Annotated in this window: 114 protein-coding genes (2 of these 114 running past the window's edge); 64 read left to right on the forward strand and 50 right to left on the reverse strand. The window is 64.9% G+C overall.

Annotated elements, in window-relative coordinates; genetic code table 11:
* The 3 genes in view from GDH07_RS15810 to GDH07_RS15820 are tightly spaced (at most 25 nt apart) and all read right to left on the reverse strand, a layout consistent with a single transcriptional unit that may run on beyond the window.
* Positions 1–987 carry the 5' portion of a carbohydrate porin gene (locus GDH07_RS15810; RefSeq protein ID WP_152898135.1) on the reverse strand. 399 nt of this gene lie to the left of the window's left edge, so the window shows 987 of its 1,386 coding nt (coding positions 1–987); the start codon lies at positions 985–987; its stop codon lies off the left edge, out of view.
* Positions 988–1,012: 25 nt separating this feature from the next.
* Entirely contained in the window at positions 1,013–2,161 is a 1,149-nt protein-coding gene (locus tag GDH07_RS15815) for a class II histone deacetylase (RefSeq protein ID WP_152898136.1), read from the reverse strand.
* On the reverse strand, positions 2,151–3,335 hold the full coding sequence (locus tag GDH07_RS15820; RefSeq protein WP_152898137.1) for an MFS transporter: 1,185 nt from the start codon (positions 3,333–3,335) through the stop codon (positions 2,151–2,153). Before GDH07_RS15820 ends, GDH07_RS15815 begins: the two co-directional genes overlap by 11 nt.
* Positions 3,336–3,580: 245 nt before the next feature.
* On the opposite strand from GDH07_RS15820, the gene GDH07_RS15825 reads away from it, so the two are divergent.
* Together GDH07_RS15825 and GDH07_RS15830 are read left to right on the forward strand one after the other, a co-directional pair.
* A complete protein-coding gene (locus GDH07_RS15825; RefSeq protein WP_152898138.1) occupies positions 3,581–4,018 on the forward strand; it encodes a hypothetical protein in 438 nt (145 codons plus the stop codon).
* Between the two features lie 166 nt (positions 4,019–4,184).
* Positions 4,185–5,102, forward strand: a complete 918-nt coding sequence (locus tag GDH07_RS15830) for a phytanoyl-CoA dioxygenase family protein (protein ID WP_343038252.1) — start codon at positions 4,185–4,187, stop codon at positions 5,100–5,102.
* A gap of 6 nt (positions 5,103–5,108) precedes the next feature.
* Here GDH07_RS15830 and GDH07_RS15835 read toward each other — a convergent pair whose 3' ends face one another.
* Positions 5,109–6,008 (reverse strand): LysR family transcriptional regulator, encoded by a 900-nt coding sequence (locus GDH07_RS15835; protein WP_085596530.1) that lies wholly within the window; start codon positions 6,006–6,008, stop codon positions 5,109–5,111.
* Between the two features lie 162 nt (positions 6,009–6,170).
* On the opposite strand from GDH07_RS15835, the gene GDH07_RS15840 reads away from it, so the two are divergent.
* Complete coding sequence (locus tag GDH07_RS15840) at positions 6,171–7,817, forward strand: GMC family oxidoreductase (RefSeq protein WP_152898139.1); 1,647 nt, start codon at positions 6,171–6,173, stop codon at positions 7,815–7,817.
* Positions 7,818–8,025: 208 nt separating this feature from the next.
* Positions 8,026–9,648 carry an MFS transporter gene (locus GDH07_RS15845; RefSeq protein ID WP_152898140.1) on the forward strand — a complete coding sequence of 541 codons (1,623 nt, stop codon included), beginning with the start codon at positions 8,026–8,028 and terminating at the stop codon, positions 9,646–9,648.
* A gap of 50 nt (positions 9,649–9,698) precedes the next feature.
* On the opposite strand, the gene GDH07_RS15850 is transcribed toward GDH07_RS15845, so the two are convergent.
* Positions 9,699–10,916 (reverse strand): DUF2599 domain-containing protein, encoded by a 1,218-nt coding sequence (locus GDH07_RS15850; protein WP_022643832.1) that lies wholly within the window; start codon positions 10,914–10,916, stop codon positions 9,699–9,701.
* A gap of 204 nt (positions 10,917–11,120) precedes the next feature.
* Between GDH07_RS15850 and GDH07_RS15855 the strand changes: the two genes are divergently transcribed.
* Positions 11,121–11,861, forward strand: a complete 741-nt coding sequence (locus GDH07_RS15855; protein WP_152898141.1) for a glycine-rich domain-containing protein — start codon at positions 11,121–11,123, stop codon at positions 11,859–11,861.
* A gap of 105 nt (positions 11,862–11,966) precedes the next feature.
* Here GDH07_RS15855 and GDH07_RS15860 read toward each other — a convergent pair whose 3' ends face one another.
* Positions 11,967–13,424 carry a serralysin family metalloprotease gene (locus GDH07_RS15860; protein ID WP_152898142.1) on the reverse strand — a complete coding sequence of 486 codons (1,458 nt, stop codon included), beginning with the start codon at positions 13,422–13,424 and terminating at the stop codon, positions 11,967–11,969.
* A gap of 270 nt (positions 13,425–13,694) precedes the next feature.
* Here GDH07_RS15860 and GDH07_RS15865 point away from each other — a divergent pair, with 270 nt between their 5' ends.
* Positions 13,695–13,991 carry a hypothetical protein gene (locus GDH07_RS15865; RefSeq protein ID WP_022643829.1) on the forward strand — a complete coding sequence of 99 codons (297 nt, stop codon included), beginning with the start codon at positions 13,695–13,697 and terminating at the stop codon, positions 13,989–13,991.
* Between the two features lie 57 nt (positions 13,992–14,048).
* Here the strand turns inward: GDH07_RS15865 and GDH07_RS15870 are convergent, their stop codons facing one another.
* Entirely contained in the window at positions 14,049–16,409 is a 2,361-nt protein-coding gene (locus tag GDH07_RS15870; RefSeq protein ID WP_343038253.1) for a DNA polymerase II, read from the reverse strand.
* A 571-nt stretch (positions 16,410–16,980) separates the two neighbouring features.
* On the opposite strand from GDH07_RS15870, the gene GDH07_RS15880 reads away from it, so the two are divergent.
* Positions 16,981–17,310, forward strand: a complete 330-nt coding sequence (locus tag GDH07_RS15880; protein ID WP_031321517.1) for a hypothetical protein — start codon at positions 16,981–16,983, stop codon at positions 17,308–17,310.
* Between the two features lie 173 nt (positions 17,311–17,483).
* On the opposite strand, the gene GDH07_RS15885 is transcribed toward GDH07_RS15880, so the two are convergent.
* From GDH07_RS15885 to GDH07_RS15895, 3 genes are all read right to left on the reverse strand, one after another.
* Positions 17,484–19,334: an amidohydrolase gene (locus tag GDH07_RS15885; protein ID WP_152898144.1), complete on the reverse strand. Its 1,851-nt coding sequence runs from the start codon at positions 19,332–19,334 to the stop codon at positions 17,484–17,486.
* A gap of 28 nt (positions 19,335–19,362) precedes the next feature.
* Positions 19,363–19,941, reverse strand: a complete 579-nt coding sequence (locus GDH07_RS15890; protein WP_152898145.1) for an antibiotic biosynthesis monooxygenase — start codon at positions 19,939–19,941, stop codon at positions 19,363–19,365.
* A 111-nt stretch (positions 19,942–20,052) separates the two neighbouring features.
* Complete coding sequence (locus GDH07_RS15895; RefSeq protein WP_022643824.1) at positions 20,053–20,694, reverse strand: hydrolase; 642 nt, start codon at positions 20,692–20,694, stop codon at positions 20,053–20,055.
* 158 nt (positions 20,695–20,852) lie between these two features.
* Here GDH07_RS15895 and GDH07_RS15900 point away from each other — a divergent pair, with 158 nt between their 5' ends.
* From GDH07_RS15900 to GDH07_RS15925, 6 genes are all read left to right on the forward strand, one after another.
* Positions 20,853–21,746: a LysR family transcriptional regulator gene (locus GDH07_RS15900; RefSeq protein ID WP_152898146.1), complete on the forward strand. Its 894-nt coding sequence runs from the start codon at positions 20,853–20,855 to the stop codon at positions 21,744–21,746.
* A gap of 76 nt (positions 21,747–21,822) precedes the next feature.
* Entirely contained in the window at positions 21,823–22,482 is a 660-nt protein-coding gene (locus tag GDH07_RS15905) for a methyltransferase family protein (RefSeq protein ID WP_053136172.1), read from the forward strand.
* 624 nt (positions 22,483–23,106) lie between these two features.
* Positions 23,107–24,471 carry a glutamine synthetase family protein gene (locus GDH07_RS15910; protein ID WP_152898147.1) on the forward strand — a complete coding sequence of 455 codons (1,365 nt, stop codon included), beginning with the start codon at positions 23,107–23,109 and terminating at the stop codon, positions 24,469–24,471.
* 78 nt (positions 24,472–24,549) lie between these two features.
* Positions 24,550–25,863 carry an NAD(P)/FAD-dependent oxidoreductase gene (locus GDH07_RS15915; protein WP_022643819.1) on the forward strand — a complete coding sequence of 438 codons (1,314 nt, stop codon included), beginning with the start codon at positions 24,550–24,552 and terminating at the stop codon, positions 25,861–25,863.
* 66 nt (positions 25,864–25,929) lie between these two features.
* Positions 25,930–26,316 carry a GFA family protein gene (locus tag GDH07_RS15920; RefSeq protein ID WP_068586767.1) on the forward strand — a complete coding sequence of 129 codons (387 nt, stop codon included), beginning with the start codon at positions 25,930–25,932 and terminating at the stop codon, positions 26,314–26,316.
* On the forward strand, positions 26,313–26,777 hold the full coding sequence (locus tag GDH07_RS15925; protein WP_152898148.1) for a hypothetical protein: 465 nt from the start codon (positions 26,313–26,315) through the stop codon (positions 26,775–26,777). Before GDH07_RS15920 ends, GDH07_RS15925 begins: the two co-directional genes overlap by 4 nt.
* A 131-nt stretch (positions 26,778–26,908) precedes the next feature.
* Here GDH07_RS15925 and nadE read toward each other — a convergent pair whose 3' ends face one another.
* Genes nadE through GDH07_RS15940 form a run of 3 tightly spaced genes read right to left on the reverse strand, consistent with a single transcriptional unit; the run spans position 26,909 to position 29,642 of the window.
* Complete coding sequence (gene nadE, locus GDH07_RS15930) at positions 26,909–27,754, reverse strand: ammonia-dependent NAD(+) synthetase (RefSeq protein ID WP_068586773.1); 846 nt, start codon at positions 27,752–27,754, stop codon at positions 26,909–26,911.
* A 1-nt stretch (position 27,755) separates the two neighbouring features.
* The gene (gene pncB / locus GDH07_RS15935; RefSeq protein WP_053136191.1) at positions 27,756–28,985 is read right to left on the reverse strand and encodes a nicotinate phosphoribosyltransferase; all 1,230 of its coding nucleotides are present in this window, start codon (positions 28,983–28,985) and stop codon (positions 27,756–27,758) included.
* Between the two features lie 9 nt (positions 28,986–28,994).
* Positions 28,995–29,642, reverse strand: coding sequence for a nicotinamidase (locus GDH07_RS15940; RefSeq protein WP_085596545.1), 648 nt, complete (start codon positions 29,640–29,642; stop codon positions 28,995–28,997).
* A 183-nt stretch (positions 29,643–29,825) separates the two neighbouring features.
* Between GDH07_RS15940 and GDH07_RS15945 the strand changes: the two genes are divergently transcribed.
* From GDH07_RS15945 to GDH07_RS15955, 3 genes are read left to right on the forward strand one after another with little or no spacing between them, the layout of a single operon-like run.
* A complete protein-coding gene (locus GDH07_RS15945) occupies positions 29,826–30,371 on the forward strand; it encodes an adenylyltransferase/cytidyltransferase family protein (protein ID WP_022643813.1) in 546 nt (181 codons plus the stop codon).
* A 1-nt stretch (position 30,372) separates the two neighbouring features.
* Complete coding sequence (locus tag GDH07_RS15950) at positions 30,373–31,080, forward strand: NUDIX hydrolase (protein WP_022643812.1); 708 nt, start codon at positions 30,373–30,375, stop codon at positions 31,078–31,080.
* A 5-nt stretch (positions 31,081–31,085) separates the two neighbouring features.
* A complete protein-coding gene (locus tag GDH07_RS15955) occupies positions 31,086–31,592 on the forward strand; it encodes an NUDIX hydrolase (RefSeq protein ID WP_022643811.1) in 507 nt (168 codons plus the stop codon).
* On the opposite strand, the gene GDH07_RS15960 is transcribed toward GDH07_RS15955, so the two are convergent.
* Positions 31,589–32,494 carry a LysR family transcriptional regulator gene (locus GDH07_RS15960; RefSeq protein WP_022643810.1) on the reverse strand — a complete coding sequence of 302 codons (906 nt, stop codon included), beginning with the start codon at positions 32,492–32,494 and terminating at the stop codon, positions 31,589–31,591. The genes GDH07_RS15955 and GDH07_RS15960 overlap by 4 nt on opposite strands.
* 104 nt (positions 32,495–32,598) lie before the next feature.
* Here GDH07_RS15960 and GDH07_RS15965 point away from each other — a divergent pair, with 104 nt between their 5' ends.
* The gene (locus GDH07_RS15965; protein WP_053136200.1) at positions 32,599–33,771 is read left to right on the forward strand and encodes an aspartate aminotransferase family protein; all 1,173 of its coding nucleotides are present in this window, start codon (positions 32,599–32,601) and stop codon (positions 33,769–33,771) included.
* Positions 33,772–33,852: 81 nt separating this feature from the next.
* On the opposite strand, the gene GDH07_RS15970 is transcribed toward GDH07_RS15965, so the two are convergent.
* Positions 33,853–34,389 carry a DUF4174 domain-containing protein gene (locus GDH07_RS15970; RefSeq protein ID WP_053136204.1) on the reverse strand — a complete coding sequence of 179 codons (537 nt, stop codon included), beginning with the start codon at positions 34,387–34,389 and terminating at the stop codon, positions 33,853–33,855.
* Between the two features lie 662 nt (positions 34,390–35,051).
* On the opposite strand from GDH07_RS15970, the gene GDH07_RS15975 reads away from it, so the two are divergent.
* From GDH07_RS15975 to GDH07_RS15985, 3 genes are all read left to right on the forward strand, one after another.
* Positions 35,052–36,041 carry a response regulator gene (locus tag GDH07_RS15975; RefSeq protein WP_152898149.1) on the forward strand — a complete coding sequence of 330 codons (990 nt, stop codon included), beginning with the start codon at positions 35,052–35,054 and terminating at the stop codon, positions 36,039–36,041.
* A gap of 3 nt (positions 36,042–36,044) precedes the next feature.
* Positions 36,045–36,992 (forward strand): sensor domain-containing diguanylate cyclase, encoded by a 948-nt coding sequence (locus GDH07_RS15980; protein WP_152898150.1) that lies wholly within the window; start codon positions 36,045–36,047, stop codon positions 36,990–36,992.
* A 102-nt stretch (positions 36,993–37,094) separates the two neighbouring features.
* On the forward strand, positions 37,095–38,414 hold the full coding sequence (locus GDH07_RS15985) for a YncE family protein (RefSeq protein ID WP_152898151.1): 1,320 nt from the start codon (positions 37,095–37,097) through the stop codon (positions 38,412–38,414).
* Positions 38,415–38,429: 15 nt separating this feature from the next.
* Here the strand turns inward: GDH07_RS15985 and GDH07_RS15990 are convergent, their stop codons facing one another.
* The gene (locus GDH07_RS15990) at positions 38,430–39,548 is read right to left on the reverse strand and encodes a saccharopine dehydrogenase NADP-binding domain-containing protein (RefSeq protein ID WP_152898152.1); all 1,119 of its coding nucleotides are present in this window, start codon (positions 39,546–39,548) and stop codon (positions 38,430–38,432) included.
* A 447-nt stretch (positions 39,549–39,995) separates the two neighbouring features.
* Between GDH07_RS15990 and GDH07_RS15995 the strand changes: the two genes are divergently transcribed.
* Positions 39,996–40,865 carry an isocitrate lyase/PEP mutase family protein gene (locus GDH07_RS15995; protein WP_031321513.1) on the forward strand — a complete coding sequence of 290 codons (870 nt, stop codon included), beginning with the start codon at positions 39,996–39,998 and terminating at the stop codon, positions 40,863–40,865.
* Between the two features lie 33 nt (positions 40,866–40,898).
* On the opposite strand, the gene GDH07_RS16000 is transcribed toward GDH07_RS15995, so the two are convergent.
* Positions 40,899–41,303 (reverse strand): response regulator, encoded by a 405-nt coding sequence (locus GDH07_RS16000; protein ID WP_152898153.1) that lies wholly within the window; start codon positions 41,301–41,303, stop codon positions 40,899–40,901.
* Between the two features lie 164 nt (positions 41,304–41,467).
* Here GDH07_RS16000 and GDH07_RS16005 point away from each other — a divergent pair, with 164 nt between their 5' ends.
* From GDH07_RS16005 to ppnN, 3 genes are all read left to right on the forward strand, one after another.
* Entirely contained in the window at positions 41,468–42,217 is a 750-nt protein-coding gene (locus GDH07_RS16005) for an SIR2 family NAD-dependent protein deacylase (protein WP_152898154.1), read from the forward strand.
* Positions 42,218–42,268: 51 nt separating this feature from the next.
* Entirely contained in the window at positions 42,269–42,922 is a 654-nt protein-coding gene (locus GDH07_RS16010; protein ID WP_152898155.1) for a suppressor of fused domain protein, read from the forward strand.
* Positions 42,923–43,143: 221 nt separating this feature from the next.
* A complete protein-coding gene (gene ppnN / locus GDH07_RS16015) occupies positions 43,144–44,517 on the forward strand; it encodes a nucleotide 5'-monophosphate nucleosidase PpnN (protein WP_022643799.1) in 1,374 nt (457 codons plus the stop codon).
* Positions 44,518–44,572: 55 nt separating this feature from the next.
* On the opposite strand, the gene GDH07_RS16020 is transcribed toward ppnN, so the two are convergent.
* Complete coding sequence (locus GDH07_RS16020) at positions 44,573–45,598, reverse strand: hypothetical protein (protein WP_343038254.1); 1,026 nt, start codon at positions 45,596–45,598, stop codon at positions 44,573–44,575.
* Positions 45,599–45,733: 135 nt separating this feature from the next.
* Here GDH07_RS16020 and GDH07_RS16025 point away from each other — a divergent pair, with 135 nt between their 5' ends.
* Together GDH07_RS16025 and GDH07_RS16030 are read left to right on the forward strand one after the other, a co-directional pair.
* On the forward strand, positions 45,734–46,108 hold the full coding sequence (locus GDH07_RS16025) for a DUF2784 domain-containing protein (RefSeq protein WP_053136222.1): 375 nt from the start codon (positions 45,734–45,736) through the stop codon (positions 46,106–46,108).
* A gap of 132 nt (positions 46,109–46,240) precedes the next feature.
* The gene (locus GDH07_RS16030; protein ID WP_085066079.1) at positions 46,241–46,942 is read left to right on the forward strand and encodes a TetR/AcrR family transcriptional regulator; all 702 of its coding nucleotides are present in this window, start codon (positions 46,241–46,243) and stop codon (positions 46,940–46,942) included.
* On the opposite strand, the gene GDH07_RS16035 is transcribed toward GDH07_RS16030, so the two are convergent.
* A complete protein-coding gene (locus GDH07_RS16035; protein WP_085596663.1) occupies positions 46,939–47,748 on the reverse strand; it encodes a helix-turn-helix domain-containing protein in 810 nt (269 codons plus the stop codon). The two genes, GDH07_RS16030 and GDH07_RS16035, sit on opposite strands and share 4 nt — an antisense overlap.
* 26 nt (positions 47,749–47,774) lie before the next feature.
* Positions 47,775–48,233, reverse strand: coding sequence for a GNAT family N-acetyltransferase (locus tag GDH07_RS16040; RefSeq protein WP_053136225.1), 459 nt, complete (start codon positions 48,231–48,233; stop codon positions 47,775–47,777).
* 141 nt (positions 48,234–48,374) lie between these two features.
* Here GDH07_RS16040 and GDH07_RS16045 point away from each other — a divergent pair, with 141 nt between their 5' ends.
* Together GDH07_RS16045 and GDH07_RS16050 are read left to right on the forward strand one after the other, a co-directional pair.
* Entirely contained in the window at positions 48,375–48,776 is a 402-nt protein-coding gene (locus GDH07_RS16045) for a DUF6713 family protein (protein WP_343038255.1), read from the forward strand.
* Positions 48,777–48,789: 13 nt separating this feature from the next.
* Positions 48,790–49,113, forward strand: coding sequence for a DUF2834 domain-containing protein (locus tag GDH07_RS16050; RefSeq protein ID WP_152898156.1), 324 nt, complete (start codon positions 48,790–48,792; stop codon positions 49,111–49,113).
* A gap of 9 nt (positions 49,114–49,122) precedes the next feature.
* Here the strand turns inward: GDH07_RS16050 and GDH07_RS16055 are convergent, their stop codons facing one another.
* Together GDH07_RS16055 and acuI are read right to left on the reverse strand one after the other, a co-directional pair.
* The gene (locus tag GDH07_RS16055) at positions 49,123–50,478 is read right to left on the reverse strand and encodes an MATE family efflux transporter (protein WP_152898157.1); all 1,356 of its coding nucleotides are present in this window, start codon (positions 50,476–50,478) and stop codon (positions 49,123–49,125) included.
* Positions 50,479–50,607: 129 nt separating this feature from the next.
* Positions 50,608–51,591, reverse strand: coding sequence for an acrylyl-CoA reductase (NADPH) (acuI, locus tag GDH07_RS16060; RefSeq protein WP_022643791.1), 984 nt, complete (start codon positions 51,589–51,591; stop codon positions 50,608–50,610).
* 200 nt (positions 51,592–51,791) lie between these two features.
* Between acuI and GDH07_RS16065 the strand changes: the two genes are divergently transcribed.
* Genes GDH07_RS16065 through GDH07_RS16075 form a run of 3 tightly spaced genes read left to right on the forward strand, consistent with a single transcriptional unit; the run spans position 51,792 to position 54,205 of the window.
* A complete protein-coding gene (locus GDH07_RS16065; RefSeq protein WP_152898158.1) occupies positions 51,792–52,727 on the forward strand; it encodes an ankyrin repeat domain-containing protein in 936 nt (311 codons plus the stop codon).
* A 28-nt stretch (positions 52,728–52,755) separates the two neighbouring features.
* Complete coding sequence (locus tag GDH07_RS16070) at positions 52,756–53,205, forward strand: DUF7832 domain-containing protein (protein WP_152898159.1); 450 nt, start codon at positions 52,756–52,758, stop codon at positions 53,203–53,205.
* A 58-nt stretch (positions 53,206–53,263) separates the two neighbouring features.
* Positions 53,264–54,205, forward strand: a complete 942-nt coding sequence (locus tag GDH07_RS16075; protein ID WP_152898160.1) for a class I SAM-dependent methyltransferase — start codon at positions 53,264–53,266, stop codon at positions 54,203–54,205.
* 123 nt (positions 54,206–54,328) lie between these two features.
* Here GDH07_RS16075 and GDH07_RS16080 read toward each other — a convergent pair whose 3' ends face one another.
* From GDH07_RS16080 to GDH07_RS16100, 5 genes are all read right to left on the reverse strand, one after another.
* Entirely contained in the window at positions 54,329–54,787 is a 459-nt protein-coding gene (locus GDH07_RS16080) for a GNAT family N-acetyltransferase (protein WP_152898161.1), read from the reverse strand.
* A gap of 140 nt (positions 54,788–54,927) precedes the next feature.
* Positions 54,928–56,052: an agmatine deiminase family protein gene (locus tag GDH07_RS16085; protein ID WP_022643786.1), complete on the reverse strand. Its 1,125-nt coding sequence runs from the start codon at positions 56,050–56,052 to the stop codon at positions 54,928–54,930.
* Positions 56,053–56,092: 40 nt separating this feature from the next.
* Positions 56,093–57,202, reverse strand: coding sequence for an extracellular solute-binding protein (locus GDH07_RS16090; RefSeq protein WP_152898162.1), 1,110 nt, complete (start codon positions 57,200–57,202; stop codon positions 56,093–56,095).
* Between the two features lie 2 nt (positions 57,203–57,204).
* A complete protein-coding gene (gene aguB, locus GDH07_RS16095) occupies positions 57,205–58,113 on the reverse strand; it encodes an N-carbamoylputrescine amidase (RefSeq protein ID WP_152898163.1) in 909 nt (302 codons plus the stop codon).
* Positions 58,110–59,168: an agmatine deiminase family protein gene (locus GDH07_RS16100; RefSeq protein WP_152898164.1), complete on the reverse strand. Its 1,059-nt coding sequence runs from the start codon at positions 59,166–59,168 to the stop codon at positions 58,110–58,112. Before GDH07_RS16100 ends, aguB begins: the two co-directional genes overlap by 4 nt.
* A 139-nt stretch (positions 59,169–59,307) precedes the next feature.
* Between GDH07_RS16100 and GDH07_RS16105 the strand changes: the two genes are divergently transcribed.
* The gene (locus tag GDH07_RS16105; RefSeq protein WP_152898165.1) at positions 59,308–60,177 is read left to right on the forward strand and encodes a LysR family transcriptional regulator; all 870 of its coding nucleotides are present in this window, start codon (positions 59,308–59,310) and stop codon (positions 60,175–60,177) included.
* A gap of 92 nt (positions 60,178–60,269) precedes the next feature.
* Positions 60,270–60,890, forward strand: a complete 621-nt coding sequence (locus GDH07_RS16110) for a LysE family translocator (RefSeq protein WP_343038256.1) — start codon at positions 60,270–60,272, stop codon at positions 60,888–60,890.
* 10 nt (positions 60,891–60,900) lie between these two features.
* On the opposite strand, the gene GDH07_RS16115 is transcribed toward GDH07_RS16110, so the two are convergent.
* Entirely contained in the window at positions 60,901–61,785 is an 885-nt protein-coding gene (locus GDH07_RS16115; protein ID WP_343038257.1) for a LysR family transcriptional regulator, read from the reverse strand.
* A 137-nt stretch (positions 61,786–61,922) separates the two neighbouring features.
* Here GDH07_RS16115 and GDH07_RS16120 point away from each other — a divergent pair, with 137 nt between their 5' ends.
* The 6 genes from GDH07_RS16120 (at position 61,923) to GDH07_RS16145 (ending at position 67,174) form a co-directional block, all read left to right on the forward strand.
* Positions 61,923–62,450, forward strand: a complete 528-nt coding sequence (locus GDH07_RS16120; protein ID WP_152898166.1) for a GNAT family N-acetyltransferase — start codon at positions 61,923–61,925, stop codon at positions 62,448–62,450.
* 83 nt (positions 62,451–62,533) lie between these two features.
* The gene (locus GDH07_RS16125; RefSeq protein WP_053136270.1) at positions 62,534–63,244 is read left to right on the forward strand and encodes a FadR/GntR family transcriptional regulator; all 711 of its coding nucleotides are present in this window, start codon (positions 62,534–62,536) and stop codon (positions 63,242–63,244) included.
* 95 nt (positions 63,245–63,339) lie between these two features.
* Positions 63,340–64,533, forward strand: a complete 1,194-nt coding sequence (gene lhgO / locus GDH07_RS16130; RefSeq protein ID WP_152898167.1) for an L-2-hydroxyglutarate oxidase — start codon at positions 63,340–63,342, stop codon at positions 64,531–64,533.
* A 100-nt stretch (positions 64,534–64,633) separates the two neighbouring features.
* Positions 64,634–65,962 carry an MFS transporter gene (locus GDH07_RS16135; protein WP_152898168.1) on the forward strand — a complete coding sequence of 443 codons (1,329 nt, stop codon included), beginning with the start codon at positions 64,634–64,636 and terminating at the stop codon, positions 65,960–65,962.
* Between the two features lie 81 nt (positions 65,963–66,043).
* Positions 66,044–66,832, forward strand: a complete 789-nt coding sequence (locus tag GDH07_RS16140) for a nucleotidyltransferase family protein (protein WP_152898169.1) — start codon at positions 66,044–66,046, stop codon at positions 66,830–66,832.
* A gap of 3 nt (positions 66,833–66,835) precedes the next feature.
* Complete coding sequence (locus GDH07_RS16145) at positions 66,836–67,174, forward strand: hypothetical protein (protein ID WP_152898170.1); 339 nt, start codon at positions 66,836–66,838, stop codon at positions 67,172–67,174.
* Between the two features lie 10 nt (positions 67,175–67,184).
* Here the strand turns inward: GDH07_RS16145 and GDH07_RS16150 are convergent, their stop codons facing one another.
* The 3 genes from GDH07_RS16150 to mqo all read right to left on the reverse strand — a co-directional run bounded on the left by GDH07_RS16150 (position 67,185) and on the right by mqo (position 70,738).
* Complete coding sequence (locus tag GDH07_RS16150; protein ID WP_152898171.1) at positions 67,185–67,967, reverse strand: DeoR/GlpR family DNA-binding transcription regulator; 783 nt, start codon at positions 67,965–67,967, stop codon at positions 67,185–67,187.
* Positions 67,968–68,142: 175 nt separating this feature from the next.
* On the reverse strand, positions 68,143–68,862 hold the full coding sequence (locus tag GDH07_RS16155; RefSeq protein WP_103323895.1) for a GNAT family N-acetyltransferase: 720 nt from the start codon (positions 68,860–68,862) through the stop codon (positions 68,143–68,145).
* 238 nt (positions 68,863–69,100) lie between these two features.
* Complete coding sequence (mqo, locus tag GDH07_RS16160; protein ID WP_022643772.1) at positions 69,101–70,738, reverse strand: malate dehydrogenase (quinone); 1,638 nt, start codon at positions 70,736–70,738, stop codon at positions 69,101–69,103.
* A 711-nt stretch (positions 70,739–71,449) separates the two neighbouring features.
* On the opposite strand from mqo, the gene GDH07_RS16165 reads away from it, so the two are divergent.
* The 6 genes from GDH07_RS16165 (at position 71,450) to GDH07_RS16190 (ending at position 77,826) form a co-directional block, all read left to right on the forward strand.
* A complete protein-coding gene (locus tag GDH07_RS16165; RefSeq protein ID WP_053136281.1) occupies positions 71,450–71,944 on the forward strand; it encodes a PaaI family thioesterase in 495 nt (164 codons plus the stop codon).
* 119 nt (positions 71,945–72,063) lie between these two features.
* A complete protein-coding gene (locus tag GDH07_RS16170) occupies positions 72,064–72,573 on the forward strand; it encodes a sigma-70 family RNA polymerase sigma factor (protein WP_152898172.1) in 510 nt (169 codons plus the stop codon).
* On the forward strand, positions 72,570–73,541 hold the full coding sequence (locus GDH07_RS16175; RefSeq protein WP_343038259.1) for a FecR family protein: 972 nt from the start codon (positions 72,570–72,572) through the stop codon (positions 73,539–73,541). The genes GDH07_RS16170 and GDH07_RS16175 overlap by 4 nt, the downstream gene beginning before the upstream one ends.
* Positions 73,542–73,637: 96 nt before the next feature.
* Positions 73,638–76,079: a TonB-dependent siderophore receptor gene (locus GDH07_RS16180; RefSeq protein ID WP_343038260.1), complete on the forward strand. Its 2,442-nt coding sequence runs from the start codon at positions 73,638–73,640 to the stop codon at positions 76,077–76,079.
* Between the two features lie 106 nt (positions 76,080–76,185).
* A complete protein-coding gene (locus GDH07_RS16185; RefSeq protein WP_152898328.1) occupies positions 76,186–76,881 on the forward strand; it encodes a DUF1963 domain-containing protein in 696 nt (231 codons plus the stop codon).
* A gap of 93 nt (positions 76,882–76,974) precedes the next feature.
* The gene (locus tag GDH07_RS16190; protein WP_152898173.1) at positions 76,975–77,826 is read left to right on the forward strand and encodes a CAP domain-containing protein; all 852 of its coding nucleotides are present in this window, start codon (positions 76,975–76,977) and stop codon (positions 77,824–77,826) included.
* Positions 77,827–77,895: 69 nt separating this feature from the next.
* Here GDH07_RS16190 and GDH07_RS16195 read toward each other — a convergent pair whose 3' ends face one another.
* Positions 77,896–78,570, reverse strand: coding sequence for an ATPase (locus GDH07_RS16195; protein ID WP_152898174.1), 675 nt, complete (start codon positions 78,568–78,570; stop codon positions 77,896–77,898).
* 305 nt (positions 78,571–78,875) lie between these two features.
* On the opposite strand from GDH07_RS16195, the gene GDH07_RS16200 reads away from it, so the two are divergent.
* The 3 genes from GDH07_RS16200 (at position 78,876) to GDH07_RS16210 (ending at position 80,952) form a co-directional block, all read left to right on the forward strand.
* On the forward strand, positions 78,876–79,634 hold the full coding sequence (locus GDH07_RS16200; RefSeq protein ID WP_152898175.1) for a hypothetical protein: 759 nt from the start codon (positions 78,876–78,878) through the stop codon (positions 79,632–79,634).
* 42 nt (positions 79,635–79,676) lie between these two features.
* Positions 79,677–80,225 (forward strand): hypothetical protein, encoded by a 549-nt coding sequence (locus tag GDH07_RS16205; RefSeq protein ID WP_152898176.1) that lies wholly within the window; start codon positions 79,677–79,679, stop codon positions 80,223–80,225.
* An 85-nt stretch (positions 80,226–80,310) separates the two neighbouring features.
* Positions 80,311–80,952 carry a LysE family translocator gene (locus GDH07_RS16210; protein WP_022643766.1) on the forward strand — a complete coding sequence of 214 codons (642 nt, stop codon included), beginning with the start codon at positions 80,311–80,313 and terminating at the stop codon, positions 80,950–80,952.
* A gap of 28 nt (positions 80,953–80,980) precedes the next feature.
* On the opposite strand, the gene GDH07_RS16215 is transcribed toward GDH07_RS16210, so the two are convergent.
* From GDH07_RS16215 to GDH07_RS16225, 3 genes are all read right to left on the reverse strand, one after another.
* Positions 80,981–81,163: a DUF1289 domain-containing protein gene (locus tag GDH07_RS16215; protein ID WP_068586931.1), complete on the reverse strand. Its 183-nt coding sequence runs from the start codon at positions 81,161–81,163 to the stop codon at positions 80,981–80,983.
* Between the two features lies 1 nt (position 81,164).
* A complete protein-coding gene (locus tag GDH07_RS16220) occupies positions 81,165–81,536 on the reverse strand; it encodes a hypothetical protein (protein WP_022643764.1) in 372 nt (123 codons plus the stop codon).
* Between the two features lie 78 nt (positions 81,537–81,614).
* Entirely contained in the window at positions 81,615–83,186 is a 1,572-nt protein-coding gene (locus GDH07_RS16225; RefSeq protein WP_152898177.1) for a L,D-transpeptidase family protein, read from the reverse strand.
* A gap of 150 nt (positions 83,187–83,336) precedes the next feature.
* On the opposite strand from GDH07_RS16225, the gene GDH07_RS16230 reads away from it, so the two are divergent.
* From GDH07_RS16230 to GDH07_RS16250, 5 genes are all read left to right on the forward strand, one after another.
* Complete coding sequence (locus tag GDH07_RS16230) at positions 83,337–84,062, forward strand: murein L,D-transpeptidase catalytic domain family protein (RefSeq protein ID WP_022643762.1); 726 nt, start codon at positions 83,337–83,339, stop codon at positions 84,060–84,062.
* A gap of 70 nt (positions 84,063–84,132) precedes the next feature.
* A complete protein-coding gene (locus GDH07_RS16235; RefSeq protein WP_152898178.1) occupies positions 84,133–84,438 on the forward strand; it encodes a hypothetical protein in 306 nt (101 codons plus the stop codon).
* Positions 84,439–84,492: 54 nt separating this feature from the next.
* A complete protein-coding gene (locus tag GDH07_RS16240) occupies positions 84,493–85,014 on the forward strand; it encodes an alpha-ketoglutarate-dependent dioxygenase AlkB (RefSeq protein ID WP_152898179.1) in 522 nt (173 codons plus the stop codon).
* 87 nt (positions 85,015–85,101) lie between these two features.
* A complete protein-coding gene (locus GDH07_RS16245) occupies positions 85,102–85,983 on the forward strand; it encodes an alpha/beta fold hydrolase (RefSeq protein WP_152898180.1) in 882 nt (293 codons plus the stop codon).
* A 244-nt stretch (positions 85,984–86,227) separates the two neighbouring features.
* Positions 86,228–87,856, forward strand: coding sequence for a methyl-accepting chemotaxis protein (locus tag GDH07_RS16250; RefSeq protein WP_031321505.1), 1,629 nt, complete (start codon positions 86,228–86,230; stop codon positions 87,854–87,856).
* 44 nt (positions 87,857–87,900) lie between these two features.
* Here GDH07_RS16250 and GDH07_RS16255 read toward each other — a convergent pair whose 3' ends face one another.
* A complete protein-coding gene (locus GDH07_RS16255; protein WP_022643756.1) occupies positions 87,901–89,235 on the reverse strand; it encodes an aminotransferase-like domain-containing protein in 1,335 nt (444 codons plus the stop codon).
* Between the two features lie 117 nt (positions 89,236–89,352).
* On the opposite strand from GDH07_RS16255, the gene GDH07_RS16260 reads away from it, so the two are divergent.
* On the forward strand, positions 89,353–90,249 hold the full coding sequence (locus tag GDH07_RS16260; RefSeq protein WP_031321503.1) for a DMT family transporter: 897 nt from the start codon (positions 89,353–89,355) through the stop codon (positions 90,247–90,249).
* A 15-nt stretch (positions 90,250–90,264) separates the two neighbouring features.
* Here the strand turns inward: GDH07_RS16260 and GDH07_RS16265 are convergent, their stop codons facing one another.
* The 7 genes from GDH07_RS16265 to gcvA all read right to left on the reverse strand — a co-directional run bounded on the left by GDH07_RS16265 (position 90,265) and on the right by gcvA (position 96,897).
* Entirely contained in the window at positions 90,265–90,987 is a 723-nt protein-coding gene (locus GDH07_RS16265) for a CPBP family glutamic-type intramembrane protease (RefSeq protein WP_022643754.1), read from the reverse strand.
* 528 nt (positions 90,988–91,515) lie between these two features.
* A complete protein-coding gene (metE, locus tag GDH07_RS16270) occupies positions 91,516–93,804 on the reverse strand; it encodes a 5-methyltetrahydropteroyltriglutamate--homocysteine S-methyltransferase (protein WP_152898181.1) in 2,289 nt (762 codons plus the stop codon).
* 151 nt (positions 93,805–93,955) lie between these two features.
* Positions 93,956–94,513 carry a nucleotidyltransferase family protein gene (locus GDH07_RS16275; RefSeq protein WP_343038271.1) on the reverse strand — a complete coding sequence of 186 codons (558 nt, stop codon included), beginning with the start codon at positions 94,511–94,513 and terminating at the stop codon, positions 93,956–93,958.
* A gap of 34 nt (positions 94,514–94,547) precedes the next feature.
* Positions 94,548–94,985: a bifunctional diaminohydroxyphosphoribosylaminopyrimidine deaminase/5-amino-6-(5-phosphoribosylamino)uracil reductase RibD gene (locus GDH07_RS16280; RefSeq protein ID WP_152898183.1), complete on the reverse strand. Its 438-nt coding sequence runs from the start codon at positions 94,983–94,985 to the stop codon at positions 94,548–94,550.
* 15 nt (positions 94,986–95,000) lie between these two features.
* On the reverse strand, positions 95,001–95,330 hold the full coding sequence (locus tag GDH07_RS16285) for a hypothetical protein (RefSeq protein ID WP_022643751.1): 330 nt from the start codon (positions 95,328–95,330) through the stop codon (positions 95,001–95,003).
* 75 nt (positions 95,331–95,405) lie between these two features.
* Positions 95,406–95,939, reverse strand: a complete 534-nt coding sequence (locus tag GDH07_RS16290; protein ID WP_343038261.1) for a GNAT family N-acetyltransferase — start codon at positions 95,937–95,939, stop codon at positions 95,406–95,408.
* Positions 95,940–95,988: 49 nt separating this feature from the next.
* Entirely contained in the window at positions 95,989–96,897 is a 909-nt protein-coding gene (gcvA, locus tag GDH07_RS16295) for a transcriptional regulator GcvA (RefSeq protein ID WP_152898184.1), read from the reverse strand.
* Between the two features lie 155 nt (positions 96,898–97,052).
* Here gcvA and GDH07_RS16300 point away from each other — a divergent pair, with 155 nt between their 5' ends.
* Both GDH07_RS16300 and yfcF read left to right on the forward strand, forming a co-directional pair.
* A complete protein-coding gene (locus GDH07_RS16300) occupies positions 97,053–98,012 on the forward strand; it encodes a DMT family transporter (protein ID WP_152898185.1) in 960 nt (319 codons plus the stop codon).
* 218 nt (positions 98,013–98,230) lie between these two features.
* The gene (gene yfcF / locus GDH07_RS16305; RefSeq protein ID WP_343038262.1) at positions 98,231–98,863 is read left to right on the forward strand and encodes a glutathione transferase; all 633 of its coding nucleotides are present in this window, start codon (positions 98,231–98,233) and stop codon (positions 98,861–98,863) included.
* Between the two features lie 20 nt (positions 98,864–98,883).
* Here the strand turns inward: yfcF and GDH07_RS16310 are convergent, their stop codons facing one another.
* A complete protein-coding gene (locus GDH07_RS16310) occupies positions 98,884–99,417 on the reverse strand; it encodes a DUF1993 domain-containing protein (protein ID WP_152898186.1) in 534 nt (177 codons plus the stop codon).
* 173 nt (positions 99,418–99,590) lie between these two features.
* Here GDH07_RS16310 and GDH07_RS16315 point away from each other — a divergent pair, with 173 nt between their 5' ends.
* Complete coding sequence (locus GDH07_RS16315) at positions 99,591–100,025, forward strand: hypothetical protein (RefSeq protein ID WP_085596598.1); 435 nt, start codon at positions 99,591–99,593, stop codon at positions 100,023–100,025.
* A 19-nt stretch (positions 100,026–100,044) separates the two neighbouring features.
* Here the strand turns inward: GDH07_RS16315 and GDH07_RS16320 are convergent, their stop codons facing one another.
* Positions 100,045–100,506 carry a methyltransferase family protein gene (locus tag GDH07_RS16320; RefSeq protein ID WP_152898187.1) on the reverse strand — a complete coding sequence of 154 codons (462 nt, stop codon included), beginning with the start codon at positions 100,504–100,506 and terminating at the stop codon, positions 100,045–100,047.
* 275 nt (positions 100,507–100,781) lie between these two features.
* Here GDH07_RS16320 and GDH07_RS16325 point away from each other — a divergent pair, with 275 nt between their 5' ends.
* Positions 100,782–101,183, forward strand: coding sequence for a GFA family protein (locus GDH07_RS16325; protein ID WP_152898188.1), 402 nt, complete (start codon positions 100,782–100,784; stop codon positions 101,181–101,183).
* A complete protein-coding gene (locus GDH07_RS16330; RefSeq protein ID WP_152898189.1) occupies positions 101,180–101,521 on the forward strand; it encodes a hypothetical protein in 342 nt (113 codons plus the stop codon). Before GDH07_RS16325 ends, GDH07_RS16330 begins: the two co-directional genes overlap by 4 nt.
* Before the next feature lie 9 nt (positions 101,522–101,530).
* On the opposite strand, the gene GDH07_RS16335 is transcribed toward GDH07_RS16330, so the two are convergent.
* Positions 101,531–102,154 carry a cell wall hydrolase gene (locus tag GDH07_RS16335; RefSeq protein WP_152898190.1) on the reverse strand — a complete coding sequence of 208 codons (624 nt, stop codon included), beginning with the start codon at positions 102,152–102,154 and terminating at the stop codon, positions 101,531–101,533.
* Positions 102,155–102,403: 249 nt separating this feature from the next.
* Here GDH07_RS16335 and GDH07_RS16340 point away from each other — a divergent pair, with 249 nt between their 5' ends.
* From GDH07_RS16340 to GDH07_RS16350, 3 genes are all read left to right on the forward strand, one after another.
* Positions 102,404–102,937, forward strand: coding sequence for an RNA polymerase sigma factor (locus GDH07_RS16340; RefSeq protein ID WP_022643740.1), 534 nt, complete (start codon positions 102,404–102,406; stop codon positions 102,935–102,937).
* Positions 102,930–103,901 carry a FecR family protein gene (locus tag GDH07_RS16345; protein WP_152898191.1) on the forward strand — a complete coding sequence of 324 codons (972 nt, stop codon included), beginning with the start codon at positions 102,930–102,932 and terminating at the stop codon, positions 103,899–103,901. Before GDH07_RS16340 ends, GDH07_RS16345 begins: the two co-directional genes overlap by 8 nt.
* Positions 103,902–104,002: 101 nt before the next feature.
* Positions 104,003–106,435, forward strand: a complete 2,433-nt coding sequence (locus tag GDH07_RS16350) for a TonB-dependent siderophore receptor (protein WP_178124070.1) — start codon at positions 104,003–104,005, stop codon at positions 106,433–106,435.
* A 56-nt stretch (positions 106,436–106,491) separates the two neighbouring features.
* Here the strand turns inward: GDH07_RS16350 and GDH07_RS16355 are convergent, their stop codons facing one another.
* From GDH07_RS16355 to GDH07_RS16365, 3 genes are read right to left on the reverse strand one after another with little or no spacing between them, the layout of a single operon-like run.
* Positions 106,492–106,938 (reverse strand): NUDIX hydrolase, encoded by a 447-nt coding sequence (locus GDH07_RS16355; protein WP_022643737.1) that lies wholly within the window; start codon positions 106,936–106,938, stop codon positions 106,492–106,494.
* 35 nt (positions 106,939–106,973) lie between these two features.
* Positions 106,974–107,372, reverse strand: a complete 399-nt coding sequence (locus GDH07_RS16360; RefSeq protein WP_152898193.1) for a hypothetical protein — start codon at positions 107,370–107,372, stop codon at positions 106,974–106,976.
* 8 nt (positions 107,373–107,380) lie between these two features.
* A complete protein-coding gene (locus GDH07_RS16365; protein WP_152898194.1) occupies positions 107,381–108,022 on the reverse strand; it encodes a DMP19 family protein in 642 nt (213 codons plus the stop codon).
* A 164-nt stretch (positions 108,023–108,186) separates the two neighbouring features.
* Between GDH07_RS16365 and GDH07_RS16370 the strand changes: the two genes are divergently transcribed.
* On the forward strand, positions 108,187–108,552 hold the full coding sequence (locus GDH07_RS16370; protein WP_152898195.1) for a hypothetical protein: 366 nt from the start codon (positions 108,187–108,189) through the stop codon (positions 108,550–108,552).
* 24 nt (positions 108,553–108,576) lie between these two features.
* The gene (locus tag GDH07_RS16375) at positions 108,577–108,873 is read left to right on the forward strand and encodes a cyclic-phosphate processing receiver domain-containing protein (protein WP_152898196.1); all 297 of its coding nucleotides are present in this window, start codon (positions 108,577–108,579) and stop codon (positions 108,871–108,873) included.
* A 183-nt stretch (positions 108,874–109,056) separates the two neighbouring features.
* On the opposite strand, the gene GDH07_RS16380 is transcribed toward GDH07_RS16375, so the two are convergent.
* Positions 109,057–109,397: the final stretch of an EcsC family protein gene (locus tag GDH07_RS16380; RefSeq protein WP_343038264.1), read on the reverse strand. 499 nt of this gene lie beyond the right edge of the window; 341 of the gene's 840 nt are visible here — the last part of the coding sequence; its start codon lies beyond the right edge, outside the window — the gene reads right to left on this strand; the stop codon is at positions 109,057–109,059.

Raw genomic sequence — 109,397 nt, forward strand, 5'->3', positions numbered from 1 at the left:
TTCCAGGGTCAGGCTGCGCGGGTTGGTATCGAACGGGCGGCTGCCACCGTCGGCGCGGTACACCGTCTTCTGCCAATTGAAGAGAATGCCGTCGGCATGCTCCTGGACCTTGGGCGCGGAGCCTCGGTCGAGCAAGGTCGAGGTACCGGCCACCGTGCGGCTGGGGTTGGGCTGTTTCTTGGTGGAGCGATACAGGGCCAGCTCGAAACGACTGGGATAGAGCGCCTCGCCAAAACGGGTCTGGGTGCCGACCTGGGCCAGGAAGAAGCGCCCGTCGTGGCGTTCCTCGCGCCAGTTCCAGCCGGACTCGAAGGGGATCTGCCCATTGAGCAACCAGCCGCCCACCTGGGCAAAGCGGTTGTCGTCGAAGTTGTAGCGGGCCGTGGCACTCCAGTAGGCGAACGGATAGGCGAACACCGAGCCGTTCATCAGCGTCAGCGGGTTGAAACAGGTGAACACGAAGGCACAAGCCGGCTGCATGAACGAGGTCGCTGGGTTGCTCCGGCCCAGCTCCAGCTTAAGGGCATCCTCCAGCAGGCGCTGTTCGTAGGACAGCTGCACCAGCCGCGCCTTCTTCGGCACGAAAGGCGCCACCGCGCCATAGATGTCCCCCAGCGCCGGACCGTAGTCGACATTGCTGGCCACCGGCGCATAGCTCTGCTTGAGGTGCACGCTGGCGCCCTTCACGCCCAGCAGCTTTTCCAGGTCGAAGTCGGCCGCCAGCATCAGGAACAGGTTGTTCTGGTCCTGGCGGCGCCCCACGCCGTAGGTGTTGTACAAGCTGTACCAGCTACCGAAACCGTGCACGGCGATACCCTGGGCGTCCAGCTGTTCGCCAAGGCTCGGTGCCCGGGCCGGCGCGACCGGGTTCGCGACCGTGCCGGGCTGATCCGGGCCGGCCAGCGCGCACCCGGCCCACAGGGCGCAGCACGCCAGCACAGTCCCACGTTGGACGAAGAATCGATTGTTGTTATTGGAAGGATTCATGGTCGGACCTGTATGGGCGATGGACTCAAGGAGCAGGCACCAGCTCCAGTTGCCGGGCCTGGATTTGCACGCGCTGGCGGTGCAGGCGGTCGAAGTCGTCCGCCAACCGCTGCTGTTCGATGAACTCGATGAAGGGATCGCGGACCTGGGTCTGCAGGCCGGTCAGGGCCTCGATGGCGGCGATCGCGCAGAACGGCACGTAGACCTCCGAGTAGCCGCCCTCATGGATCATCACCAGGCGTCCATGGCCGAGGCGCTCGGCCACCGCCACCATCATCCGGGTCATCTCGCGGAAACTGCCGCTGTGCAATTGCATGTGGCCGAGCACGTCGTAGGTGCTGGCGTCGTAGCCGCTGCCGATCACCAGCAGGTCCGGGGCGAAGCGCAGCAACGCCGGCACCACCAACTGCGCCATGGCATGCAGGTACTGCTGGTGGCCACAACCGGGTAGCAGCGGGATGTTGAGATTGCACCCCTGCCCTGCGCCTCGCCCGAGTTCGTCGGCGCCGCCGGAGCCCGGGGGGAAGCAGTTTTCCTGGTGCAGGGAGATGGTCAGCACGTCCCCGCGCTCGTAGAACAGCGACTGGGTACCGTTGCCGTGGTGCACGTCCCAATCGACGATGGCCACGCGCCGCGCACCGAGTTCGGCAATGGCGTGCTCCACGGCGATGGCCGAGTTGGCCAGCAGCGTCGAGCCCATGGCCTGGTCCCGCAAAGCGTGGTGACCGGCCGGGATGCAGGCGGCATAGGCCCGCTGGTACTCGCCGCGCATCACGCCTTCCACCGCCGCCCTGGCCAACCCGGCGGACAGCGCCGCCAGCTCGAAGCCTCCGGCGGCGAATGGCGCCGCCAATCCCAGTTCTCCTCCCTGCTGCTCGCTCAACCGGCGAAAACGCTCCAGGTACTCAAGGTCATGGACCCTGGCCATCTGCGCCAGGGAGGCCGGCGCTGCAGACTCCACTCGCAACTGCCGGCTCAGGCCGCTGGCGTCCATCAACGCCTTGAGCCGCCGCAGGCAATCGGCCGAGGCTACCCCCGAGCCGCTGTCCAGCGGCTGGACCCACCCGCCGACCGGGGCCGCCAGGGCCGAGGCCCGGCCGGAGTGGAACCACAAACAACGTTCGTCGAACAGGAACGCACTGGCGCCCGCTGAAGGATGCAATTCAGGCTTCATGGCAAAGACTCTTGGATGGCAGGTGGAAGTGCGCGAGGTTGATCGCCGCGGCGGCCAGCAGGGCCAGCAGCGCGCCGCAGCCGAACATCGCCTGGTAGGAAAAGGTTTCCAGCAGGTAGCCGCACAGCGCCGGGCCGCAGGCCAGCCCCAGGCCGAGGACCAGGTTGGTCAGGTTGATCAAGCCGCCCTCGCGGTCGTGCAGGCTGATCACCGTGAGCATGAAGGGCACCAGCAGGGTCCAGGTGAACTTGAACACCAGCACCGCGATGAAGGCCGCATCCGCCCGGGGCACCGCCGCCATCACCAGCAAGGCCAGGGTCAACGCGGCGAACCCCAACAGCAGGCATGCCCCGCGATAGCGATCACGCCCCAGCAAGGTGGCGGCGCCGGCACCGAGGATGCCCAGCGCGCTGGACAGGGTCAGCAACTGGTCCAACTGCCCACGATCCATGGCCGTGGGCGCCTGCAAGGCACTGATGAAGGTCCAGACTCCGCCCAGGCACACATACAGCAGGAAGATCGAGGCCACCCCCAGCAGGCCATGCCTGGAAGCCCCCAAGCGACGGCGCCCACCGCTGGCAGCTAGCTGCGGGACCCGGACGAAGTGCCGGCACAGCGGCACGCAGGCCAGCATCAACAGCGCCTGCAAGGCAAAGCACACCCCGGGGCCAAAATGCAGGAAGGCGCTGGGCAACACCGCCAGTCCCAGGGTTCCGAGTATCAGTTGGCCGAAGATGATCGAGCCGAACGCCCGCCCGCGATCATCCAGGTGCGCAACGCTGCGGGTACACAGGATCAGCAGTGAACCGGCGGCCAGTGCAGTGACGCCCCGAGCCGCCAGGAAGGCGTCGAAATGGCGCTCCAGCAGCAGCGCCGAAACCAGGTTGCCGCCGATGTACAGGCCCATGAACAGCAAGGCCCAGCGCTGCCAGTGACCCGAGCGCAGCCAGTAGATGGCCGGCAAGGTGGCCAGGCTGCTGAAGATCAGCTCCAGGGAAAACATCGCGCCGATCCGGCTCGGGCTCAGGCCGATCTGCGTGGTCAATTGCATGGACAGGGCCGGGGCCCAGAGGAAGGTCGCCGGTAGCACCGACGCACATAGGGTGATGGTGATCAGCAGCCAGCGATGACTGGCCTCGCCCGGCAGGGCTGCAGGTTCGGCGGTAGCGCTCACGATAGGCACCTTCGTTATTGATTGTTATGGGTGAGGTGGCACGGCAACGGCTGCCAATCTAGCAACGGCCCTGGCGACGACCGGCTTCAATTGATGACGACTTTTTGTCTTTTCACGCCAATGCCCGCATGCGCTATCAGGTTGGCCAGGCGCCCCGGCGAGCCGGGGCATTGACAAGCGCGATGGCGGCTTCGACCATCGGCGCCGCAACGGCCGCTGCCGGCCCATGACTCAGGAGATCAAGGATGAAGAGGCTTTCGCTGGTGCTGTGCCTGATGGCAGGCGTGGGCCCGGCTGGCGCGCAGGACCTGGCGGCTGCACGCCAGTCCCTGAAGAACTATGGCCTGGCCTACTGCATGGCCAGGCAGTTTCCCGAGCGCTCGGCCATGGGCGAGGACGTTGGGCATGCCATCGGCATGTATGGCGTCATGGGCGCAGGACTGCATCAGGTCCTGCAGGACGAAGACACACTCACGACCCTGCATGACCCCTATGACGCCACCACCGAATACGTCTTCAAGGCTTATGACCAGGTCGCGGCCAACAGCAAGCACCGTCCTGGAAAAGTCGTGCTGCACGCTTGCTTGCAGGTCTACAACTCCAGGGCCTTCGACCAGTTCATCCGGAGCCAGGACTCCTACATCCGTCAGCAAGACCTGCAAGCTGCCGGCCCCAACTCCTGACAGCGCTCGATGTGCCAATGGCGACAGACCCGCCCTCGCCTGGCCGCGCGCCGACAGCAACCGGTGGCAGGTGTCGCTTAAACACCGGTCGAGGTCGAATCCAGCGCTCGGTCAGCGACGCCACTGTCCATACTCAGGCACCTGTCCCCGGTAATGGAATACGCCCGTGAACCTGCCGCAGCCGCCCGCCCCTTACCTGGTCAATCCCCTGCCCCTGGACCCGCAACAGCGGCGGCTGTTCCACGAACAGGGCTACCTCAAGCTGCCGGGATTGCTGACCAGCGCCGCCATCGAACCGTTGCGCCAGCTGGTGGAGCAGCAACTGCGCCCGACCCAGGCCAGCGCTGGCGAGGGGTTCAACCGCCTGACCCACCGCCTGGAGCAGGACGGAATTCTCCGGCAACTCCAAGGCCAGCCGGCATTGGCCCAGGTACTGACTTACCTCACCGACAGCCGGCTGATCCTGTGCGAGGCCCAGGGCTTCGAGCTGGGCCAGGGGCGCTCGGGTTTCGCCTGGCACTACGATTCGCTGAACTTTCGCTACATCCGCCCCCAAGACCCGGCCTTCAGCCTGTGGCTGCCCCTGCAACCGGTACGCCCAGAGGCACAGGGTGGCGGCATGGCCTGGGTGCCGTTGTCGCTGTGCTCGGCCCTGGGCAACTTCCAGTTTTCGCGAATACTGGCCCAGCAGTTGGCCCAGGGCGAGTCGATCGCCGAGCTGTCCGAGCTCTTGCGCCAGACCTACGCCAGCCCGGGCCCCTTGACCGAGCGTTTCGAGCGACAGCGCATCGAAGAGGCCTTCGAGCCCGGCGATGCCCTGCTGTTCAGCAAGTACCTGTGGCACCGCTCCAGCCCCTTGCTCGCCGGCGAGCTGTCCCGGCGCCAGGCCGTGACCCTGCGCCTGGTGGCTGCCCAGGCGCGCCTGGACCCACTGTTGCAGGACGGCGAGACCCGCACCACCGGCGGCCTAGGCATGGGCCAGGAGCGCGGGGCACTCAAGCCGCTGTCCTATGGCTCGCGCTTCGTCGATATCCAGGCCGGCGACCTGCTCAGCAGCTCGGCCCACTGTGGGCCGCTTTTGTGAGTCGCCCTAGACCTGCGGGGCGGTCCCCAGCAATACCGGTTGGTGCGTGGCGCACAGCTCCATGAGGTAGTCCCAGACCACCCGCAGGCGCACCGACTTGTGCAGCTCGCGGCGGGTGCTGATCCAGTAGGCGCGCTGGATGCTCTCGGTGGGCAACAACGGCACCAGCTGCCGATCCGTGGCGGCCATGTAGCACGGCAGCACCGCGATCCCCAGGCCCGAGCGGGCTGCCTCTTGCTGGGCGATGACGCTGGTGCTGTGGAACAGCACCTGGGGGTTGCGACAAAAGCTGTTGAGGAACATCAGCTCCTGGCTGAACAGCAGGTCGTTGACGTAGCCGATCCAGGCATGGCGCCCCAGGTCCTCGCGATTGCGCAGCGGCGGCGCGCGGTCCAGGTAGGCCTGGCTGGCGTACAGCGCCAGGCGGTAGTCGGTGAGCTTGCGAGTCACCAGCATGTCGGCACTGGGTCGCTCCAGGTGGATGCTGATTTCCGCCTCGCGGTTGAGGATGCTGACGAACCGCGGCACCGCCACCAGTTCCACCTCCAGCCCCGGGTAACGCTCGAACAAACCGCCCATGCGGCTGGCCAGGAACTTGACCCCCAGGCCCTCGGTGACGCCGACGCGGATCTTGCCCAGCAGCGCGCTGGACTGGGTGATTTCCTCCTGGGCCAGCAGCGCCACGTTCTCCATGGCCTCGGCGTGCTTGAGCAACGCCTCGCCGGCCGGGGTCAGTTCATAACCCTGGGCGTGCTGGACGAACAGCGCGGTGCCCAGGGCTTTCTCCACCGCCTCGATATGCCGCGCCACCGTGGCATGGGTGGTGTTCAGCCGTCGCGCCGCGGTGAGCAGGCGCCCGCTGCGTTGCAGTTCGAGAAAAAAGCGCAGGTCGTTCCAGTCGAACATGGGGATTCCTTGCCGGTGCCTTGGGGCGAACACTGTTAGAAAACGCACAGCGGGTGGGCAAAAACTAACATTCTTTTGACGAAAGCTAACAACTAGGATGAGGCACAAGGCTGCCGCGGATGACGGACAGCTGCTAATAAGAATCTGCCAACGAGGTCACGGATGCTTCCTGCCTTTGACGCTTTCGACTACATCGTGGTCGGTGCCGGTCCTGCCGGCTGCCTGCTGGCCAATCGCTTGTCCGCCAACCCCCAGCACCGGGTGCTGCTGCTGGAAGCCGGCGGACGCGACAACTACCCCTGGATCCACATTCCCGTCGGCTACCTGTTCTGCATCGGCAACCCACGCACCGACTGGTGCTTCAAGACCGAGGCCGAACCAGGCCTGCAAGGCCGCTCCTTGAGCTACCCGCGGGGCAAGGTGCTGGGCGGCTGTTCATCGATCAACGGCATGATCTACATGCGTGGCCAGGCCGCCGACTACGATGGCTGGGCCGCCGAGGGCAACCCGGGCTGGAGCTGGAGCGAGGTCCTGCCGCTGTTCAAGAAGAGCGAGAACCACTTCGCCGGGGCCAGCCCGCTGCACGGCGCCGCCGGTGAGTGGCGGGTGGAGCGCCAGCGCCTGTCGTGGCCGATCCTCGATGCTTTTCGCAGCGCTGCCGAACAGAGCGGCATCCCACGGATCGACGACTTCAACGGCGGCGACAACGAAGGCTGCGGCTACTTCCAGGTCAACCAGAAGGCCGGGGTGCGCTGGAACGCCGCGAAGGCCTTTCTCAAGCCCATCGCCCAGCGCCCCAACCTCACCGTCCTGACCGGCGTCGAGGTGCAACGGCTGCTCCTCCAAGACGGCCGCGCCACGGCGGTGCGCGCCATGGCCCAGGGACGCCAGCAGGACTTCAAGGCCCGCCGGGAGATCATTCTCTGTGCCGGCTCCATCGGCTCGCCGAGCATCCTCCAGCGTTCCGGCATCGGCCCGGTGGCGTTGCTGCAACGCCTGGGCATCGGCGTCGCCCATGCCCTGCCCGGGGTCGGCGGCAACCTCCAGGACCACCTGCAACTGCGGCTGATCTACAAGCTGGACAACGCCCGCACCCTGAACCAGATCGCCGGCAGCCTGTGGGGCAAGATGGGCATGGGCCTGCGCTACCTGTACGACCGCAGCGGCCCGCTGTCCATGGCTCCCAGCCAACTCGGCGCCTTCGCCCGCTCCAGCCCCGAGCAGGCCACCGCCAACCTCGAGTACCACGTGCAGCCGCTGTCCCTGGAGCGCTTCGGCGAACCCTTGCACGACTTCCCGGCGTTCACCGCCTCGGTCTGCGACCTGCGCCCGCAAAGCCGTGGCCGGGTCGAGATCCGTTCCGTGGACGCAGGCCAGGCGCCGCTGATCCAGCCCAACTACCTGAGCCATCCGCAGGACCTGCAAGTGGCCGCAGACGCCATCCGCCTGACCCGGCGCATCGTCGCCGCCCCGGCCCTGCAAGCGTTCAGTCCCAGCGAGTACCTGCCCGGCGCGCAATTGCAAAGCCAGGAGCAATTGCATGAAGCCGCGGCGAAGATCGGCACCACCATCTTCCATCCGGTGGGCACCTGCCGCATGGGCCTCGACGCCCAGGCCGTGGTCGACGCCCAGTTGCGCGTGCATGGCATCCCCGGGCTGCGCATCGCCGACGCCTCGATCATGCCGCGCATCACCTCCGGCAATACCTGCTCGCCGACCCTGATGATCGCCGAGAAAGCCGCCGAACTGATTCTTGCCACGACCACAAGGAGCCCTGCCCCGGAAAAACAGACCGCCGCCCACGCCTGATTGTAGGAGCGAGGCTGCCCGCGCCAGAGCCAGCCGGCACGCCAGAGAGATCGAGCCGCCCACGCCGACGCTAGCGCGGGCAAGCTTCGCTCCTACAGAAAAATCCAACGCCGGACCGTAGGAGCCAGGACTGCGAAAAACAAGATAGCGACGCCACGCCGGCGCCGACAGTGGAACAACAAAAACAATCACTGTAAGGGATATCGATATGTCGGAACATGCTCAAGCGATGGACTCCACGGCCGTGGCGCCCACCAGCAAGGAAAGCCAGAAAGTCATCTTCGCCTCGTCCCTCGGTACCGTCTTCGAGTGGTACGACTTCTTTCTCTACGGTGCCCTGGCGGCGGTGATCAGCAAGCAGTTCTTCGCCGGGGTCAACGACACCACGGCCTTCATCTTCGCCCTGATGGCCTTCGCCGCCGGCTTCGTGGTACGGCCCTTCGGCGCCCTGGTGTTCGGCCGCCTGGGGGACATGATCGGGCGCAAGTACACCTTCCTCGTCACCATCATCCTCATGGGCCTGGCCACCTTCGCCGTGGGCCTGTTGCCCAACTACGCCAGCATCGGCATCGCCGCGCCGATCATCCTGGTGGCCTTGCGCATGCTCCAGGGCCTGGCCCTGGGCGGCGAATACGGCGGCGCCGCGACCTACGTGGCCGAGCACGCACCCCAGGGCAAGCGCGGCCTGCACACCAGCTGGATCCAGTCCACCGCGACCCTGGGCCTGCTGCTGTCGCTGCTGGTGATATTGGCCTGCCGCTACTTCACTGGCGATCAGTTCGACGTCTGGGGCTGGCGCTTGCCGTTCCTGCTGTCGATCGTGCTGCTGGGCATCTCCACCTGGATCCGCATGAGCCTGCACGAGTCGCCAGCGTTCTTGAAAATGAAGGAAGAAGGCCAGGCCAGCAAGGCGCCGATCCGCGAATCCTTCGGCAATTGGGAAAACCTCAAGGTGGTGCTGATCGCCCTGTTCAGCATCAACGCCGGGCAGGCAGTGACCTTCTACGCCGCGCAGTTCTACGTGCTGTTCTTCCTCACCCAGTTCCTCAAGATGGATCCGGTCCTGGCCAACAGCCTGCTGATCGTCAGCGTGGTGATCGGTGCGCCGATGTTCATCTTCTTCGGCTGGCTCTCGGACAAGGTCGGCCGCAAGCCGGTGCTGATGCTCGGCCTGCTGCTGGCCACGGTGCTGTACTTCCCGATCTTCAAGTGCCTGGCCCACTACGCCAACCCGGCCATCGACCAGGCCAGCCGCCAGGCGCCCATCACCGTCACCGCCGACCCGGCCACCTGCACCTTCCAGTTCGACCCGGTGGGCAAGGCGCGCTTCGACAGCCCCTGCGACAAGGTCAAGACCTTCCTGGTGAAACAGGGCCTGCCCTACTCCAGCATCGCCGCCCCAGCCGGCAGCCCGGTGCAGGTCAGCATCGGCGACGTGAAGATCGACGGTTTCGACGAGGCGGCCCTGCGTGGCGCGGTGACCCTGGCCGGCTATCCGCAACAGGCCGATAGCCAGAACGTCAACAAGGGCATGGTAGTGGCGCTGATCGTCGCCCTGATCCTGATTGCCGCCATGTGCTACGGCCCGCTGGCGGCGTTGATGGTGGAACTGTTCCCGACCCGCATCCGCTACACCTCGATGTCCCTGCCCTACCACATCGGCAACGGCTGGTTCGGCGGTTTCCTGCCCACGGTGTCCTTCGCCCTGGTGGTGTACACCGGCGATATCTTCTACGGCCTGTGGTACCCGGTGGCGATCACCGGGGCCAGCCTGCTGGTCGGCCTGCTGTGCCTTAGGGAAACCCGCAAGGTCGACATCAACCACATCTGATGGCCACGACCGCCAGCCAGGGCACGGCCCTTGGCCGGCGGCCGGCTCACTCAGATGTTGTTGCAGCCCTTGGCGATGGAGTCCTCATTGGAGGTGTAGGGGCGCGAGGGCTCCAGGTTCCACTGCGGCTTGTCCCGGGCGATGTTGAAGTGGCAGACCAGCTGGCGGCGCATGCTGCCCACGCTGCTGTCGCGGTTGTCCGGGTTGTTCTTCCACTGCGCGTCCAGGTAATGGTCACTGGCCAACTCGTTGAAGAAGTTGTTGGTCTGGTTGTCCTGGACCTTGCGTCCGCAATCGGTGGGGGTGACTTCCAGGGTCATGATCTTCTTGCCGAAACCCGGGTCGTCGCGCTCGATCCAGGTAGCGCTCTGCACATAGCGTTCGCAGCTGTTCTTTTCGGTGATGGGGTAGATCACCTGCTTCTTGTTGTCGTAGACGAAGCTCGCCTCCTGCTGGGGTGTCTGCGGCAGCTTCATGTTGATCACCGGCAGGTATTGCCGGACCGCCTGGTACCACTGGATCTGGTTCAGGCGCGCGCCTTCCAGGCCGCCGTCCTCGGTGTAGAACAGCGCCAGGATCGACGGCGACTGCGGCGGTTTTTCTTCCCACTTGGCCAGGCGCAGTTCGTTCTGGGTACCGAAGGATTCGGCGGCGATCTGCGCCATGGAGCGGATGCTCTGGTAGAACGCCGGGCCGGCTGCGGCATTGCGTTCGTCACGCACGTCGAAGGAGCACTGGCGCGAATGATCGCCTCGATTCTGCCGGTAGTTGGCACCCCATTGCTCGGCGGTGGTCACGCCGATCTCGTGGCAGTATTTCTCGACGCTGCCGGGGGTGCGCCGCGAGTCGGTGCAGCCTTGCTGCTGGCGATCGTCGGTGGCGGCATCGATGGGGAAGGAACACAGCACGGCGTAGTCCTGGTGATCCTTGGGGTTGCCGAAGATGGTGTCGAAGATGAAGCCGCTCTGCAGGCCGTAGGCCAGCTTGCGGAACTTGGAGTCCTTGCGCAGGTAGGACGCCGAGACACCGCCACTGGCCTGGCTTTTCGGGCTGATGCTGTAGAACTGGTAGTCGGTGGAAGGCCAGGTGGCGCGAAACAGCACCCCCGAGCAGAGGAACGCCGGCTTGGACGGGCCGCCACAGTCCTGGCGGGTGTCGTTGTACAGCTGGTTGAGACGGGCCACCGTGTCGCTGCCCTGGTCGGCCTGGACAGTGGGCAACAGGCACAGGCCGGCCAGGCCCATGGCGAAGGAGATGCTGAGTTTCATGACATGACTTCCGTGTGGAGTGAGTTCCCTGGCCGGTCGCCAGCGCGACCGGCGCCTGCCAGAGGATAGAAGCGCGACCTTGCGCCAACGGGGTTTTTCCGCTGGCTGTCCCCAATCGCCGCTGCCCCGGGATCAGCGCTGTGCGACTTGAACAAAGCGCGACTTTGCGCCACTGTCTCGGCACTTTTGCGCGGGAGACCTTGCATGCTGTTCATCTTTCCCACAGTGGCGGCCCTGGCCTTGGCCCTGCTGTTCTGGCGCCGGCAGAAAGCCCTGGTGGCGCTGCGCCGCGAAGCTTTCATCCGCGACTTCAGCCTGCCGCCCGGCTTGTTCACGCCCCTGCGGGCCCGGCATCCCCAGCTGACCCTCAAGGACTGCCAGCTGGTGGCCCAGGGGTTGCGCCAGTTCTTCCTGGCCTACCTCAAGAGCGGCCAGCGCTATGTGTCGATGCCCTCCCAGGTGGTGGACGACTTGTGGCATGAGTTCATCCTCCATACCCGGGAGTACCAGGCGTTCTGCCACAAGGCCTTCGGCCAGTTCCTGCACCACACCCCGGCGGCGGCCCTGGGCCAGAATGCCGAGCGCCGGAGCGACGACGGCCTGCGCCGGACCTGGCAGCAGGCGTGCCGCGAGGAAAACATCAACCCCGCCCGCCCCAGCCGCCTGCCGTTGCTGTTCGCCCTGGATACCAAGCTGCAGATCGCCCAGGGCTTTCACTACGTCGCCGACTGCCAGTCCCTGCGGCGCCTGGCCGATAGCAGCGCCGGCAGCACTGTGGTGCATTGCGGCAGCGACCTGCACGGCAGCTCTGCGGACAGCGACTCGTCCCCCAGCAGTTCCGACAGCGACAGCTCGCGCTTCGGCGGCGATGGCGGCAGCAGCGATGGCGGCGGCGACAGCAGTGGTTGCGGGGGCGGCGGTTGTGGCGGCGGGGGCGGCGACTGAGCGCCGGGGAAACATGTGGCGGCCGAGCTGCTACCGAGCAGGTGGCGGCCCTGGCCGACAGAGTGGAAACGGCGCATCGCGCGCCGCTCCACTGGACCTGATCGATCAGGCGATGATGTCGGTCGTTGCTGCCTGGCCGACGATGCCCACGGCGAAGTCCGTCGTGCCGTGGCCGGTGAGGTCAACCAGCAGGCTGCTTTGGTTGGTGCCGGCGTTGTAGCTGAGGATCGCGTCGCCCGCATGGCCGGTGAAGGCCTTGACGAAGTTCAGGGCTGCGCCACCGGTGGCGAACTGCGGGATCCCGGTCAGGTCGATCTTGTCCTGGCCGCTGGTGAAATCCATGATCCAGTCCGGTGCGTTGACGGTGGAGTCCGACGCCGCGCCGAAGACGAAGGTGTCCGCCCCGCTTCCGCCCCACAGGGTATCGGCGCCGCCACCACCGTAGATGATGTCGTTGCCGGCACCACCCTTGAGCACGTTGGCCGCTGCGTTGCCGATCAGCAGGTCGTTGCCGGAACCGCCAATGGCGTTCTCCACGGTCACGCCATAGGCGATGGAAACGTTGCCCACCAGGCCGCCAACGTCGGAGAAGGCACCGGCATTGAGGTTGATCTTCTGGTTATGGCTGAAGCCGGAGAAGTCCAGGGTGTCGTTGCCGCCGCCGTCCCAGACTGCGAACACCAGCTTGTCGCTGTTGGAGTGGGCACTGTAGAAGTCCCGGCCGGTGTTGGAGTTGAAGCCGTACACGGTGTCGTCGGCACGGGTCTGGTAGTTGGCGCCGTAGAGCTTCTGCACCGCGACGATATCGTCCACCAAGGGTGCCGAGGCATAGGCGCCACTACCGTCCTTGGTGAAGTTCTGCCCGGTGTTGCCCTCACTCCAGTAGCTCATCAGGCTGTAGCCACGGGTGTCCTGGGCGTAGCTGGCGTCCTTGTAGGTGGGGTTGCCATTGCCGGCGTTGTAGGTACCCGGATGGGACAGGCCCAGGGTATGGCCGATCTCGTGGGTCAGGGTCTGGCGCCCGTAGTTGCCGGTGCCGGGGGTCTCGTTGACCCGGTACTGGCTGTTGATCAGGTACCAGGACTGGCCGTCGTAGCTGCCACCGGACGGCAGGTAGGCGAAGGCCGCGCCGCCGGTGCTGACGTTGTAGTTGCCGAAGGTCATGTGCCCGTCGCCACCCTTGGCCGCCTCGGTGAAGCTGACGTTGGCCACATCCGCCCAGGACTGCATCGACAGCACGGCCTGGGCCTTCTGCAAGGCGCTGAACTGGCTGAAGGTACCCAGGGACGGGTTGTAGTTGGCGGGTTTCTCGGTGAGGAAGGTGTAGGTCAGGTCGATCTTGCCGTCACCGTTCTTGTCGTGCCAGGACAGGTTCTTGCGCAGGATCGCATCCGCGGCCTGGTCGGCGGTGAACGACGGCTTGCCGTTCACCAGATCGCTGCCACCCCGGTCATAGCGGTGGCTGAAAGCCTGTACCTGTTGGTAGGCGTTGCTGGCTTGTGCGGCCTGGTCGGCCCAGTTCCAGGTGATTTCCGACAGTGCTTTTGACAGTGTCTTTGACATTGCTACGTCCTTGTTCCAAACAAGATGATGTTCGATAGAACACAAACGACCCCGCCTGCGAGATCGTCCTATCACTCGCCCAAAGAGGCGTTGGAACGCTGCCACAGTGATCGGCGGCCAGTCCATGGTTTTCTTCGCCCGACCACGGTGTGAAAACTCCACTGGCGTGGGGTCGATTTCCCCTCTCGCGCGCGCATCGCGCCGGCGATAGGCTAGGCACTTGTCCGGGATTGGCCACATCGTGCCCGTCCCTTTCACGAGGAGTCCGTAATGCGCAAGATCCTGTTGCTGGGCGCTTTGCTGAGCGTCGCTGGTGCAGCCTGTGCCGAAGGCGTGCCACTGTTCAACGTCGCCTGCCCGGGCAACCTGGCGGTCAGTGCCGACCAGGGCGGGCCGGTCTATATCAACGGCAAGGCAGTGCAGAGCATTGCCGTGGATGACCGGCATTTCCAGGCCAGGATCCCGGAGGCCACCCTGTCCATCAGTGTCGAGGACGACGAGTCGGTCACGGTGAAGTACAGCGGCAAGCACGGCACCAACCTCGTGTGCGAAGCCGTCGACGACTGATCCTTGAAACTCATTCGCTGGCCGTTTTGACAGCTCGCAGGTGGGTGTCGGGTTCTCTCAGAACAAGCCCATCTGCCCGCCCACCAGGGTTGAGAAGTCGTCCTGCACGAAAGGCAGGATGGCGTCCGCCACTGGCTGCAACTGGCGCGTCAGGTAGTGCTCGTAGTCGATGGCGGCGCGGCGGTTCTCCAGGGGCTCGGGACCGGCCAGGGTGATCACGTAGCTGATCCAGCCTCCGCGCTGGTATTGCAGTGGCCGGCCCTGCTCACGGTTGTAGTCATCGGCCAGGCGCGCCGCGCGGACATGGGGCGGGACATTGCGCTCGTAGTCGTCCAGGGGCCGGCGCAGGCGCTTGCGGTAGATCAGCAAATCGTCCTGCTGGCCAGCCAGGGTGCGCTGCACGTAGTCGCGCACATAGTCCTGGTAGGGCTGGCGATGGAAGATCCGTCGATACAGCTCCTGCTGGAATTCCCGGGCCAGCGGCGACCAGTCGGTGCGCACGGTCTCCAGGCCCTTGTAGATCATCTCCTGGCTGCCATCGGCGCGCTGGACCAGGCCGGCGTAGCGCTTCTTGCTGCCCTCCTCGGCGCCGCGGATGGTGGGCATCAGAAAACGTTTGTAGTGGGTTTCGAACTGCAACTCCAAAGCGCTTTCCAGGCCGTACTGCTCGCGCAGGTGATCGCGCCACCACTGGTTGACGTGGGCCACCAGGGCCCGGCCGATCTGCCCGGCGCGCTCCTCGTCATGGGAACTGCCCAGCCAGACGAAGGTGGAGTCGGTATCGCCATAGATCACCTGGTGGCCCTGGGCCTCGATCAACTGCCGGGTGCGGGCCATGATCTCATGCCCGCGCAAGGTGATGGACGAAGCCAGGCGCGGATCGAAGAAGCGGCAGCCACTGGAACCCAGCACACCGTAGAAGGCGTTCATGATGATCTTCAGGGCCTGGGACAACGGCGCGTTGTGTTCGCGCTTGGCCACTTCCCGACCCTCGGCCACCCGCTGGACGATAGCCGGCAGGCAATGCCGGGTACGGGAGAAACGCGCCCCGCGAAAGCCCGCCACCGAATGCTGTTCGTCACTCTGGCGCAGGCCTTCCACCAGGCCCACCGGGTCGATCAGGAAGCTGCGGATGATCGAGGGGTACAGGCTCTTGTAGTCCAGCACCAGCACCGATTCATAGAGGCCGGGCCGCGAATCCATGACGAACCCGCCAGGGCTGGCCTGGGGTGGCAACTCGCCGAGATTGGGTGCGACGAAACCCTGGCGGTGCATCAGCGGCATGTACAGGTGGGTGAAGGCGGCCACCGAGCCGCCACTGCGATCGGCCGGCAAGCCGGTGACCGTGGCGCGCTCCAGGAGGAAGGTCAGCAACTGGGTCTTGGCAAAGATCCGCGTCACCAATTCGCAGTCCTTGAGGTTGTAGCGAGCCAGGGCCGGCTTGTCCTCGGCGAACATGCGGTTGATCTCGTCCATGCGCTGGTAGGGGTTGTCGATCGACTTGCCCTCGCCGAGCAGGGTCTGGGCGACGTTTTCCAGGCTGAAGGACGGGAAGCTCCAGGTGGCCGAGCGCAAAGCCTCGATGCCGTCGATGATCAAACGCCCCGCCGCCGAGGCGAAGTAATGGTTGTGGGTGGCGTGCTCGCGCCAGTGCATCTCCTCGCCACCACGGCCCAGGCGCAGCGGCACCGCCAGGCGCCGGGCATGTTCATGCAGTACCCGCAGGTCGAACTGCACCAGGTTCCAGCCGATGATCGCGTCGGGGTCGTGCTCGGCCAGCCACTGGTTGAGCTTCTCCAGCAATTGCTCGCGGCTGGCACAGAACTCCAGGTCGAAGTCCACCGCGCTGTCGTCGGCGCGGGCCTTGCCGAGCATGTACACCTGGCGCTGGCCACAGCCTTCCAGGGCGATGGAATACAGTTCGCCGCGCTCGCTGGTCTCGATATCCAGGGACACCAGGCGCAGCTGCGGGCGGTAGTCGGCGGCGGGTTTCAGTTGCGCGTCCAGCAGCAGCCCATCCGGCCCCGGCAGGCCATTGAACTCTACCGGCGCGGTGATGAAGCGCTCCATCAGGTAGCGCTCCGGTGGCCGGATATCGGCCTCGAACACATCGACCCCGGCGCGGCGCAGGGTCTTGTCCAGGCGGATCAACTGGTTGTGCTGCGGGCAATACAGGCCCATGACCGGACGCTGGTGGAAGTCGCGCAGTTGCAGGGGGCGCAGCTCGACATCCGGGTCGTCGGCCAGCAAGCGTTCGGCCTGGGGTCGCTGCACGGCCGGGATGAACGCCACGGAGGTCTGCAATGGCAAGCGGAGATGGCGCGGACCCTGGTCGGTGGCCAGCCAGAATTCGACTTCCGTGCCCGCTGGCGTATCGCGCCAGTGCCGCGTCAGGACGAAGCCTTGTTGTACATCCACCGTTGCAACCTCAGAGCCGATTCAAGGCGCCGATTCTACCTGTCCCGGCCTTGCTTGGGGGCCTGGATGATGGCTTTACAGCTTTTGTCGGACAATATGTAGTGCTTGAAAATTTTCACTACAAAACCGTTGACGAGCGGATTGCGCCCTTGCATGATGCAGGCGTCCCCCCGATCGGGGGATGAGGCAAAGGTGTTATGAGCAAGCTCGTCTGACCGCCGAGCTGTCGACCCGGATGTGTACTGCCCACAAGGCAGATTGATGAAACTGACCTGGCATTGACCGTCCTCGATTCGACGGGAAAGCCGGCGAGAACTCTTCAAGATGCTTGTGGCCGATGGTGGGAATGTCGGCAGCTTCATCCAGGTTCATGCTGCTTTTCTATCTTTGTGACGCTCTCTGCGTAGCAGTTGATCAAGGTAACTACACACATCAGGCTCTGGGCCTTATCTGTATCCGACAGACACCCTCTGTCGCCCTGTTTCCGGTATCAGGGTTCAACTTACCGAAGTAGCAAGATGAATTAGCGAAACAACTTAGATAGATCGATGAATGGTCAAGGGGGCTACAAATGAATCTTAACAACCAACCCACTATTGATGAATTGGCACGTATGTTCGCCGCACGCAAAGACAGCCACGACAGCCACATCCTGTGGGTCGCCAAGTCGGGTCAAGTGCATATCGACTGCCTGTCGCCCCATAACCATGAAGCAGAGTTCGACCGTAACAACCAAGAGCTGGCGGCCCGCCTGAAGATGTACCGCCGCGGCCAGGGCTACGTCGGCAAGAAGGCCGCCGCCGACAAGGACTTCATCGGCCGGGTCCTGGAGACCCTGAAGACCGAATGGCAATCGTTGCGCGGCAACTCGGAAGTTCGGGTCATCGATCGGTTTTGCTAATAAACGGCCATTACCTGGCCGATAACCAAACAATGAAACAATAATAAAAACGGGCGCTCTTCGAGAGCGCCCTTTTTATTGCCTCATGAAACTAGCCGGCTACTGGCGAAGTGGATTTCCTGGATATCCTGCATCCATGGTCACCGTGATTCGTACTTTGATAAACAGCGGCTCTAGAAAGCAAAGCACGAACAACCGAACGCCCCCCAGAAGCCCTGGAAATCACTCACCGGCACCTTGGCCAATCGCGCCCGCTCGTGCCCGTGGGCATGCACCGCGCAAGGACCGCTGCACTGGTGCAACTGGGCCGACAACGGTGCGGTAGGCTTCCAGTGCCCCGGCACCTTGGCTACCGGCGACCAGTCCGGCGTCACGGGCAAGCTGGGCGGCGCCAGCGAGTGGAAATCGCCGGCAGCATGCACCACCTTGCCGTCCACCACCGTCAGCAGCGATTCGATCCACTTGATCGCTTCTTCCTCGATGCTGAAGTAGTCCGCCGAGAGGGCCACCAGGTCCGCCAGTTGCCCGACCTTGAGCTGGCCTTTCTTGCCTTGCTCCGAGGAAAACCAGGCGCTGCCGTGGGTATACAGCTCCAGTGCGGTATCGCGGTCCAGGCCCTGGGGATACAACGCCAGGCCACCGACGGTCTTGCCGCTGACCATCCAGTACAGCGAGGTCCAGGGGTTGTAGCTCGAGACCCGGGTGGCATCGGTACCGGCGCCCACTGGCACGCCTTCGGCGAGCATGCGCTGGATCGGCGGGGTCATCTCGGCCGCCTTGGCGCCATAGCGGTCGACGAAGTACTCGCCCTGGAAGGCCATGCGGTCCTGGATCGCGATCCCGCCGCCCAGGGCCCGGACCCGCTCGATGTTGCGCGGGCTGATGGTCTCGGCATGGTCGAAGAACCAGGGCAAGCCGTTGAAGGGGATATCGCGGTCGACCTTTTCGAAAACATCGAGCATGCGCGAAATGGATTCGTCATAGGTCGCATGCAGGCGGAACGGCCAGCGCTGCTCCACCAGATGGCGGACCACCGGCTCCAGCTCCTGCTCCATGTCCTGAGGCAGATCGGGGCGCGGCTCGAGGAAGTCCTCGAAATCGGCGGCGGAGAACACCAGCATCTCCCCTGCCCCGTTGTGCCGCAGGAAGTCGTCGCCCTGGCCGTAGCGCACGCTGCTGGTCCAGTTCTTGAAGTCCGCCAGCTCTTGCTTGGGTTTCTGGGTGAACAGGTTGTAGGCGATGCGCACCGTCAATTGCTGCTGGGCCGCCAGTTGCTCGATCACCTGGTAGTCGTCCGGGTAGTTCTGGAAGCCGCCACCCGCGTCGATGGCACTGGTGACTCCGAGGCGATTGAGTTCACGCATGAACTGGCGGGTGGAGTTGACCTGGTACTCCAGCGGCAACTTGGGCCCCTTGGCCAGGGTGGCGTAGAGGATCATCGCGTTGGGCCGGGCGATCAGCATGCCGGTGGGGTTACCGTTGCCATCGTGGACGATCTCGCCACCCGGCGGGTTCGGCGTATGGCGATCGTAGCCCACCACCCGCAGCGCGGCGCGGTTGAGCAACGCCCGGTCGTAGAGGTGCAGGACGAATACCGGGGTATCCGGTGCCGCCTGGTTCAACTCCTCCAGGGTCGGCATGCGTTTTTCGGCGAACTGAAATTCGTTCCAGCCACCGACCACCCGCACCCACTGCGGCGCCGGGGTGCGCTGGGCCTGTTCCTTGAGCAGGCGCAGGGCATCGGCCAGCGATGGCACGCCTTCCCAGCGCAGTTCCAGGTTGTAATTGAGGCCACCACGGATCAAGTGCAGGTGCGAGTCATTGAGGCCAGGGATCACCGTACGGCCCTTGAGGTCGATGACCTGGGTGCTGCTGCCGCGCAGGGCCATGGCCTGGGCATCGTCGCCCACGGCGATGAAGCGCCCGTCCTTGATCGCCACGGCAGTGGCCCGGGGGTTGGCCCGGTCCACGGTGTGCAGGCGGCCGTTGAACAGGATCAGATCGGCAATTGCGTTGTGGTTCATGGCATGGCTCCGATTGAAGCGAAAAGGTTCAGGCCGCACCGCGCGGTTGCAGCCAGCGGCTGAACAGGCGGGTGACCCGAGGCATGAAAACGTAGACCACCAGCAGCACGATGCTCAGGGTGATCAGCACATTGGCTGGCACATAACTGCCAAGCCAGGGCAGCCAGGCGAACAGCGGCTTCCACAGCTGCGGCACGAGGAAGGTCAGCGGCAGGATCACCAGGAAGGTCACGCACGCCTGCTTCCAGCGCGGCGGCGGGGCCGGCGCGGCACCGTCCTGGGGGGTGAACCAGAACTCGCGCTCGACATTGACCTCGGTCTGGTCGCCATCGGCCAGCAGATGCTGGGCCTGCTGCACCAGTTGCCGGCGGTCGGCGGAGTCCAGCCAGTCTTGCAACTGCTCGGTGCTGGCAAAGCGCAACACACTGGTGAAGAGCCCGAGGCCACCACTGTGGCTGCGCACCACGTCGATGCCCAGGTGTCCCGGATAACTGCGGGCCTTGGCGATGATCTGCCGCAGCCAGGTTTCATAGGCCTGTTCCTGGCCCTGCTTGACTCGATGGCGCACCAGCAAGGTCACCACGCCGTCGGTAAGTTCGATGTTCATCTGCGACTCCACACTGCCAGGAGAAGGAACAACGGCGGGGAGCGACTCGCCCCATGCCGCACAATCTCGAAAACCGCCGCCCAAGCGCCTTGGCGCTGCGGCGGCCAGGGACTACAAGCGGCGCTGCCCGGCCTTGTGCACCATGCTGTAGGCGTAATCGACCCCCATGCCGTAGGCACCGCTGTGCTCCAGCACCAGGGCCATGACCGCGTCGTAGGTATCCTTGCGGGCCCAGTCGCGCTGGTACTCGAGCAGCACCTGCTGCCAGGTCACCGGCACCGCGCCGGCCTGGACCATGCGCTGCACCGCCATGTCGTGGGCTTCCTGGCTGGTGCCGCCGGAGGCATCGGTGACGATGTACACCTCATAGCCCTCGGCCAGTGCCTCCAGGGCCGGAAAGGTCAGGCAGACCTCGGTCCACAGCGCCGCCATCACCAGTTTTTTGCGCCCGGAGGCCTGCACGGCCGCCACCAGGTGGCGATCCTCCCAGGAGTTCATCGAGGTCCGCTCGATGGGTTGTTGCTCGGGAAACACCGCCAGCAGCTCCGGCCAGATGTAGCCGCTGAAACTCTCGGTCTCCACCGACGTGAGGATGCTCGGCACGTTGAAGATCCTGGCGGCCTTGGCCAGGGCCACAGTGTTGTTCTTCAGCGCCTGGCGGTCGATCGATTGCACGCCGAAGGCCATTTGCGGCTGGTGGTCGATCAAGATCAGGGCCGAGTTGTTCGGGGTGAGCAGTTCACGAATGGACATGGCGCGTTCCTTTTGCAGTCAGGTTGAAGGGCAAACATGACCGGCTGATGGCGCTGGGAGCGTCCTGTGGGGCCGGCTTGGTGGTTAATCTAGGTCCTGGCTGAAACAGGAACAATTCCCTAAAATCGAGAATCATTGATTCCAAAATAGGGACAATCATGGATCGTATCGAATGCATGCGCGCCTTCGTCGCCACCGTCGACGAAAGCGGTTTTGCCGCCGCCGCACGGGCGATGGACGTGCCCCGCTCCAAGGTCAGCAAGCAGATCCAGGCCCTGGAGGAAAGCCTCGGCGTGCAACTGCTGCAGCGCACCACCCGCAGCCTGCGCCTGACCGAGACCGGCGCCGAGTACTACGAATCCGCCCGTGAAGTGCTGGCAGCGGTGGACGAAGCCGAGCAGCGAGCCCGGGACGGCAACGCCGAGCTGCGCGGAGTCTTGCGGGTCAATGCGCCGATGTCCTTCGGCCTGCGCCGGCTCGGGCCACTGGTGCCGCTGTTCCATGAATTGCATCCGCTGATCGAATTGCAACTGGTGCTCAGCGACCAGCAAGTGGACCCGGTGCGCGGCGGCTTCGACGTGACCCTGCGGATCGCCAGCCTGGCGGATTCCTCCCTGGTGGCCCGGCAACTGGCGCCGGCCCCACGGATCATGGTGGCCTCCCCCGCCTACCTGGAACGCGCCGGCGTGCCGCTCCAGCCCAAGGATCTGGGCAGCCATCGGTTTCTCGGCTACGGCTACCTGCAAAGTGGCGTCAGCCTGCAGTTGAGCAATGGCAGCGATACCCAGCGGGTGCATGCGACCGGCCCCCTGCATGCCAACAATGGCGACCTGTTGGCCCAGGCAGCCGAAGCCGGCATGGGAATCGCCCTGCTGCCGGACTTCATCGTCGAAGAGGCCCTGGTGGCAGGACGCCTGGTGCCGGTGCTGTGCCAGTGGCAGGCGCCGCCCATCAGCATCAACGTGGTCTACCCTTCGGCCCGGCGAGTACCGCAGAAGACCCGGGCCTTCATCGACTTCCTGGTGAGCCGGCTGGCCCAGCCCAGCGCCTGAACCGGACCAACGCACACCTGGCCGAGCCAGCACGCTCCTACACTCAAGGGAGGTTCCTGATGCTTGTGCGGTTATCATGAAAATCTCTCCTCGACTGGCCATCTCCAGCCTGCTGGGTGCCCTGGCCTACCTTGGCCTGGCGATCTGGGGACGCGGCGGCTTCGCAGCGTTCTTCGCCCACCCGGCGCTGACCCTGGTCGCCATCGCCACCTTGCTGATGGTGCTGGCCTCGCTGTACAGCGAGGTCAACCTCAGCAGCGGCGAACAGGAAGACCGGGGCAATCGCTGGGTGCTGCCGGTGTTCGGCCTGATCGGCCTGGCGAGCGGTTTCCTGCCGGCCTATTGCGATCGCCTGGAGTTCTGGACCTTTGGCGGCGAGGCCCTGCGCTGGCTCGGCGCACTGCTGTTCATCGCCGGTGGCGCCTTGCGCCTGTGGCCGGTGTTCATCCTCGGCCGGCGCTTCAGTGGCTTGGTGGCCATCCAGCCCGATCACCGCCTGGTGACCGACGGCCTGTATCGCCATTTGCGCAACCCCAGCTACCTCGGTTTGCTGGTCAACGCAGTGGGTTGGGCCCTGGCCTTCCGTTCCGGGCTGGGGCTGTTGCTGGCGGCCCTGACCCTGGTGCCGCTGATTGCCCGGATCCACGCCGAGGAGGCGCTGCTCCGCGAGCATTTCGGCCAGCCCTACGAGGACTACTGCGCCCGCAGCTGGCGCTTGTTGCCCGGTCTCTACTGAAATGCCGTAAAAAAAATCAGACACCCTTGCCACGGTCAACGCCGCGCTCTAGCCCGGGACTTGGCAGCGGTTCCCTGGCGGCTCGCCGGGGCTGACTGACTCCACCACCCCCTTACATTGGCCAAAGGATTCTTGCAGTATGGGTTCGCCTCGGGGCTTGCTGCCCCAGGGGCACCCGGAAGAACAAGCACAACGAACTCGACAGCGAGATCACCGGCCGATGTACCTCTCGAACCCGTACCACGGATTCACCAGCCCCGCTCCCACGGCTTGCAGCCAGGGTCGCATGGGCATGGCCGTCACACAGGGTTCGCTGCCTGCTCGCCACCTTAGCCACTTCGCCCATCCCCCTCATGAGGTCCATGAGGGTCGCGCCGCCGCCATCGGTTATTACCTGCTGGACAGGTCCTGCCCATGAAGCTCCTGGTCAACCTGCCCATGGCCCTGTGCCGTTCCCGCCTGCGCCACTCCTCACGTCCTCCGGATCACTCGCTCCTGGGCTGATCGCGCAACGTTGCGCATCCCCCCTCCAGACCTGTTTTGCGTCCCTGCGAACGCCCCATGCGTGGTGTCGTCGCAGGACCAGAAAACCTGTGCGCCCTGAAGGCGCAAGCGAGAACGACAATGAATTTTGCCGCCCCCGAAGAGGCCCGTGATTTCCTGGCCGCCAACCCCGATATCGACATGATCGAGCTGTTCATCCTCGATGCCAACGGCGTGCCCCGAGGCAAGCTGCTGCACCGCGAGGAACTGCTGGCGGTGTACGAAAGCGGCCGCCCCCTGCCCAGCACCATCCTCGGCCTGACCCTCAATGGCGACGACGTGGAGAACTCCGGACTGGTGTGGGACGTGGGCGATATCGACTGCCGTGCCTACCCGCTGGCGGGCAGCCTGGTGCGCCTGCCCTGGCGCCAGATCCCCACTGCCGCGGTGCAGGTCAGCATGCACCCGCAAGAGGGCATGCCCGCCAGCATCGCCGACCCGCGCCACCTGCTGATCAAGGTCATCGACCGGCTCAAGGCCGACGGTTATTACCCGGTGATGGCCTGTGAGCTGGAGTTCTACCTGCTGGACGCCAGGCGCGAGGGCAATGGCCGCCCACAGCCAGCGCTGGATGCCGACGGCGGCCGGCCGCGCACCACCCAGGTCTATGGCCTGCGGGAACTGGAACAGATCGAGCCCTTCCTCGCCGACCTCTATGCCGCCTGCAAGCTGCAGGGGATTCCGGCGCGCACGGCGATTTCCGAATACGCCCCAGGCCAGGTGGAGATCACCCTGGAGCATGGCGACGCCCTCGCCGCCATGGACCAGGCCGTGCGTTACAAGCGCCTGGTCAAGGCCGTGGCCCACCAGCATGGAATGCAGGCCACCTTCATGGCCAAGCCCTTCGACCACCTGGCCGGCACCGGCATGCACATGCACGTGAGCCTCGCCGATGCCGCCGGCAACAACCTGTTCGCCGACCAGGACCCGGCCGGCACCCCGCTGCTGCGCCAGGCCGTGGGCGGCATGCTCGCCTCGCTGCTGGACTCGTTGCTGTTGTTCTGCCCCAACGCCAACTCCTACCGGCGTTTCCAGGCCAACAGCTATGCACCGCTGGCCCCCACCTGGGGTGTCGACAACCGCACCGTGAGCCTGCGGGTTCCGGGCGGCCCGGCCAACAGCCGGCACATCGAACATCGCATTTGCGGCGCCGATGCCAACCCCTACCTGGCCGCCGCGGCGATCCTCGCCGCAGTCCATCGTGGCCTGGCTGAACAACTCGACCCGGGTGATCCGGTACAGGGCAACGGTTATGCCCAGGCCAAGGAGCTGCTGCCCACCGACTGGCTGACCTCGCTCACCGCCCTGGAACGCTCGACCTGGGCCCGCGAGGCCCTGGGCGACGAATTCCTCGGGGTGTACCTGGCGGTCAAGCGCGCCGAGTACCGCCAGTTCATGGCCGAGGTCGGCGAGCAGGACTGGCGCTGGTACCTGACCCAGGCCTGAGCCCCCTGCGGGCAACCCGACTTGCTGGCCGCTGCCTACCAGCAGTGGCCCGGTTCATTCTTTTGCGAGGATTTTCCCATGAGCGCCGCCTTCGATCCGCGGACCCCGGCAGCCGAGCGCTGCCCCAGCTACTACAGCGCCACCCTCAACCAGGAAACCCAGTACCCGACCCTGCAAGGCAGCCAGCAGGTGGACGTGGTGATCATCGGTGGCGGCTTCACCGGCGTTGCCAGCGCCGTGGAGCTGGCCGAGCGCGGCCTGAAGGTGGCCATCGTCGAGAGCCACAAGATCGGCTGGGGCGCCAGCGGGCGCAACGGTGGCCAGGTCACCGGCAGCCTGTCCGGCGATGCCGCCATGCGCAAGCAGATGCGCCGCAGCCTGGGCGACGAGGTGGATGACTTCATCTGGCACCTGCGCTGGCGCGGGCACCAGATCATCCGCCAGCGGGTGGAGAAATACGCCATTGCCTGCGACCTCAAGCACGGCCACCTGCATGCCGCCTACAAGCCCGGGCACCTGGCCGAGTTGCGCGCCGCCTACGACGAAGCAGTAGAGCGTGGCATGGGCGACGAGGTCAGCCTGCTGGACCGCGAGCAGGTCCGCGGCCTGCTGGAAAGCGATCTCTACCACGGCGCGATCAAGAACACCCGCAACCTGCACCTGCATCCGCTGAACCTGTGCATCGGCGAGGCCCGCGCCGCCGAAAGCCTCGGCGCGCTGATCTTCGAACACAGCCCGGTGCTGGAGATCGTCCATGGCCCGCAGCCGGCGGTGGTCACCGCCCAGGGCCGCATCGAGGCCCGCCAGGTGTTGCTGGCCGGCGACGTCTACCACAAGCTCGAGCCCGGGCAGCTCAAAGGCAAGATCTTCCCGGCCATGGGCGGCATCGTCACCACCGAGCCCCTGGGCGACCTGGCCCGGCGCCTGAACCCCGAGGACCTGGCGGTGTACGACTGCCGCTTCGTCCTCGACTACTACCGGATGACCGCCGACGGTCGCCTGCTGTTCGGCGGCGGCGCCAACTACAGCGGCAAGGATTCGCGGGATATCGCCGGCGAGCTGCGGCCGTGCATCGAGCGTACCTTCCCGGCGCTCAAGGGCGTGGCCATCGACTTCCAATGGAGCTGCGCCATGGGCATCGTGATCAACCGCATCCCGCAACTGGGCAAGCTCTCGGACAACGTCTGGTACTGCCAGGGCTACTCCGGGCATGGCGTGGCCACCAGCCACATCATGGGCGAGATCATGGCCGAGGCCCTGACCGGCCACCTGGGCCGCTATGACACCTTCGCCGCCTGCCAGCACATCCGCGTGCCGTTCGGCGACCAGCTGGGCAACCCGATGCTGGCCGCTGGCATGTGGTATTACCAGATGCTGGAAAAACTGCGCTGAAGCCGGTCGGAGGGCATGCTAGATTCGCCCTCCAGCCACTACGGCACACCCTGGAGGAGGACCAGCATGAGCGCAGAGATGTACCAGGGCGGCTGCCTGTGCGGGCAGATTCGCTTCGAGGCCCGGGGGCCTGCCGCCAATCCCCATACCTGCTCGTGCAAGTTGTGCCAGCGCCATAGCGGCGCCCTGACCCTGGCCTGGGTCGAGTTCCCCCGCGAGCGGGTGCGCTGGACTGGCCCGGGCGGTGCGCCGAGCACGTTCAGGTCGTCGGACTATTCCAGCCGGGCGTTCTGTGCCCAGTGTGGCAGCTCCTTGGGCGCCATCGACGACGCACCCACGGTCGCCCTGCTGCTGGGGACGTTCGACAGCAACAACCGCAAGGCCCTGATGCCCACCCACCACTCCTACAAGAGCCAGCGACCGCGCTGGTGGCACGCCGGAGAAACGCCATGAGCCAAGGCAGCGGCCACGACAAACTGGCGACGAATATCTGGACCTGGTACGGCCAGGACCAGTACCGCTGGCTCATCCTCCTGGGCGAACTGGGACCGGCCCTGGAGTTCCTGGCCATGGATGCGGACCAGCAACGGGTGGAGATCGGTTGCTGCGCGGAATGCAACCTGTGGTCCGATCAGCTGGATTACCTGGAGCGTTTCGTGCGGGATTTCCCGGCACGACTGGACCCGGCCCTGCACCAGCACCTGCAAGCCTTGTTGACGGCCTGTGAAGGGCTGAGCCCGGAAGCCTACGGCATGACGCTCGAGGACAATGGTTTCGAACACCGGCAATGGCAGCCATTGCGCCAGGCGGCCCAGCAAGCGCTGGAGGACCTGGGCTGGCCCGAGGCAAGGGAACATATGCCCGAGCTGGTCGCCGATTGCCGTGTGGCCCTGGACAAGTGGCGCGATGGTTGAAACCGCGTGTAGCCGCTGACGCAGGCTCGGCACGAGCCACATCTGGATATCCGAAATTTGCCTGATGTACCCCATCGCCGGGTTTGGCGGGCGCTGCGCACCCGATCGCAGCCTCGCCCGCTCGGCAGCGGTTAAAGGGACCGGGTATGTGGCGCCGGAGTGCGGGGCAAGGCACGCTTGTGGGCGGTGCGCTGGTAGGCGTTTTCAATCAATTGGCGCACGGTGTCGGGTACCGGCTGGCCCATCAGGTAGGCGTCGATCTCCTCGTAGCTGCACCCATAGGCGTCCTCGTCCAGCTTGCCCGGCGCCAGTTCCTCCAGGTCCGCAGTGGGCGCCTTGCGCACCAGGTGCCCAGGCGCGCCAAGGGCATCGGCCAGCAGCCGCACCTGGGTCTTGGTCAGGCTCGACAACGGCGCCAGGTCGCAAGCGCCGTCGCCGTACTTGGTGAAGAAGCCCATCAACGCCTCGGCGCCATGATCGGTACCCACCACCAGGCCATTGCTCAGGTTGGCCAGCGCGTACTGGGCCAGCATTCGGGCCCGGGCCTTGACATTGCCCTTGGTGAAATCCGTGAGTGCCGCCGAAGGTTCCAGGCCGTCGAGCTGCACCTCACGCATCAAGCCATCGACGCTGTCGGCGATATTGCAGGTGCTGATCTCATCGGGGCGGATGAATTCCAGGGACGCCTGGGCGTCGTGTTCATCCGCCTGGTGGCGATATGGCAGGCGCATGGCGATGAAACGCACCCCATGGCCGGCCTCGCGCATCTGCTCCACCGCCAGCTGGCACAGGCGCCCGGCCACCAGGGAATCGACGCCGCCGCTGATGCCCAGCACCAGGCTGTGGCAACCGGAATCACCCAGGACCTGCTGGATGAATGCCACGCGGCGCGCAATCTCGGCAGGCTCGCCGCCAGCGACCAGTTGCCGGTCGATGCCCAGTTCCCGGGCGATACGTTCTTGGGTCGGATGGGTCATGTCAGGCCTCCAGGGGCGAGTTGGCAAGATCGACGTTGAATACCTGTGCCGCATAGCGAAGGAAGGATGGGTCTTCGCAGACGTTCTTCACCGGGTCGTCGGAGAACTTCACCACCGGCTCGCCATGCACCCGCACCAGCTTCATCACGATGCTCAGCGGTTCCACGCCCTCCACATCGCAGGCCAGGCTGGTGCCCATGCCAAAACCGAAGCGGGCCTGGCCGCGCACATGACGCAGGATCGGCAGGCATTTCTCGAAGTTCAGGCCATCGGAGAACATCAGGTCCTTGCTCCGCGGATCGATGCCCAGTTCCCGGTAGCGGGCCAGGACCTTGTCGGCCCAGACCAGCGGGTCCCCGGAGTCCTGGCGCAGGCCGTCATACAACTTGGCGAAGTACAGGTCGAAGTCCTTGAGGAAGAAGTCGGTGCTGATGCAGTCGGTCAAGGCGATGCCCAGGCGCCCGCGATACTCGCGAACCCAGTTCTCCAGCGCGGCGTTCTGGCTTTCCCGCAGCCGCCCCAGTTGCTGGTGCACCATCAGCCACTGGTGGGCCATGGTGCCGATCAGCGGCAGGTCGAATTCGTAGGCCAGGTGCGCATTGCTGGTGCCGACGAACACCCCGGGAAAATCACTGTGCATGATCTTCACCACTTCGCGCTGGGCCTTGAACGACAGACGCCGGCGGGTGGAGAAGTCCGAGACCCGCAATTCGGCGAGTTCATCGCGGCTGGCATTCTTCTCCAGCCATTCGAACTTCTGGTAGAGCCGGCGAGTGACGTCCGCCAGTTCGACATCCGGGTATTTGTCGCGATTGCGCAGCTCGCTGACCATGGCCAGCACCGGTTGCTCGAACATGATGCAATGCAGCATCGGGCCACGGACGCGGATGCTCAACTGACCATCGATGGCGGCCACATGGATGTAGCGCAGGTTGAAGCGGAACAGCCCGAGGAACTGCTCGAAATCAGGGGTCAGGTATTCGCGAAAACGCTTGTTGAACAAAAAGCGCTGCTCGCCTTCGCGCATCTGCAGATCGGCCAGTTTCTCCAGCTCCTGGCGGATCTCGGGGATCAGGTGCACCAGGGACTCTTTGGAGCGAACGATGAACTGATACTCGACCTCGACATTGGGGTGCTGGTGCAGCACCGCCTGCATCATGGTGAAGGTGTAGTAGTCGGTGTCCAGCAGGCTCTGGATCACGCCGTTGTCGCGGTCAAATGCACTTTCCATGGTGACTCCTCAAACGCTGGCCAGGCTGGCGGTTTCTTCGCGGGTCGCGGCTATCGCGATACCGGCTTGCTGCATGTCGGCGATGGCCTGGGTGGCGCCCTCGGCGCTGATGGCCCGGCACGCCGGCAGGTGGATGATCACCTTGAAACCGGCGGCGGCCAGTTGCAGGGCGGTGGTCTTGACGCAGAAGTCCAGGGCCAGGCCGCCAACGATGACCCGTTGCACGCCCTGGCTCTTGAGGTACTCGATGACCCCGGTGGAGAGCTTGCCGTGCAGGTCGTGGTAGCAGGCGCCGTAGGGGTGCAGGTCCGGCTCCACGCCCTTCCACACGAAGTAGTCGTAGTCATAGGGGCTGGGCAATTCGTCCAGCAGGGTGAAGCCCTCGGTGCCTGGAACGCAGTGGCTGACCCAGGTCAGGTCGGCGTGTTCCAGGCCTGTGGGCTGCAGCATCTGCTCGTGCCCGGCCACCACCCAGGGAGCCTGGGGACTGTGGGCGTCCTTGCTGCCAACGCGCAGGCTGGCCAGGGTCGCCATGAAGTTGAGCTCGCCACCGATGCGGTCGCCCTCGGCCACCGGCAACTCGTCCGGGCACAGCGGGGTGAAGCTCTTTTGCGCATCGACATCGAAAGAAGCGGTCTTCATCGTTTGGCTGTTCATGCTGGGTCTCTCCTCTGCATGGAGCACAAAGTACACGTCATGTACTTTTGTGGCAATCCCCCCTGCTCCAGTTTTTTCAGTGCCGCCAGATCAATCACAAATTAAATAATCGCCTCAAACAGCAGTTGCAGCAGGGCAATGCAGTGGTAAAGTACACGTCATGTACCAAATGAGGATTAGCCGATGTTCGAACTGGCCCTGTATGGCGGCGCTTTCAATCCGCCCCACGCCGGACACGCCCAAGTGATGCTCGAGGCTGCTCGCCATGCCCGGCGCGTCCTGGTGGTGCCCAGCTTCCGCCACCCCGACGGCAAGCGCATGGCCGATTTCGAACAACGCGCACTCTGGTTGCAGGCCATCACCGGACACTTGCAAGCGCAATGCCCGGCCGAGCTGGCGGTGAGCCGCCTGGAGCAAACACTGGCGCTGGCCGATCCCGGCCCGGTGTACAGCATCACCCTGCTCGAGCGCCTGGCCGACGACCTGGCCCTGGAGGGCAAGCGCATCGCCCTGGTGGTCGGTGAAGATGTGGCGCAGCAACTGCCCAGGTTCCATCGCGGCCAGGAGTTGCTGCAGCGCTTTTCCATCCTGCGCATCGAGGAACAGCCCGGCGTGCGCAGCACGGTCTTGCGCCAATACCTGGCTCGTGGCGAAACACCGCCCAGCCAGTGGCTGGCTCCGGGGATGAATCCGCTAAACTACGGCCTCTACGCCGTCCACGGAAGTTGATATGCACGACCGCCCCACCCTTGCCAATGCCTACCTGCACACCATCGACCTGTGCCTGCTGCGCTACAACCGTGACAGCGGCGAACTGGACATCCTCCTGCACCAGCGGGACAGCGAACCCTTCGCCGGGCACTGGGCGCTGCCCGGGATCGTGGTCAACGGCGATGTCGAGGACCGCAGTCTGAACGACGCAGTGGAACGCCTGCGCCGCTCGAGCAAGGTGGACATGCCCCTGGCCTGGCTGGAACAGGTGGGCACGGTGGGCGATGCCTTCCGCGATCCGCGCTGCTGGTCGTCCTCGACCTTCTACCTGGGGATAGCCAGCGAACCTGTGCAGCCTGGCCCGCAGCAAGGTTTCTTCAGCTTGCGGGAAGTGGCCAGCGGCGCCTTCAAGCTGCCCTTCGACCACAACAGCCTGGTGGCCCAGGCCCATGAACGACTGCTGTCCAAATCCTTGTACAGCAGCCTGCCGCTGATGTTCCTCGGCAACGAATTCAGTGCCCCCGAGGCCGTGGCGATCTTTTCCACCGTGCTGCAACGCCCGGTGCTCAAGACCAGCATCCGCCAACGCCTGCTGAAGATGAGCGAAGCCGGCTACCTGCGCGACACCGGGCGCAAGAAGAGCGGCGACGGCGGCCGCCCCCAGGCGACCCTGGACAACCTCAAACCCGAGCAGGTGTACCTGTTCGATCGCTGCTTCCTGGAGTGACCCACATGAGTTCGAACCCCGATAACCAGTGCCTGCTGGAAACCCCCTATTTCAGGGTGGTCCGTGAGCAGGGCTACTTCATCATCAAGGAGGCCCAGGCGGTGAACGGCGTGGTCGCCATACCGACCCTGGCCGATGGCCGGCTGATGCTGGCCGACCTCAGGCGCCGGGCCATCGGCGGCCAATCCATCGAGTTTCCACGAGGAGCCATCGACGCCGGCGAAAGCCCCTGCGATGCCGCCGCCCGTGAACTGCTGGAGGAAACCGGTTGGCAGGCATCGCAGGTGCGCCAGCTGGGATTGCTGCACAGCAACACCTCGCTGATCGCCAGTGCCGTTGCCGTGTGCCAGGTGGAAATCGCCGAGCAGCAGGCCGGCGCCACCGATGGCGAAGTGGACAAGGTGCTGTGGGTCAGCCGCCAGGAACTGCTGGCGATGATCGCCGCCGGGCGCATCACCGACGGCCATACCCTGTCGGCGGCGATGATGCTGCTGGCCCACGAAGCGAGCTAGGGGCGCCCCCACTTCTCCAGGGCGAATTCGACGAAACTGCGCAGCTTGGGCAGCCGGTAGCGGTCCTGTGCATAGAGCAGGTGCATCGCCCGCAGCGGCAGCTGGTAGTCCTGCAACACGGCCACCAGCCGCCCCTGGCGCAGGTCTTCCTCCACCAGCGCATCGGGCATCATCACGATCCCCAACCCGCCCCGCGCCGCGCGATGCAGGCCGGAGGACGTATTGGCCAGCAATGAGCCGGACACCGGTATCAGCACATCCCCCTCGGGCCCGTGCAAGGGCCACTGGGTCGCGGTGGAACTCCACTCGTCTCCCGCTGGAAAGGCGAAGGCCAGGCAGTTGTGCTGCGCCAGGTCCTCGGGCACCTGCGGCGTGCCATGGTGCTCCAGGTATTGCGGCGCGGCGCAGATGGTCAGGGTGTAGTCCTGCAATGGCCGGGCGATCAGTGCATTGGTGTCCAGGTTGCCCAGGCGGATGGCCACGTCGAAGGTGCCATCGGTGAGGTCGAAGCGTTGGTTGGCCAGGTTCAGCTCGACCTTGACCTCCGGGCAGCGCTGGCGGAATTCACTCAGGGCCGGCGCCAGGCGCTCGGTGCCGAACGTCACCGGCGCGGTGATGCGCAAGGTCCCGGACGGCGTGCCCTGGGCCTGCTCCGCCAAGTGCTCGGAGTCGGCCACCAGGCCCAGCACCGCCAGGCAACGCTGGTAATACTCGGTGCCGAACTCGGTCAGGCGCTGGCGGCGAGTGGTGCGGTTGAGCAGGCGCACCCCCAGGCGTTGCTCCAGGGCCCGCAGGTGATTGCCCACCATGGTGGTGGAAAGGCCGCATTCCCGGGCGGCAGCGGTCATGTTCCCCGCCTCCACCACCTTGACGTACACCGACATCGCCTGGAACAGATCCATTATCAAGTCCTGCTTCAAGATGATTAAAGATCTGCCGAGTTTATCTAGCCTGGCTGGCTAACGATACTGGCGACACCCCCCACCCGTGATGGAAGTGAACCGCCATGAGCGCCGCCCTGATGAGTACCTACCAGCCTTTGTCCCTGAACTTCAGCAAAGGCCTGGGCACCCGCCTCTGGGACCAGGCCGGCCGCGAATACCTGGACGCCATCGCCGGAGTGGCCGTGACTGGTGTCGGCCATTCCCACCCGCGCCTGGTCAGCGCCATCAGCGAGCAGGCCGGATTGCTGCTGCACACCTCCAACCTGTACAGCATCGACTGGCAGCAGCGACTGGCGGGCCGGCTGACGGCGCTGGCCGGCATGGACCGGGCGTTCTTCAACAACTCCGGGGCCGAGGCCAACGAAACCGCACTGAAACTGGCGCGCCTGCATGGCTGGTACAAGGGCATCGAGCAACCGCTGGTGGTGGTGATGGAGAACGCCTTCCACGGCCGTACCCTGGGTACCCTGTCGGCCAGCGACGGGCCGGCGGTACGCCTGGGCTACGGGCAATTGCCCGGGGATTTCCTCAAGGTGCCCTTCGGTGACCTGGCGGCCCTGGAGCAGGCCGCCAGCCGCCATGGCGCACGCATCTGCGCGGTGCTGCTGGAGCCGATCCAGGGCGAGAGCGGTATCCAGCTGGCACCAGCAGGTTATCTGAAGGCACTGCGCGAGCTGTGCTCCCGGCGCAACTGGCTGCTGATGCTCGACGAGATCCAGAGCGGTATCGGTCGCACCGGTCGCTGGTTCGCCTGCCAGCACGAAGACGTGGTGCCGGACGTGATGACCCTGGCCAAGGGCCTGGGCAACGGCATCCCCATCGGCGCTTGCCTGGCCCGGGGCAAGGCCGCGCAACTGTTCACCCCCGGCAGTCATGGCAGTACCTTCGGCGGCAATCCCCTGGCCTGCCGGGTGGCCTGCACGGTACTGGAGATCATCGAGGAACAGGGCCTGCTGGCCAACGCCGAACGCCAGGGCGCGTTGCTGCTCAAGCTGTTGCGCGAGGAACTGTCGGAGCATCCGCAGGTGCTGGAGATTCGTGGCCTGGGCTTGATGATCGGGCTCGAACTGCGGCGTCCGGCTCCGGACCTGGTACAGGCTGCCGCCCGGGATCATGGGCTGCTGATCAACGTCACCCGGGGCAAGACCATCCGCCTGCTGCCACCGCTGGTGATCGATGAGGACGAGGTACGGACGATCGTCCAGGCATTGCGCCAGTTGCTGGATCGCCCATGAGCGCCTGCGGGAAACATCCCGCTGCGCGGAGCAATGCCGGGGGCTAACGCAGCCAGCTCCCGGCAGGTGCTGACACCTGGCTCAGTCGTCCAGGGCCTGGGGCGCCGCTGCGGGCTTGGCCTGCTTGCCAGCCTTGGCATTGGCTGGCTTGGCCTGGGGTTCCGGCGCTGGGGCCGGGGCGGCCGCCTGCTTCTCGGTCGCCGGCAATTGGTCGATGGCGCTGAACACTTCCTTGAGTTCGATGGCCCCTGAATGCTCCAGCTTCTTCTCGCCATCCTTGCCCACCAGGATCACCTTGGTCTGGGCCCCCGCGCCCAGCTTGAGGCTGCGGATCAGGGCCATGGTGGATTGCGGGTCGATGTCCTTGCCGTCACGCTGGCCTATGGTGTTGAGCACCGTGTACAGGACCATGTTGCGTTCGTTGAAGGCCTGGCGATTGGCCGGCTCCTCGAGGGACTTCTTCAAGCTCACCAGGGTCGGGTCGACGCTGCTGGGGGCGATCACGATCAATGGCCGTGATTTGCCCAGGTCCTGGGCCAGTGGGCCATCGTTGTCGGCAGCCAGGACGGGGCCTGCGACAGCGAGCAGAGTTGCGAGGGTCAATGACCGAATGAACATGCGTCTCTCCTTATATTTTCCACGCAGTAATGATTGCGCATTGCGGGAAAAGGTCCAGGCCACGACTCAAAATCTGACATTTTTCTAACCCCGGCACCCGCGGCCCGGCTGGGCCACGCCAGGCGGCGCAGAACCGCCGACACGCTTGCCAGTGGACTCCCCGCCTTCTGTAACAGCAGCGAAACCTGCCTGGCCACTACTACCTGGGGTAGTCTTCGAGTGCTCCTCGAATAACAGCCTGCAATATGACACCCCTAATTCTTCGCCCCGACAAGCACACACACTTGCGACAACTAACCAACCAGTCCTGAACGCTTTAAAGTTATTTACGAAGTGTCATTTTCCGAACGCCAGAAAACAGGCATTAACGAACCGGTTCATTCAACAAGAGCGGCCACTCCTCGGCGCCACCGCCGGCTCACCGAGCTGCCGCCACGCGGCATCGGGCCTGACGCAAGTTATACAAGCGCCTCCAGGCAACTACACCGAACAATGATCTGGAACAAACATCCCGATTACCCACTACTTGTTCTTTCATTATCCGTCGCTCTATAGTTCGGCGCGGCACGGACAGCCCGTAACAAACACAATACAAACGGCAACTCGTTACATTCCCGAACACTATCCAACTACGGATTTATTCGAATGAGCGTCCGATCCCGATGATTCCCCTCCTCGTCTGCGACGATTCGAGCATGGCCAGGAAGCAGGTGCTGCGTACCCTGCCCGGCGAATGGCGGGTATCCGTGACCCAGGCCTGCAATGGCCGCGAAGGGCTGGAGGCATTGCGCAAGGGACTGGGCAAGGTGGCGCTGCTGGACCTGACCATGCCGGTGATGGACGGCTACCAAGTGTTGAGCGCCGTGCAGGAAGAAGGCATCGACACGCAGATCATCGTCATCTCCGGCGACGTGCAAGAGGAAGCGGTACGCCTGACCCGCGAGCTGGGCGCCCGGGCATTCCTCAAGAAACCTTTCGATCCCCAGCAACTGCGCAGCCTGCTCCACGAGCTGGAGCTCCTGGACAACGGACGCAGCAAGCCGGTGCCCGATCCGTCGCCGGCACCGGTGGTGACCTTTCGCGATGCCTTTCGCGAGACTGTGAACGTCTCCATGGGCTACGCCGCGGCACTGATCGCCAAGGTCCTGGATGTGTTCGTGCACCTGCCGATCCCCCACGTCAACATTCTGGAGGCCGGGGAATTGCAGATGCTGCTGACGGACGCCAATCGCTCGCGGCAACTGACCGCCATCTGCCAGAGCTACATCGGCAGCGGCATCGCCGGCGAGGCGCTGCTGATATTCCATGATTCCTCGGTGGCCGACATCGCCCAGTTGATCGAACAGGGCACCGACCCCTACCAGGAAATGGAAGTGCTGATCGACCTGTCCAGCGTGCTGATCGGTGCCTGCCTGAGCAGCATCGCCGAGCAACTGGACGTGTTCTTTTCCGTGGGTCATCCCCAGGTACTGGGGGAGCACACCGCCATCGACGAGCTGATCGTGCTCAACCAGCAACGCTGGAAGAACACCCAGGCCGTGGAGATCAGCTACAGCCTGGATGAGCAGAACATCCATTTCGACCTGTTATTGCTGTTCACCGAGGACTCCCTGGCCCTGCTGGAACAGAAACTCGCCTACCTGATGAGTTGAACCATGCCCAAACGAATGGATTTCAGTGAACTGCACTGGCTGCTGGCGGTGGTCCACGGCATCGACGTGGGAATCGTCGTGCTGGACCTCGAATGCCGGGTCCAGGTGTGGAACAGCTTCATGGAGAACCGCTCCGGCGTGGCCTCCAAGCAGGCCATCGACCGCTCGTTCTTCGAGCTGTTCCCGGAAGTCGAGCGCCCCTGGTTCAGCCGCAAGGTCGGGCGGGTAGTGGCCCTCGGCACGCCGGCCTTCACCATCTGGAAACAACGGCCGTACCTGGTGCGCTTCAAGAACTACCAGCCGATCACCGGCCAGGGCGAGTTCATGTACCAGAACACCACGCTGCTGCCCCTGCGCTCGTCCAATAGCGAGATCCACCACGTGTGCCTGGTGATCTATGACCTCACCGACGTGGCGATCAACAACCTGGGGCTGCAGAAGGCCAACCAGCAACTGCAACAGCTGTCGCGCACCGACCACCTGACCCAGCTCTACAACCGGGGCCACTGGGAACAGCGCCTGCAATTGGAATATGCCCGCCACGACAGGACCACCGCCCTGCTGATGCTGGACATCGACCACTTCAAGTCGATCAACGATCGCTACGGCCACCAGGCCGGCGACGCGGTGATCAAAAGCCTCTCGGAGCTGATCCACCAGCACCTGCGCGACAGCGACGTGGCCGGGCGCTACGGCGGCGAGGAGTTCGCCATCCTGCTGCCGCGCACCGACCTGGACGGCGCCCATGCCCTGGCCGAGCGCCTGCGCCAGGCGGTGGAGCAACAGGCCGTGGTCCACCACGGCCAGAGCATCGCCTTCACCATCAGCCTGGGCATCGCCTGCCTGGATCACACCGCCCGCGACCACCGCTGCCTGGTCGAATGGGCGGACCGCGCGCTGTACGCCTCCAAGCATGCTGGACGCAACCGGGTCAGCACCCACGCTGCCTGAGCCGCCCGGTAAAAAAATCCCTCGGGGCGAGGAGAAATTCCCGGCCTTGGCGGTCAATCCGCAGTCCACTTGCCTGCCCGCGCTATAAGGAGTGCCACGCGCATGTCTCGATCCACGCCGCAACAGAACGCCCAGGAACAATGGCACAACGCCGTGCACCGCTATGCCCAGGACATCAACCGCTATGTCGAGACCGGCATGCGTGAAGGCTGGGACAACCTGCAAGAGCCCTACCTGCCACCCACCGAGCACTTGCTACCGGCCTGGCAGGCAGCCCTGGAAGAGAACAACGCGGCCCCCTGGGACCCAGCCACGCGCCAGGCTTTTCGCCAGGCCTGGCCGCCGGCGCACTTTCCCCTGACGCCACGCCTGGACGACCAGGGCCAGATGGTCCCGGCCCTCGCCCTGCTGGCCGACGGCAGCCTGCTGGCGCGGATCGGCGCACCCTACGAGGCGGGCTCGGTGGTGCACATCGACAACGATCGCGTCCGGACCCTGGATCAGGTGGAGTACTTCGGTGCCTGCCCGCAGAGCCGCTACTTCGCCTGGGCCCGGGCTGAAGGCATCCAGGTCACCGACGGTTGGGACGGCCCACAGGTGGCGAGCTTCGCCTGGCCCGAGCGGCTCTCCGGGTTGCCTGCGGACCTGGAGCTGCGCGAACGCGCCACTCCCAGCCGCCTGATCCCCTTCCCCGACGGCCAGCGGGTGCTGCTGGTCAGTGCCGATGGCATCTTCGTGCTCCATGCCGACGGCGCCACCCGCCTGCTGCGCAACCTGGAAGAGCTGCGCCAGGATCTGGCCAAGGGAGTCGCCGCCAAGGACCTCAACCTGGACCTGGACATGGAGCACGGGGCGATTTCAGCTGACGGCCAGTGGATCGCCGTGGGCGAGCAAAGCAGTTCGCACCTGGTGTTCGATGCCCAACTGCAACAAGTGGCCGAGATCGGACCCGGCAGCGAATACCCGCACTTCGCCTGCTTCAACCAGCGCGGCGACCGCCTGCTGCTCAATGCCTGCCACTTCTACAGCGGCGCCAGCCTGGGCGTCGCGGTGGCGGACCTGCCGGGGCTGGCCACCGACTTCTACAGCGACGACCCACGCACACCGGTGTTGCAGGATGGCGCCCGGGTATACGCCGCGGCCTCGCGGGGCGACGAGTTCATCATCGGCGATGCCTACGGTTACCTGCGGGCCTTCAGCGAAACCGGCGAGGAGCGCTGGCAGCACTACGTCGGCTCGACCCTGTGCGCCATGGACATCAGCCCCGATGGCCAGACCCTGGTGGCCGCCACCTACGCCGGGATCATCGTGCGCATCGAACTGGACCGTGGCCGCCCGGACTGGCAGATCGGCACCGGCGCGCACCACGAAGTACAGCGCTGGCTGTTCTGGAAGGATCTGGCCAAGCCGCTTCTATGGTGAAAAAGCTCAGCCCGGCTAACGCGAGAACTCAACCTGCATCTGCAGGTTGGCCGGATCGTCGATGGCTTGCAGGTACTGCTCCAGGCTGACCTCACCGGCACAGGCGCGAGCCCCCGGGAGCAGCGGCTGGCCATCGAGCACCTTGAGGATCACCGCCACCGCTGCGCAGCTGGGGATCTCCGGGCCATGATCGTTGGCGGCGGTCAGTTGCGCTCTCATCGACAACGGCTGGCCGTCCTGGCCCAGACCATGGACATCGACGTACATGGCGCTCAAGCCATCGCCCAGCCACTCGAACCAGGTTCCGCAGCGATGCAGGCGCGTAGCCCAGGGCGCCGGGTCGCGCACCAGCCCCAGCTTCACCGCCTGGGCCAGCAAGGCATTGGCCAGCCCGGCGACCTTGAGCCCGGCACCCGCCTTGAACGACAGGGTATGGGCGCCATAACGGGCGGCGAACAGATCCAGGTCCGGCACATCGACATTGGCCACCAAGCGTGTGCCCAGCCTTGGCAGCTTGCGCAAGGTCAGGCCCTGCCAGCCGATCACCGGGTGCGACTGGCCGTCCTTGAGCTGCAGGATCGGCCGGCCGGCATAGGCCAGGACGCCGAGGATGGTGGACAGCCCCGGCATCTTCGCCGAGGAGGAAATGCCATGTTCGATACGTTCGATCCGGGAAAAACGCTGGCGATGCTCATCGATGATCGCCGTCGACAGGGTCGGCACCGAGCTGCAGCCGCTGAGTACCACCACCCCGGCGGCCCGGGCCTGGGCATCGAGGGCCGCGATGCCGACGACGAACTGGCGACAGTCGGCCAGGTCGCAGTAATTGACCCCGGCCTCGATACAGCCGCGCGCCACGGCATGGGATTGCCCCTGGAACGGTCCACCGGTGTGGATCACCCAATCGATCTGCAGGTGCTTGAGCGCCGGTGCCCACTGCTCGCCCATGGCGTCGCCGCACCAGCCTTCGCAGGGCTGGCCGCCCTCCGCGCGCAAGGCCTGGACCTTGGCCTCCAGGCGGGCCGGGTCACGTCCGGAAATCACCAGGTGCAAGCCCGGACGGTGGATCAGGTAGCGACAGATGATGCTGCCAAAATTGCCATAACCACCGACCACCAACACTCTGAGCGTCATTACCTGCATCCCTGAAATAAATACGTTGCGCCGCTGGATGAGCGGACCTTGCGGCGCGGCAGCTTCCGCGATTTGCCCTGGAGCGACAAGTGCCGGCAGCCGCCGGATACCTTCCGGCGAGGGCCCGACAGGGCCGCGCGGAACACTTGTAACATTAAGTTGCTAAAAAATTGCCAATGCCAGTCCGGCATAATGCTATGCAAATTCCTCATCCTCTACGGCCCGGGAGCGTGTTAGCCTCGTCCTGCTATGTCGGCCTCGCATAACAAACCCGCAGCTTCATTCAATCAAGCGGGATAAAGACGCCTTGCTACCCCCCTGCTTCACCTTCATCTGCCCAACCAACGTTTCGCTGCGAGCCTTTCGATCATCGGCTCGCCAAGGGAACTGATTGCAAAATTCGATTCGACCCGAAGGTCGATCTCTCGATCCCATCTCGGAGCTGTTATGTCCAGGCTTTCCCATCAAGATTTGCGCCGCGGTTTCCGTGAACTGATCGCCTCTTCTTCCTGCTATCACACCGCTTCTGTGTTTGACCCGATGTCCGCCCGGATCGCCGCCGACCTGGGCTTCGAGGTCGGTATCCTCGGTGGTTCCGTGGCCTCGCTGCAGGTCCTGGCGGCCCCCGACTTCGCCCTGATCACCTTGAGCGAGTTCGCCGAGCAGGCCACCCGCATCGGCCGTGTGGCCCAGTTGCCAGTGATCGCCGACGCCGACCATGGCTACGGCAACGCCCTCAACGTGATGCGCACCGTGGTCGAGCTGGAGCGCGCCGGCATCGCTGCGCTGACCATCGAGGACACCCTGCTGCCGGCGCAATTCGGCCGCAAGTCCACCGACCTGATATCCGTCGCCGAAGGCGTGGGCAAGATCCGCGCGGCCCTGGAGGCCCGGGTCGATCCGGAACTGGCGATCATCGCCCGGACCAACGCCGGGATCCTGCCGGTGCAGGAAATCATCAGCCGCACCCAGCAGTACGAACGCGCCGGCGCCGATGCCATCTGCATGGTCGGCATCCGTGATTTCGAACAACTGGAGCAGATCTCCGAGCACCTGAACGTGCCGCTGATGCTGGTGACCTACGGCAACCCGGCGCTGCGCGACGACGCACGCCTGGCCCAGCTGGGCGTGAAGATCGCGGTGGACGGCCACGCCGCCTATTTCGCGGCGATCAAGGCCACCTACGATTGCCTGCGCGAACAGCGGCAGATCTTCACCCAGGCCTCGGACCTGAGCGCCACCGAACTGGCGCACACCTACACCCAGCCCGAGGAGTACATCGTCTGGGCGCGGGAGTTCATGAGCGTCAAGGAGTAACACCGGCAATTGGCCGGGGTGAGGCGCAACGCCTCAACCCTGGGCCGATTTCAACGCGCCTTCCACGCAATCCAGGACCTGGCCTATGGTCCAGGGCTTGCGGATGAAGGACACCGGATAGCGCACCCCGGAACTCTCGGGGGTCTCGTACCCCGACATCACCACGATCGGCATCCCCGGTAAGTGTTCGCCGCACAGGTTGCTCAGGCTTGCGCCATTGAGCCGGCCAGGCATGGTGATATCGGTCAGCAGCAGCGCCACGTCCGCGGCCCGTTCGTGGAGGAATTCCCAGGCCTGGTCGGCACTGCCCAGGGCCTGGGTGGCGTAGCCCTCGTCCTCGAGGATCTCGCACAGGAACTCCAGCACCGTCGGCTCGTCCTCCACCACCAGGATCAAGCGCCCGCAGGCGTCGCTATCGATGGGCGAAGCTGAATACATGGATGACACTCCCTGGCAGGTTGGATGGGCGAGCCAAGCCGCCGACACACTTATGAGCGAAGGCGCGAAGATAAATTCACTTGCCACGACCGTCGGCGGATAATGCCAGCCCCGCACGCGCCACCCAAGTGGTGTCGTGGTTGAAAACGGAGGTGGTTCTTTCCATGGAGTTCGATCCCAAGCGACTGGCCCAGGCCAGGCACCTGGTGGTATTCAGCGGCGCCGGAGTCTCGGCGGAAAGTGGCATCCCGACCTTTCGCGATGCCTTGACCGGCCTCTGGGAAAACTTCGATCCGGCGCGCCTGGCCACGGTCCAGGCCTTTCGCGACGACCCGGCGCTGGTCTGGGGCTGGTACGAATGGCGGCGCCAGAAGGTGCTCGCGGCCCAGCCCAATCCGGCCCACCTGGCGATCGCCGAACTGGGCCGGCGCCTGCCGCGCCTGACCCTGATCACCCAGAACGTCGATGACCTGCACGAACGTGCCGGCAGCGTCGATGTGCTGCATCTGCACGGCAGCCTGCACAGCCCCAAGTGCTTCGCCTGCAACCGGCCCTTCAGCGGCGTGCTGCCCATGCCATCCGTGCCAGAGAGCGGCGCGCGCCTGGAGCCGCCACGCTGCACCGGCTGCAATGGCAAGCTGCGCCCCGGCGTGGTGTGGTTCGGCGAAGCGCTACCGGAGGCGGCCCTCAAGCGCGCCTTCCAGGCTGCCCGCGAGTGCGACCTGCTGCTGTCGGTGGGCACCTCCGGGCTGGTGCAGCCGGCGGCGCAGATTCCACAGCTGGCCCTGCAGCAAGGCGCCTGCGTGGTGCATATCAACCCGCAGCCACAACCTGGCAGCGCCCCCGGGGAATACCACCTGGTGGGCAAGGCCGGGCAGGTACTGCCACAACTGCTACAGCAGGCCTTTGCCTGATTTCCGGGTGGCCCGCAGTGGGCCACCCTCTGCTTTCAAGGATGTTTCAAGATGTCGGATACCCAAGACTTTTCATGGTTCGAAGCGGCCTGGGAACAGCGCGAGGAACAGATCTACCGGAGCTTGTTCGGTGACCTCGGCCCCGGGATCTACCCCCTGGACCCGAGCCTGTTCCGCGACGCCGAAGTCGATCCGCGCTGGCTGACCCATGGGGTCTTCGAGTCGCCCCCCAATGCCCGACGCGAGAGCTGGCTGTACGTCACCTCGGGCCTGTCCAATGCCTGGCACGCGGAGCAACCCGAGCCGGACGGCTGGTCCGGGATGGGTCGCGAGCTGCTGCTGGAAACCCGTGAGCAATCGCCATGGGCGCTGTACCTGCTGCGTCACTTCTGCGCCTACCAACTGTTGTTGTCTGCCGGTCACTTCGGCGAGCGGCCACTGCTGGACGAGTGGGACCGCATGCGCCTGGGCAACCCCATCGACGGTGCCGGCAGCCAGGTCGAGAGCGTGCTGTTCATCGCCGCACCGGGGTTTCCCGAGACTCAGCAACTGCTCTGCGGGCGTTTCGACTTCCTGCAACTGGTGGGCCTGACCGCAGCGGAACACACCTGGGCGCAGGCTGAAGGCTACCCCGAGCTGCTCCAGCGCCTGGCCCAGGCCGGTGCCTCGCCAGTGATCGATCCACGGCGCGCCAGCATCCTGTGATGCGCTCGAAACCCGGGGACAAGGGCACGCCTCATCATTTTTCCCGCCACGACGGCTCGTCATGAGGTAGATTCAAAGAGCGAACACCCTCGCAGCGATCGCCGCTTTCTTGCCCTGCCGCTGGAAACCAGCCCCCCGGATACGGGCGGCCCCGCTCACTGCCCCGCTCTTTCGCGCCCCCGCCCCCGGGATCGGTGGCGCCGCTTTCAGGAAATGGATGAATGCCGCAAAGACATGTGATCAATGCTTCGGTCAGCCCGAAAGGCAGCCTGGAGACCCTCTCGCAACGTGAAGTGCAACAACTGAGCGCCGCCAGTTCCGGCAGCATCTACACGCTGTTCCGCCAGTGCGCCCTGGCCATCCTCAATACCGGCGCCCACGTCGACAACGCCAAGACCATCCTCGACGCCTACCACGATTTCGAAGTACGGATTCACCAGCAGGATCGCGGCGTGCGCCTGGAGCTGCTGAACGCTCCGGCCGATGCCTTCGTCGATGGCGAGATGATCGCCAGCACCCGGGAAATGCTCTTCAGCGCCCTGCGCGACATCGTCTACACCGCCAACGAACTGGACAGCCAGCGCATCGACCTGGAGAGCTCCCAGGGCATCACCGACTACGTTTTCCACCTGCTGCGCAACGCCCGCACCCTGCGTCCCGGCGTGGAGCCCAAGCTGGTGGTGTGCTGGGGCGGCCACTCGATCAACACCGACGAGTACAAGTACACCAAGAAGGTCGGCCACGAGCTGGGCCTGCGCAAGCTGGACATCTGCACCGGCTGCGGCCCCGGCGTGATGAAGGGGCCGATGAAGGGTGCCACCATCGCCCATGCCAAGCAGCGCATGAACGGCAGCCGCTACCTGGGCCTGACCGAGCCGGGCATCATCGCCGCCGAGGCGCCCAACCCCATAGTCAACGAGCTGGTGATCCTGCCGGACATCGAGAAGCGCCTGGAGGCCTTCGTCCGGGTCGGACACGGCATCATCATCTTCCCCGGTGGCGCCGGCACCGCCGAAGAGTTCCTGTACCTGCTGGGCATCCTGATGCACCCGGACAACCGCGACCTGCCGTTCCCGGTGATCCTCACCGGGCCCAAGAGCGCGGCGCCGTACCTGGAGCAGCTCAACGCCTTCGTCCTGGCGACCCTGGGCGAAGCGGCCGGCCAGCACTACCAGGTGATCATCGACAACCCGGCCGAAGTGGCCCGGCAGATGACCGAAGGCCTGAAGACCGTCAAGCAGTTCCGCCGCGAGCGCAACGACGCCTTCCACTTCAACTGGCTGCTGAAGATCGACGAAGGCTTCCAGCACCCGTTCGACCCGACCCACGAAAACATGGCCAACCTGCAACTCAGCCATGCCCTGCCCCCCCATGAACTGGCGGCCAACCTGCGCCGGGCGTTCTCCGGCATCGTCGCCGGCAACGTCAAGGACCAGGGCATCCGCCTGATCGAGCAGAAAGGCCCGTACAGCATCCATGGCGACCCGGCGATCATGCAGCCGCTGGACCAGCTGCTCAAAGCCTTCGTCGATCAGCACCGCATGAAGTTGCCCGGTGGTGCCGCCTACGTGCCCTGCTATCGCGTGGTCAGCTGAGCCCCGATACCCGCCCCGCCGCGCGCCGGCCCATGGCGCGCGGCTCGTACCTCGATCAAGGCACGGCGCCAACCTCCGCTGATTCGGCTGGCGGCTGCAACTGGCCTTCGAGCTGGCGCCCGAGGTAATACACCCCGGCCATGACCCCATGTTGCGGATCATGCAGTTGCCTGAGCCAGGCCTGGTCGAATGCCTCGCCCAGGTCCCGGCGGGTCTGGGCTTGCAAGTCGGGCCGAGCGTCGTCCTGGACCAGCGCCCGGACGCCGGCCACCCCTACCGAGATCAACGCCCCGGCCACACGCCCTACTGCAGCGGCCACGGCACCGGCGACCCCACGCCCGGCGAACTGGGCCTGGAGTTTTTCGCTGGTCTGTTGTGCTACCCGGGGCACGCCCGAAGTACCAGTGGCCTGCTCGGGCAGGCGTAGCTGCTGCAGCAACGGCCCGTAGGCCGGCAACCGGACGATCGGCTCGACCTGCAACAACTGGCGCAGGCTGGCCCGCTGGCTCGCCTGCGGTCCCAGATCGATGGCCATGATCCTTTCCAGGTGCTGGTCCAGTTGCGCCGCCGGCAACTGCAGGCGGGTACTGACCTGCGCCAGTTGCAGGCGCAGCTGCTGCACGTAGAACTCCATGGCCTGGGCGGTGATCTGGTCGGCATCGATCTCCAGCGCCACCGGCGCCAGCACCCGCTGCTGGTATTGCTCCTGCAGGTATAGCGCCAGGCGCCTGGCGGCCTGGTCGCTGTCGCCGCCACTGTTGAGTGAATACCAGCCGACCTTCAACGACAGCCACTCCTGGGTCCAGTAGCCGCTGAACCAGGGGATGAAGCTCTCGTCGGTCTGCTGGTAGACCCGGGTTCGCCAATGCTCCATGGAACCTTGGGCATAGACTTCGGCCTGTGCGGTGGCGCGAGCGGAGGCCTCCAGCAAGGCGCGGTCGACCTGGCGCCAGGTAGCCGGGGCCACCGGAGCCGGCGCCATGGGCTCGGGACTGCGGTTGGCGCAACCGGCCAACACCAGCAAGCCCAGGACGAACAACCAGGTTCGACCTCGACCGGCACCCAGCGCTTGTGAGCACACGGCACGTCCCTCCGCTATAGGCGGCGCCGCGCCCATCCGAGCCGCGCCGACCTTTTTCCAGTATAGGTAGCGCGACACAGGTATATTGCCCGCGCGCTCGCGCCATGGACCTGCCGCCCTGCCCAAGGAACCTTCATGCTCTACCGTATCGCCGCCGACAGCCTGGTGCTGTTCCACCTGTCCTTCATCCTCTTCGTACTGCTGGGCGGCCTGCTGGTGCTGCGCCAGCCACGCCTGATGCTGTTGCACCTGCCGGCGGCGGCCTGGGGCGTGGCCGTGGAAGTCGGGCACCTGGAATGCCCGCTGACCCGCTGGGAGAACCTGCTGCGCCATGCCGCCGGACAACAGGGCTACGCCGCCGGATTCATCGAGCATTACCTGATCCCGCTGATCTACCCCGCGGGGCTGACCCCGGGCATCCAGTTGTGGCTCGGCGCCGTGGTGCTGCTGATCAACCTGTCGGTGTACGCCTGGCTGCTCCGACGCTGGCTGCGCCGGCGCCGCGGCTGAAGCCCACGGGGCCGGCCACTGGCCCCGATTTTCCGCACAACGCACGGGCAGGCCATCCAGACCTGCGCAACTGGCACAGGCACGGCGCTATATAGTTTTGTATATTGCGCTATCGAATCACGAGATCGCCCCATGCCCGCCCCTCCCGCATCCCCGCAATCACGCCCGCAACCGCCGCCGCGCCGCGAACGCCAGTCGCGCATGCGCCATCGGCAGCTGATCCTAGACGCCGCCTGCAACGAATTCGCCGCCAAGGGCTTCAGCGCCTGCCAGACCCTGGACATTGCCCTGCGGGCCGGAGTCCCCAAGGCCAACCTGTATTACTACTTCCACACCAAGGAGAACCTCTACGCCGAGGTCCTCGAACCGTTGCTCGAACCCCTGGGCCAGGCCTCGGCCCTGTTGGCCGCCAACGCCGAGCCGACAACCGCGCTCACCGCCCATATCTCCGCGCGGCTGCGGATCGTGCAGGCATACCCGTTGCGCTCGAAGATTCTCTGCAGCGAACTGCTCCATGGTGCGCAGCAGTTGCCCGACAGCTGGCGCCAGCAACTGCATGCCCAGCAACAGAACGAAATCGCCTGCCTGCGCAGCTGGATCGAAGATGGCCTGATCCAGGCCGTCGCTGCGGAGCACCTGCTGCTGTTCATCGCAGCGACCACCCAGACCTACCCCACCCTCGGCTGGCAGATCGCCCTGATCCAAGGCCGTAGCGAGCCCAGCGACGCCGACTTCCAGGACGTCGCCAGGACCTTGACCCGGATGATCCTGGCCGGCGCCGTGGGCACTTCGGGCATGGGCCAGGACCGGTCGGCCCGGGCACTGGCGGTCTAAGGTTGCGCCAACTGCGCGCAGGCCTCGCCCAGGGCCTGCCAGGTGGCTTCGTCGGCCGGGATCAGGTGTTCGATGCGCAGCGAGGCGACCGTGATGTCCTGGGGCATGCCGAAGGTGGTGAAGGTGGACAGGAACCGCAGTTCGCCCTGGGGCCCACGGACCCGAGTCAGCAACAGCGGCGCCGACACCTCGGCCGCATCCACCGCCAAAGGCACCGGCAGGGTCGCCAGCAGCGCCGCCAAGCCGGGAGCCTCGCCAGCCTCCCGGGATGCCCGTTGCCAGGCCACCTGGCGGATCTGCTCGGCATTGATCAGGCAATCACCCAAGCCTGCGGGCGCCAACAGCGTCACCAGCAGGTTGAAACCTTCGCCCAGTGCTTGCCGGGGCAGGCCCAGCAACTGGAACAGCGCCTGGGTCGCCCGATTGGCCGCCAGCACCTGCCAGCCGCTGTCGATGACGATCGCCGGCGCCGGGTTGTTGGCTTCCAGCAAATGCAGCAACGCCGTGCGCACCGGGGCCAACCCCGGATCGCTCAATGGCAGCGCGGCATAACGCGGCGCATAGCCGGCGGCGAGAAATACCCGGTTGCGCACTTCCAGGGGCGTTTCCAGGGTATCCAGAAGGCGCTGCAACAAGGCCGGGCTGGGTTGTGCCCGACCGGTCTCGACGCAACTCAGGTGCCGTTGCGACAAGCCGGCCTGCAAGGCCAGGTCCAGCTGGCTCAGGCGCGCCTGATGGCGCAGCCGGCGTAATTGCATGCCTACGGCCTGCCGGTCGATGCGGGAATGCTCGAGGGTATCGGTCATGGAGACGGTTCCGTTGCGCTCCGCCCTCAGCCCAGGGTCTTGCAGAAGATCAGCTCCGGATCCTGCTCGTCGAGGTTTTCGATCACCCCGCTGGGGTGGAACCCGGCCTTGGCGATCATGGCCCGGGAGGCCTGGTTCGACTGGTTGCAAGAGATGAACAACCGTGGGGTACGACACGCCTGCTCGGCGGCCAGGAGCAAGCGCAGCGCCACCCCCTGGCGTTGCTGCCAGGGGGCCACGGCCACCAGCGCGACGAAGCCGTATTCGAAGAAATCATGGTTGAGCAGCAGGTAGCCGACTACCTGCCCCTGCGCCACCTCGACCCAGCCCTCACCCCGTGCGACGGCTTGGTCGACCTGCCGCCCCCGAGCCGGATGCTGGCGGGCGTAGGGATCGCACTCGAGCATGGCCGGCACGTCCGTGGGGTCGGCCAGGCGAATCGTTCGGCCAGCGCCGGCTGCTGGGTTCGGCTGGTGGTTGCTCATGGTCGTTCGGTCCTTGAAGAGAGGGGCACAGGCTTTAGCACAACGCATCGGTGCGCGGCTGTCTATGACCTGCGGGGTCATTGAGTGGCGCAGCGCTCGCCACTTAGCCTGTTTGCCTGACGTTGTTCAAGGAGTTTTAACGTGAAACCCACCTTCTGGATGCTCTGTGTCGTGCTGTTCGCCGGCCATGAGCTGGACGCCGTGGCCCAGGCCGAATGGCGCCTGCTCTACGGCCTGCGCGACCTCGAGCCAGCGCTGGCCCAGCAGTTGTTCATCGCCTTGCACGTGCCCCTGGGCGTCGCCTTGATGGCCCTGGCCGGACACCCTCGGGCCCGGCTTCGACGCACTACCCGACAGGCCCTGGCCGGATTCGCGGTAATTCATGCCGGGCTGCATTACCGCCTGCAAGAGCACCCGCTGTACCTGTTCGATTCGCTGCTGTCCCAGGGGCTGATCCATGCCTGGGCGGCTGCCGGCCTGGGCTACCTGCTGCTGGACCTGGGAACCCGGCATCCGCGATTCGCCAATGCCCACCGCCCCTGATCGAGGAACACCCATGCCCCGCCCCTATCCCGCGCTCCTGGCCTTGCTGGCTTTCAGCGGCTACACCCTGTTCACCCTGCTGCAGGCCGAGCAGTCGCTGCTGCAATTCGGCCTGCAGCTGCTGTCGCGCCCGGACACCGCGCAAGTGGTGATCGACCTGTACCTGATGGCCATCCTGGCCGGACTGTGGATGCTGCGCGACGCCCGCGCCCGAGGACGATCGGCGAGTTCGGTATGGCCCTACCTGCTGCTCACCGCCGTGTTCGTCTCCATCGGCCCGCTGCTGTACCTGGTGGTCTGCGGCTGGCGGGACCGACGCCAGCCCGGGAACGGCTGACGCCGGGGCTCAGATCAGGCGCTGGATCTGCTTGTGGCGCCAGACCAGCTTGAAGTAGCCGACCTGCAACACCAGCATCGCCAGGTAGGCCACCGGGAACGCCATCCACACCCCTTGCAGGCCGAACTGCGCATCCAGCAAGTAGGCCGCCGGCAACTGCACCCCGAGGATGCAGAAGATCGAGATCGCCACCGGCATCAGCACCGTGCCGCTGGCGCGCATGATGCCGCCGACCACCGCCTGGAAGCCGAACACCAGCAGGCTCCAGAGCATGATGTGCAACAGGTGCCCCGCCTGGACCAGGGCCGCCGGGTCGATGATGAACAACCCCAGCAGCCAGTGGGAAATCAGGTAGCCCAGCAGCACCAGGGCGCCGGTCAGGCACAGATTGATCAGCAGCCCGGTGCGCAGGATCGGAGTGATGCGCTGAAGTTGTCCGGCACCGATGGCCTGGGCCCCGAGGATCGAGGCGGTGATGGCGATCGACAGCGCCGGGAACTGCACGTAGTTGACGATCTGGGTCACTGCGCCATAGGCCGCGGTAGCCTGGGAACCGTGGTGGTTGACCAGCGCCAGGATCACCAGCTCCGACAGCGAGATCACCACCATCTGCACCCCGGTGGGCAGGCCGATGCGCAGCACCTTGGCCAGGATCGCCCGGTCCAGCTTCAACGCCGCGAACAGCGCCCGATCGAAGGCCAGCGGATGGGTCTGGCCCCGCAGGCGCCAGACCAGAAAGCCCATGGCGATGATGTTGCTGGCCAGTCCGGCGAAGGCCGCACTCTGGATCCCCAGGGGCGGCAAACCCAGCCAGCCTTGGATCAGCGCCGGGGTCAGGAGCAGGCCCACCAGGGTCGAGACGATCAGCGCCAGCAAGGGCGACAGGGTATCGCTGACGCCTCGCAGCAACTGGGTGAAGAGCACGAAGACCAGCAGCAACGGCAAGATCAGCATCATCACCCGGGCATAACCCACCGCGTCATCCAGCACGTCCGCCGGCGTGCCCAGGCCCTGCAGCACCGGCCGGGCGAAGAGCATGCCCAGCACCGCTCCCACCAGGCCGATCATGGCCCCGAGCAACAGGGTGCTGCCGGCCACCGACTTGACCGCATCCAGCTCCCGGGCGCCCCAGGCCTGGCCGATCAGCACCGAGGCCCCCGCACCCAGGCCGATCACCAGGGCGATGAAGAAGAACAGGATGGGGAACATGCCCGACACGGCCGCCAGGGCCTGGGTCCCCAACAGCTGGCCGATGTAGATGCCATTGAGGGTGCCGGAGAAAGACTGCAGGAAATTCGACAGCACCATGGGCAGCAGGAAGAGCAAATACACCTGCCAGAGCGGTCGCTGGGGAGCAATGGACATGGAACGGGCAACCTCGAATCAGGGCGATGAAAAAGGGCCACGGCGGCCCGGGTATGACCGACCGCGATTATCAGGCTCGACGGTTCGGCAGGCGCGCGGGGTGGCCGCGCGCGATATGGCCAGTGCCGGTCAGCGGTTCACGTTGACTACCACCCGCCCACGGACCTTGCCCTCGAGCAACTCGGCGGCGACACCGATGGCCTCGCCCAGCGCCACTTCGCGGGTGATCAACTCCAGGTGCTCAAGGTCAACCTCGGCGGCCAACCGCTGCCAGGCATGGACCCGCTCCTGGTATGGCCGGGTCACGCTGTTGATTCCCAACAGGCTGACCCCACGCAAGATGAAAGGTGCCACCGAGGCCGGAAAATCCATGCCCTGGGCCAACCCACAGGCGGCCACCAGGCCATCGGCGGCGGTACCGGCGCAGACGTTGGCCAGGGTATGGCTGCCCACCGAGTCGATGGCCGCCACCCAGCGTTCCTTGGCCAGTGGTCGTCCCGGCTGGGACAGCTCGGCGCGCTCGATCACCTGGCTGGCCCCCAGTTGCCGGAGGTAGTCGGCCTCTTCCGGGCGGCCGGTGGCGGCGATCACCGAGTAGCCCAGGCGTGCCAGCAAGCTCACGGCAAAGCTGCCGACCCCGCCACTGGCGCCGGTGACCAGCACCTCGCCCTGCCCCGGGCGCAGGCCGTTACGCTCCAGGGCCAGCAGGCACAGCATGGCGGTGTAGCCGGCCGTGCCGATGGCCATGGCCTGGCGCGGGGTGAAGGCTTGCGGCAGGTGGATCAGCCAGTCGCCCTGCACCCGGGCCTTCTGCGCCAACCCGCCCCAATGGCTTTCGCCCACGCCCCAGCCATTGAGCAAGACCTGGTCGCCTGCCCGCAAGCGAGGGTGGCTGCTGGACTCCACGGTGCCCGCCAGGTCGATGCCGGGGACCATGGGGAACTGACGCACCACCGGGCTCTTGCCGGTGATCGCCAGGCCGTCCTTGTAGTTCAACGTGCTGTAGGCAACCTGCACACTGACCTCGCCTGCGGGTAGCCGGGCGTCTTCCAGCTGCGTCATATCGGCGCGATAACCTGCAGTGTCTTTGTCGATCACAATGGCGTTGAACATCCGGGACTCCTGCTTGGAAAGTGGTCTGTCGGCAACGGGCAAAGGCCGGGGGCACCAGCGCGGCACAGGGACATGCCGGCGAAGGCGCCATCCTACGCAAGGCCCCGCGTAGCGTCCACGTTGACGCCGACATGGCAAACCCGGGCATCGCGGCGTTACCATTGCGCCCGAGTTTTTGTTGATCGAACGGATTCCCGACCTTGTCCCACCTTCTGGAAAAAGCCGCTGCCCGTGGCGACCTCGCCGCACTGACCCGCCTGCTGGATGCCGGCGCAGACATCGAATGGAAGCACAAGGGAACCGGCCGCACCGCACTGCTGGCGGCCACCATCGCCGGCCGCCTGCCCGCCGTGGCATTGCTGCTGCAGCGTGGCGCCAACCCGCAACAACCCTGCAAGGCACTGGGCTACAGCTCGCTGTCCTGGGCTGCCGGCAACGGTGCTTGCGCCATCGCCAAGCTGCTGATCGAACACGGCGCAGCCCTCGACCAGGTCTCCCCAGACCTGCGGCGCAGTGCCTTGATGAATGCCGCCCAGGGCGGCCACGCCGAGATGGTCAGCCTGTTGCTGCAGGCCGGGGCCGATGCCCAGCTGCTGGACTTCCAGCAGCGCAACGCCTGGTCCCTGGCCGAAGACAAGGGCCATGAGCGGATCATGCACTTGCTCGCCCAAGCCGGGGCCGGAGCCCAGCAACCCAGCGAGCCCGCGCCGCACCTGCCCTGGCCGGAACTGCCGGCCGCTGGCGACAGCAGCGCCGACCCGGTCACCCAGGTGCGAGCCTATACCCTGGCCCTGGAGGCCTGGGAACGGCGCGGCAAGGCCCAGGCACGCGACGGCCTGGACCAGGACTTCTGGGCCGAGCCCCGGCAGCTGCTGGAGCGCTTCTGCACCCAGCGCGACAGGGCCTACGCCCGCGCCTCCTATGGCTCGCCCACCACCTACTCGAAGGACAACGAACTGCTGGCCTGCCAGCTGCTCAAGCCGAGCCAGGCCGAAGTGCTGATCCGCGATCCCGCTTCGCGCAGGCTGCGCTACGAGTATCGTTTCCTGGTCAAGCTGGCGGCCGGGCAATGGCGGATCGACAACGTCAAGCGGCGCCTGGCCGGCACCGAGAAATGGGAAAACACCATTCTTTGAATCGCATGTACACAAGGACCCATGCCCGATGAAATACGACGACGCTTCCTGGCATTACGGCGGAGACTTTCCCAGCGACCTGCCGCCCAGCGCCGGGGGCACCCATATCGGCCTGTTCCTGGCCTGGATGCTGCTCAACGGCTTTGCCAGCGAAGAACTTGAAGAAGATGCCGCCGAGGAACTGGCGCAGCTACGTTCACGCAAACTCGATGGCCGTGAGTTCCTGTTCAAGATGCTCGATGAAAGGCTCTACGACGAAGACTTCAACGCCGAAGGCAATGCCTTCGCTGCTGCCTACTATGCGGGAAAGGACAGCAACGGCCGCTACAGCGAGGACTATGAGCAGCTCCTGGCGCCAGTCCCCGATACGATCTACCGGGTGGAGAACAGCTGGAGCAACTACGACCTGCTCGCTCCGGTGCTCGATGGCCGGCTGGCGCAATGGCGAGCCATGGGCCGCCCGGAACACCTGGACTGAACCGCGCCGGCCGGCAATTGTGGTTAAATGCCGCCCCGAAAAATTGCCGGTCGCGCCGATGAACCCTCAAGCCCTCGCCACCCTCAACCAACACCTGCTGGACGCCCTGGCCAGCGCCCCAAGGGAAACCCGGCGCCTGTTCCACGGGCGCGGGCGCTGCTGGCCGGGCCTGGAACAAGTGACCGTGGATTGGCTGCAAGGCGTGCTGCTGGTGTCGCTGTTCAAGGAAGTGCAAGCCGGGGACCTGGCTGCCTTGAAACAGCTGCTGGTGGACCTGGGCACCACCGCGCAGTGGCAGGCCAGCGGCGCCACCAGCCTGATGCTGCAACACCGCTACCTGCCCGACAGCCTCGGCGAATGGTTGCTGGGCGAGCCGGTGGAATCCTGCACCATCACCGAGGAAGGCCTGGATTACCGGGTGGACCTGGGCAGCAAGCAGAACAACGGCTTGTTCCTCGACATGCGCTACGGGCGCAACTGGGTGCGGGCCAATGCCCAGGGCCTGAAGGTGCTGAACCTGTTCGCCTACACCTGCGGATTCTCGGTGGCGGCGATCGCCGGCGGGGCCGAGAAGGTGGTCAACCTCGACATGTCCCGGGCGGCCCTGAGCCGTGGCCGCGACAACCATCGGCTCAACGGCCACGACCTGGGCCGGGTGGGCTTCCTCGGCCATGACCTGTTCAAGTCCTGGGGCAAGGTCAAGCAAGGCGGCCCTTACGACCTGGTGATCATCGACCCGCCCTCCTTCCAGAAAGGCAGCTTCGTGCTGAGCAAGGACTACGCGCGAGTGCTGCGGCGCCTGCCGGAGTTGCTGACGCCGACGGGCCGGGTGCTGGCCTGCATGAACGATCCGGCGTTCAGCGTGGAGTTCCTGCTGGACGGCATGGCCGAGGCCGCGCCAGGGCTGCGTTTCGAACAGCGCCTGGACAACCCCCCGGAATTTCCCGATGCCGATGCGCAATGCGGCCTGAAGGCCCTGGTGTTCAACCAGCCAGCGTAGCCGTGGCGGCCACCGGGCCAGCCTGGCGGCGCAGTTGATCGACCGCATCGTCCTTTTTACGGCCGCTGCGCGCCCGGGCGCAGCCTCGCCAGCTCGGCACGAGCGTCCAGGATCGGCGCGGGGTTAGAGTGGCATCCGGTATTCGATGAATCCCGAATTGTCCGCCACCCAGTCATAGAGCTTTTGCGCGCGCTTGTTGGTGGCGTGGGTGTGCCAGTACAGCCGTGCGCAATCGTGTTGGCGGGCAAAGGCCTGGACCCACTCGATCAGCTGTTTGCCAGCGCCGCCGCCACGGACCTGCGGCGCCACATACAGGTCCTCCAGGTAGCAGAAGTCCGTGGTGGCCCAGGTCGAACGGTGCAGCACGGAGTTGACGAACCCCACCAACTCGCCACTTTGCACCGCCACCGCCGAATACACCGGCTCCCGGGGGTCGAAGAAACGCTCGAACGTGCGTTGGCTCACCTGTTCCGAAAGGCTTACCTGATAGAAATCCTGGTAAGCCAGCCACAATTGCTGCCATTGCTCCCGATCTTCGGCCTGGATGGCCCGTACCACTACCGTCTGTTGCTGCTTGCCCATGACGCTCTCCTCATGAAAAACCGGAAACAACACTGCTTCCCGGGGATATCGAAGAGCGCCAGCTTAGGTAGCTAACGGCCTGTTGTAGCAGGCCAATTCTAATTTCAACAGCAGACCACTTGCCCTCGCCTGCCAGCACCTCACAACGCTGGCAACTGATGGGTGACGCAATGGATCCCACCCCCGCCTGCGGCGATGGCATCGATATCCAGCTGCACCACCTCGCGCCCGGGGTAGAGCTGGCTGAGCAGGTCGTGGGCCTTGGCGTCGGCCACCGGATCGCCGAACTCCGGGGCGATCACCGCGCCGTTGATCACGAAGTAATTGATGTAGCCCGCGGCGAAGTCTTCGTTGCCCCGGCTGAAGCGGCTCTTGCGCGGATTCAAGGGCGGCGACAGGGTGTGCACCTTGAGCTTGCGGCCATCGGCATCGGTGGCGTTGCGCAGGATCTCCAGGTGCGCGCGGGTCACCGCGTGGTCGTAGGAGTCCGGATCGTTGTCGAGGTTGGCCACCACCACCCCGGGAGCCGCGAAGCGCGCATAGAAGTCGACGTGGGCATCGGTGATGTCGTGCCCCTTGATCCCCGGCAACCAGATGATCTTGCGCAGGCCCAGGCAAGCCTTGAGCTCGGCTTCGACCTCGGCCTTGCTCCAGTCGGGGTTGCGATTGCGGTTGATCCAGCTGCTCTCGGTCATGATCCCGGTGCCGTGGCCATCCACCTCGATACCGCCGCCCTCGCCCACCAGTTCGCTGCGCAAGTAGGTGGCGCGCGCGCCATCGGCCACCTGGCGTGCCAGGCGCGCATCCCGGGAATGGCGCTGCTTGTTGCCCCAACCGTTGAAGTTGAAGTCCACTGCGCCCAGCTCGCCTCGGGAGTCGACCACGAAGTTGGCGCCGATATCGCGCATCCAGATATCGTCCAGCTCGGTGATCACATAGGTGACGTTGCGAGTGCCACACAGCTCCTCGGCCAGGTCGCGCTCATGCTCGCGGCAGAACAGGGTCAGCGGCTCATGGGCGGCAATCGCCCGGGCGATCCGGCCCTGGGCCTCCTGCACATCGCCAGTGAAGTCTTCCCAGATCGCATCCTGGGCACCGAAGGCCATGAAGGCCCGCTGGTGACGATCGCCTTCGTCGGGCATGACCCAGTCCTCCTGTTCCTGTTCTTGGGCCAAGACCCGACGGGCGCCCAGGCCCAGGGTAGTCACGGCGGCGAAACCGGCCAGCAGCGAGGCCTGTTTGATGAATGTACGTCGGGTCGACATCGGTCTTTCTCTCAAGGGGGATTGCATGAAGTGGAACGGCTCAGGGTGCTTTTATCGTAGCCGTCTTGAACTGGGTCCAGATGCGCATTCGGGCCCGCATGTCGGCCTGGGGAATATCGCGCCCCGGCACCAGGCGGGCAAAGGTCGCGGCATCCGGGTAGATATCCGGGTTGCCCACCATCCGTGGATCGATCTGCGGCCGCGCCTTGGCATTGGCCGTGGGGTAACCGGTGAAATTGCTGATGGCCGCCATGTTCTGCGGGCGCATGACGAAGTTGATGAAGGCATAGGCGTACTCCGGGTGCCGGGCATCCTTGGGGATCGCCATGGTGTCCATCCACACCGTGGTGCCCTCACGCGGGATGCGGTACTGGAAGTCCACCGGCTTGCCGGCCCCGTCGGCGGCGCGCTGGGCCTGGGTCACATCGCCGCTGTAGCCCAGGGACAGGCACAGGTTGCCATTGACCAGGTCGGTCACCGGCTGCGACTGGAACTTGCGGATGTACGGCCGCAGCTTGAGCAACAGCTCGCTGGCCGCTTGCAGGTCTGCCGGCTTGGCGCTGCGCGGATCGCGCCCCAGGTAGTTGAGCGCCACCGCCAGTACTTCGTCGGGCGAGTCGATCACCGAGATCCCGCAATCGGCGAAATGCGCCGCCAGCTCCGGCTTGAACAGCAGGTCCAGGCTGTTGACCGGTGCATTGGGCAAGCGTTGGGCGATCTGCCCGGCGTTGTAGGTCAGGCCGATGGTGCCCCAGGTATAGGGCACCGTGGCCTGGCTGGCCCGGGGGTACTGCTTGCGCAAGGCTTGCAGGCCGGGCTCGATGTCGTCCATTTGCGCAAGCTTGGCGGGGTCAAGGTTCTGCAGGCTGCCAGCACGCATCAGTCGCTCGGCCACGGTGTCGCCGGGGAAGATCAGGTCGTAGCCACTGCCGCCGGTCATCAGCTTGGCCTCCAGGACCTCGCTGCCTTCCATGACGTCGTAGATCACCTTGATCCCGGTCTCGGCGGTAAAACGCGCCAGGGTGTCCTGGGCGAAGTAGTCGGCCCAGTTGTACAGGCGCAGGATCTTTTCTTCAGGCGCGGCCTGGACCTGCGCGGCCATCAATGCCAGTGCCAGCGCGCCAAGGCGCAATGTGCCGATGCGGTTCATGCTCATGCCTCCCGAGGGTTCCAGCGTGAATGCAGGTGTTGGCCGTCGAGGCTCAGCAAGGGCCCGTACATTTCCGGACGACGATCACGGAAGATGCCCCAGGTCCGGCGCTCCTCGGCCATGGCCGCCAGGTCCAGTTCATGCAAGAGCATGCCGGTGGTGTCGCGGTCGGCCTCGGCCAGCAGCCGGCCCTTGTGGTCAGAGATGAACGAGGAACCGTAGAACTGCATGTGCAGCTCTGAGTCGCTGCGAGCCACTTCCCGCCCGACGCGGTTGGCCGCCACCACCGGCAGCAGGTTGGCCGCGGCGTGCCCACGCATGGTCATCTGCCAGTGATCCTTCGAGTCCAGGTCGGCGGCGCCAGGCTCCGAGCCGATGGCAGTGGGGAACAGCAGCACCTCGGCACCCTGCAATGCCAGGCAACGGGCGGTTTCCGGGAACCACTGGTCCCAGCAGATGCCCACGCCCAGGCGGCCGAACGCCGTGTCCCAGACCTTGAAGCCGGTGTCGCCGGGGCTGAAGTACTCCTTCTCCTGGTAACCGATGGCGTTGGGGATGTGGGTCTTGCGGTACACCCCGAGCAGGCGTCCGTCGGCATCGGCCACGCTCAGGGAATTGAAGTAGGCAGTGCCGGCCCGCTCGAACCAGCTCAGCGGCAACACCACCCCCAGCTCCTTGGCCAGGGCGGCAAAGCGCTTGAGTATGCGGCTCTGGCCATACTCTTCGGCCAGTGCCAGGTGCCGGTGCTGCTGTTCGATGCAGAAGTACGGCGTGGCGAACAGCTCCTGCAGCAGGATCACCTGCCCGCCCCGGGCCGCGGCCTCGCGCACCAGTTGCTCGGCGCGCTCGAGGTTGTCCGCCAGGTCCCAGGTACAGGGCATCTGCAACGTCGCGACGGTCAAGTTGCTCATGCCGACACCTCCAGTGGCCAGCGCGGTTGCTGCTGGGTGATGCAATGCACGCCACCACCGCCATGGGCCAGGTGATTGATCTGCACCGGCACCACTTGCCGCCCGGGGAAGGCCTTGGCCAGGACCTGGGCCGCGACCTGATCGGCCTCGATGCCATAGGCCGGCATGATGATCGCGCCGTTGGCGATGTAGAAGTTGGTGTAAGAGGCACAGAACACCTCGGCCTGGGTGTCCACCGCGGCAGTGGCTTCGAACAACTCCACCAGTTCGAAGGCGCGGCCCTGGGCATCCCGGGCCAGCTCCAGGGCACGGCGGTTCTCGCGCACCACTTCGGCGTACACCGAGCCTTGGTCATGGGTGGCGTCCACCAGCAGCAGGCCGGGACGGGCGAAGGCACAGACGCCATCGACATGGCCATCGGTCATGTCGCCGGTGACGTAGTCCGGATCGCCGGGCAGCCAGATGGTTTTCTTCACCCCCAGCAGGCGCTCGAAGATCTCTTCCATCTCGGCCTTGCCCAGGCCCGGGTTGCGATTGGGGTTGAGCAGTACCGACTCAGTGGTGATCAGGGTGCCCTCGCCGTCCACATGGATGGCGCCGCCTTCGTTGGCCAGGTGGGTGCCGAAGCAGTCCAGCCCCAGCTGGTCGAGCAGGCGCCGGGCCAGGCTGCGGTCCAGCTCGTGGGCCGACTTGCCACCCCAGGCATTGAAGCGCCAGCTGACGCCGGCCAGCCCGTGCTGGGGATGGCAGACGAAACTCGGCCCGGAGTCGCGGCACCAGCTGTCGTCCACGGCCTGGACCACCAGCTCGACGTTGGCGCCGCAGTGGCGCCGGGCGCTCTCCAGGGCCGAAGGATCGACCACCAGCTTGACCGGCTCGAAACGTGCGATGGCATTGGCCACCCGGGCGAAATCCGCCTGTACGTCGGCCAGGGTCACGCCCCAGCCCGACTCCCACAGGTCCTGGTTATGGGGCCAGACCATCCAGGTCGCCGCGTGGGGTACCCACTCGGCGGGCATCCGCCAACCGCTGTTTCGACTGTCATTGCTGTGCATGGGAATCGCGCCTCTCGATTAAGGTTTTGTTATCAGCCAACAAATACCGGTGCAACCAATGGCGCCCATGCTATGGCTTTGAAAATCCCACAACAAACGATAGATTTAGTGAAATTCTGATTAGCTGGACTTATCGATAATGTTAAAACACTGGCCTCCCCTGAACGCCCTGCGCGGCTTCGAAGCCGCCGCGCGCCTGGGCAGCTTCCACCAGGCGGCGCAAGAGCTGCACCTGACCCAATCGGCCATCAGCCAGCAGATCCGCAGCCTGGAAACCTTCCTCGAACAGCCGCTGTTCTACCGCAGCGGGCGCAGCGTGACCCTGACCGACGCCGGGCATGACCTGCGCAGCACCACCCAGTCGTTGCTGCAGCAACTGGCCGTGGGCATTCGCCGCCTGGAGCAGTACCGCAAGCCCAACCAGCTGGTGGTCAACACCAGCCCGGCCTTCGCTCGCCACTGGCTGCTACCGCGACTGGGCGAATTCAACCGCCTGCACCCGGAAGTGGACCTATGGCTGTTCACCAGTTTCGAGCCGCCGGACATGGCCACCCAGACCATCGACGTGACGATCCGCGACGACCTCAGCGCCCAGGCCGAATGCAGCTACCTGGAGCTGTACAGCGACCAGCTCTATCCGGCCTGCCACCCCTCCCTGCTGGAGCAGCCCCAGGCGCTGCGCACCACCTTGCACGGCGAACGGGAAATGGACTGGAGCCACTGGGTGGTGGAAGGCGGCACCGACATCGGCCAGCGCAGCAACGGCCTGAACTTCTCCGACCCGGGATTGCTGCTGGACGCCGCCTGCGCTGGCCACGGCATCGCCCTGGTCAGCCAACTGCTGGCCCAGCAAGCCCGGGCCCAGGGCCAGTTGCAGCCGCTGTGCGAACAAAGCGTGCGCGGTCCGACCTGGGCCTGGCTGGTGCATCGCGACAGTGAAGGCAGTTCGCTGACCCGCAGCTTCTGCAGTTGGTTGCAAAACGCCCTGGAGCAGGCCGGGCAGGCCTGAAAAACCGCTTTGCATTCCTGGCGGTAACCCCTGCCCCGGCGCCGCCTTAAGCTGGCGCCGGTGCAATCCGCACTGCCTCCAAGGAATCGCGCGTGCCCCCGATCCCCGACATCAACTGGTCATTGTGGTTGTCCACCATGCTGCCCATGGCCCTGAGCGCCGGTCCCGGCAACCTGATGGTGGCCAGCTCCGGCGCCCGCAGCGGTGTGCGCCGCTCCCTGCGCTTCATCCTCGGCCTGGACCTGACCTACTTCCTGCTGGCCCTGCTGGTGGGCCTCGGGCTCTATCACAGCCTGGCGCAGCAGCCGCAACTGCTGCGAGGCCTGCGGATCGCCGGCAGCCTGTACATCTTCTGGCTCGGCCTGCGCCTGTTGCTGCGGCCACTGCGCAAGCCCGGCGAGCCAGAACAGGCGCTGTTGTTCCGCGATGGCGTGGTGCTGCAACTGGGCAACGTGCAAGGGCTGGTCATGCTGCTGGTGATGTTCTCCACCTTCAGCCCGGCCACCAGTGCCGGCAGCCTGGCGGTGGTGGCGCTGAGCGCCGCGCTGATCGCGGTGAACCTGTTCGGCCACCTGCTCTGGGCGGGCCTGGGCTCGAGCATGCAACCGCTGCTACGTGCCAGGCCGGGCTTGCTCAAGGCGCAAAATGTGCTGTTCGGCTTGCTGCTGATGGGGGTGGCGGCGTGGATCTTTCTGCGCAATGGCCTGGCCTGAGCCGACCGCCTCAGTGGTCTTGCAGGCCATGCTGGCGCAGCACCCGGTCGATGAACTGCACCACCTGCTCGACCCGCTCCTGGCCCTGGGTCGCCAAGTTGCGCAGCAGCCAGATATCGGCCCGATGCGCCGGGACATCCGGCAACACCCGACACAGCCCCAGAGGTTCGGCGATATAGACCGGCAAGGCGGCGATCCCCAGGCCGGCCTGCACCGCCTGGAGCTGCGCTTGCAGGTTGGCGGTGCTCATCCACAGCGGCTGGCCGCCACTGAGCCGGTCCAGCCAGCGGGCCAGGGGCATATGCTCCAGGGCCTGGTTCCAGCCGATCAAGCCATGCCGGGCCAAATCTTCGGGCGCTTGCGGACACCCCTGGGCCTGGGCATATGCCGGGGAGCAGAACAGCGCCTGGGTCAGCGCGCCGACCTTGCGCAAGGTGAAGTTGCTACCGGCTTCCGGCCGATGCAGGCGCAGCACCAGGTCACTGTGGCTCTGGGTGAGCTTGACCGAGCGCGCGGCATTGACGAAGTCGAAACGGATCTCTGGATGATCCGCACGAAACTCCGCCAGGGCCGGGATCAACAGGTGGCTGCCCATCAGCTCCGGGCAATCGATGCGCACCACCCCGGCCATGCGCGCACCGGGCCGGGCCAACTGGCGCTCCATCTGGCCAAAGCGTTCCTGAGCCTCAAGCGCCATGGGCAGCAAGTCGCGGCCGGCCTCGGTGAGGAAATAGCCCTGGGTGGTCTTCAGGAACAGCGGCGTGTGCAAGGCCTGCTCCAGCATCTGGATCTTGCGCGAGACCGTGGCCGCCGACACCTTCAGCGCCTGTCCGGCATCGGTGATGTTGCTGGCGTTGGCGACCGCAATGAAGAATCGCAGATCATCCCAATTCACGCTTACCTGCCTGTCCTTGCGAAATCAGGCCGGGATCTTATGCGAAAAATACTCTGGCGCGATCAGAGTTTTCTTCAGTCGCGGGCCTGGAGCTGTAGAGTGAAGGCGTCGCCCAACCCGAGGACAAGGACCGCCCCATGCTGGAACTGCACACCGAACGCCTGCACCTGCGCTCCCTCAACGCCAATGACTGGGAGCTGTTCCTGACCCTGCACAGCGACCCCGGTAACCTGCGCTATGTCTGCGACCCGCTTTCCCGAGCGCAGATCGAGGGGCGTTTCACCTCGCGCCTGCCGCACTGGAATACGAATTCGACCCACTGGCTGTGCCTGCTGATCAACGACCGCCACAGCGGTGAAGGCCTGGGTTTCACCGGCCTGCGGATCAGCAACGGCGACGCCGCCGAGGCCGAGGTCGGCTACTTGTTGCGTCCGCAGCATCAAGGCAAGGGACTGGCCGTGGAATCCCTGCGCGCCGTCATCGAGCACGCCCGGCACACCCTGGGCATCAAGCAGCTGATCGCCACGGTCACCGACGGTAATGCGCCGTCTTGCAAGGTCCTGGAGAAATGCGGCTTCGCCTTCCTACGCCGTGACGAACGGGCCTTCCAGCTGGGCGGCGAGGATTTCGACGATCTGATTTTCGGCTGTCGCCTGGCGGCTTGATGCGGCGCCTTGTCGCGGGTTTTTCTTGACAGGAAAAATTCACCACGGCTATTGTCTGACAACCTGACTTCCTAGGTTTACCCATGCTAGAACTCCAGCGCCCCGACTCCCTGGTCGTACGGGTCGTCAACGCCATCCGCAACGAGATCGACTCCGGCCGACTGGCTCCCGAGTCGCGCCTGCCCACCGAACAGCAACTGGCTGAACAGCTCAATGTCAGTCGCTCGGTGGTGCGCGAGGCCATCGCCCAGCTCAAGGCCGATGGTGTGCTGATCGCCCGCCGCGGCCTGGGTTCGTACATCTCCAAGACCCCTGCCGGCACGGTGTTCCGCTTCCCCCAGAGCGAGGGACGCCTGGCGGACCTGGCGCAGATGTTCGAGATGCGCCTGTGGATCGAGACCCAGGCCGCGTCGATCGCCGCCCAGCGCCGGGACGCCGACGACCTGCAACGGATGCAGGCCGCGCTACAGGAAATGCACGACAAGCGCAGTGATTTCGAAGCCGCGGCCCTGGCCGACGTGGCGTTCCACCGGGCCATCGCCGAAGCCAGCAAGAACGATTACTTCGTGGCCTTCCATGACTTCCTGCGCAGCCAGCTGGCCAGTGCCCGCAAGACTGCCTGGGAAAACTCGGCGCTGCGCCTGGTGGGCGGTTCTGCCGACGCGGCCCAGGAGCACCAGGCGCTGTACCAGGCCATCGCCGCCGGTGACCGCCAGGCCGCCGCCGGCTGTGCCGATGCCCATTTGCGTGCCTCGGCCAAGCGCCTGGGCCTGGAGTTGCCTACCCTCGACTGACCCTAATGCGCCAGACCGCAGGCCGAGCCTGCGGTTTTTATCGGACTACTTAGTCTGACAACCTGATAACCAGACTGATACGGACACCTGGAACCATGATCTACGACTTTTGCATCATCGGCGGCGGCATCGTCGGACTGGCCACGGCGATGGAGATACTCAAGCGCCAGCCCGGCGCTTCGCTGGTGGTCCTGGAAAAGGAAAGTGTGCTGGCCAAGCACCAGACCGGGCACAACAGCGGCGTGATCCACGCCGGGATCTACTACGCGCCGGGCAGTCTCAAGGCCGACCTGTGCAAGCGCGGCGCCGAGGCCACCAAGCAGTTTTGTACCGAGCATGGGATCAAGTTCGAGGTCTGCGGCAAGGTGCTGGTGGCCTCCAATACCCTGGAAGTGCAGCGCATGGAAGCCTTGTACCAGCGTTCGCAGCTCAATGGCCTGAAGGTCGAGCGCCTGGATGCCGAGCAACTGCGCCAGCGCGAGCCGAACATCGTCGGCCTGGGCGGGCTGTTCCTCGACGCCACCGGCATCATCGACTATCGCGAGGTATGCGACACCATGGCCCGGGTGATCCGCCGCGCCGGTGGCGAAATCTGCCTGGGCCAGACCGTCACCGCAATCCAGGAGCACGCCGACAGCGTCAGCGTCGGCACCCATGGCGGCAGCTGGCGGGCGAAGAAACTGGTGGCTTGCGCCGGCCTGCAGTCCGACCGCCTGGCGACCCTGGCCGGGGTGCGGATCGATCACCAGATCATCCCCTTTCGCGGTGAGTACTTCCGCCTGCCGGCGTCGAAGAACGACATCGTCAACCACCTGATCTACCCGATCCCCGATCCGGAGCTGCCGTTCCTCGGCGTGCACCTGACCCGCATGATCGACGGTAGCGTCACCGTCGGTCCCAACGCGGTGCTGGGCCTGGGCCGGGAAAACTACCGCAAGTTCTCCATCAACTGGCGCGATGTCGCGCAGTACGCCAGCTTCCCCGGGTTCTGGAAAACCATCTGGCAGAACCTCGGCTCCGGTACCACCGAGATGAAGAATTCGCTGTTCAAGTCCGGCTACCTGGAACAGTGCCGCAAGTATTGCCCGTCCCTGGAAGTCAGCGACCTGCTGCCCTACGAAGCGGGTATCCGCGCCCAGGCGGTGATGCGCGATGGCAGCCTGGTCCACGATTTCCTGTTCGCCGAAACCTCGCGCATGTTGCATGTGTGCAACGCGCCCTCGCCCGCCGCCACCTCGGCGATTCCCATTGGCTCGATGATCGCCGACCGGATCTTCCAGGCCGGCTGAAACACCTGGCACTCGCTTGCCCGGCGCCTCGACGACGCCGGCAGGATCGCGTGCTCGCGTCACCCGACAATAAATACAATGATCCAAGAGGATGCACCCGATGACCGCAGTTGAAACCAGCATTACTGCAGCGGAAACCCCACAGCAAACCAGGAAACGCCTGCGCAAGGTCGCGGCGGCCACCATCTTCGGCTCGATGCTGGAGTGGTACGACTTCTACCTCTACGCCACCATGGCGGCGATCGTCTTCTCGAAGATCTTCTTCGATACCAGCAACCCCAACAGCGCCATGCTGATGTCGTTCTCCACCTTCGCCATCGGCTTTATCGCCCGCCCCTTCGGCGGCGTGCTGTTCGGCTACCTGGGCGACAAGTTCGGGCGCAAGCAGGTGCTGGTGCTGACCTTCTGCCTGATGGGCGTATGCACCGCGCTGATCGGCCTGATCCCCAGCTACGCCTCCATCGGCATCTGGGCACCGATCATCCTGGTGGCGATCCGGATCATCCAGGGCCTGGGTGCCGGTGCCGAATTATCCGGCGCGGCGGTCACCTCCTACGAGCATGCCAGCGAAGGCAAGCGCGGCAGCCAGGGCGCCTGGCCGGCACTTGGGCTGAACCTGGGCCTGCTGCTGTCGTCGCTGACCATCTACCTGCTGACCATCAACGGCAACGAATTCCTCTTGGCCGGCGGCTGGCGCATTCCTTTCGTGTGCAGCATCGTGCTGGTGGGCGTCGGCCTGTGGGTGCGCAAGAGCATTCCGGAAACCCCGGAGTTCAAGGAACTGGACCAGCAGAGCCGCAAGGCCCAGGCCTCGCCACTCAAGGCACTGTTCAAGAACGACCTCAAGGGCCTGGCCGTGGTGTTCTTCGTGGCCATCGGCTACAACGCCCTGAGCTACATCTTCAAGACCTTCTCCCTGGCCTACCTGACCCAGTACAAGCACGTCGACGTGCACGTGACCTCGCTGTCGGTGACCATTGCCAGCCTGGTGGCCATCGTCGCCGTGCCGTTCTTCGGCTGGCTGTGCGACAAGTGGAGCAGCAAGACCGTCCTGGTGCTCGGCGGCCTGTTCTCGGTGCTGTTCGCCTACCCCTTCCTGGCCCTGCTCAATACCGGCGACAGCCTGATGATCTACCTGGCCATCGGGGTCGGCACCGGCATCCTGGCACCGATGATGTTCGCGCCCCAGGGCTCGTTCCTCAGCCGCCAGTTCCCCACCGCAACCCGCTCCTCGGGCTTCGGCACCGGGCGCGAGATCGGCACCGCCATCGCCGGTGGCCTGGCCCCGCTGGGCGCACTGTCGCTGGTGACCGCCTCGGCCACCCACTCCACCGATGGCGTGGTGATCATCCTCGCCATTGCCGCGGTGCTGGTGGTGGTGTTTGCCCTGTGCGACCAGGGCCGCAAGCACTCGGCCTTCAAGAACTGAGCGATGCAAGGTTGCGGTAGGCGCCAAGCGACCTGCCGCAGCCTGTTAAGCTGGCGCTGGTTTTTTCTCGCAGGCCATCCCATGCAAATGCCCAGTACGTTCGGCGTCGATGCCGAAGGCTTGATCAAGTTGCCTCCCGAGCCGCCCCTGCAACCTGGGTTCGGTGCCTTGCTCGATGAGCTGTGCCACAGCCTGGGCCAGCCATCGCTGCACAGCCTCTACCTGTACGGCAGCGTGGCCCGGGGCGAGGCCCGGGTTGGAATCTCCGACCTGGACCTGACCCTCATCCTGCGACAGCCACCTGCCCCGGGCCTGCTCGACGAGCTGGAACAGCTGCGCCTGCAATTACAGGCGCGGCACCCCGAGGTGTCGAAGATCGATTTCGATATCGGCCACCTGGAGCAAGCCCTGGCCAGCGACAATCGCCACAGCTGGGGCTATTGGCTCAAGCATCATTGTCGCTGCCTGCTGGGCGAGGACCTGCGCCAGCACTTCGCCCCGTTCAAGCCCAGCCGGGAAATAGCCCTGGCGGTGAACGGCGATTTTCTTGCGGTGCTGAATGACTACGCCACGCGCATCGACCACGCACCGACGCCTGGGCAGATCCTGCGCCTGCAACGCGAGGCCTCGCGCAAGCTCCTTCGCGCGACCAACCTGCTGCGCCCAGAGCAGGAACCGAGCTGGCCCCGCAGCCTGGACGAACATGCCCAGCTGTTTGTGCGGCGCTACCCGCAAATGAAGGCGGTCATCGACGAGTTCCGCCAAGCCGCCGAAGCGACAAGTCCCGCCGATGCCGGTTTCAGCAGCCGCTTGCGGCAGATGGCGCAGTGGATGAGCCAGCAAGCCGATACCCTTTGCCCCAGGGGCTGACCCATGGATCTGCATCACACCCAGCAACTGCTGCACCAGGGCTTGGACCGCAGCCAGCCCCGCGAAGCACTGGTCCTTGTACTAGAGGCCGCGCTGGAGCTGGTGTCGCTGCCCGACAACGATTTCTGCTGGTCCAGCTGGACCGGACAGGAGCAGGCTAGCGCCGAGTTGCTCGGGCTGATCGCCACCCTGCAGGCCGGAAGGTTGCCCGAGCGGTCGAGTGTGGCGGTGCTCTTCGCCGTCACCGGTCCGCTGCAGGAAGTCAGCCTCAGCAGCGGCTGGGCGCAGACGTTCCTGAAAGTGGCGGACAGGTTCGACGAAGTAGAAGCCCTGCTCTGGTAACTGCCAAGGGTCAGACCTGCAGTACCTCGACTCCCTGCTGTCGATAGCCTTCGAGCTCCGCGCTCGCCACTTCCCGCTCTGTAACCAGCCGGTGCAGGCGGTTGCAGGGCGCCACGACAAAAGGCTCCATGGCCCCGAGCTTGTCGGCGGTAGTCACGGCGATCACTTGCGCGGCGCTGTCGAACATCGCCTGCTTGATCGGCACTTCATCGAAATGCAGGGAGCTGATGCCGATCTCCGGGTGGATCGCGCAGACCCCGGTGAACAGCAGGTCGGCCTTGATCCCCTGGAGTATCCGCAGCGCTTCATGGCCGCTGGCGGCCAAGGTCGCCGGGTTGAGCTGGCCGCCAGCCAGGATCACTCGGGCCCTGGGGTATTCGGCCAGGGCCACGGCAATCAGCGGCGAGGCGGTGACCGCAGTCAGGCCGATATCCCGGGGCAGCGAGCGGGCGATGTGCAAAGTGGTGGAGCCGGAGTCGAACAACACCGTCTGCCCCTCCTGCACCCACTGTGCGGCGAACTGCGCCAGGCGCATTTTCACCACGTCGGTCTCGCCTACCCGGGTGAAGTAATCCTTGCCACTGTCCTTGGGCCGGGGCAGCGCGCCACCGTGGACCCGCTGCACCAGGCCAGCGGCATCCAGCTCCGCCAGGTCACGGCGGATGGTGTCCTCGGAAACTGAGAAATGCCGGCTCAGCTCGGCGGCCATGACCTTGCCGTCGCGCTCCAGCAGCAGGAGGATCTTTTGCCGGCGCAGGGACGGCAGTTCAGCGGTGGAATGCAGGTTTTGCATGTTGATGCCCGATTCTGCGTGTTTGTGCGAGATTATCCAGGCAAGAGCAGCGGTACAAGCCCCTGGACCCAGTACCACCCGAAGGCCCTGCGGCCTTGGCGCGGCTCGACAGCGGAGGCTTCGTGTAGCCGCTGCCGCAGGGCGCGCAGCGACCGCAAGATCTGCCGGAGCAGGGTCAGACCAGGCGCGGTGCCCGCGAGCGATGCAAGGCCGCTTCGCCGAGGCGCTCGCGCACCAGGGCTTGGGCCTGGCGGGTCAATTGGTCGAGGTGGCGGTCGCGCTTCTTCTCCGCCTCGATCATCGCCTTGCGCCCATGCTGCGCCAGCAAGTAGGTATGGATCTGCCGCACCTCCACCGAGTTGTAGATCGGCGCCACATCCAGCACTGCCAGCAAGCCATCGCTGCCATGCTCGCGGGTATTCATCAGCACCTGCGGGCCACGGGCGCCCAGCAGTTGGAACCCCAGGGCCTCGAAGCACTGGAGCTTGGCCGGGCTGCAGGCCAGCTCGGCATGGGGATAGCGTGCGCGCATCGCCGCCAGCATCTGCCGGGCAATGCCCTGGCGGCGCAGGTCCTGGCGGACCGCCATATAGGCCACGGCGCAAGCTTCTGGGTCGTCCTTGAGCGGCAGGTAGAGCAAGAAGCCCTGCACCTGCTCCGGGTCCAGCGGGTCGCTGGCCACCAGCAACTCCACGGCAAGATCCCGGGAACCGTCCATGGCCTGCAGGTACAGGTGCACCTCGTAGCCGACGCCGTACTGGTAGAGGTTGTACAGCGGATTGCTGGGAGCGATGGCGACCGCGCTGATGTCGGTGATGTAGTCCACCACCATCTGCTGGATCTGGCTCTGGATGGCTTCGGTGGGCGGGGCCTGGAACAGGGTGATGCTGGACATCTGGGTGGTGACTCCGAGGGTTGGGGCATGTCCGCCGGGAGCGGGCGCGCCATGATACCCCTTCATGCAGGCGCAGGGGCGCAGCGCCGCAAGGCAAGGCAAGGCAAGGCAAGATTGGGAGGGCTTGGGGAGTTTGCTGACCCATTGCGGCGGCGACACGCCACCGCAATCGGACCAGCCAGCCGATGCCAAGGGCATCGGCGATGTCCCGCCCGGCGAACGCGGGCGGGAGCGGGGCTTACAGCGCCATGTCGGCCGCTGGGTTGCTCTCAGGCTTGGCCATGCTGGCCGGCGCTTGAGGAGCCGCACCCTTGACTGGTGGCGGCGTGGTCAGCTGCAGCACTTCGGCGGTGTAGGCCCACTCTTTGGCCACACGCTCAGGGCTGTCGTTCAGGGCAGTGCCGTAGCTCGGTACGATCTGCTTCAGCTTCTCTTGCCAGGCTGGAGTGGCCACCTGGTCCTTGAAGACTTTCTGCAGCACGCTGAGCATGATCGGCGCGGCGGTCGAAGCGCCCGGAGACGCGCCCAGCAGGCCGGCGATGCTGCCGTCCTGGGAAGCGACGATCTCGGTGCCCAGTTTCAGCACGCCGCCCTTCTCTTCGTCACGCTTGATGATCTGCACACGCTGGCCGGCCTGCCACAGGCGCCAGTCTTCCTGCTTGGCGTTGGGGAAGTATTCCTTGAGCGCCGCGAAACGGTCGTCATCCGACAGCATCAGCTGGCCGGCCAGGTATTCCACCAGCGGGTACTGCTCGATGCCCACCTTGGTCATCGGCCAGATGTTGTGGGTGGTGGTGCTGGTCAGCAGGTCGAAGTACGAACCTTCCTTGAGGAACTTGGTGGAGAAGGTAGCGAACGGGCCAAACAGGATCACGCGCTTGCCATCCAGCACGCGGGTGTCCAGGTGCGGTACGGACATCGGTGGCGCGCCCACCGAAGCCTTGCCGTAGGCCTTGGCCAGGTGCTGCTCGGCAACGCTGGCGTTGTCGGTCACCAGGAACGAGCCACCCACCGGGAAACCGGCGTATTCGTTGGCCTCGGGGATACCCGACTTCTGCAGCAGGTGCAGGGCACCGCCACCAGCGCCGATGAACACGAACTTGGCGTCGGTCTCGGTTTTCGAACCGTCCTTGAGGTTCTTGTAGGTCACGCGCCACGAGCCATCTTGATTGCGCTCGATTTCTTCTACTTCGCTGGACAGCTTCAGGGCGAAGTTGGGCTGGGCCTGCAAGTGGGCGACGAACTGGCGGGTGATCTCGCCGAAGTTGACGTCCGTGCCGATCGGGCTCCAGGTCGCAGCGATCTTCTGCGCCGGGTCACGCCCTTCCATCATCAGTGGAACCCACTTCTTGATCTGCTCGGCGTCTTCGGAGTACTGCATGCCGCTGAACAGCGGGCTGGCTTGCAGGGCTTCGTAACGAGCCTTGAGGAACTTGATGTTGTCATCGCCCCAGACGAAGCTCATGTGCGGCGTGGAGTTGATGAACGAACGCGGGTTCTTCAGGACGCCGCTCTTGACCTGCCACGACCAGAACTGGCGGGAGATCTGGAACGCTTCGTTGATCTCGATGGCCTTGGCGATCTCGATCTTGCCGTCCTTGCCTTCAGGGGTGTAGTTCAGCTCGGCCAGGGCCGAGTGACCGGTACCGGCGTTGTTCCAGCCGTTGGAGCTTTCCTCGGCCACGCCATCCAGGCGCTCGACCATCTCCATGGACCAGTCCGGCTGCAGCTCGTTGAGCCAGACCCCGAGGGTCGAACTCATGATGCCGCCGCCGATCAGCAGCACATCCACTTTCTTCGGCTCAGCCGCATGGGCGGTCGTCAGACCTATCGACATCGCCAGCCCGATGAGGGCCGTGTTCACTTTCTTCAACATTCTGTAGTACCTACGATAGAACGCCATCCGCCGCCCGATCCTCGATCCTGTGAATCCCGGAGGGTGCGAAACAGGCATTTCGCAGGTCCCGGATGAACGCATTCATGAGAACTGGGGGGTGGGCACACAAGGCCGACGAAACGCGCTCGACCTCAGTTGTATATCGCTCCGGTGCTGACTTCTTGTCGTTGTTGGCTCAGCTACATGAGTGACACTTGTTACTCGGGGCTCGTCACGGGACGCAGCCGACAGGCAGCCACCCTGCTCCTTTCCATATTCCGCTGGCGCCGAATCGACGGGCAACGGCGGTACCCGCCTTCGCGGGAACCAGCAGGGAAAAAGGGTCGGATTCCACCAAGGAAGGTGGATGGACACTGCCTGACATTACGCTCGGCGGGTTTGCCAGAGACACCCGCACGCTTGCAAAGGACCCGATCAGGCCATTTGAAGCAAAGCACAGGGGGCATATTTTTGCACAAACGATGAACCGATTCAGCGCAAGAATATCATTACGGCATCAGCCTGTCTTGGCTGCGGCGCCCTTGGCAAACCCCGAGGCACTACGACATCCGCCGCAATCAATGCGTCACAAGGACGCTGGCGCAAATCCTTCCCCGGCGCCGCCGCAGACCTTGGCCTGTGGCACCACCACGGGCATCATGGCCGACCGCGATACCCTCCAGACCATCGTCAAGGACAAGAAGAACAACCATGCACGCGACTTCCCTGCAAGACACCACCGCGCCCGAGGGCGCCTGCTTCGGCTGCGGCAGCAGCAACCACCACGGCCTGCACATCAAGAGCCACTGGCACGAGGACGGTATCCACGTGATCGCCGAACACCTGCCGGAGGCCAAGTACTGCGGCTGGCCGGACCTGGTGTATGGCGGGCTGATCGCCATGCTGGTGGACTGCCACTCCAACTGGACCGCCATGGCCTACCACTACCGCAACGAACAGCGGGCCCCGGGCAGCCTGCCGCGCATCGACTGCGTGACCGGCAACCTGGGGATCAAGTTCATCAAGCCGACCCCCATGGGCGTGCCCCTGACCCTGCGGGCCCGGGTCGAAGGTGAGGTGGCACGCAAGAGCCGGGTGGTGTGCGAGGTGTATGCCGGCGACGTGCTCACGGCCATCGGCGATTCGCTGTTCGTGCGGGTCGATACCCAGCAGCTGGCCGACGCGGCCCACGGCCGTGAAAGCTGAAATCAGCGCTCCATGCCGTGCCGATCGATGAGGGCCACAGCGCCCTCATGCGACGATTGCAGTCCTGTTCGACGCCCTTGTATTATTGAGAACGATTCACACTCACATCTCGGCGGCCAATGGTGCACTCATCTGCGAGCAACAAGCTGGGCTTCTTTTTCAGTGACCATCACCGGTGGCTGCTGCAACACATTCAAAAACGCCTGGGCAACCGTGCCGACGCCGAAGACACCGCCGCGGATACCTTCTGCCAGTTGCTCAGCGCCCAGGTCGACCCGGACAGCATCGAACAACCCCGGGCCTACCTGTCCACCATCGCCCGGCGCCTGGTGTTCGACCGGCATCGGCGGCGCCAGCTGGAACAGGCCTACCTGCAGCGCCTGAGCGCCCTGCCGGAATTGCTCGCGCCCTCCCCCGAAGAACAACTGCTGCTGATCGAGGCCCTGGTGGCGATCGATCGTGCGCTGGATGGCCTGCCGATGGTCGTCAAGACCGCCTTCCTCTACAGCCAGCTCGATGGCCTGAGCTATGTGGCGATCGCCGACAAGCTGCAGTTGTCCGAACGCACTGTCAGCCGCTACATGAAACAAGCCCTGCGCCAGTGTTACCTGAGTGAGCTTGCACTGTGAGCCGGCAACGCCTGGACCCGGTGGTCGAGCAGGCCATCGACTGGATGGTGCGCCTGCGTGCCGGCGAAGCCGACCCACGCCTGGAGCATGAACTGGCCACCTGGCTGGCCAACGATGCCGCCCATGCCCAAGCCTGGAAGCAACTGCAAGCCAGGCTGGGAACTTCATTCAATACCTTGCGCGCCCTCGACCAGCGCCTGCCGGGACAAGCGGGCGAAGCACGACAATTGCTGCTCAGCCCCCATGCCTCGCGCCGGCAACTGCTGCGTGGGCTGGCCGGGCTCGGCCTACTGGGCGGCGGCCTGTGGCTGGGTGCCCGGACGCAAGTTGGTGAAACCCTGCTGGCGGACTTCAGTACCGGCCGGGGCCAACGCCGGGATTTCATCCTGCCCGATGGCAGCCGCCTGAGCCTGGATGCCGAAAGCTCCGTGGACCTGAGCTTCAACCACCAGCAACGGCTGGTGCTCCTGCGTCACGGGCAACTGCTAATCCAGGTGGCCAGGGACCCCTCGCGCCCCCTACTCGTGCGTACCCTGCAAGGCCAGGTCCAGGCCCTGGGCACGCGCTTCCTGGTGAGCCAGGAAGCCGATGCCAGCCGGGTCGTGGTACAGGAACATTCAGTGCGCCTGCGCTTGCGCACCGGCCCAGTACAGGACCTGCAACAGGGCCAGGCCGCGCTGCTGCATCCTGGGCGGATCGAGCTGCTGGCGCAGGACCAGGCATACCGTGGCGACTGGCTCAACGGCCGCCTGAGCGTGCTGGACGACTCCCTGGAGCAGGTCATTGCCGCGCTGCGTCCCTACTGCCGGGGCTTTGTCCGAGTCAGCCAGGCGGTCAGCCAACTGCGCGTCCAGGGGGTATTTCCCCTGGATGATCCGGAACGCGCCCTCGACGCGCTGGCCCAGACCCTGCCCATCCGCATCGAGCGCTACAGCCCTTGGCTCACGTTGATCCAGCCACGAAGTTGAGAGTGGATATTTTTTAAAAATAACTCTCATTCGTGTCTGGTTTTGACTTTTCGTCCCACCTATCTCCTGACACTTCAACGCAATCAGGAGAATTTCGTGCGCAACCCTTGGTTCCATGCCATGCCCGTCGCCATCGCCGTGACTGCCCTGAGCGGTCCCGCCCTGGCCCAGGAGCAGTCCCGTCCCTTCAACCTGCCAGCCGGCCCGCTGGCGGTGACGCTCAATGCCATTGCCGGCCAGAGCGGCGTCGTGTTGTCCCTGGACCCAGGCCTGGTCTCGGGCAAGCAGGCGCCAGCAGTGAACGGCACGATGACGCCGGCCCAGGCCATGCGCGCCGCCTTGGTCGATAGCGGCTTGCAACTGCGGCTCACCGCCAGTGGCCACTTCAGCGTCGAACCGCTCCCCGCCGGTAGCGCCGGGGTACAACTGGGCATGACCGACATCGTCGAGAGCGGGTTCGACAGCGCCACCACCGAAGGCTCCAACTCCTACGCCACACGCGCCGTAACCATCGGCAAGGGCCAACACAGCCTGCGAGAAATCCCGCAATCGGTCACGGTCATGACCCGCAAGCAACTGGATGACCAGGGCTTGACCGACCTCAAGGCCGCCGCCAACCAGACCACCGGCCTGGTGGGTGTGCAAGGGGTGGGCAAAGGCATGATCCTGTCGTCGCGGGGCTTCCAGATCGACGATTGGCAATACGATGGCGTGCCGATTCCGCGCAACACCTACTCGCTGGGCAACTGGGCGACCCAGGACCTGATTTTCTTCGACCGCCTGGAAGTGTTGCGCGGCGCCTCCGGCCTGCTGCAGGGCACCGGCAGCCCGGGGGGCGCGATCAACCTGGTGCGCAAGCGCGGCCAGGACGCCCCGACCGTGACCCTGACCGGCAAGGCCGGGTCCTGGGACCACTATGGCCTGCAACTGGATGCCGGCGGCCCGCTGAACGATGCCGGCACGGTACGCGGGCGGATGGTGCTAGACGAAGACCAGAGCGGTTCGTTCATCGACAAGCAGTGGAGCAAGACCCATTCCCTGTACGGTGCCCTGGACTTCGACTTCAGCGACGACACTACCCTGGGCCTGGCGGTGAGCCGCTCGGAAGCCGAATCACGGCCGATGATCCGTGGCCTGCCACGACACGCCGATGGCAGCCCGGTCGACGTGCCCCGCTCGACCTACAGCGGTGCCCGCTGGAACCATTCGCAGATCAACGTCACTACCCTGTACGCCGACCTGGAGCATCGCTTCAACCAGGACTGGACGTTCAAGGTCGGCGCCGTGCGCATGAGCGAAGACAACGACTCGACCCAGCAGCGCACCCAGACCATCGCCGACGGCCTCGATGCCGACGGCAGCGGCGTGCAGTACGCCGACTGGGTCACCGATTTCGACAACACCAAGATCGGCCTGGACATGAACCTCACTGGACGCTTCGAGGGCCTGTCCATGGAGCAGGAGGTGACCCTGGGCGGCAACTACTCGAAGATGACCAGCGACGACGTGTTTGCCCGCACCTTCAACAATGGCGGCAACATCTTCGCCATCGAGCATGACCGGCCGCCCATCAGCTACGACAGCCTGCTCAATACTCCCGGTGGCCGTGCCACCCACAGCCGCTACGACATCCGCCAGAAAGGCCTGTACGGCAGTTGGCGGATCAAGCCGGTGCAGGACTTGACCCTGGTGCTGGGCTCGCGTGTGAGCTGGTACGACTATCGCTACGATGCCACCGATTACCAAGCCATCACGCGCAAGGCCACGGTGCAGTCGCCGAGCACCATGACCGACACCGGCGAAGTCACGCCCTACGCCGGTTTCATCTATGACTTGAGCCGCCAGTGGTCGCTCTACGCCAGCTACACCGATGTGTTCGAACCCCAGAACTCACGCACCGCCAGCGGTTCGGTGCTGCAACCGGTGATCGGCACCAACTATGAAGTAGGACTCAAGGGCGAATTGCTCGATGGCCAGGTCAACACGTCCCTGGCGCTGTTCCGCTACGACCAGAAGAACCGCGCCGTCCAGGACAAGGCCTCGGGTTTTGCCTGCGATGGCTGGTACTGCTCCACCGCCTCGGGCCAGGTGCGCAGCCAGGGCCTGGAAGCCGAAGTCAGTGGCGAAGTGCTGGATCGCCTGCAACTGGCCGCGGGCTACACCTACAACACCACCAAGATCCTCAAGGACCCACAGGAACAGGGGCGGACCTTCAGCACCTGGACCCCAAAACACATGCTGCGGGTGTGGGGCGACTATCGCCTGGACGGCGAGTGGAGCAAGGTCAGCACCGGCCTGGGCTTCACCAGCCAGAGCCATACCCTGGGTTACGAGCGAAGCTACAAGGTACCGGGCTACACCGTCTGGAACGCTCGTATCGCCTACCAGCTCAACGACCAGGTCAGCCTGGCGCTCAATGCCTACAACTTGTTCGACAAGCACTACTACATCTCTGGCTATAACCAACTGGATGGCAACAATAGCTTTGGCGACCCGCGCAACTTCATGCTCAGCGTGAAATACACGCCGCAGTTCTAAAGCGCGCCAACGCAGCGCCCGAAGCGCATTCGGGCGCTGCGCGCCAGGCTCGGCTTTTGTATGATCGCGCTCCCGTTTCCCCCCATAAAGGACGCTGTACTTGACCATGGACATCCAGAGCATCCAGGACCGACTGGCCAAACCGGCGCTGAAGTTCACCGCCGGCGGTTTTCGCCCCAGCCATAGCGATGAAGAGAGTTGGCTGGGCCGAGTCTTCCTGTTTCGCGAAGAAGAAGAGCTGCCAATCAACAGCGCGGGGGAAATCCTGCTGCCCTTCGCCCAGTTCCACCTGCCCTCCCTGCCCTTTCGCAGCCCGCATTTGCAAGGAGTCAAGGTACTCACGGTGTTCATCGCCAACCCCTTTCCCGATGAGCTCGAGCCCATGGGCGAGCGCTGGCTGGTACGCGAATACCGTGACGAGGACGTATTGGTGCGCAAGGAACTGACGGCCGAGAAGGCCTTTCTCAAGCCCTTCCCGCTCAAGGCCGAGGTGGTGCCCGCCGACTACCCGCTGTGGGACGGTGGCGGCGTGCCCCGGGACCTGGAGCTGGAAATCCTCGAACTGGAACGTTCCGGCCGCATCGAGTGCTACTACGACCTGACCACCCACTGCTACGAACACAAGCTGGGGGGCTATCCATCGTTCTGCCAGTCGGGGGTCGACCCGGGCGAAGGCTTCGAGTTCGTGATGCAGATCTCCTCCGACGCCAAGATCAATCTCAACGTGGTGGACAGTGGCAGCCTGATGTTCTGGAAGCACCGGGACAGCGGCGAATGGGCGCTGTACTACGACTTCTACTGAGGCGCTTCGGCTGACGCCGATTTCATCCGCCAATGGGTGAAAAGCCCTGGCGGCGAGTGCATCATGGGCGCGTCCGATTCCTGGGAGACCTTCATGTCCATGCGCTCATTGCTGTTGCCCGTTGCCACCCTGTCCCTGGCCCTGCTGGGCCCGGCCGGGGCCATGGCCGACGACCAGGCGCAGCTGATCGAGGCAATCAACGCCTACCGCAGCCAGCCGCAACGCTGCGCCAACCAGGCCTCGTCCGAACTGCCGCCGCTGGCCAGCGACCCGCGCCTGATCCTGCCGGTGGACAACGTCGGCGACCTGCAGCAGGCCCTGGCACGGGCGGCGTACCCCATGGTCAACGTCCAGGCCATCAGCCTCTCCGGCCCGCGTGATGCCCAGGCGGCGATGCAGGCGATCCGCGAGAGTTTCTGCCAGGTGGTGCTGGATCCGCAGTTCGTCGATATCGCGGTCAATCGCCAGGCCGCCCAGTGGCGCATCGTCCTCGCCCGCCCATTGCTCTCGGCGCGCCTGGGCGACTGGCAGGCCGAGGGCCAGCAATTGCTGGCGCAGATCAACAACGCCCGCAGCCAGGCACGGCAATGCGGCGGCCAGGGTTTTGCCGCCACCGCGCCGCTGACCTGGAACGCCACCCTGGGCAGCACCGCCCAGGAACACAGCCGGGCCATGGCCAATCAGAACTACTTCGACCACAAGGACCACGATGGCCGCACCCCAGGCGACCGTGCGGAACTGGCAGGTTACGCCGGCCAGCAAGTGGGCGAGAACATCGCCGCTGGCCAGGACAGCGTGCGCAAGGTGCTGGACGGCTGGCTGGCCAGCCCCGGGCACTGCGCCAACCTGATGAACCCCGGCTACCAGGAACTGGGCGCGGCCTACGCGGTGGACCCGAAAAGCGATGCAGGCATCTACTGGACCGCGATGTTCGGCGCGCCTTGAGCGTGCATGCCCCCCCTGAACGAAAACGCCCCGACAAGTCGGGGCGTTTGCATTGCAGCCAGGAAAACGTCACTGATTGACCGCCATCTGCCCGGCATCCTCCTGGGTCACCAGGGCCTTGAGCGAGACGTCGAATTGTTTCAGGGCATCGAGTTGCAAATCGGTCTGCTGGTTGATCTGGGCAGCGATTTCCGGGGCCGCCTTGCCCCGTACCCAGACTGAAGGCATGTCCTTGGCCCGAACCCCTTCGGCCTGGCCGATGTACTGCAGGTTGGAGTCGTAGAACTTGGCGATGAAGCGCGCCTCCACTCGATTGTTGCGCTTGGTCACCAACTGGTTGTAGGTGTCGAGCATTACCACCACATCGGGATGGGCCTGGACCACGGCATCGAGGTTGTCGTAGACGGTCACCGCAGCAAAGTGCTTGTTCAGCGACGCCATCAGCCAGTTGATCGCCAATTTCGGATCGGAACTGTCGACGAAGGCCTGGCTGATACGAGGATCGAGACCGGCGTTCTTCGCGCCGTTGAGCGCCACCGAATGGTAGTGCTCGAGGTACTCGAGGGTATTGAGGGTGTTTTCGCTGTACAGCACGCCGACCGACCGGGCCCGCTGCAGGTTGGCGCCGCTGTCGGCCATGGGCAGGAAATGGCAGGCCATGTCATCGCCAGCCAGAGCCATCGCTGGAGTACCGGTTCCCGAGAGCAAGACGACGACAAGGGCCAACAAAGTCGAGATTCTCATCGGGTATTTCCTTCTGCAGCAAAAACGGTGTAAGCGCTATCTTCCTCCTTTGCAGGAAAAACGGAACCTCCACTTTTTGATGATAACTATCGATCACGGCAATGATGTAGAGCATCAATCCAGATACTGGTTGGCATGAATGAAACTCAATCAGGAGAGACAGCTTTACCACCAGTCTCGATGCTGGATAATGGCAAGCGGCCATACAGGCCTTTCAGCCCGTTTGGAAATCAATGGTCACAATCTACAGATAACCGCCGTCAGGGATGCACGATCCGGCCTATAACAAGGAGTTAGTACCGTTTATGTCTGTACAAGATTCACTCACGCCTCCGACTCGAACCCAGAAACTGACCTCATTGATCACTCGCGGCATGGCCGGCCTAGGGGTCGTACTGAGCGGTCTGTGGGCCTTGATCACCTATGCAGTACCCGACCCCAGCGTATTTGGCTTCAGCTTTGTAAGCTGGAAGAACGTGGTGTTGTTGGTCAGCACTTTTCTGTTCCTGGCGGCCGTTTCCCTAGCCTGGCAAATGCGCAACCTCACTCCTGTGCTCAGGGGAACGTTGCAGTTTGGCTTGGCATGTGTCCTTTCCCTTGGATTCTTCATTCTCGGAACCGAATATGCCAAACCGTCGTTCGAGTTTGCGAAGCTACAAGCCAAGATTGTCGAAAACGAGGGAAACAATCTCCTGGGTCGACGTATTGAAGTGCTGGATAACGTGCGTTTCGAGTTGGACAGCTGTGAAAACATTGGACGCCTGCCGACCTGCACATTTGAACTAACCAACCTCAACGTTGATCGTACTTTGCGTTTCGACAGCGAAACTCGCCTATTCGACGAATCCGGAGGACCATTGGCATTCAATGCAATTCGCGTCGGACAAGTCGAATCATCGAGCTGGCAGCCCTTCCAATTAATTCGCAATGTGCCAACTCGGGTCACACTGATTTTCCAGCAAAGCAACAACAAAATGACCAGGACACCAGCCATAAAACTGGTATTTCGCGATGACAACAGCGAACCATTGACTCTGAAGTTCAGCGATGTGGTGATTCAATAAGCTTGCTGCGCTCACAGGCCCAGTACCATCGAAAGAGTCCCCATGGCCCCATCCCCCCTGCAAACCCTGCGCGAAACCATCAGGCAGCAGCCGATCAGCCCGGCCCCGGCGCCCTGGGTACTGGTCACCCGGCGCGCCGCCGGCAGCCTGCTGGAAGTCGGCTTCGATCGTGATCGGGAATTGCTGCTGGTGACTTCCAGTGCCGGGCGCAGTGTCATCGACTGCGAGACTGGCGAGAAGATCGCCCGGGACTATACCGAGGAAGTCGAAAGCGATCGCTACCTCGAGGCCGAGGGCATCGGCCCCCTGGCGGGTCGGCGCATCGCCATGTCCGGAATCAATGGTGGCAGCCTGCCCTTGGGCAGCGACGATGGCTGGGCGGTGCACAATGTGCCCCTGGCGTGGCCCGAACAACACTTGTTGCTGGTCGAGCCGGGTTCCTGGCTCTACGGCGCCCAGCACAACCGCCCGGCGACCTTCCACAAGCTGGCCATCGAGCATGAGTGCCGGGCCTTTGGCTTTTCCTACAGCGGCCGGAGCCTGGTGATCGCCTCGTCCTGTGACCTGGTGGTCTACCACCGACCGCTCTAGCCGGCCCTTGCGACGCGTGTCGCAGAGAATTTACCGGCAGTTTTTCCTGTAGAATCCAGCCCTCTTTCCCCGACGAGTCCAAGCCATGGATGCCCACTCGATACTCGCCTATACCCTGGTCGCCGCCATTGCCATCGCCAGTCCTGGCCCGGCCACCCTGGTAGCGCTGCACAACAGCGTGACCTACGGCGCCAAGTCCACCCTGTGGTCATCCCTGGGCAATATCAGTGGCCTGTTCTGCATGTCTGCGGCAGCCATGCTGGGCCTGGGGGCGCTGATCGCCAGTTCCGAATGGGTATTCAACGCCGTGAAGATCCTCGGCGCCGGTTACCTGTTCTACCTCGGTGCCAAGCAGTTGCTGAGCAAGAGCCCGTTGCTCAGCGCCAGCAGCCCGGATGACCAGGGCGTCAGCGCCCCGCCACGGTTCAAACTGTTCAAGTCGGCGTTCCTGACCGCCGCCACCAACCCCAAGGCGACCATCTTCTTCACCGCGCTGTTCCCGCAGTTCATAGACCAGCATGCCGCCCTGCTGCCGCAGTTCTTCATCCTGACCCTGATCTTCATGGCGCTGTCGCTGACATCGCTGAGCATCTACGCCCTGCTGGCCTCCAGGGCCAAAGGCGTGCTGACCCGTCCGGCATTGTCCAAATGGGTCAACCGGGTGGTGGGCTCCACGTTCATCTTCTTCGGCAGCACCATCCTGGCCATGCGCCGGCAAGGGGTGTAGCCAGCGCGCCGAAGACAGGCCAGCCCCTTCAACCCTGCTTTTTGCGCAGGGCCTTGAGCCGGGTACTGGCCCGTTGCACGGCGGCCATCTTCTCCGGGCGTTTCATGCGTTTCCACTTGCGGATATCGTCCTTGGTGCGTCCGCAACTCACGCACAAGTCGCCGCTGAGCTGGCACAGAGCAATACAGGGGTTGTCGATTTCCTTGGCCATCTCAGCCCCGCCCCGGTCGCAGGCGCGCCAGGCGCCGGGTCCAATCACCACCACTGATCCGCTGGCACTGTTCTTCGCTGTCGAAGAACACATGGCCTGCCACCGGTTCAAGGGTGACGCCGGCATCCGCCAGCGCCTGGGCCGTGAGTTCGATCATCCACGGCCCCTCTCCTGCCGCCAGGGCTCGCTCCTTGTCGGCCTGGGCAGCGAACACCCAAACCACCACCAGGCTGGCGGGAAACACCGCGTAGTCCACTTCGTGGGTCAACCAGGAAAAACCTTCGAGGCGGATCTTGGCCGCTTCGCAGGCTTCGGTGAGGGTAGTGGCCAGCAAGCGCTCCATGGCGGCTTGCTGGCGTTTGGTCAGTGGCATGGCGCAGTCTTGGATCCGTGGCGAAAAAGGCCGCACACAATACCGCAAGTCACCAGGCCAGGACGCGGTTTGCGCAAGTCAGATCTTGCTGCCCAAGGCGGTGGACAGCTGCGGATCATGCCCGTAGATGTCCGGTGCGTACAGCAACTGCCCATGGCTGTCGGCCTGCACCGTCCAGTAGGTGAGCAGGATCGGTACCGGCTTGGCCAGGCGGAACTCGTGGGTCAAGCCGGTGGCCAGCAAATCGTTGGTACGTAGGCGCTCCGCCGGGCTGAGCAGCCAGTCGCGCAGCTGCAACGCCTGCTCCACCCGCACGCAGCCCGAGCTGAAGGCCCGCGGCCCCTTGCTGAACAGCGCCTGGCTCGGCGTGTCGTGCAGGTATACCGAGAACGGGTTGGGAAAACGGATGGCGATGCGCCCCAGGGGATTACGCGGCCCGGCACCCTGGCGCAGGAGGATGTTGCCCGGACGATCCCAGTCGATGTCCTCGGCGGCCAGGGGTTGGCCATTGGCGTCCAGCACCTGCAGGTTCTGGCGATTGAGGAAACCCTGGTCACGGCGGATCTGCGGCAGCTTGTCTTCCTTGAGAATGGTCGGCGGCACGGTCCAGGTCGGGTTCAGGGTCAGGCGCGTGACCTGGGACTTGAGCAACGGAGTCTGGCGCTCGGCGCGACCGACCTGGGTGCGGGTCTGCCAGACCAGCGCATCGTGCTGGTAGAAACTCAACTGCGCCGCAGCGACGTTGACCAACACGATGTTCGGCTCGAAGTCCCGGGCCAGCCAACGCAGGCGTTCGAGGTTGATGCGCAACTGCTCGCGACGCAGGGCCGGGCTGACGTTCATCTCCTTCAGGGTGCCAGCCCCCACCACGCCGTCGGACTGCAACGAGTGGCTGAGCTGGAAACTCTTCACCGCGCTCACCAGATCGTCGCTGTAGATGTTGTCGGCATTGACCTTGGGGCTGGCCAGGAAACCGCCGTGGTACAGGCGCAGGGCCAGGTCCGGAACGCGCTTGTCCTCCATGTGCGGGCGCAACAGCGGGCCGCCGGCCACGTCCTGCCAATGGGGCAAGGGCTGTTGCCGCTCATGGGCATAGGCCCGGCGCAGGTTGCGGTACTGCTCGAGGTTGGGCCGTGCCCGCTCGAATACCGCACCGAGGTCATCCAGCCCCGGCCCGGCAATGGCCAGCAACACGCCCTGGCGATCGTCCGGCAACGGCTGGGCCCGCCACAATGGCTCGAAGCGGGTCTGCGACAGGCGCCCGTAATGCAGGTCCTGCAGGGCTTGCAGGTACTGGTGGCTGATATCGATGTCACGGCACAGGCCATCGCCCCCCGCGCTCGCTGGCGGCAGGCGATAGCGCCCAGGGTCCAGGCCGTCATCGACCAAGCCCGCCAATTGCGCCTGCAGTTGTTCCAGGCGGGCCCCGGTCGACCACACCGGTTGCTCGCCCTGCTCGCGATAGAACGCCTGCAACAGTTGCTGCGTCGGCAGGTCCAGGCGCTGGGCCAGTGCCGGGCAGGCCAGGGCCGGCTGGGCCAGCGCCCCCGACAGGGGGCTCGCCGGCACCTGGGGCAAGTCCTCGGCCAGCGCGACCAATGGCGCAGCGAGCAGCCACAAGCTCAAGTAACATGCGTGTTTTTTGAACAACTGCTTTACTCCAATCCATTGCCCTCAGGCTGAGGGCCAAGCGTTACGGCAGATGCAGAGAACAATCAGGCCTGGGAATTAAACATATAGACCAGACTGCCGGGGAGACAGGACGTCAGGAGCCAAAGTGACCATGGGGATGTTTTAGACATGTTGACCTTCTTGTGCCGATTCTGCCTGGCGGCCCTTGCCCTGGGCGCCATTTGCAGTCCTTCCTTCGCTTCCAGCAAACCTCGCCCCACCACCAGCCCGACGCTGTACGCCAGCCTCGCCCACGCCGCCCCGGACCTCAACCCCCAGGCCCTTAAAAGCGCCCTGAGCGCCATGCAGTGCGCGGTCAGCAGCGGTGCCCGGCAAGCCCGGCACCTGGCAGTGATCGACTACTCCCAGCCCTCCACCGCCCGGCGCCTGTGGATCTTCGATCTGCGCAGCAAGAAGCTGGTGCTGCGCGACCTGGTGGCCCACGGGCAAAAATCCGGGGAAAACTTCGCCACGCAATTCTCCAACCGCCTGGGCAGCTACCAGTCCAGCCTGGGCCTGTTCCGCACCCAGGAAAGCTACGAAGGCAGCCATGGCTACTCGCTGCGCATGGATGGCCTGGAGCCGGGCTTCAACGACCGAGCCCGTGACCGCGACATCGTGATCCATGCCGCCGACTACGTGAATCCCTTGTGGAGCCAGCGCCAGGGCCGCATCGGCCGCAGCCAGGGCTGCCCGGCCGTGCGTCCGCAGGTGGCGCGCCAGGTCATAGACAAGCTCAAGGACGGCCAGTTCATGTTCTCCTGGTATCCCGACCAGCGCTGGCTCAAATCCTCGGCCTACCTCAACTGCCAGCCGCGCCAGGTGGCGAGCATCCTCGGCGCCAACGGCGGCTGAAGCCGCCGGCACTTGCACGAAGCAACGAGGGCGAGCTACCGTCGCGGTCCGTCCTCTGTCGCTCGCCCCCATGCCTAGATTCCTGCTCCACGGCCCCGGCCCTCGCCCGGCCTTCTACCTGGTCGCCGAACACCTGTGGGGCACCGGGTGCAATGTCGATTCCGATGGCGACAGTCGCAGCGCGGCCGATGACCAGTGGACGGAGCTGACCCTGATCCTGCGGGCCGACAGCACGCAGCGCCTGCACATCGACCCGCTATCCACGACGCCCCTGGTCCTGGCCATCAACGCCTCCCGGATCGAGCTGGGGCGACAGGCCGGAGAGTTTCTCCAGGCTCGTTGCGGCGGCACCCTGGAGCTCCAGGCAGGGCACTGAACTCGCAGCGACCCACTCCCGTCATTTTCTTTCTCCAGCCAAGGCAGGCCTAGCATGACCCCACCCGATATCGACTTCGTCGCCAGTTTCATTCCCGATCCCCTCGCGCTGTTCGAGCAGCTCAAGGCCTCGGTGTCCTGGGACGAGCGCATGCGCGCGCGCAAGACTGCCAGCTTCGGCCTGCCCTACGACTATTCGCAGATCAGCTACCCGGCGGTACCCATGCCCGAGATACTGGAGCGGCTGTGCCCGGCCATCGAACAATTGCTGGGGTTTCGTCCCAATAATTGCCTGCTCAACTTCTACCCCGACGGCCAATCCTCCATGGGCTTTCATTCCGATGCCAACGAACAACTGGTGCCAGGCACCGGCGTGGTGGTGATTTCCCTGGGGCATGCGCGCAGCATGCTGTTCAAGCACAAGCAAAGTGGCCAGATCCACGAGTACAACCTGGGCGCCGGTTCGCTGCTGCACATGTCCGACGCCTTGCAGACCCAGTGGCTGCACGCGATTCCCAAGGCGCCGGGCGCCGGCGAGCGGATCAGCCTGTCGTTTCGCCAGCTCCAGGAGCGCTAGTGCTGGAGGCGGTCCGGATCGACCCTTGACTCGAATTGCAGCCCGTCGACAATGCCCGACTGTGCCCACCGCCCCTGTCGAGGCTCCATGCAGTTGATTCCCTGGTCCCACCCGTGCCGCGAAGGCTTCACCCTGCGCGGCCTGCGCTCCGTGCCCTCGGGCAAGCCATTGCTGCACTTTCTCCATGGCAATGGCTTCTGCGCCATGGCCTACCAACCGATGCTGGCGCTGCTGGCCGAGTCTTTCGACCTGTGGCTCAGCGACGTCCAGGGTCACGGCGACAGTGACCATGGAGGCCCTTTCCTGGGCTGGAACCGCACCGCGCAACTGGCCGCCGAAGCCTTCGAGGCCGGACAGGGGGACTACGGCGCAGTACCGCGCTACGCCCTGGGCCACAGCTTCGGCGCGGTACTGACCTGCCTGGTGCTGGCCGAGCGCCCGCAACTGTTCGCCAAGGCCGTGCTGCTCGATCCGGTGCTGTTCACCCCCTCGATGATCAGCTCGCTGCGGGTGCTGTCGGTGCTGGGCCTGAACCGCCGCCACAGTCTGGCGCGCAAGGCCGCCGCCCGTCGACGCCACTGGCCCGACCGCGTCGCGGCCCGGGCTGCCTTGGCCAACCGCGGGGTGTTCAAGGGCTGGAGCACCGAGGCCCTGGCCGCCTATATCGAGCACGGCCTGAAGGATGACGGCCAGGGCGTGGCGCTCAAGTGCGCCCCCGAGCGTGAAGTGGATATCTTCAGCTCCGTTCCCCGACGCCTGTGGCAGGCCCTGGGCCAGATCCGCACCCCGGCCCTGGCGATCCGCGGGCGCGACAGCTACCCCTATGTCGCCCGCTCGATCGAGCGCTGGGCCACCATCAACCGGCACCTGCATACCCAGGTGCTCGACGGCCACCATTGCTTCATGCAGGAACACCCGGCCGCCAGTGCCGAGGCGGTCGCGGGCTTCTTCCTGGAACAGACTGGCTGAATCCCTTCAGCAAACCGCCCGAAAGACATGTCATTGTGCTATCATCGGGCGGTTTTCCGGCTCGGGGACGTGCCCCCGCCTACACTGGATAACGCTCGCCAAAGGCGCCGCCAGATGCGCCTGGTGCCAGCCTTGTGTGCAAAAACGCCGACGGCGCCATGGAGCCTGCTCCATAGCGCGCCGCACCGATGCAACCGCGCGCTGCCCGCCGGTTGCGCTTTTTGCTGCCACAAGGAACACCGTCATGCTCTTGAGAACGATGAACATATCCCGCCGCGCAGGGCTCAGCTTCGCCCTGATCGCCTTGCTCGCACTGGGCCTGGGGGGCTTCTCGTTGCTGGAAATGCAGCGCATGAACCAGCAATCCCTTGAGGTCGACCAGAACTGGCAACCCTCCATCGTCGCCGCCAATGCCGTGGCCCTGACCAGCACCCAGATCCGCACCATCACCCTGCGCATGCTGGTGGTCCGTGAGGCCAGCGCCGTCCAGGCGCTGCTGGCCCGGGTCGAGCAGCTCGAACAGCAACTGGACCGCCAGCAGGCCACCTACGAACAACTGATCAGCGAACCCGAGGAACGGGCCGCCTACGAGCGTTACCTCAACGCCAGGGCGGCTTATGCGAAGGACCAGCACCAGGTGCTGGAACAGGTCCGCCAGGGCCACAAGGAAGCAGCGGTGAACATCGTCGACGGCGGATCGTTCCTGGTCAACGCCGACGCCATGCTCAAGGAGCTGTTGAGCATCATCGACATCAACACCCGGGGCGGGGTCGCCGCCGCCGAGAAAAGCAGCCAGGTGTTCCAGAGCGCCATCACCATGGTGGTGGTGATCCTGCTGGTGGTCGTGGCCCTGACCATCGCCCTGGCCCTGTTGCTCACCCGCAGCATCGTGCGTCCCCTGGGCCAGGCCCTGGGCGTGGCCGAGACCATCGCCAGCGGTGACCTGGGCCAGAGCATCGCCATCAGCGGCAAGGACGAACCGGCGCGCCTGCTGCAAGCCCTGCAGACCATGCAGGCCAGCCTGCGCAACACCCTGCAGCGCATCGCCGACTCCTCCAACCAGCTAGCCTCGGCCGCCGAGGAGCTGCATGCGGTGACCGATCATTCCAGCCAGACCCTGCACCAGCAAAGCGACGAAGTGGAACAGGCGGCTACCGCGGTCAACGAGATGACCGCCGCCGTGGAGGAAGTAGCGCGTAACGCCGTGAGCACCTCCGAGGCGTCCAAGGAAACCGACCGTACCGCCCACCATGGCCGCGAGCAGGTGCAGCACACCGTCGATTCCATCGGCCAGCTGGCCCAGGACGTGACCCAGACCTGCGAGCGGGTCGAACACCTGGCGGTGGATGTGCGCAACATCGGCCAGGTGCTGGAGGTGATCCGCTCCATCGCCGAGCAAACCAACCTGCTGGCCCTCAATGCCGCCATCGAAGCGGCGCGGGCCGGGGACGCCGGGCGTGGTTTCGCAGTGGTCGCCGACGAGGTGCGGGCCCTGGCCCATCGTACCCAGCAGTCGACCCAGGAAATCGAAAGCATGATCAACACCATCGAAGAAGGCACCGAGGGTGCGGTCAGCGCCATGCGCACCAGCAATGAACGGGCGCACCTGACCCTGGAGGCGGCGCAAGCCTCGGGGCTGGCCCTGGACCAGATCACCCAGGCCATCACCTCGATCAACGAGCGCAACCTGGTGATCGCCAGCGCCAGCGAAGAACAGGCCCAGGTGGCCCGCGAGGTGGATCGCAACCTGGTCAACATTCGCGACCTGTCGACCCAGACCTCGGCCGGCGCCAACCAGAGCAACGCCGCCAGCCAGGAACTGTCGCGCCTGGCGGTGGACCTCAACGGCCTGGTGAACCAGTTCAAGCTCTGAGGGACAGCCGCGAGTCGCGAGCGGCAAGCCTGTAGCTTGCCGCTTCAGAACGCATAGCGGGCGATCACCCTACGCACCTTGAGCAGCGCCTCGCGCAGCTCCGCCAGGCTCACCGAGCCCAGGGCCAGGCGAATGGCGTGGGGCACCGGACCGGCGCAAACGAAAGGCTCGGCCGTGGACACCGAGACCTTCTCGCGCAGCAGCGCCATGGCCACCTGGTCGGCCCGCACCTCCTCGGGCAATGGCAGCCAGAGGAAGTAGGAGCCGGGGTGGCCGAGGATCTCCAGCCCCGTCAACAACTCCCGCGCCAGGGCCTGGCGCTGGCGTGCGTCGGCGCGTTTCTCCTGCTCCAGGCGGGCCACGGTGCCGTCCTCGATCCAGGCACAGGCCATGGCGCTCATCACCCCGGGATTGCTCCAGGTGGTGGCGCGGATCGCCCGCTCCAGGGCCTGGGTCCAGGCCGCAGGCGCCACCAGGTAACCCACTCGCAAACCAGCCGCGACATTCTTCGAGAACCCCGACACATACAGGGTGAGGTCCGGGGCCAGGGCGGCCAGGGGCGGTGGCGGGTCCTCGGCGAGAAACCCATAGGCTCCATCCTCGATGATCAGCAGCCGCTGCTCCCGGGCGATCGCCACCAGGCGCTGGCGCCAGGCCAGGTCCAGGACCCAGCCCATGGGATTGTGCAAGGTCGGCATGGCATACACCGCCCGCACCCGCCGCTGCCGGCACAGGCGCTCGAAGGCCGCAAGATCCGGCCCCTGCGGCGTCAGTGGAATGGCCAGCAATTCCAGGCCATGGGCGTCCGCCACCACCTTGAAACCCGGGTAGGTCAGGGCATCGGTAGCCACCACATCGCCGGGCTTGAGCAATGCCATGGCGGCAATCGACAATCCATGCTGGGCGCCGCTGACCATCAGCACTTGCTCGCCCTCCACCACCAGCCCATGGCTGGCCAAGTAGCGCGCCACCAGGGCTCGCTCATGGGGCCGCCCGGCATGGGGCTGGTAGCGCAGCAAGGCCTCCAGGTCGCCACTGGAGGCCAACTGGCGCAAGGCGCCGCGCAGCAGTTCGGCCTGGCCAGGCAAGGATGGGTAGTTGAAGTTCAGGTCCAGGGTGCCGGCTGCGGTGGCCTGCTGGTCCACACCCTGCCCTGGCGGCAAGGCAGTCTCGCGGACAAAGGTGCCACGCCCGGTTTCACCGCTGACCAGCCCCATGGCCTCCAGTTCGGCATACACCCTGGATGCGGTGACCAGGGCCAGGCCTTCCCTTGCCGCCAGCTCGCGGTGGGTCGGCAGGCGGGTGCCGGGAGCCAGTACGCCACTGCGGATATCGCCGGCGAAGGCGTCGACCAATTGCTTGTAGCGGGCACGGGCCATAGGCGCTGTATCCATGACAATTTTTTGATTGTGCTGATTCTCACTCCTAGGATGGATCCGACGCAAGGCTTGGCGCAATGCCGACCTGAATTTGCCACTTCAAGCGAGATCCCCTCAATGGAACGGACATCGAACCTGCAATCCCCCGTACTGGAGAAAACCTCCAGCGGTTGGCTCAACGGCTTTCTCGGCGTGCTGATCTTCAGCGGCTCGCTGCCGGCGACCCGGGTCGCGGTCGCCGAGTTCGATCCGTTGTTCCTCACCGTCGCCCGCGCCACCATCGCCGGGATACTGGCCCTGGCGATCCTGCTGCTGTTCAAGGAACGGCGCCCGAGCAAGCAGCAACTGCTGCCCCTGGCGGTCGTCGCCCTGGGCGTGGTCCTGGGTTTCCCGCTACTGACCGCCCTGGCCCTGCAGTACGTGACCTCGGCCCACTCCATCGTGTTCCTCGGCCTGCTGCCGCTGGCCACCGCGGTGTTCGGGGTGATCCGTGGCGGCGAGCGGCCACGCCCGGTGTTCTGGCTGTTCTCGATCCTGGGCAGCTTGTTGGTGATGGGTTATGCCTTCGCCCAGGGCCTGACGGCTTCGCCCCAGGGCGATTTGCTGATGCTGCTGTCGGTACTGGTCTGCGGCCTGGGCTACGCAGAGGGTGCCAAGCTGTCGCGGACCCTGGGCGGCTGGCAGGTGATTTCCTGGGCGCTGGTGTTGTCGCTACCGCTGATGATCGCCCTGACTCTGTTCACCCTGCCGTCCACCTTCAGCGGCATCAGCCTGCCGGCCTGGACCAGCCTGGCCTATGTCTCGCTGTTCAGCATGCTGATCGGCTTTGTGTTCTGGTATCGCGGGCTGGCCCAGGGCGGGATCGCCGCCGTCGGCCAATTGCAGTTGCTGCAGCCCTTCTTCGGCCTCGGCCTGGCCGCCGGCCTGCTGCATGAACAGGTCAGCCTGGGCATGCTCGGGGTGACGATTGCAGTGATCCTCTGCGTCGTCGGCGCGCGCAAGTTCTCCAAATAGGCAACCTGGCGCCGCTCACATCGGCACGGCGATCAACCAGATCACCGTGGCGTGGGCGGCGATCGCCGCCAGCACCCCATGTCGCATGCGCAAGCCGGCGCAGATCAAGCCTTCCAGCAGGGTGAACAGCAACACCGGCCAACCAGCGCTGGTAACGCTGAAAGCCAGGAAGGCATGGCAGGCAGCGAATGCCAGGGCGCTGAGCAAGGCTGCCCGCCAAGGTGCGCAACTTTGCTCCAGATACCCCTGCAACAGGCCACGGAACAGCACTTCCTCCAGGGCATTGCCGCCCAGGGCCAACAGCGCCATGCCCAGCAACCAGGAGCCGGTGGCCTGGTCCAGGTCGGTCCCGGCATAGAGGCGCAACGGCAAGCCCAGCGCCATACCGCCGAGCAGCCCCAGGGCGAGGCCCGACAGCCACCCGCGACGCTCCCAGACCACCAGTTTCCAGAGTTGTGCAGCAACGCTCGCCAGACAAGCGAGCGTTGCCAACGACAGCAGGCCCAGCCCCGCCAACACCATCGGGTTGGCGATGAAGCCGATCTGCGCGCCAGCGCCCAGGGACCACAACTGCAACGGCGTCATGACATCCCGCAACAGCACGAACCCCAGCAGCAGGATGGCGATACGCAGCCCCACCAGATGCCTGGGAGTCAGGCCGAACCACAGCGCATACAGCACCAGTCCCGGAAACAGGTACAGCAGGTAACTGCCGAGCAACGCCAGGGCGGCACTCATCGCCCGGCTCCGGCAAGCGACCGTAGCTGGCAGGAGCAGGAAAGGATGGGGTTCATGTCGGCAATCCATTGCAATGAGGGTGCGCCAGGGTGGCGCAACTCGGTGCTATGGCGCAACGCCGGATGAACGACATTCAGCGCAAGCAATGGAGCAATCAGAAGCTGCAACGGCAGCACGCCTTGAAGCGAGCCACCGCAGCCTGGGGCGACCCGGCTTCAGGTCGGGGAGATAGTGGCAAGTGCACCGATAGTGATGGTCAAGACCAGAAACCCAAACAAGAACAACGCCATCTTGGTCATCGGACCTCCTGAATATTAGGGTGCAGCGGGCCCGCTCTCCGGCCAGGGGCCGGGCGGGTGCGCCATTTTCCAAGCTCGGCTGTGCTGATAACAGATGCAGATAAACCAGAAAAATACGTATCAGATGCCCAGTCACGCCAAGCGTCGTTACCCGGCCTTGCTGTTCAGTGGGCACAAAAAAGCCGGAACCCCATTGGGAGCCCCGGCTAAAAGACCACGCAAACGACTGTCAGGCCAGTTCCCTGCGCAACTGGCGGGCGGCGGCGACCATGTGCACCAGGGCCGCTTCGGTTTCCGCCCAGCCACGGGTTTTCAGGCCACAGTCCGGGTTGACCCACAAGCGCTCGGCGGGAATACGCTTGGCCGCCTTACGCAGCAGGTTGGCCATTTCCGAGGCGTCCGGCACCCGCGGCGAATGGATGTCGTAGACCCCCGGGCCAATCTCGTTCGGATAGGCGAAGGCCTCGAAGGCCTCCAGCAGTTCCATGTCCGAGCGTGAGGTCTCGATGGTGATCACATCGGCGTCCATGGCCGCGATGGACTCGATCACATCGTTGAACTCGCTGTAGCACATGTGGGTGTGGATCTGGGTTTCGTCACGCACCCCGGAGGAGCATAGGCGGAACACCTCGGTGGCCCAGTCCAGGTAGTGTTGCCATTGCGCCCGGCGCAGCGGCAGGCCTTCGCGGAACGCCGCTTCGTCGATCTGCACAATGCGGATGCCGGCGGCTTCCAGGTCCACCACTTCGTCGCGAATGGCCAGGGCCAGCTGCCGGGCCTGGACCTCGCGGGACACGTCCTCCCGGGGGAACGACCACATCAGCATGGTCACGGGGCCGGTGAGCATGCCCTTCATCACCTTGTCGGTCAGGCCCTGGGCATAGCGGATCCACTCCACGGTCATGGCCCGTGGGCGGCTCAGGTCGCCGAAGATCACCGCCGGCTTGACGCAGCGCGAACCGTAGCTCTGCACCCAGCCGAAACGGGTGAACAGGTAGCCATCCAGTTGCTCGGCAAAATACTCCACCATGTCGTTGCGCTCGGCCTCGCCATGCACCAGGACGTCCAGGCCCAGGCGCTCCTGGATCTGCACCGCATGGCGGATCTCGCTCTGCATCGCCTCGGTGTATTCGGCGGCGCTCAGCTTGCCCTGCTTGAACGACTGGCGCGCCAGGCGGATGGAGGTCGTCTGCGGGAACGAACCGATGGTGGTGGTGGGGAACAACGGCAGGTCCAGGCCAGCGCGCTGCTTGGCGATGCGCTGGGCGAATGGCGACTGGCGCTGGCTATCCCGGGCGCCGATCGCCGCCACCCGCGCTTGCACTGCCGGCTTGTGGATACGCGGCGAGGCGGCCCGGCCGAGCTGGAGCGTCCGGCTCTGCTCCAGGGCCTTGAGCACTTGCGGTGCCTGCGGCTGGTTGACGGCCTGGGCCAGCAGCGCCACTTCCTCGCACTTCTGCACGGCGAAGGCCAGCCAGCCCTTGAGCTCGGCATCGAGCTGGTCTTCCCGGGCCAGGTCCACCGGACTGTGCAACAGAGAGCAGGAAGGCGCCACCCACAGCCGCTCGCCGACCCGCTCATGGGCATGGCGCAGGGTCGCCAGGGCCTTTTCCAGGTCACAGCGCCAGACGTTGCGGCCGTTGACCACCCCCAGCGACAACACCTTGTAGGCCGGCAGGCGGTCGAGAATGCTCGGGAATTGGTCAGGGCCGCGCACCAGGTCGATGTGCAGGCCGTCCACCGGCAGGTTGGCGGCCAGGCCGAGGTTCTCCTCCAGCCCGCCGAAATAGGTGGCAAGCAGCTTTTTCAGCGGATCGCGCTGGATCAGGTTGTAGGCACGCTCGAAGGCGTTCTTCCAGTCCTGGGGCAGGTCCAGCACCAGGATCGGTTCATCGATCTGCACCCACTCCACGCCTTGTGCCGCCAGGCGCTGGAAGATCTGCCCGTACAACGGCAGCAAGCGCTCCAGCAGCTCCAGCTTGTCGAAGTCGGCACCCTTGGCCTTGCCCAGCCACAGGTAGGTCAGCGGGCCAAGCACCACCGGCTTGACCTGGTGACCCAGGGCCCGGGCTTCCTCGACCTCCTCGAACAATTGCTCCCAGCCCAGCTGGAACTGCTGGTCGGCGCTGAACTCCGGGACCAGGTAGTGGTAGTTGGTGTCGAACCACTTGGTCATCTCCTGGGCATGGGCACCGCCGCAGCAGTTGTCGCTGACACCGCGAGCCATGCCGAACAGGGTCTGCAGGGTGGCCGGGCCGTTCTGCGGACGGAAACGCTCGGGGATCACGCCGAACATCAGGGAGTGGGTCAGGACCTGGTCGTACCAGGCGAAGTCGCCCACTGGCAGCAGCTCGATACCGGCGTCTTTCTGCAGTGCCCAGTGCGCCTGGCGCAGCTCGCGGCCAACGGCGCGCAAGCCGGCTTCATCGAGTTCGCCCTTCCAGAACGCTTCCTGGGCCTTTTTCAGTTCGCGGTCGCGGCCAATGCGCGGGAATCCAAGGGAATGAGCCAAAGCCATGACAGACAACTCCATTGTGTGAATGGCAGCCATTGTCGATAGCACGGCATGAGTGAGACAAACTCATTTTAATCCTGATCATCACAAATTACATTCATGATAAAGAATCGATATCCGTCGCCCAAACCCCATCCAGGCACTGCTCAGGTGTTCAGCCGGCTTCCAACCTGAGCAACGGCCACTTGCCCTGCCAATGCTTGGAACCCAGCCGCTCCAGGAAGATCGGCCGCTTGTCCCCCACGAACCCTGCCGTCGGCCGGATCACCAGTTGCAACAAATCGTCGAGGCCCAGCGGTGCGCACACTTCGCAGGTGTCGTCGGCAGTGAGCCTGACCGCTACCGCAGTGGCGGTTTCCGGCCAGTGAGTCATGGCATCGGCACTGGATTCATAAGGTCTATCACCATTCTTCAAATGCATGCGGGCCTGGTTCTTCACCGACCACTTCACGCCCGGATGCACCGCCAGCAGCACTTGCTCCAGTTGTCGATCGAGCTCGGCAGAACAGCGCCGGTGATCAAACCAGATGACATCCACATCGCTGTCCAGGGGCGAGCAAGCCCGGCCGTGCAGGTGGTCCCACACCGCATTGCGAACGAATCCGGCGCCGATCCAGCAATCGCCAAGCCCCAGGGCCCGCACCTGCCGCAGCAGGCGGCGGCGCAGCGGATCGGCGGCGATGATCGCCGCGACCTGGGCGGCCTGGGTCACCATGGCGCTCGGGGCTTCGCGCCATGAATCAGGCTCAAGGTGCGCCTGCCAGCAGATAGGCCCGTAGATCCTCCTTGGCCTGCGCGCCCAAAAGCCCTACCTGGACCTCGATCCCCGCCTCCCGAAGAATGCGGATACCGGCCCCGGCATTGCGCGGATCAGGATCGAGCATCGCGACCACCACTCGAGCCACACCCCGTTGCACCAAGGCTTGCGCGCAAGCCGGCGTGCGCCCCTGAAAAGAACAAGGTTCGAGGGTGACATAGGCAGTAAGCCCGCTACAGTCGCCCGGCCAGAGCTCCAACGCCATGGCTTCGGCATGATGCTCGCCTGGCGGCTGAGTGAAACCCTGGCTGACGATCTGCTGGCCCTGCACCAGCACACAGCCCACCGGTGGATTGGGCAGACAGCCGGGCAACGCTTGGCGCCCGGCAAGCAGGGCCTGTTGCATGAAATAGGCGGGGGAAGTCATAACGGCCTCGGTCAATCAGCGACGGGCCAACTTATACCTCAGGCAGTCATCGTAAAAGCTTTTACGCAACGCCTCGGGCTTGATTCGCGACGGGCTGTCGTAGGTCTGCTCGGTGATGCCCAGGGCCATCATGCGCATCCAGCCCTTGCTGAACTTGTAGACCTGGATCTTCTGCCGCGCCGCATACAGCGATACTCCCGACAACTTCAGCTCCTGGGCCCTGGCAGCCGTGCCTGCGCCCCAACTGCAGACATACCGGTCATTGGCCGCCAGCTCCCGGGCCTGGGCGCTGCACGCCCCTCCGATCAAGGCAAACGAAGTCAGCGTAATCAACACATGGCGCATTTTGCGGTCACCTAACCACCTGAAATTAAAGTGATTTTGGCGAACTTCCGGGAACCGCGGGGCCAGTACGCCGCCTCAACCGTCAAGGCAAAGTGCCTGCCAATGCTGGCCACCCATGCGATACAACCGCACCGGACGCTGATGGAACTCCATCTGCTGGTACTCACTGAAACCGGCCTTTTCGGCGACTCGCAAGGACGCACCATGGTCCGGTTCGATAATCACCACCACGCAGTCCAGGCCCAGCGGGCCGAAGACCAACGCCAGGACGCCACGCACCGCTTCGGTGGCCAGGCCGCGGTTCCAGAAACGCCGGGCCAGGCGATAGCCCAGGTTGGCTTCCCGGCCCCCACCCACCTGTTCGGGACTGACTCCGCAGAACCCCACCAATTCACCGGTGCCCCTCTCCACCAGGGCCCAGGGCCCGATGCCCTGTTCGGCGTAGCAAACCAGGCACTCGTCGATGAACCGGCTGGTGGCCTGTTCATCGCACACGCCACGCAGGGAATGCTTCATCACCCAAGGGTCGCTGAGGATTGCCGTCAAGGCCGGCAAGTCCTCGCGAGACAGCGGGCGCCCGATAAGGCGCGGGGTTTCGAATAGCGGCACAGCTGACCTTGTACAACAGTTGAACGACGTTCATTGCCAAGCGAATCGCTCAGGACGGCGAAACAGCGCCGGTAACGGCGCTCCCCGCCTCCATCAGCATCCACTCGCGCAATGCCGCCACCGCCGGGCGTTCGAGGGCAGTGGCCGGATACACCAGGTAGTAGGCCAGATCGCTGGCGATGCCCTGTGCCATGGGCGCCAGCAGCGTCCCTTCGGCCAGCTCCCGCGCCACCAGCGAGCGGCGCACCAGGGCCACGCCGAGGCCGGTCTTCGCCGCCTCGATGGCCCCGTTGCTATCGACGAACACCCGCCCCTGATGCTCATCGAGCGACGCGCCTCCTGCCGCCTCGAGCCACAGGCGCCAATCATGGCGATGTTCGTCATGCAGCAGGCACAGGTGCGCCAGCTCGGCCAGTGTCAGGATGGCCTCCGGACCCAGCAACTGCGGGCTGCACACCGGCACCAGCTGATCGTCGAGCAGGCGCTCGCTGACCAGGCCGTCGTAGCGGCCAAAGCCATGGCGAACCGCAAGATCGATGCCATCGCGAGCCAGGTCGAGCACCCGGTTGCAGGCGCTGATGCGTACATCCACCCCAGGGTTTTTTGCCTCGAATTGCCCCAGGCGTGGCACTAGCCATTGCACGGCGAAACTCGGCGTGCAACTGAGCACCAGCACCTCCAGGCGCGTGCGCCCCACCAGTTCGGCAGTGGCTTCGCGGATCATGCGAAACGCCGTCCGCAAGGTGGCGAAGTACTCTTCGCCGGAAGCGGTCAGGAGCAACCGCCGGGGCCGACGCACGAACAGCGTCACGCCCAGGGCCGCTTCCAGTTCCTTGATCTGCAGGCTCACCGCACCGGGAGTGACGTGCAGCTCGCCAGCCGCCAGGGTCACACTCAGGTGGCGCGCCGTGGCTTCGAATGCACGTAACGCGACGAGGGACGGCAACTCCATGCTCATGATTTAACCCTCCTTAATCATCCAGCGAAAAATGCTGGTTTGTCAGCGACTGAAAACTCCCAGAATAATTGGCCCCAGCACGACATCAAGTGCAAGCACTGGACGAAAAATCCGAGCAAGACTCAATCATCGATCGGCAAACGGGAGCTACAGGCATGACCAAGCAGAATGTCATGGGCGCCTCGCAATGGGGCCAGTTGCTGGTTTTGTCCGTCCTGTGGGGCGGTTCGTTCTTTTTCATCGGTATCGCCGTCAAGGAGCTGCCGCCCTTGACCATCGTCCTGCTGCGCCTGTGCCTGGCGGCCCTTGCCCTGCTGGCGGTGCTGCGGATCACGGGCCTGAAACTGCCCACCGACCGCCAGGCGTGGCAAGCGTTCCTCGGCATGGGATTGCTCAACAACCTGGTGCCCTTCAGCCTGATCGTCTGGGGCCAGACCCACATCGCCAGCAGCCTGGCGGCGATCCTCAATGCCACCACGCCCCTGTTCGCGGTTCTGGTGGCCCACCTGCTGACCGCCGATGAAAAACTCACCGGCAACAAGCTGGCCGGTGTCACGGTGGGGTTCATCGGTGTGGCGATCATGATCGGCACCGATGCCCTGGCCGGCCTCGGTGAGCAGTCGGGCGCCCAGCTGGCCGTGCTGGGGGCAGCGTTGTCCTATGCCCTGGCCGGGATCTTCGGCCGGCGCTTCAAGGCCATGGGCATTGCCCCACTGCCCAGCGCCACCGGCCAGGTCTGCGCCTCCAGCCTGTTGCTGATGCCCCTGGCACTGCTGGTGGACCGCCCCTGGACCCTGGCCCTGCCGAGCCTGCCGGTATGGGCCGCCTTGCTGGGCATCGCCCTGTTGTCCACGGCCCTGGCCTATGTGCTGTTCTTCCGCATTCTGGCCAGCGCCGGCGCCACCAACCTGATGCTGGTGACGTTCCTGATCCCGGTCAGTGCCATCGTGCTGGGCGCCCTGGTCCTGGGCGAACACCTGCACGCCAAGCACCTGCTGGGCATGGCCCTGATCACCCTGGGCCTGGTGGCCATCGACGGTCGCTTGTTCAAGCGCCTGGCCCGGGCGAAGGACAAACCCGTGGATCGCGAGAGCTTTCTCGGCCGGGACATCTAGCCGGGCAAGCGCTGCCCAGCAGCGCGTGGAGCGCCCATCCCCTGCACGCGGCCGGCTGCGCACGGGGCATCCGGCAATGGGGCGTACCGCCTGGTCGCGTATCTGCATGCTGGCGCTCAGCGCAGTATTCCCACGAAGAATAGGCCCATGAAAATCGTGCATTGTATTTCTCGCCCACGATCTCTTAGCGTGTTAGCTCCCCCATTGGAGATCATGCCGTGACCGCTTCCCGCCCGCGCCTGTACGTCGATGCCCAGTTCACCAGCCCCTATGCCATGTCCGTATTCGTGGCGCTGCGGGAGAAAGGCATCGATTTCGAAATGCTCCCGCTGGACCTCGACGCCGAGCAGAACCGCAGCCAGGACTACGCCCGGCTGTCCCAGACCCAACGGGTACCGACCCTGACCCATGAAGGGTTCGCGCTGTCCGAATCCTCGGCCATCACCGAATACCTGGAGGAGCTGTTCCCCCAGGTCCCGATCTACCCCAAGGCGCCGCGCCAACGGGCCAAGGCCCGCCAAGTGCAGGCCTGGCTGCGCAGCGACCTGCTGCCGATCCGCCAGGAGCGCTCGACCCTGGTGGTGTTCTACGGCCAGCGCGGCGAGCCGTTGTCGACCCAGGCCCAGGTGGCGGCGGCCAAGCTGATCGATGCGGCACAAGCGCTGCTGGAGGACGGGCGCCAGTACCTGTTCGACACCTGGTCCATCGCCGATGTCGACCTGGCGCTGATGCTCAACCGCCTGGTGCTCAACGGCGACCCGGTACCGGCGAACCTGGTGGACTACGCCCAGCGCCAATGGCAGCGCCCGGCGGTGCAGGAATGGGTGCAGCTGCAGCGCCCGGCACTGTAGGCACTGGCCAAGGTCACGGCTCAGTCGGCGACCGGAGCCTGGCGCAGGTAGGCGAACATGTGTTGCGCGTACTCGGCCTTGCCCAGCGGCACACCGTTGTGGCGCAGGATGTTGTAGGCGGTGACCAGGTGGAAATAGAACTGTGGCGTGGCCCAGTTGCGCGCGTACTCCTCGCCGGTCATGTCGAAGGCGATGGCGTTGGGCAGCTCGATAGCCACGGCCCGCGCACCGCTGTCATCGATCAATCGGCCATCGGCATCGGCGAGAAACGCCACAGTCTGGCGGATCAGTGCCTTGGCCTCGGCCATGTTGGCCGGCGTCGGCAGTGTGCTGACCGATTGGCCGCTCAGGCGCTCCACCGCTTCCCGGGCTTGGGTACAGGTAAAACGCACCTGCGCCGCCAGATCGTACATATCCGGGGCCAGGCGCGCATCCAGCAGGTTCTGCGGGTCGAAACCCAGCCCCCGGGCATGCTCCTCGCCCTTGGCCAGCAGGGTCTCCAGGGTATGCAACATCTGGGCGAAACAGGTGACGGTCACAGCATGGATCGACATAGGCTTGCTCTCAGGCTCGGGGTGCGCCTGGGCGCACGATGATCACAGGGCTTGCAGCCTAGCAGGTGACCAGGCCGGGCTCGACGGTGCCGACCGGTGACAAAGGTACCCGTGCGCCGATCCTGCTGTTATGGTGCGCCCCTTGAGAAATACACCGCCAGCCAATGAGGAAAATGACCTTGAGCAGTGAAGCAACAATGACCGGGGACCTGTTCGAAGTCGACAAGCGCCTGGCCCTCAAGCCCATCGTCGAGTTCAACGCCTACCTGCGCGCCGCCTTCGCCGACGGTCCCTGTGCCTGCGGCCGCTGCGTGGCCAGCCAGGGCGACGAGAGTGGCTACGAATACCGCCACAGCTTCGAGTTTTCCGGCCAGGTGGCCAGCCGCCGCTTTGCCTCCACCGCCGGTAGCGATGTGCTGCAGGCCTTGAAGAAGGCCTGGCTGTCCTACACCAAGGCCGAGCTGCTGGTACCTGGCGAACTGGAACTGGCCACGGTCAAGGAGTTCGTCGAGCCGCAACTGCACCAGCGCCTGGTGCCGTTGTTCCTGGCCAGCGGCCTGGCCCGGGAAACCGATGGCCAGTTGCAACTGCAGGTCCAGGCCGCCTGAGCCTACCCACCCCCCCCGTTCAAAGCCAGCGGCGCACCTGCCGCTGGTAAGCCGTGAAACCGCTACCGAACAACCGCTCCAGGGCTCGCTCCTCGGGGCCGATCTGCCAGCGATTCATGTACAACACGAACCCCGGTACGCCCAATAGCGCCAGGGGGCTGGCCAGGTACAGGCCCCACGCCAGCAGGCACAGGGCGAAGCCCGCGTACATCGGGTTGCGGGAGTAGCGGTAGATGCCCGAGGTGACCAGCGCCGAGGCGTTCCCCGGCTTGAGCGGATTGACCGTGGTCCTGGACCGGCGAAACGAAACCACGCCAGCGAGCGCCACCCCTACGCCGGCGCACACCAGCGGCAAGGCCAATGCCAGGCGTAGACCGTGGCCCAGTTCCAAGCCCGGCGTCCCCCAGGCCACAAGCCCCATGAGCAGCGCGCACAGCAGCGCGATCGCCGGTGGCGGAATGCGATGTTCCAGTCCCTGCATGTTTTGCCTCCCTCTTCCCATGGCCCTGTGGCCGATGCCTACAGGTTATCCGTCAGTAAGCCCGGTTAGAATGCCTGGACCTGCCTTGAAGCTGGAGCAACACCCCCACGGCACACCGATACCAGAATGGACCGAGGGGATTGAGGCGATGGAGTGCCTGGATCACTATGTCGCTCCCCACGGCGCGGGGATTGCCAGGCAACGAGTTCCAGCAAGGCCTTGCCTGCGATGACAATACCGCCCCAAGGCCCTTCCCCTTCAAGCAAGAGATGAACATGCAGAACCCCCATCGAGGCAGCTGCCTGTGTGGCGCCGTGACCTACCAGGTCCACGGTGAACTCAAGGCCGTCACCCACTGCCATTGCCGCAAGTGCCGCAAGGGCCATGGCGCCGCCTTCGCCACCTATGCCAGCACCCTGCGCGCCCACCTCGCCATCGACGACCCAGGCGCTGCGCTCAAGGCCTACGAGTCCTCGCCTGGGGTGCTGCGCCAGTTCTGTGGGCAATGCGGCTCCTCGCTGTTCTGGCACAACGCCGGGGGCCAGTTCGCCGATTGGCTGTCGATCGCCATCGCCACCCTGGACAGCGCCTTCGCCGCGCCACGGCAGAAGCACCACTGCGTGGCCACGAAAGCCGACTGGCACACCATCACCGATCAATTCCCCCAGCAGCCATGACCCGGGAATTCAGCTATGTCTGGCTGCTGCCGCTGCTGGAGCGTCCCTGGGCCAGGGTCATGGCCGACCTGCCCGGCGCAGTCGGCGAGCTGAAGATCGATGCACCGCTGCCCGAGCCGCTATCGCTGCGCGAACTGCTGCTCACCGCCCTGGGCTCCGGCTCGCCCTACTGGCCACGGTGTGCGGCCCAATGGCTGGAACAAGGGTTTCCCCTCGACCACGGGCTCTGTACAAGGCTGCTGGAACTGGTGCATGGGAAAGCCTTCGAGCAGTCCGTCGGCCAGCGCCTGGGGGCACTGGCCAAGCGCTGGCTGCGCCAGCATCTGCCAACGCCCTAGCGCCGTGCGCTAGCGGGCGGCCACATCCTTGGGCCGGTAGAACAGGAAGCTGCCGATCTCGACGGTCTTGATGTAGGCCCGGGCCCAATCCGGCGAAGCACTGCGATCGTGAAAGTACAGCGCACCGCCGGTGCGGTCCTTGAGCTGCTGGTTCAAGGCCTTGCGGGCGATCTCCTTGGCAACGCTGTAGCGCTGTTCTTCTTCCACCTGGTCCGGACGGCCATCGCACCACCAGGAGAACTGGCAAGGGCTCTTCTGCGAACCCTGCTTGACCACCTCGCATACCGTCCCGGGAAACCCCTCGTGGCCCAGGCGATTGAGTACCACATCGGCCACCGCCTCCATGTCCTCGGCCTCACCGCCCTTGGCCTCCCAATAGATGGTCCGCGACAGGCAAGTCAGGGCATCGTCCAGTGGTGCCTGGCCCGCCGGATCGACGGCCTGGGCTTCGCTCTTGCTCAGGGGAGCGGCCTCGGGCGCGGTCTTCGGGCTTTGCTTGTCCGCAGCCTTCTGCTCCAGGGCCTGGGCCTTGTCCTCGGCAGCGGCCCGGACTGCCGGCTGCGGCTCGACCGCCCAGGCTGAGATAGTCAAGGGCAGCAAGCAAAAACAGATGATCCTGGCAATCAGGTGCATGATCGATTCGTCCTGGTGAACCTTAACCACCCCGCCCCCTCGCGCTGCTGGCAAGTCGGCGGGAGCCATGATGAATCGACCATCGAGCGGCTAAAACATTCCGCGGCCAACCCAGCGCCGACCACAGAACACTCACACGGTAAAAACCTTGAGCACGACTGGAGCAGCCACTGGTAATGATACGAATTCTCATTAAAATAGCCGCCCATTCACGCTGGTGCCGCACCAGCGTAGCGAGGATCGTGGGCGATGGTGACCGGAGACAACCAACAACGACTCAGCACGCTGTTCGTCGCCCAGCGCGGTGCGTTGATCCGCATGCTGTCGCGCGTGGTCGGCTGTTCCAGCCTGGCCGAAGACCTGGCCCAGGAAGCCTACCTGCGGGTGGCCAAGGCCATGAACAGCCGCCCCATCGAGCATCTGCAACCGTTTCTCTACCAGACGGCCCAGTACCTGGCTTTCGATCATCTGCGCAACCAGCGCAGCAAGCGCCGTTTCGAATACCAGCTGGGCGACGATCGCCAGATCAACCAGGTTCCGACCGCCGCGCCGGGCCCCGATAGCCACGTACAGGGCCAGCAGCAACTGCAATTGCTGCAGCAGGTACTGGCCACCCTGCCTAAGCGCCAGCAACAAATCCTGGTTTTGCATAAACTGCACGGCCTTTCCCAAGGCGAGATCGCCCAGCGCCTGCAGGTCTCCCTGAGCACGGTGGAAAAGGACCTGCGCCATGCACTCAACGCCTGCCTCAAGGCCACCGACCGGCACGATCTTGATGACTGAACACCCAAGCAACGCCCTGCCCTGCGACGCGGCGCGAGAACAGGCCAGCGACTGGTTCGCCCAGCGCGAGGCGGTGGCTGGCAACCCACTGCTGCGCCAACGCTTCGAACAATGGCGCAACGCCGACCCACGACACGCTGCGGCCTATGAAGCCTTGCAGGCACTGTGGGAGTCCACCTCCTTCGAGCAGGCTCTGGAGCATCTGGCGCTGGATCTGGAGCTACCACCCGCGCCGCTCCCGGTACGCCGCAAACCCGCCACTGGCCGCTGGCTGGCGGCAGCCGCAGCCTTGTTGCTGATGCTCGGCGCAGGTTGGATCAGCGACTTGCCAATGCGTTTGCAAGCCGATCACCTGGCTGGAGTGGGCCAGGTGCAGGCATTCGACCTGGCCGACGGCTCCCATGTCGTCCTGGGTAGCCATAGCGCTATCAGCACCGCGTTCGACGGCGAGCACAGGCGCATCCGCCTGCTGCGCGGCGAGCTCTATGTCGAAGCCTTTCACGATCCTTCCCGGCCCATGATCATCGACGCCGGCGACGCCACGGTCACGGTGGTCGGCACGCGCTTCAGCGTCAATCGTCATGACGAGGCCGTCACGGTGGCGGTGCGTGAAGGCCGGGTGCGCCTGGCCAGCGACGATGGCGAACAGAGCCTGTTGCAGGCCGGCAACTGGCAACGGCTGGAAGACCGACACCTGCAAGCGTTGAACCCGCAAGGCAGTGAACGGCAGATGGCCTGGCTCAACGGCCGCTTGTCGTTCCAGGACATGCCGCTGGCCCAGGTGCTGGACGAGCTGCGGCGCTACTACCGGGCACCGATCCTGTTGTTCAACGATGCCGCCGCCCAGCAGCAGGTCAGCGGCAACTACCGGCTGGACGATCCGCAAGCGGTCGTCCAGGCCTTGAGCAAGGTCACGGGGACCGAGTTCACCCGCCTGCCAGGTGGCATCCTGGTGCTCCGCTGACACTCCCAAGGCACGCGAGAAAAAAGTTTTACGGCTTTGTCAGGGACAACCCGTCAGGGTGTTTGCTTTTGCAAATCATTCCTATTTCGTACGGGACTTCCATGCACTTCTCATCCCACATCCCCGCCCGCAGCATCCTGGCGCTAGCCATCTGCCTGGCCTGCGGGCACGCAGCGGCTGTCGAGCCCGCCAGCACCCCCAGCAAGCAAGAGTCGAACCTGCATAGTTTCTCCATCGCCAGGCAACCCCTGGCCGAGGCCCTGGACCAACTGAGCACCCAGAGCGGGTTGCAGATCGCCTATTCCTCGCCGATAGCCCAAGGCCTCGAATCACCGGGAGTCAGCGGCAGGATGAGCGCCGAACAGGCACTGGCCAAGATGCTGGAGGGCACCGGCCTGGGCTTCGAGCGCAATGGCCTCAATGCCGTCCTGCTGACCCGCCTGCCTGCGGTGGAGAAGAGCGTGGAACTGGGCGCGACCCAGATCATCAGCAACCAACTGGGCACCGTGACCGAGGGCTCCGGCTCCTACACCCCGGGCACCCTGGCCACCGCCACCCGGCTGGTATTGAGCCCCCGCCAGACCCCGCAATCGGTGAGCGTCATCACCCGCCAGCACATGGAAGATTTCAACCTCAACAACGTCGACGACGTGCTGCGCCACACCCCGGGCATCACCGTATCGGCCTACGACACCGACCGGACCAACTACTACGCCCGTGGTTTCTCGATCAACAACTTCCAGTACGACGGCATTCCCTCCACCTCGCGCAATGTCGCCTACTCGGCAGGCAACACCCTGAGCGACATGGCGATCTACGACCGGGTCGAAGTGCTCAAGGGCGCCACCGGCCTGCTGACCGGCGCAGGCTCGCTCGGCGCCACCATCAACCTGGTGCGCAAGAAACCCACCGCCGAATTCAAGGGGCACGCCACCCTGGGCGCGGGCTCCTGGGACAACTATCGCAGCGAGGTGGATGTCAGCGGCCCGTTGACCGACAGCGGCAATGTCCGTGGTCGTGCCGTTGCCGCCTACCAGGACAAGCAGTCGTTCTTGGACCACTACTCGCGCAAGACCGAAACCTACTACGGCATCCTCGAGTTCGACCTGTCCCCGGATACGATGCTGACCGTGGGCGCCGACATGCAGGACAACATTCCCAAGGGCTCCAGCTGGTCCGGCACCTTCCCGCTGGTCAATTCCAACGGCAGCATCAACAAGATGTCGCGCTCCTACAACAACGGTACGACCTGGAGCGCCTGGGAGCAGTACACCCGCACCGCCTTCGCCATGCTCGAACATGACCTGGGCGATGGCTGGGTCACCAAGCTGCAACTGGACCACAAGATCAACAGCTACCATGCCGAGCTGGGCTCGATCCAGTTCGACCAGCCCCAGGCCGATGGCAGCGCCGAGATCAACGGCCAGAAGTACACCGGCGAAACCAAGAGCACCTCCGCCGATCTCTATGCCAGCGGGCCGTTCAGCCTGTTCGGGCGCGACCATGAGCTGGTGCTGGGCGGTTCGATCAGCACGTCACGCTGGCAAGGCAAAGGTTACTGGGCGCCGGTCTGGCCCCAGGGCAACAAGGTGGATTTCTACAACTGGAAGGGCCACCTGTCCCGCCCCATCTGGCAGGCTCCGGCGCAGATTACCGACGACACCACGCGCCAGACTGGCGCCTACCTGACCACCCGCCTGAACCTGCTGGACGACCTGAACGTCATCCTCGGCGGGCGCGTGGTCAACTATCACCAGACCGGCCTGACCCCGTCGTACCGGGAAAGCGGGCGCTTCGTCCCCTATGCCGGGATCATCTATGACCTCAACGAGAACTTCTCGGCATACGCCAGCTACACCGATATCTTCATGCCCCAGGAGAGCTTCAACAAGGACAGGGAGCAGAAGCTTTTGGAGCCGGATGAAGGCCAGAACTACGAGCTGGGCCTGAAGGGAGAATTCTTCGAAGGCCGGTTGAACAGCAGCCTGGCCTACTTCGAGATACGCGAGAACAACCGGCCGATCTCCGACGACGCCTACAACAACCTGACCCCCACCCCGAGCAACTATGCCTACAAGGGGTCCAAGGCGGTCACCAAGGGTTACGAGGCGGAGATTTCCGGTGAGTTGAGCCCAGGCTGGCAGGTCCAGGCCGGCTACACCCACAAAGTGGTACGCGATGACAAAGGCGACAAACTCTCAACCTTCGAACCCGAGGACCAGGTCAACCTGTACACCACCTACAAGCTCAAGGGCGACCTGGACAAGTTGACCGTCGGCGGCGGCCTGCGCTGGCAGAGCAAAGGCTGGTACTCGATCTACAACAAGCCACTGGACCGCAACCAGGACATCACCCAGTCATCCTACTGGCTGGTGGACCTGATGACCCGCTACCAGATCACCGACAGCCTGTCGGCGACCCTGAACGTCAACAATATCTTCGACAAGTCCTACTACACCAACGTCGGTTTCTATAACTCGGCCGCCTACGGTGAACCGCGCAACTTCATGCTCAGCACCCGCTGGGACTTCTAAGCCTTGGCCCTGTCGGACAATGGCATCCGGCAGGGCCTGTCGCGGCCTCACTGCACTCAGTCGAGCAGACCGGCCTGCTTGAGCAACTGCTCCAGCCCCTGGGGCACCAGGGGCGCTTGCGGGCCGAAGCTCGAACTGTCGTGCCAGCTGACGGTGAAGCCCATGCCGTCGGTTTCCTCGCCGTGCAACTGGCCACGGGAGTAGACACTGGCATCGTCGAAGCGTGCGTCATACACTTGGACGATTTCGTGCCCGGGCTTGCCCAGGTAGGTGAACAGGTTCTCCAGGGTACCCAGCAGGCGCAGCTGGCTGATGGACAGGCCGAGCTCTTCCTCCACCTCGCGGCGGATGGCCTGGTCGCTGCGCTCGCCGAACTCGATGCCGCCACCCACCGGGCGGAACACCGTCTGCTGCTGATGGGGGTCGTCGAACTGATGGACCAGGATCTTGCCCTGGTGATGGAAGACACAAAGCGCCAGGGCGCGGATACGCGGTTCAGCCATGGGAAAATCCGTTTGCCGGGGGAAAAAGCGCGGCATTAGAGCATGGGCGCCGACATCTCGGCCAGGACCTCCCCGGCGAACCTTCGCAATTGCTCCGGGCTGAGCAGCAGCGAGGCGTTGACGTGCCAGTCGCTGGCGTCATCCGCGGTCGACCACAGGCTGACCTTGAGCATCCGCAACGGCTGCCAGTCGGCGCCGGCCGTCACTTGCAAGGCCAGGTCAAGGCACGCCGAGCGCCATTGCAACGGCTCCTCAGGCAACACTTGCGCCGCTTGCAGAAAAAACTCGGCCAACCCGACACAGCCCTCCAGGGGTTCGTGGACGATACGAATATGGGCCTGGAAGCCGCTGCCCCGCAGGCCAACGTCGAGCAACGGGCAGACGCCGCCCTCCTCGGCGGCGATGGACAATTGCAGCCCATCGTCCTGGGCCACCACCGCACTCATTCGCAGGCCGGCGGGTAGAAATGGCTGGCCGCCAGCGCCGGCACTTCTTCCAGCGCCGTCCACAATTGCTCGTCCAGTTCGCCACCGATCAGCTCATGCTGCTCATCGCTGAGCCGCTCGGGAATATCCCACAGGCGCTCCAACGGCGGATGGGCCTGCAGATCGCCGATCGTCTGCCGCTGGCGTTCCACCACCGCCCTGGCCCGGGTCGCACCCAATGCCTGGAGTGCGTCCAGCGCCAACTGGTAGCTGCGCTCGCCCCAGTTGCAGAAAAACTGCAGGAAACCACCGTTGTAGCCATCTGCCTCCAGGCGCCACAGGGCGACGATGGCCTGGTCCCGCTCAGGCAGGCGCTCCAGGTCCCAATCCAGCGCCTGCAGGCGCGCCATGGACTGCTCGCACACATGCTCCCAGATCCAGTCGGCGCCCTCGATCTCCAGCCCCTGCTCACCTAGTCCGGGCCACAGCACCGAGCTGCCCTGGGGCGCGATCCGCCAGGCCTGGCGCTGCTGCGCCGAGGCCTCCTGCAAGCGGCCATAACGCCCGAGGGATTGGCGCAGCAGCAAGCCATCGGCCCAGCCGAGACAGAGCCGGTCCGCTTCGAAAGCGACGTGGATGATGGGATTGGCGTTGGACAAGGCAGACCTTCCTGGCAGTGGTTTCGATCAAAGACCGGGGGCGTTGCCCCGGGATGCTTCTACACCCATCCGCCGCACGGTGTCACCCTGCATAGGCTGCAAATACCCTTGGCTCGCGTGATCTGGAACCGCTATAAAACACGACCACACCCAGGATGCTTGCAGTGTTCACCAGACTGATCGACCAGGAACTGCATCTCTACGGCAGTCCTGGCGAGTTCAATGCCATAGCCCGCGCCATTCGCAAAGACTGCCGTCAGGCTTTTGCCCTGGAGCCCGAACCTGCGCAACTCGTCAGCCTGATCCTGCGCTGCGGTGGACACCAGGACAGCATTCGCATCGAAGGGGACAGCCTCTACATCCATTTTACCCAGGCCACCAAGAACCGCCTTTGGACACACTTTTCGATGCCCCAGGAAACACCCCCGGGAGCGATGTTCTTCATCGACCGGTGCCAGGGTCATGTACCTGCTTTCGGCGATGACTGCTTGAGCCTGGTACTGCACGTCAACGCAACGCCCCCTACCTGAAACCAGCCGAGACACCCCTGCCCGATGAAAATCTACCTCGACGATGAACGCCAGACGCCCGAAGGCTGGGTGCGGACCTACTGGCCGGACGAAGTCATTGCCTTGCTCAAGGCCGGTGGCGTCAGTGAAATCAGCCTCGACCACGACCTGGGCGACGACGAACGCGGCACTGGCTACGACGTGATCCTGTGGATCGAGGAAGCCGTGGCCTTGCAGGGTTTTCGCCCGCCACGGATCAAGGTGCACTCAGCCAATGCCTCGGCCGTGGAGAAAATGCAGGCCGGAGTCCGCTCGATACAGCGGCTGGCAGCCGGGCAGTAACCGTAGGCTCTTGAGTGGCGCTAGCGACAGCCCCACGGACCTCTTCCCACTGGATAGCGGCGCCCCTGCCCCTCTCAGGGCGGCGCCAGGCCTCAATGAGCGCCACCACAGCGGGCGCCGCTTGCACATGTCCATCGGTCGAATCTGGCACGCCAGGGTTCCACCACCGGCAGCACCTGGGCTTCAGCCCACCAGCCGCTTGCCCTTGAGCTCGGCATAGGCCGCCTTGATCGGCTCGAAACCGTACTGCTGCTCCAGGCGCTTGACGATGAAATGCCCACGGGCCATGTCCTGGTAGAAGTCGGTGAACAAGGTATTGATGGTGGCGCCGGTGACCGCACCGATCACCGGCACCGCCTGGGCCGCGAACTTGCTGGAGATGGTCACGCCGTAGCGCGCCGCGACCTTTTCGATCAGCACCGCCAGCCACTTGCCCGCCTGCCCCGGCGACATCCGGCTGATGGCACTGGAGCCCTGCTTGGCGGCGATGGCGGCCAGTTCCTTGGAGAGTTGCTGCATGGCCT

The organism is Pseudomonas piscis, assembly GCF_009380155.1.
GTDB classification, from domain to species: Bacteria; Pseudomonadota; Gammaproteobacteria; order Pseudomonadales; family Pseudomonadaceae; genus Aquipseudomonas; species Aquipseudomonas piscis.

What these genes read in the sequence shown, in the direction of transcription:
- GDH07_RS15815 (WP_152898136.1), bottom strand. Translation starts at nt 2,161, where the DNA reads ATGAAGCCTGAATTGCATCCTTCAGCGGGCGCCAGTGCGTTCCTGTTC.
- GDH07_RS15825 (WP_152898138.1), top strand. Translation starts at nt 3,581, where the DNA reads ATGAAGAGGCTTTCGCTGGTGCTGTGCCTGATGGCAGGCGTGGGCCCG.
- GDH07_RS15835 (WP_085596530.1), bottom strand. Translation starts at nt 6,008, where the DNA reads ATGTTCGACTGGAACGACCTGCGCTTTTTTCTCGAACTGCAACGCAGC.
- GDH07_RS15840 (WP_152898139.1), top strand. Translation starts at nt 6,171, where the DNA reads ATGCTTCCTGCCTTTGACGCTTTCGACTACATCGTGGTCGGTGCCGGT.
- GDH07_RS15845 (WP_152898140.1), top strand. Translation starts at nt 8,026, where the DNA reads ATGTCGGAACATGCTCAAGCGATGGACTCCACGGCCGTGGCGCCCACC.
- GDH07_RS15850 (WP_022643832.1), bottom strand. Translation starts at nt 10,916, where the DNA reads ATGAAACTCAGCATCTCCTTCGCCATGGGCCTGGCCGGCCTGTGCCTG.
- GDH07_RS15855 (WP_152898141.1), top strand. Translation starts at nt 11,121, where the DNA reads ATGCTGTTCATCTTTCCCACAGTGGCGGCCCTGGCCTTGGCCCTGCTG.
- GDH07_RS15860 (WP_152898142.1), bottom strand. Translation starts at nt 13,424, where the DNA reads ATGTCAAAGACACTGTCAAAAGCACTGTCGGAAATCACCTGGAACTGG.
- GDH07_RS15865 (WP_022643829.1), top strand. Translation starts at nt 13,695, where the DNA reads ATGCGCAAGATCCTGTTGCTGGGCGCTTTGCTGAGCGTCGCTGGTGCA.
- GDH07_RS15880 (WP_031321517.1), top strand. Translation starts at nt 16,981, where the DNA reads ATGAATCTTAACAACCAACCCACTATTGATGAATTGGCACGTATGTTC.
- GDH07_RS15885 (WP_152898144.1), bottom strand. Translation starts at nt 19,334, where the DNA reads ATGAACCACAACGCAATTGCCGATCTGATCCTGTTCAACGGCCGCCTG.
- GDH07_RS15890 (WP_152898145.1), bottom strand. Translation starts at nt 19,941, where the DNA reads ATGAACATCGAACTTACCGACGGCGTGGTGACCTTGCTGGTGCGCCAT.
- GDH07_RS15895 (WP_022643824.1), bottom strand. Translation starts at nt 20,694, where the DNA reads ATGTCCATTCGTGAACTGCTCACCCCGAACAACTCGGCCCTGATCTTG.
- GDH07_RS15900 (WP_152898146.1), top strand. Translation starts at nt 20,853, where the DNA reads ATGGATCGTATCGAATGCATGCGCGCCTTCGTCGCCACCGTCGACGAA.
- GDH07_RS15905 (WP_053136172.1), top strand. Translation starts at nt 21,823, where the DNA reads ATGAAAATCTCTCCTCGACTGGCCATCTCCAGCCTGCTGGGTGCCCTG.
- GDH07_RS15910 (WP_152898147.1), top strand. Translation starts at nt 23,107, where the DNA reads ATGAATTTTGCCGCCCCCGAAGAGGCCCGTGATTTCCTGGCCGCCAAC.
- GDH07_RS15915 (WP_022643819.1), top strand. Translation starts at nt 24,550, where the DNA reads ATGAGCGCCGCCTTCGATCCGCGGACCCCGGCAGCCGAGCGCTGCCCC.
- GDH07_RS15920 (WP_068586767.1), top strand. Translation starts at nt 25,930, where the DNA reads ATGAGCGCAGAGATGTACCAGGGCGGCTGCCTGTGCGGGCAGATTCGC.
- GDH07_RS15925 (WP_152898148.1), top strand. Translation starts at nt 26,313, where the DNA reads ATGAGCCAAGGCAGCGGCCACGACAAACTGGCGACGAATATCTGGACC.
- nadE (WP_068586773.1), bottom strand. Translation starts at nt 27,754, where the DNA reads ATGACCCATCCGACCCAAGAACGTATCGCCCGGGAACTGGGCATCGAC.
- pncB (WP_053136191.1), bottom strand. Translation starts at nt 28,985, where the DNA reads ATGGAAAGTGCATTTGACCGCGACAACGGCGTGATCCAGAGCCTGCTG.
- GDH07_RS15940 (WP_085596545.1), bottom strand. Translation starts at nt 29,642, where the DNA reads ATGAACAGCCAAACGATGAAGACCGCTTCTTTCGATGTCGATGCGCAA.
- GDH07_RS15945 (WP_022643813.1), top strand. Translation starts at nt 29,826, where the DNA reads ATGTTCGAACTGGCCCTGTATGGCGGCGCTTTCAATCCGCCCCACGCC.
- GDH07_RS15950 (WP_022643812.1), top strand. Translation starts at nt 30,373, where the DNA reads ATGCACGACCGCCCCACCCTTGCCAATGCCTACCTGCACACCATCGAC.
- GDH07_RS15955 (WP_022643811.1), top strand. Translation starts at nt 31,086, where the DNA reads ATGAGTTCGAACCCCGATAACCAGTGCCTGCTGGAAACCCCCTATTTC.
- GDH07_RS15960 (WP_022643810.1), bottom strand. Translation starts at nt 32,494, where the DNA reads ATGGATCTGTTCCAGGCGATGTCGGTGTACGTCAAGGTGGTGGAGGCG.
- GDH07_RS15965 (WP_053136200.1), top strand. Translation starts at nt 32,599, where the DNA reads ATGAGCGCCGCCCTGATGAGTACCTACCAGCCTTTGTCCCTGAACTTC.
- GDH07_RS15970 (WP_053136204.1), bottom strand. Translation starts at nt 34,389, where the DNA reads ATGTTCATTCGGTCATTGACCCTCGCAACTCTGCTCGCTGTCGCAGGC.
- GDH07_RS15975 (WP_152898149.1), top strand. Translation starts at nt 35,052, where the DNA reads ATGATTCCCCTCCTCGTCTGCGACGATTCGAGCATGGCCAGGAAGCAG.
- GDH07_RS15980 (WP_152898150.1), top strand. Translation starts at nt 36,045, where the DNA reads ATGCCCAAACGAATGGATTTCAGTGAACTGCACTGGCTGCTGGCGGTG.
- GDH07_RS15985 (WP_152898151.1), top strand. Translation starts at nt 37,095, where the DNA reads ATGTCTCGATCCACGCCGCAACAGAACGCCCAGGAACAATGGCACAAC.
- GDH07_RS15990 (WP_152898152.1), bottom strand. Translation starts at nt 39,548, where the DNA reads ATGACGCTCAGAGTGTTGGTGGTCGGTGGTTATGGCAATTTTGGCAGC.
- GDH07_RS15995 (WP_031321513.1), top strand. Translation starts at nt 39,996, where the DNA reads ATGTCCAGGCTTTCCCATCAAGATTTGCGCCGCGGTTTCCGTGAACTG.
- GDH07_RS16000 (WP_152898153.1), bottom strand. Translation starts at nt 41,303, where the DNA reads ATGTATTCAGCTTCGCCCATCGATAGCGACGCCTGCGGGCGCTTGATC.
- GDH07_RS16005 (WP_152898154.1), top strand. Translation starts at nt 41,468, where the DNA reads ATGGAGTTCGATCCCAAGCGACTGGCCCAGGCCAGGCACCTGGTGGTA.
- GDH07_RS16010 (WP_152898155.1), top strand. Translation starts at nt 42,269, where the DNA reads ATGTCGGATACCCAAGACTTTTCATGGTTCGAAGCGGCCTGGGAACAG.
- ppnN (WP_022643799.1), top strand. Translation starts at nt 43,144, where the DNA reads ATGCCGCAAAGACATGTGATCAATGCTTCGGTCAGCCCGAAAGGCAGC.
- GDH07_RS16025 (WP_053136222.1), top strand. Translation starts at nt 45,734, where the DNA reads ATGCTCTACCGTATCGCCGCCGACAGCCTGGTGCTGTTCCACCTGTCC.
- GDH07_RS16030 (WP_085066079.1), top strand. Translation starts at nt 46,241, where the DNA reads ATGCCCGCCCCTCCCGCATCCCCGCAATCACGCCCGCAACCGCCGCCG.
- GDH07_RS16035 (WP_085596663.1), bottom strand. Translation starts at nt 47,748, where the DNA reads ATGACCGATACCCTCGAGCATTCCCGCATCGACCGGCAGGCCGTAGGC.
- GDH07_RS16040 (WP_053136225.1), bottom strand. Translation starts at nt 48,233, where the DNA reads ATGAGCAACCACCAGCCGAACCCAGCAGCCGGCGCTGGCCGAACGATT.
- GDH07_RS16050 (WP_152898156.1), top strand. Translation starts at nt 48,790, where the DNA reads ATGCCCCGCCCCTATCCCGCGCTCCTGGCCTTGCTGGCTTTCAGCGGC.
- GDH07_RS16055 (WP_152898157.1), bottom strand. Translation starts at nt 50,478, where the DNA reads ATGTCCATTGCTCCCCAGCGACCGCTCTGGCAGGTGTATTTGCTCTTC.
- acuI (WP_022643791.1), bottom strand. Translation starts at nt 51,591, where the DNA reads ATGTTCAACGCCATTGTGATCGACAAAGACACTGCAGGTTATCGCGCC.
- GDH07_RS16070 (WP_152898159.1), top strand. Translation starts at nt 52,756, where the DNA reads ATGAAATACGACGACGCTTCCTGGCATTACGGCGGAGACTTTCCCAGC.
- GDH07_RS16075 (WP_152898160.1), top strand. Translation starts at nt 53,264, where the DNA reads ATGAACCCTCAAGCCCTCGCCACCCTCAACCAACACCTGCTGGACGCC.
- GDH07_RS16080 (WP_152898161.1), bottom strand. Translation starts at nt 54,787, where the DNA reads ATGGGCAAGCAGCAACAGACGGTAGTGGTACGGGCCATCCAGGCCGAA.
- GDH07_RS16085 (WP_022643786.1), bottom strand. Translation starts at nt 56,052, where the DNA reads ATGTCGACCCGACGTACATTCATCAAACAGGCCTCGCTGCTGGCCGGT.
- GDH07_RS16090 (WP_152898162.1), bottom strand. Translation starts at nt 57,202, where the DNA reads ATGAACCGCATCGGCACATTGCGCCTTGGCGCGCTGGCACTGGCATTG.
- aguB (WP_152898163.1), bottom strand. Translation starts at nt 58,113, where the DNA reads ATGAGCAACTTGACCGTCGCGACGTTGCAGATGCCCTGTACCTGGGAC.
- GDH07_RS16100 (WP_152898164.1), bottom strand. Translation starts at nt 59,168, where the DNA reads ATGCACAGCAATGACAGTCGAAACAGCGGTTGGCGGATGCCCGCCGAG.
- GDH07_RS16105 (WP_152898165.1), top strand. Translation starts at nt 59,308, where the DNA reads ATGTTAAAACACTGGCCTCCCCTGAACGCCCTGCGCGGCTTCGAAGCC.
- GDH07_RS16120 (WP_152898166.1), top strand. Translation starts at nt 61,923, where the DNA reads ATGCTGGAACTGCACACCGAACGCCTGCACCTGCGCTCCCTCAACGCC.
- GDH07_RS16125 (WP_053136270.1), top strand. Translation starts at nt 62,534, where the DNA reads ATGCTAGAACTCCAGCGCCCCGACTCCCTGGTCGTACGGGTCGTCAAC.
- lhgO (WP_152898167.1), top strand. Translation starts at nt 63,340, where the DNA reads ATGATCTACGACTTTTGCATCATCGGCGGCGGCATCGTCGGACTGGCC.
- GDH07_RS16135 (WP_152898168.1), top strand. Translation starts at nt 64,634, where the DNA reads ATGACCGCAGTTGAAACCAGCATTACTGCAGCGGAAACCCCACAGCAA.
- GDH07_RS16140 (WP_152898169.1), top strand. Translation starts at nt 66,044, where the DNA reads ATGCAAATGCCCAGTACGTTCGGCGTCGATGCCGAAGGCTTGATCAAG.
- GDH07_RS16145 (WP_152898170.1), top strand. Translation starts at nt 66,836, where the DNA reads ATGGATCTGCATCACACCCAGCAACTGCTGCACCAGGGCTTGGACCGC.
- GDH07_RS16150 (WP_152898171.1), bottom strand. Translation starts at nt 67,967, where the DNA reads ATGCAAAACCTGCATTCCACCGCTGAACTGCCGTCCCTGCGCCGGCAA.
- GDH07_RS16155 (WP_103323895.1), bottom strand. Translation starts at nt 68,862, where the DNA reads ATGTCCAGCATCACCCTGTTCCAGGCCCCGCCCACCGAAGCCATCCAG.
- mqo (WP_022643772.1), bottom strand. Translation starts at nt 70,738, where the DNA reads ATGTTGAAGAAAGTGAACACGGCCCTCATCGGGCTGGCGATGTCGATA.
- GDH07_RS16165 (WP_053136281.1), top strand. Translation starts at nt 71,450, where the DNA reads ATGCACGCGACTTCCCTGCAAGACACCACCGCGCCCGAGGGCGCCTGC.
- GDH07_RS16170 (WP_152898172.1), top strand. Translation starts at nt 72,064, where the DNA reads ATGGTGCACTCATCTGCGAGCAACAAGCTGGGCTTCTTTTTCAGTGAC.
- GDH07_RS16185 (WP_152898328.1), top strand. Translation starts at nt 76,186, where the DNA reads ATGGACATCCAGAGCATCCAGGACCGACTGGCCAAACCGGCGCTGAAG.
- GDH07_RS16190 (WP_152898173.1), top strand. Translation starts at nt 76,975, where the DNA reads ATGTCCATGCGCTCATTGCTGTTGCCCGTTGCCACCCTGTCCCTGGCC.
- GDH07_RS16195 (WP_152898174.1), bottom strand. Translation starts at nt 78,570, where the DNA reads ATGAGAATCTCGACTTTGTTGGCCCTTGTCGTCGTCTTGCTCTCGGGA.
- GDH07_RS16200 (WP_152898175.1), top strand. Translation starts at nt 78,876, where the DNA reads ATGTCTGTACAAGATTCACTCACGCCTCCGACTCGAACCCAGAAACTG.
- GDH07_RS16205 (WP_152898176.1), top strand. Translation starts at nt 79,677, where the DNA reads ATGGCCCCATCCCCCCTGCAAACCCTGCGCGAAACCATCAGGCAGCAG.
- GDH07_RS16210 (WP_022643766.1), top strand. Translation starts at nt 80,311, where the DNA reads ATGGATGCCCACTCGATACTCGCCTATACCCTGGTCGCCGCCATTGCC.
- GDH07_RS16215 (WP_068586931.1), bottom strand. Translation starts at nt 81,163, where the DNA reads ATGGCCAAGGAAATCGACAACCCCTGTATTGCTCTGTGCCAGCTCAGC.
- GDH07_RS16220 (WP_022643764.1), bottom strand. Translation starts at nt 81,536, where the DNA reads ATGCCACTGACCAAACGCCAGCAAGCCGCCATGGAGCGCTTGCTGGCC.
- GDH07_RS16230 (WP_022643762.1), top strand. Translation starts at nt 83,337, where the DNA reads ATGTTGACCTTCTTGTGCCGATTCTGCCTGGCGGCCCTTGCCCTGGGC.
- GDH07_RS16235 (WP_152898178.1), top strand. Translation starts at nt 84,133, where the DNA reads ATGCCTAGATTCCTGCTCCACGGCCCCGGCCCTCGCCCGGCCTTCTAC.
- GDH07_RS16240 (WP_152898179.1), top strand. Translation starts at nt 84,493, where the DNA reads ATGACCCCACCCGATATCGACTTCGTCGCCAGTTTCATTCCCGATCCC.
- GDH07_RS16245 (WP_152898180.1), top strand. Translation starts at nt 85,102, where the DNA reads ATGCAGTTGATTCCCTGGTCCCACCCGTGCCGCGAAGGCTTCACCCTG.
- GDH07_RS16250 (WP_031321505.1), top strand. Translation starts at nt 86,228, where the DNA reads ATGCTCTTGAGAACGATGAACATATCCCGCCGCGCAGGGCTCAGCTTC.
- GDH07_RS16255 (WP_022643756.1), bottom strand. Translation starts at nt 89,235, where the DNA reads ATGGCCCGTGCCCGCTACAAGCAATTGGTCGACGCCTTCGCCGGCGAT.
- GDH07_RS16260 (WP_031321503.1), top strand. Translation starts at nt 89,353, where the DNA reads ATGGAACGGACATCGAACCTGCAATCCCCCGTACTGGAGAAAACCTCC.
- GDH07_RS16265 (WP_022643754.1), bottom strand. Translation starts at nt 90,987, where the DNA reads ATGAGTGCCGCCCTGGCGTTGCTCGGCAGTTACCTGCTGTACCTGTTT.
- metE (WP_152898181.1), bottom strand. Translation starts at nt 93,804, where the DNA reads ATGGCTTTGGCTCATTCCCTTGGATTCCCGCGCATTGGCCGCGACCGC.
- GDH07_RS16280 (WP_152898183.1), bottom strand. Translation starts at nt 94,985, where the DNA reads ATGACTTCCCCCGCCTATTTCATGCAACAGGCCCTGCTTGCCGGGCGC.
- GDH07_RS16285 (WP_022643751.1), bottom strand. Translation starts at nt 95,330, where the DNA reads ATGCGCCATGTGTTGATTACGCTGACTTCGTTTGCCTTGATCGGAGGG.
- gcvA (WP_152898184.1), bottom strand. Translation starts at nt 96,897, where the DNA reads ATGAGCATGGAGTTGCCGTCCCTCGTCGCGTTACGTGCATTCGAAGCC.
- GDH07_RS16300 (WP_152898185.1), top strand. Translation starts at nt 97,053, where the DNA reads ATGACCAAGCAGAATGTCATGGGCGCCTCGCAATGGGGCCAGTTGCTG.
- GDH07_RS16310 (WP_152898186.1), bottom strand. Translation starts at nt 99,417, where the DNA reads ATGTCGATCCATGCTGTGACCGTCACCTGTTTCGCCCAGATGTTGCAT.
- GDH07_RS16315 (WP_085596598.1), top strand. Translation starts at nt 99,591, where the DNA reads ATGACCTTGAGCAGTGAAGCAACAATGACCGGGGACCTGTTCGAAGTC.
- GDH07_RS16320 (WP_152898187.1), bottom strand. Translation starts at nt 100,506, where the DNA reads ATGCAGGGACTGGAACATCGCATTCCGCCACCGGCGATCGCGCTGCTG.
- GDH07_RS16325 (WP_152898188.1), top strand. Translation starts at nt 100,782, where the DNA reads ATGCAGAACCCCCATCGAGGCAGCTGCCTGTGTGGCGCCGTGACCTAC.
- GDH07_RS16330 (WP_152898189.1), top strand. Translation starts at nt 101,180, where the DNA reads ATGACCCGGGAATTCAGCTATGTCTGGCTGCTGCCGCTGCTGGAGCGT.
- GDH07_RS16335 (WP_152898190.1), bottom strand. Translation starts at nt 102,154, where the DNA reads ATGCACCTGATTGCCAGGATCATCTGTTTTTGCTTGCTGCCCTTGACT.
- GDH07_RS16340 (WP_022643740.1), top strand. Translation starts at nt 102,404, where the DNA reads ATGGTGACCGGAGACAACCAACAACGACTCAGCACGCTGTTCGTCGCC.
- GDH07_RS16345 (WP_152898191.1), top strand. Translation starts at nt 102,930, where the DNA reads ATGACTGAACACCCAAGCAACGCCCTGCCCTGCGACGCGGCGCGAGAA.
- GDH07_RS16350 (WP_178124070.1), top strand. Translation starts at nt 104,003, where the DNA reads ATGCACTTCTCATCCCACATCCCCGCCCGCAGCATCCTGGCGCTAGCC.
- GDH07_RS16355 (WP_022643737.1), bottom strand. Translation starts at nt 106,938, where the DNA reads ATGGCTGAACCGCGTATCCGCGCCCTGGCGCTTTGTGTCTTCCATCAC.
- GDH07_RS16375 (WP_152898196.1), top strand. Translation starts at nt 108,577, where the DNA reads ATGAAAATCTACCTCGACGATGAACGCCAGACGCCCGAAGGCTGGGTG.